Source organism: Virgibacillus dakarensis, from assembly GCF_900155625.1.
Classification (GTDB): Bacteria; Bacillota; Bacilli; order Bacillales; family Amphibacillaceae; genus Lentibacillus_C; species Lentibacillus_C populi.
The window spans coordinates 575,925-691,267 of sequence record NZ_LT732554.1; the positions used below are offsets into that span (position 1 = coordinate 575,925).

The following is a 115,343-nucleotide window of genomic DNA, read 5'->3' on the forward strand; positions in this document are numbered from 1 at the left end:
TCCTTTAACTGACTTTCCAGCCTTTCCCGCTTGTTCCGATTATAAATAGTAAGCGGCAATAAAATAACACCAATGAGACTAATCACAATGAACGGGAGCTGCATAAAAAATATTTCATTTTGTGTAAAAAAGCCAACACTAACTGCTGCAATTGTGGTAACAAGATGAACAATGTATAATGTCAAAAATCTGACCTTATGCTGAATATTCCCAATGTAAAAGGCCAGGAACAGTGAAAAATAAACATACCCTAAAACAAAAGTCATTACCATGCTTATTACCATTTCAATGCTGACGGATAAATCAGCTGTCCAACCCTCTGATAAAAATGATAACCGGTATGCCGTAAAAAATAATAGTATCATCGAAATACCAAAAATAATTCCCCATGTTGATGACGATTTAAAGATAAAATAGAAAGGCAGAATACAAAATATAATCCATGCATAGATGCTGAGACCCGTGTTTTTCGGGATAATATGATACCATTTATGCTTGACCGTTCCTCTATGTTCCATTAGTTCTCCGCCCCTCTAACCATCAGTATAACAAAAAAGACCTTCCAATAGATAAAGGAAGGTTTTGTATTTATTTCTCTTGAAGGCTTGTATTCATTTTGTGTATAGCGGGATTGCCTTTACTTAGCAAGTCCTTAACCTCTCTAAAGCTGACAAACCTCCTATTTGCCTCATCATAAAGACGAAAGCGAATCGATTTTAAACTGGAAGCAAGGGTAATGGTTGTTGCTTTTTGTAATGGCGGTGTAGATGCATGCGCCTTCTGTAAGTTGTAATTCGGTACCCTTGGGCTTAAATGATGTACATGATGGAATCCAATACTCCCGGTAATCCATTGCATGATTTTTGGAAGCTTGTAATAGGAACTCCCATCTACAGCTGCTTTTACATAATCCCATTCGTCTTCATTTTCAAAATAGGAATCCTCAAATTGATGCTGGACATAAAACAGCCAAATACCAAGCGAACCCGAGATAAACAAAATCGGCAGCTGGATAATCAGAAATGCCTGCCAGCCAATCGCCCATATTAATAGTCCGTAAATGACAGCTATTGATGCATTGATCAAATACGTGTTCAGACGTTCCTTCCGTCTCGCTCCTTTACGATTAAAGCGGTTAGATAGTAAGAAGAGGTAGAGCGGTCCCAATCCGAACATGATAAAAGGATTGCGATATAACCGATATGCCAATCTGCCCCAAACTGAAGCTGCAACATACTCATTCACTGTCATCACCCAAACATCTCCAGTTCCCCGTTTATCCAGGTTGCTGCTTGTTGCGTGATGAATAGCGTGACTCCGTTTCCATTTTTCAAAGGCAAATAACGTAATGATTCCCGTGATCGTACCAAGAATCCGGTTCGCCTTTTTATTTTTAAAAAAAGATTGATGTGCACAGTCATGGAAGATAATAAAGATTCGAATGACAAACCCCGATGCGATGACAGAAAATAGAAGCGTCAGCCAAACAGATACAGACAAACTTTGGTATGCTAGAAACCAAAGCAGGAAAAAGGGCAGAATAGTGTTGATTATCTGCATCATGCTCGATTTTGTATTAGACTTTTCATATGGTGCAACATTTTTTCGTAATTGTATTTGTTTTTGCCTGCTCATCATATTTTCCCCCTAGACGCGAATAGTTCTTAATTCTAGTTTAGGAAATTATTTTGAACGTTAATAGTCATAAACGTCAGTAATCAGTATGACAAATGTCATATAATAATTCGACTATCAAAGGAGGAACATTATTTTGTCAAAAAGATAGATTTTAATATGATAGAATTAAATGATCATGGAGGTAGCAAATTGAACCCAGCAGACATCATCTCAAAATTAACCGATCGCCAGCCGTCTATTCTTGGATATGAGCAATTTCGCAAACATGCTGTACTATTGCCACTCATTGAAAAGAATAACGAAACCCATATCTTGTTTGAAGTCAGATCAATGAAGTTACGGAGCCAGCCAGGGGACATCTGCTTTCCAGGTGGCAAAATAGATAAAGCGGATTCAACCCCCAGACAATGTGCGATACGTGAAACAACAGAAGAATTGGGAATAACGGAAACCAATATAAAGGATGTATCCCCACTCGATTATATCGTCTCTGATTTTGGCAGAATCATTTTTCCGTTTGCAGGGAGAATTACGAACCCCGAACTAATAAAGCCGAATATATCCGAAGTAGGAGAAGTTTTTACAGTACCACTTCCCTATTTTCTTAGCACTAAACCCGATAGATACAATGTTCAAGTTAAAGTTGTCCCCGAAGCAGATTTCCCCTTCGATTTAATTGTTGGCGGGAAAAATTACAACTGGCGGCACTATCAAGTAGACGAACTTTTTTACCAGTACAACGGGAAAGTAATTTGGGGACTAACCGCTAAAATACTAAATCACTTTATAAGCCTGTTAAATGAATAAGTGATTTTAGGAGAAGGCAGCTAATATGACGGTAGCTGCCTTTTTTGTCGTCGGAAATTATAAAATTTATACGCTGTGCGCTAGTCATGATGAGCGATGCCAGCCCATCGCCTCCGCTATTTTGCTGTCTATCCCCCATTATGCCACCAAAAACTTTCGCTAGACGATAGTACTACTAGGAAGGATCATATTTAAAGCAAATGAAAAAGGACGGTGACAAGGATGGAATTTTGCAAGTAAAAAGACGTTTGTCCAACTGCTTTTTATGATTTGCCATACGCTATTAATGAAAATACTTTAACAGAATGGGGGAATTCCTATGAAGCTTTATTTGGATCCTGGTCACGGTGGTAGCGATCCTGGTGCACACGGGAATGGAATGAACGAAAAGGATATTACACTGGATATTGCCCTTAACATACAAACCATTTTAACAAACTATGAAAATGTCCAGGTGAAAATGAGCCGAACTACCGATCAAACAGTAAGTCTTACAGAACGGACAAATCAAGCCAACTCCTGGGGAGCCGATTATTTTTTATCCATTCACTGTAACTCCTTTAATGGTTCTGCACAAGGGTATGAGGACTATATTCACAGCAGTCTTTCTGATTCTTCCCAGACAGCGAAATATCAGGATACCTTGCACAAAGCGATTGTTGACTTGAACCAGCTAAATGACCGCGGCCAGAAGAAAGCTAATTTTCATGTGCTGCGTGAGTCGTCCATGCCCGCACTTTTAACGGAAAATGGGTTTATTGATAACGAACATGATGGGGCTTTATTAAAAAAACCAGCATGGCGAAAACAGGTTGCACAAGGACATGTAAATGGGTTAGTAAAGGCATTTAATTTAAAGCGCAAACAAGAGGGAGCTGCCATCATTTACAGGATAATTGCAGGTTCGTTTAAATCAAGAGAAAATGCCAACGATCGAGCTGATTTTTTTCAAACAAACGGGATAGAATCCTTTGTTGGCGCCATTACGATTTCCGGCGAGCAATGGTACCGGGTTCAAGCAGGTGCATTTTCCGATCAAGAGAATGCGGAAAAACGGTTGAATGAAGTGATCAAAGCAGGGGTAAAGGATGCTTTTATTGTAAAAGAAAAACGATAAGAAACCTTTAAGGCGCCATGATCATACGAAGGCAATGTTTTCTCGTAAACCAGATTATTGACAAACACCTCGATTGTAACTATTATAGTTACAGTGGTGGTGATGTAATGAAAAATAATCGTTTTGCTGTTGCCATTCATATTCTTGCGCTAGCATCCAATCAGCCACGGGAATACCTGACTTCTGAATTTATTGCCAACAGCGTTAATACAAATCCGGTAGTTATACGCCGAATTAACAGTATGCTTAAAAAAGCTGGACTTTTAACATCACATCCAGGTATCCCCGGATTAAGTATAACAAAGGATCCTTCCGACATTTCATTGTTAGCAATTTATAAAGCAGTTCAACATACAAATGAACTTGGTTTTGCTGTACATGAAGACCCGAACCCAAACTGTGCTGTTGGCAGTAACATTCAATCCGCACTTGAGAAGAAATTCAAACGGGCACAGCAGGCAATGGAACAAGAATTGGCAAGGCAAACATTAGACGATGTATTACAAGATCTCTTTGATTAAAGAGATTTTTTCACCGCTAACATGTAACTATAATTGTTACAACAAAACAGGAGGATGGTTAGATGAAAATTGCAATCATTGGAGCAAGCGGTAAGGCAGGCCGTCTTATTTTGGAGGAAGCTGTAAGGCGGGGACATGATGTAACAGCGATCATAAGGGATAGGGCAAAATTAGCTGATAAAGAGGTCCCGGTTGTGGAAAAAAGCATACTGGATCTAACATCAGATGATATCAAGCCATATGATGTTGTTGTAAATGCCTTTGGTGCTCCTCTTGGTGAAGAGCAGCCACATGTTGACGCTGGACATGCTTTAATCGAAGCACTTAAGGGGACAACTGCAAAGGCAATTATTGTTGGTGGTGCCGGAAGCCTTTATGCGGATGAAGACAAAACAGTCCGCGTAAGTGATACACCAGACTTCCCTGATGCATTTAAACCAACAGCAACTGGACAGGCACGCAATCTGCAAGAACTACAAAAAACGACTGGTATTACCTGGACATTCATCAGCCCCTCTGCAGTATTTGACCCAGATGGAAAAAGAACTGGATCATATCAATCAGGGAAAGATACATTGCTAGTGAATGCAAAAGGGGACAGCTACATCAGCTATGCAGATTATGCCATAGCTGTCGTTGATGAAATCGAGAACCCGAAGCATGTAAATGAACGGTTTACAGTTGTAGGCGAAAAAGAATAATCATGTAAAGGCAGTCGGGCAGGTAATTTCATCCGGGAATGAAATTGCCTGCCCGTGTTAACTGCTGGTGCTGTATGGTTCGATCAGCGGCTTTTCGCTTTCGATCGGCGGATTCACGCTTTCGATCGGCGGCTTTCCGCTTTCAATCGGCGGATTCACGTCTTCGATCAGCGGCTTTCCGCTTTCGATCGGCGGATTCACGCTTTCGATCAGCGACTTTTCGCTTTCGATCAGCCGCTCCAACGGTTCATCGGCGTCTTCTACTCCATAAAGAAAATAAAAACGGTAACGACTATAAAGATCCCCCCATGCCCATTGTAAGGTGCCGCTTCCATTGAAATTTAATCTAGCCTTGCATGAACATTCTTTAACACAAATCCGCTCTCCGGAAGCGGTGGCATTCTTACGGTTCCAATGTGTAAATCCTGTGCTGGCACTTGATAATCAAGCTTTTGGGCTAAAAACTCCAGGCTTGTCTTCATCACCTCTATGGTTACCCATTCCCCAGCGCACCGATGTCCTTTATGATAATCTCCACCACCTTGTGGGATAAAGTCAAATGGGCTGCCTTCCCACTCTTTAAACCGCTCTGGATGGAATTCATTCGGGTTTTCCCAAAGCTTCGGATCGTGATTTGTTCCATATATATCAAGTAAAACAAGTGTCCCTTTCTTAAATCGGCAATCTTGCCAAATGAAATCTCTTTTTACTCGCGCACCTAAAAATGGGCCGAATGGATAAAAACGGCGGACTTCCTGGACAAACCATTGACTATAGTTGCCATCATCTGCTTGTAATTTTTCCCGAGTCTCAGGATAGTCATGCAACGCTATTGCCCCAAAAGTAACGTACCTGGCAATGGCGACGATTGGTCTAATGATGTTTATAAGCTCGACCGCAGCTATTTGCGAATCTAACAGTTTGTTATTCAAATCACGGTGCCATGCCATTGCATACAACGCCGAGTTCGGGGAAGGATCCAGTTTTTCCGAACGAACTTTTTCAATAATACTTTGAATCCACCTCTCTGATCGATTACGTGCTTGCCTGCCAGCCCAGTGCCTTGGCCCGACAGCACCGAAGGCATCAATCATATCTCCCAAATCATTTGCCCGCTCGCTTACCTCCTCTTCTTGAAGAGGCACACCTGCCCATTCACATGCAGTCCGAACCATAATTTCCCGTGCTTCGTCAAAGAGTGTAATCTTTTTCCGCTTGTGCCACTTTTTTGTCGCCTGCTGCCACTGTTTTTCGGTAATCTTGGTAAGCAATTGCAGCCGCTCTTTCGTCATAAGGGACATAAATAGCTGTTTCCGGTGCTGATGCTTCACCCCATCCAGGGCTTGTACAGCTTTTTTTCCAAACAAGGATTCCTGTATCCGATTCGGTACTGCTCCCTTTCGCTGGAATTTCTCTGTATCATAAAATAATTGTGCAGCTTCCTCACCACCTATACAAATTACCTTCTGACCTAGTAAACGGGTTATAAAGATATTTGACCGTAGCCGCGCGCGCCTGTTTGGTATGTACATATACCCCTCAGTCAGGACTTTAAAGGTATCATCAATCGTTTTCTCACGTGGTACTCGTTCTGTACGTGGCATTCTGTTCAGCTCCCTTGGGTTTAAACATATAATTATAATTAAGTTTCCCCAAAAGGCGCTTAACAAACAAACAATTTTTTAAATTAGCTCGTACTACTTAAATAAAAAGTAAACCATGCTTCCTAAGTAATTACCAATGACATATCCTAACGTACCGACTAGCATGATAGGGACGATTAATTTGGTCCAGCCCTTGGCGATAGCAAACGCTGCAGCGGTTGTCGGTCCTCCGATATTGGCATTACTGGCAACAATTATTTCCTCGAGGCTAAATTTAAATAATTTACCGACCGTAAACGTCACAAGCATGTTAAAGAGAACTATAATACCTAAAAACACCAATAACAGTGGTGCATTGCTAATTAACAGTGGAAGTGATGCAGGCACACCGATCACAACGAAGAATATGTAAATCAGGTACGTGCCAATTTCCTGGGCACCGTGAATATTTTCAAAAAAACGACTAAAAAACGTTACCGCCAATACCGTTATCGTTGTAAGCATGAGATAACCATCGCCAAACAAACCATTCAGCAGATTTAAAAAGAAGCCTGCATCATCCCCTGACGGAATCAGTTTATCAATTACCTCTGCCAATTTAAATGAAACAGCAACTAATACAAACGCAGTCCCGGCAGCAAAAGCAATATCCTTAAGGGAAATATCCTTGCGCTTCCAATAATCGGAAACACCGTTCTCCTGAGAGATGGACTGCCTTTCTAGTTCATCGATATATGGAGTTCGATAGTTTCTCCGAAAAAATGCCAGGGCAGGCATCATCATTAAGACAAAGAAGTACAATGCCATTAACAAATTATCCGCGACAATTGCTGACGATGCCAATTCCCCTGGAACGTTCAACTTGGCGGATAATGCTGCAAAGTTAACCCCGCCGCCCGTATATGATCCAGTTTCCATACCAGCTATTTTGGCAGCGTCTGGAACGCTATGTTGCATTGATAAAAACGCTATACAAGCACCAGCAGCCGTACCAATCGAACTAATAAGAAAGATGATTAGCATCTTCCCGCTATCATTCCATATCTTTTTAATGTTCGCCTGAAATAGCAATAATGGGATCGCAAGCGGGATGACATATGTCCAGACAGCATCATACGCAGGTGCAGCACTTGGAATGACGTTCAGGTTTACCAGCAGCATAGCACCAACCAAGGCAATAATCGCTCCCGTAACCTTTGATGCCCACTTGTATTTCTGCTCCAAATAAATGCTTACCGCGGCCCATCCAGCCATAAATGCCCAAAGCATCCATGTGTCGTCAGGCTTGATCAGACTGGCATCCATATTTGCAGCCTCCTTTGAAAAAAGCTTTTTATAATAATAACTTATTTTTGTTTACATTGGTATATGAAGAAGTTGGCGACCTTAGGAAATAATGAAGGAAACCGATTTAGTTAACCAGTTTCCTTCGTTAATATCTACTACTTTGAAGAATCCGATCAAGTTACTCGAAAAAGAATTCCTTTAAAACACTCTCAATTTGTTTAAAATACGTTTTTACCGAGATCGGCTCAAGGATTACTTCATGATTCTTTTCCACGTTCTCGTAATTCATATGCCAGACAAAATTATTGCCCGGGAGCAAAAATTGGATTTCAGCAAACTCCGACTGATCCTTTACATAGTCAGACTCCATCAATGAAATATTATTAAATTCCTGCCCGTTCTTTAAAAGATCATCAGCGAAGTCACGCAATGGCTGTGCCTGATTTTCATCCTGTTTCATTGCAAGCAGAACCTCTGGATCCGAGGTATGAAGTTCATCAACCAGATCATCCGTCATCCGAATAGGCTGCCAACCATCTACATTAATTTCTGTATCCTCCATTCCAAAGTACTCACGGATAACATCATAAAAACCTTGATTATTCTGGTGGAATGCAAATGCATGCTCTCTACCACGCACCTCCTGGACAAGTGAATGCTTTTTGTTGAGTGAATGGATAAGTAACGCATTTCGCTTTCTCATATTAATACAGCGAATCTTTTTCTTGGAATGAACAAGTAAATACAGCAAATCCTCAAGACCCTTGGCAATGCCAGTATCCCTGTTATCGTCCCAGTATCCTTTTTTTCTAAGCTCCGTTTCCGTTTCTTCTACAAACCGGGTAAATTCCGATTCATCTTTAATCAGTTCCTGTTCATTTAAAATCTGACTTGCCATTTTATCGTATCCGCAAAGGGCAAGCGTTGCTATTAGTTCATTGATGGTCAGATTGATTTGTTTTGTTTTTGGCATGAAAAGCCTCCTTTGAAGGCATGATTGTGAACCCAATCGTTGATCCATTTTACAGTGCTATAATTTCATCCTATGTCTACGTATTAAATATCAGCTCAAGTTTTCGTCTTGATTAGTTGCCCGAATTCAGGTATTCATAACCTTTTAGATTATTTATCAAAAATGGCAATTACCCCAAACCCTTGCCACAATAAAAATAAGACAAAGGCAACGGCAATAAATTTATTTATCAACAGTGGAAGCTTTAACAATGTCCTCTGCACATAATAGTTTATCCCTGATAAAAATATTGCTATATATTTAAAAATGTAATCCAGCATAGTTGTTTTTTCCTGGAAAACGTTCGCTTCATATATCCCTAAAGCAACCGGATGAAAAACAACGGAATACAGAGACACCATAAAATTTGTCATTAATATTAAAAATATCAATGTGCTTGGGTATGGAATATTTGCGCCCAAAAATATAAGTGAAAACAAAGATAGGGAGACAAACGCAATTAAAGCCCCAATCCACTCCTTTGATTGTTCTCGTTCATTAACCTTTCCTTCACTATTTACGTTTGGTTTAATAAATACTAAGACAGATAGCAAGATGATAAAAAGTTCGGCAAATGTCACAAACATTATAACTGAAGTTCCACCATCATATTGCCACTCCGCTTTGTTAACCAAAAATGTAAAAATCAACATAATCAGTAAAATATTAGCTTTTAGGAAGAACATAAAACCAGTTTTAAGGAATAAATTCCCATTTAATCTATTCTGTTTTTTATTGGATTGATTATTCATATCATGATTCCTCGGTCTAAAGTAATTGAAAATTCATTAAATAAAGTCACTTGTATCAACTTTTCGCTCGGTTAAAAATTCCCAAAAAAACTTCCAATGCAGGTGATTAAACCATCAACTTTATCACCTACCCAGCCCTGCTCTTTAGCAAACCAGGATTCAACAATTCTTACTCTCACTCCAATTAGACCAACTATAACTGTCATTTGACTTCGATTTATCTTCCATCTATGATCAACCCAAATCTTATAATGACTAGTAGCTTTAAAATTTAAATCTTATTATTAAACTAATACGTAAAAACAGTGCCTGTCAAAATGAGCTGCATAGCCAATATAATCACAAAAACAATAGCAATAGGTTTATTGAAAATAAGCGGAAGTTTTTGTAAAGTTATTTGAACATAATAATTTAAACCCGAAAATAATATTGCTATATATTTGAATGTATAATCTGCAACACTATCTTTTTCTTTAAATACGTTTAATTCATATAGCGCGATGGCCACTTTATGAAAAACAATCGAATAGACAGCTACAAGGAAATTAATTGATAATATCACAAAGTTAACAGTGCTTGGAAATGGAATACCCGCAGGCAGCATAAATAGAGATAATAATGAAGTTGATATAATCGCGATAGCCATACCAATCCATTCATTTTTGGACTTTTTTTCATATACTCTATGTTTCATAATATTCTTCTCAGGTTTTAAACAGGCAAATACGGAAAGTAAAATAAAAAGACATTCAAACAAGAAAATAAATTCAGTTACCTTATCTCCTCCATCTGACCTCCATTCAGGTCTATTTATGGTAAACAATGTGATCATAACTGCCAGCATAATGTTAGTCTTTAAAAAAAACCATAAACCATTTTTTATAGAAAAAAATTTTTGATTACTCTCGACATTTTTGTTTACCTGACTCTTTTCCATTAATTATTTCCTCATTTCTGATTATACTTAATTAAACAAGCCTGATACAAAGTCACTTGCATCGGATACGATACTGTCTATTCCATCGCTGATTTTCTCCTTGGTATTCTCCATAAACTTTCCAACATCCTCTACCCTGTCTTCAACCCATCGGCCAGCACTTTCTCCCCAATCTTTCACAGTATCTTCTGCAAACCAGGATCCCACAATACCAACACCTGCTCCAATTGCACCACCTATTACAGTGCCAACTCCAGGACAAATCATTGTGCCAATTCCTGCACCAACTGTTGTAACACCGGCAACACCAGCATCAAGACCAACTCCGCCTAAAAACCTTCCACTTTTTTCGGCAAAAGATTTATGTTTATTCTCATCACTATAAAACTCACCTGAATTGGTAGCAAAAGAAAATGCCATCCCAACATACGGAATTTTTTTAGCAAACTTAACTAGACCTTCCGTACTGCTGAACTGTCTCACTGTACTTTTTACATCCACCTTCATTTTATAATTTTTCAATTCGGTTTTATCAAATACAAGAACACTAGAGTAGCTATTTGCTATTTTTCCAAGGCTGATTTTATTTGTTTTTCCCTTTAGTCCAATTATTTCCCTAAGAACGCCGCTAGGGGCCCGTCCCGATTTTGCAATATACCGCTCTAGAGGATTGGCTGAATTTTTATCCCCATTTTGCAATATCTTATAAATAGTGCCTGCCAATTTTGAATCATATTTACCATTCGAACCTTTTATCCATTCGTCTGAAGCTTTTACAATAAAGTTTCCATCGCCGTCCTTCACCATTTTAAGCATGCCGCTATTTAAAATTTTATACGCAAGTGCACCTTTAGCAACATTGTAAGCACCGTTTAATTTCCCTAATCTGGAAAGCCAATCTGCAACTTCCCCCTGCACAGTCGAATCCCCTTGGTCAACAGACAATTTCATCGCATTATCGATCATGCCCTCAATGACATCCGATTCCATATAGTAATTTTCCACTTCCTCAATTTGAGATGCTGTTAGAAAGACACCATTTTTCGTCCAGCCCTGAATCTTCGTGACAAATTGGGCAATTTGATTGGCCGAATCAGCTGAATTTTCCAGTTTGGAAGTACCGTCTTCATCAAGCTCGGTACATTTAGTGAGCGTTTCTTGAATCGTGGACCGTGCACCTGACATATGAAAGTCAAAGTCTATTGTTTTAACTGAATCATGAGGAACCAGGTCACTAACCTCATTATAATGGCTATTAATATCGTCAACAATTTCATGTGTTAAGTTATCAAGTTTATTTAATCCCTCCTTCACATCATTTTCAATAAATTCTTCGCGTACGAGACCATTATTATTCTCAAATGACTCAACTAAACCTTTTATTTCCTTTAAGACATTAATATATTCCTCCAAAAACAAGTTAAATAGAATGACAGCTGGGAAATGAAGTGTCATAAAATGTTCTCTGATTGCATCCCCTCCCTTACCTTCCAGAGCGTCATCAAGATCAATCAATTTATTCATCTCATCACGAAGGGTTAAAATTTGCTCTTTTTCTTTCTCTTTCTTCCTGACGATTTCCTCTATTCCATTCACAACTTCAGACACCTTGATTACCTTCATCATTTTAACTCCTTAATTCCATACTTAACAGCTAAAGTACAGGCTATTTAACGGGCTGCGGTCCCGTTTGATTGGCAATATTTTCATCCGTATCCACATACGCCTGAACGGCTTCGTCCACATTCTTTTCCACTTTGATTAACGCAGCCTTATAATCATTTAGCGCCTGGTAATATTTTTCTTCGATGTTCTTCATTTTTTCAAGGAAGTCTAACACAGATGTTGGAAAATCGGGGTTTGGATTTGTTGTTTCCAGTTCCTCTGTATTTGCTTTCAAACTGGTTAAAACAGGCTTTACTTTTTCTGGCTGAACATTAATTTCCGGCATAATTAATCATCCTCCATTTCTCTTAATTGCCTAATACGGTAGCGATTTGTTTCAATCGAACTGGAAAGATCCAAGTTAGCTTTCTTTAACCGTTCGATTGCATTAGCAATATTATCAAGAAGGATCCCGACTTGGGTGTTCATCATATTGTTATATTCCTGTTTAATATTTTCCCGCTTATCTAAAAAGTCGTTCGTATGCTTACCCTGCCATGTTTCACTTGAAAGATCCGGCTGATTAACGGCACCTTTTTGCATACTAAGCTCATCCTGATCAGCAATGATTTTGATTTTGGATCCTCCAGCCTCCCAATTTTCTCATTATTATCTTTTATCACACCATTAAAGGTCGAAATTTCACTCGTCAATTGGCTTATTTGATAAGAATTATCCATTCTATAATCCCTCATTTTATGATTATAAAGTCCCGCGATCAAAAAACCTCAATATTATGTATTAGTATATATGAATAGGAAGAAATAATAAATTGAATTGTGAAAATTTAATTCCCTTATCCCTATTATATACCAATAAATGTATTTAAACCGAGTCTATTTATTTCTTTCTTTCTAATTTATCACGCATTAACCAACTTAAAATCCGGGCACAAATATCAAACCGAGCTGATTCAAAGTCAGAACTAAACTACCCCGAGCTTTTTTATGATCCATGCACAAGATCATGTTATGACTGCGAAAGCTGAATTGCAATTAGTTAAACGAATGATTAAGCAATTAAAGATAACTGAACGATTAGAAAAGCGAATTGTTCTGGAAAAATAAAGTGAAACTCCATTAACTGAGGGTAAGTGCAGCTCGTTAACGCGTGATAAATCCTTTGAAAAAACTTAACGCTTCTTTGCAGCGTTAAGTTTTTCCGTTATTCTTATACATCATAAACAAATAGGGAAATGAGTAATGGTTTCATTCCTTGGTCGTATTTAGCGTATTAATCGCATTATGCACACAATCTCTAGTCTTTCCATGCTACTTTTGTTATCCTGTAGTGGGTAATAAAAATACGTATATTAATAGATAGAGATGGGGTTGTGTTATGAAAAGACTGGTCATATTAGGCGGCGGCTACGGAGGGGTTAAAATCGTCGCCGGGCTGCTGAATCACCATCTGTCTGAGGATGTTGAAATTACTGTTGTAGACAGAAATCCTTATCAATCACTGAAAACGGAATTTTATTCCATCGCGGCCGGAACATCTGCCGATAAAGATGTCCGTGTGAACTTTCCGGATGATGAACGTGTCCGCTATGAGTTTGGCGAGATCATTGAAATTGACACGGAAAATCAGGAAATCGTATTGAAAGGAAGAACAGAACACATTCCATACGATTACCTGGTCGTCGCACTCGGCTGTGAAGATAATTATCACGGTATTGAAGGGGCAGAGGAATATACCGAGAGTGTTCAGACATTCGCAAGAGCACGATATACTGGTGTAGCTGTCGGAAATTTGAAAGCGTACGGAAAGGTTGCTATTGTCGGTGCCGGATTGAGCGGCATTGAAGTAGCCGCCGAAATAAGAGAAAGCAGACCGGATTTAAACATTCGTCTTCTCGACCGGGGAGCTTCCGTATTGAAGGCGTTTAATTCGAAAATCCAGGAATATGTGGAGTCCTGGTTTTTTGAAAACAATGTGGAAGTGCTGCATCATGCCAACGTAGAATATGTGGAAAAAGACGGTGTATGCAATAATGGAGTATGTTTTGTAAACGATGTGACAATCTGGACTGCAGGTGTTCGTCCGCATTATCTAGCAAGAGGATTGCCATTTGCAAAAGATGAACAGGACAAAATTATCGTAAATGATTTTTTTCAAGTACCGGAGAATACCAATGTTTACGTAGTAGGAGATTGTGCATCTTCGGTTCATTCACCAAGTGGGCAGCTGGCGATGCAACAAGGAGAACAAATTGCCGATATTCTGCTTGCCGTATTACATGATAAAACACCAAAGAAACCGAAAGAAATCAAATTAAAAGGGACGCTCGGTTCACTTGGCAAGTCTGATGGATTTGGCAATATGTTTCAACAGCCGTTTACCGGGCTCGTACCGCGGATCGCAAAATCCGGTGTACTTTGGCTAAGTAAACGGCATTAAACTAGTGCGAGATCATTCCAGGATTTTTTCAAATAATATCTTAGTCAGACGGGTAGCCAGATTTATCCGGTACCCGTTCTTTCATTCTCTGCCTCGCGTCTTGTCTGGATATTTTTCTTTATTGAAATTACTGGTTTCGGTTATTCTTCATTATTTTGGGAAAAATAATCGTGATCAATCAAAAAGGAGGCAAAAATATGGCTCTTGTACCATATGATCCATTTAGACAACTTGCAAATATCAGAAAGGAGTTTGATCACTTCTTTTCCGATTTCCCTTCGACCTTTGGATCTGAATATAATTTAGGCAGTATTCGAGTGGATGTACATGAAACGGAGAATGAGGTAATTGCAACATGTGATATCCCTGGTTTGGAAAGCAAGGAAGATGTGGATATAGACATTGAACAAAATACATTGATATTAAGTGGATCCATCAGCAAGACAAATGAAATCAACGAGGAAAATATGCATCGAAAAGAGCGCTTTTCCGGTCGCTTCCATCGGCATATCTCATTGCCATCACCCGTATCACATGAAGGCGTAAAAGCTACGTATAAGAATGGCGTCCTTGAGGTAAAAATGCCAAAAAAAATGAAGGAAAACCGGAAGAAAATTGACGTCGAGTTTCATTGAGGTCTTGTACTTCCCGAAGTTTTCCGAATAATATGCAGGAGGCTGGGACATAACCCTATAAGAATGATAAACCACATGAAATCAAATTTAAAAACCTTGATTTCATGCGGTTTTATTTTCTCAATTTGTACTAAAATCAGTGAGAGTTTTCAACTTACGTCCCAGCCTCTTTTTTATTTTCCCATATGGTGAGGATCTTGGTGGAAGGAATTTTTCCTCCCTTCAAATGGAAACAAGTTAAGCTCCTTAGCTCTTACTGCATGTTTATTCATAATTTCGTCTAAAAGCTGTTCCGGATTTTTCCCGTTCGTATCGAGACCCAGCTTCTCGGCTGACCGCATAATCTTTTTATCCTGAATCTCCTTAGCAATGGTGTACTCATCTTTTCCCTTCATATCAACGCCTAATTTGTCCGCTTCTTTTTTCAAATAGTGTTTAAATATTTCCTGTTTAATTGATTCCATATCCTTGTCATCTGTCTTGATTCCAAGCTCTTCTGCCTTTTGCTTCAGCTTAGCCTCATAAACTTCTTTGGCAAGCGTTTCAGGGTCTTTTCCCTCTGTCTTGATTCCCAGCTTCTTTGCCATTTGTTTTACCTTTTCATGATGTACTTTGTCCGCAAGCTCGTCTATATCTTTTCCTTCTGTTTCCATTCCTAATTCTTTGGCAGCTCGCTTTATTTCTGCCTCATATACCTCTCGTGCCAATGTTTCCGTATCCTTGCCCTTTGTTTTAATTCCCAGTTCCTCTGCGCGCTTTTTAATCAATGCTTCACTGTTATGAAAGCCGTACCTGTTGGCACTCTGATCGGGTTCCAGATTCCTCGATTGATTGGCATCAATCGCTGCCACATCACCGGGGGATTGGATAAAAATACCGAAACCAAGCACCACGGCGAATACTATGAAAAGTCCTTTTTTCATCATGTTCATCTTCCTCCTGTTGTTGTATTTACTACGATCGCCATGAACACTCTTAGCTTTTCCAAATACGGAGAATAAATGAATGAAAAACATAGAACTTTATTTTTAAAAACATTCAAATTGAGACTTAGAAAAGCGCAAGCGCCCGTTTAGCAACGTACAAACTGGAGCACTCCGCAATGAGATAAAGGAAACACGGTGAGCTGGAAGCGAACCGATGCTGACTTATCGTAGTGAAGGAGTGTGAAGTTTGCTAGTTGCTGGGCGCTGGAGCTGGACATGGCCAACTCTGATGTAAGCAGAATAGAGCCTAAATTTTTATACTTTCTTTACCTATAAAATAAATATAGCCAAAAAATACCTTGTCTAATGAATATGTAGCAATTGTCCTCCTTTCATCCAATCTCCTAGTAATAAAACAAACGGTGTTAACCCTATGGCCACACCGCTTGTTATGCATATCAGTCTTCTTTCTTGCTTATATACTCGTTTAGTTCTTCTCCACCTTGACTATTATTTTTGAATTGGCTCTTCCTGCCATTTCTATGCTCCCCGTTGTTACTGTTTTCTTTGAACATATTATTTTTTCTTTCTTTGTTAACCATGTTCATGCCCCCTTTCCAAAAGCAGAATTAGGTTAGTTTTTGAAATTGGGGATGCTTTATTCATAGACAGCTTTACCCGAAAACACGTCTATCTTTTACAAGCTAATCCCATTGATACGGTGTCTGCTGATAAACATAATAATTAAGCCAATTTGAAAAAAGCAAATGCGTATGGGATCGCCATGTATTAAGTGGCTGTTCATTTGCATCGTTGTCTGGAAAATAATTTTTTGGAATGTCCGTATCAAGCCCTTTGCGAAGATCCCGCGTATATTCCTCAGCCAGTGTTGTTGCATCATACTCCAAATGACCAGTAATCATGATATGCTTAGCATCTTTGGACATAATAATAAACGCTTCAGCCTCCTCTGAGGACGAAAGCAGGATTAGTCGCGGATCCTGCTCAATCTCTTCCATTGGAACAGCTGTATATCTTGAGTGGGGGGCATTAAATTCATCCTCAAATCCGCGTACAAGCTCGATTGTTGGGTCGGTTATCCGATGTTTAAAAACACCAAATAATTTTTTCGGAAGTGCATACTTACCAATGCGATAATGATAATACAATGCCGCCTGCGCCCCCCAGCATATGTGTAAGCAAGAGGTCACATTGGTTTTCGACCATTCCATTATGTTCGTTAGCTCATTCCAATAGTTTACGTCTTCAAATTCCAGATGCTCAATGGGTGCTCCTGTAATAATCATTCCATCAAAACGGCGATTCTTGATATCTGCAAATGTCAGGTAAAATGTATCCAGATGTGATTTACTAACGTTCTTGGATTCATGTGTTGTCATTCTCAAAAAACTAATATTTACTTGTAATGGAGTATTCCCTAACAATCTTAACAGCTGTAACTCGGTGCGTTCTTTTTCCGGCATCAGATTTAAAATGATGATGTTAAGTGGACGAATGTCCTGGGTTCTGGCCCGATCCTCATCCATTACAAAGATCTTTTCCCCTTTTAGCGCCTCTCTAGCTGGCAATTCTTTCGGTATGTTAATTGGCAACCTGCACCACTCCCTTTGGTATCATTGAATAATTGTCTTCTATTATAGAGTTAGGGAAATATTATGGCAATTGGAACGGGTTATTTTTTTAACTTTTTATTTTAACGTTTGTATGTCCAGCTCTGATATGTCCCATATGCAAAAAATGCAAAGCACCTCAAGCTTTGTCATCCTTCAAAATTCCAGTTATAATTGTAGTTAAAGTTGAAATTTTTTCGGAGGTATCATAAAACTTGGACTTAAATGTAGAAACCCTTATCTTTTTATTCTCTGCTATGCTGATTGTCGGCGTTCTAGCTACCAAGTTCTCTTCACGTTTAGGACTACCCTCACTTGTTTTATTCTTAATTGTTGGGATGGCACTCAATCGATTTGTATTCTTTGAAAATGCGGAATTCGCACAGTTGATTGGGATCTTTGCCCTGATTATCATCTTATTCGACGGTGGAGCACATACAAAATGGGATCATGTTCGCCCCATCATTGGTGCTGCTGGCTCATTAGCAACTTTTGGTGTATTGATCACCACTTTAGTTACTGGTTTTCAGCGATGTACATTCTTAACCTTTCTTTACTGGAAGGCTTACTATTTGGCGCGATTGTTGGATCAACAGATGCTGCTGCTGTTTTCTCCGTTTTAGGCAACAAAAATATCAAACGGAAGCTGAAGTCTACACTAGAAGCTGAATCTGGTTCCAATGACCCGATGGCAATCTTCCTTACTGTTGCATTTATTGAAATGATCCAAATTCCCGATAGCTCTATTTGGTCAGCTATTGCCAGCTTCTTTGTACAAATGGCACTTGGATTGATTTTCGGATTAATCCTTGGAAAAATTATTGTGCTCATTATTAACCATATTAAACTCGAGGCTGCCGGTTTATATCCTGTTCTTGCTATGGGAATGGCTATTTTCACATATGTTATTACAGATCTGGCAGGTGGAAGCGGGTTACTTGCGGTGTATGTAATGGCGGTGTTTGTCGGTAACAGTGACCTCATGTACCGCTTCACCATTTCGCGGTTTAATGAAGGCTTTTCCTGGATGATGCAAATTGTTATGTTTATTTTGCTAGGACTACTGGTCTTTCCAAATCAATTGGTTACGATTACCTGGCAGGGGATTTTGTTATCCGTTATTTTGATGTTTATTGCCCGGCCAATCGCTGTTTTCCTCTGCATGATTTTCATGAAATACAGTGTAAAAGAAAAGCTGTTTATTTCCTGGTCGGGATTAAAAGGAGCAGTACCAATTGTCATGGCTACATACCCGATTGTTGCTGATGTGGAAAATGGTCAGTTGATATTTAATACTGTCTTTTTCGTTGTCTTGATCTCAGCGCTGGTTCAGGGCAGTACATTATCATGGCTCGCAACAAAACTAGGGCTGGCTGGTGAAAAGAATGATCATGAATCACCAAGCTTGGAATTAATTACCCTTGGAAATACGAAATCGGAAATTATGGAGGTAGCTATCACTGAACAGGCCGCATCGGTTAACACTTCCTTAACGGATCTTGAGCTTCCCAATGATACGTTAATTATCGGGATTGTCCGCGATAATAACCTGATAACACCAACAGGCAATTCTGTTATCGAAACCGGCGATACACTCTATGTACTCATCAACAAAAAAATCAGGGAAAAGGCAAAGGCAGCATTGTTAGGGAAAAAAGGAAAGAAGGAGAAGAAAGAGAAGAAGAACAGGAAGCAGTAGAAAAGAAGGATACAGAGTCATTCAACTCCGTATCCTTATTAAAATTCTAATTCTTCAAGTCAATTTTTATTGGCTCCATTTTTATCGGATTGTTTAAGCTTAAGGGAAGGTAATGAAAATCCGAAGAAAGGTTAAACGAGGCCGAAACAAGCTGAATGGGAAACGGCAAAAGTATGTAAAAATTACCTTTGCCGTTTCCCTATCTGTCTTATAAATTTCCTTAAAGCATCTTCAATAGAACGATCTCCTGAGGTAAGATCAAATGCCCGTTTTTACGTATTCTCCTCACTTAATACTGCTATAACCGTACGAGCTACATCCTCACGAGGAATGGATCCCCTTGATAAATTTTCTGCTGAAGCAATTTTTCCTGTCCCAGGCTCATTGAGAAGAAGTCCTCCCGGTCGGACAATTGTATAATTTAAGCTGCTCGCTTCCAGTATTTTGTCTGCCCCAGTACTGCCGCCTGATCCAGCTGCAAAAATAACAGCATCACATTCTTTCATAACGACTGCAACTTCATGTACACTACCTTCCAGGTTCGCTACGACCGATCTACTTCCCTTAAAGCTTTTGCCTGTTCTTCCTTCCGTACCATTGCTTTTACCGAATACTCATCATTGTTGCTTAGCAGATTTACAAGATGATGTCCTATTTGCTCCAATTAAGCATATTCTCATCATGCATCTCTCCTCGTCATTTAGTACTTTCATTATTTCAGATTAATCATCCTAATCAATGAAATGCATTCATACAAGGATTTATTCTATCTGTTCATTATTGATGCTTCTTCACTAGCGTTGCAGGAAAATAAAATATAAAAGTCAAGAAATATATTTTATGTGAAATTTGGCAATAATGGCAATTTAACCTTTAAAAGTCATAAAAAAAGCCTTATAATTAGGGTATGGTAGTCCAGTCCAAATCCCTAACTATAAGGAGCTAACATGGACAATAATACCATAAAACATGTATTTAAGGAATACATTCATCCACTGGATACAAAAGTTATACAAAAAATGATTGACCATGCCCAAATCGATAAATATGTAAAAAAGCTTGGTGTACTCACGTTTATCAGAACTTTCATTTATGCTCAGCTGAAAGAATTAAAGAGTCTTGGGCGGATAAGCGATAATGTAAAACGCAAGAAAATGGTACAAAGACTTGTTGGCATAAAGCGTATTAGTAAATCTCAGCTTTCACGAAAGCTGGGTGAAATACCGCCTGAAATTTTTCAGGTTATCCTGCATCATCTGGTTCAAAAATTGCATCAAGAACTCGGTTCCAAGCAAGCAGATAAGGCACTTGGAAAGATACATTTAATCGATTCATCAACGATCTCGATGTGCCTTAGCCAATATGAATGGGCCGTTTTCCGAGAGACAAAAGCTGGAATAAAGCTACATACTTCCGTCAATTTTTGTGATGGTGTTTCTTATCCAAATGACGTGATTCTTACTCCTGCAAAGCCAGCAGATGTCACACAGTTAGACCCATTAATTTTGGGTAAAGATGCGCTTCACGTATTCGACCGCGGCTATTTCGACTTTGGCAAATTTGAGTATTATTGTGCAAACGGAATTCGATTTGTCACCAGAATTAAAGCAAATACGATCGTTCACGTGATAGAGGAACTACCTGTAGATCCATCCTCTGCAATCATTCGTGATGCGATGGTGAAAATCGGAAATATGAAACATCCTTTACATTTGGTAGAAACATTGGATAGTAAAGGCAACCTCATTTCGATTGTATGCAATGATGCAAAAGTGAGCGCGCAAGAAATTAGTGACCTCTACCGTACACGTTGGCAAATCGAATTGTTTTTCAAATGGATAAAGCAGCATTTGGTCTTGATAAAATTTTACGGACAAAGCGAAAATGCCGTATTCAACCAGATTTACATCGCGATGATTACATTCTGCTTAAATCTGTTAATGAAAAACAAATTAGGATATAAAGGTACATTACTGGAAATGTTCAATTGGGTAAGTGATTTTTGGTCTAAAAGTCTTTCGAGCTTCATAAAAGAACTTTTCAAAAAACCGGATCGAACATCCAACGGACGCCGAAAGATGCAGCATCAGCGAATATTTGAAGAAACCTTAGCACAATATGAATCAGGAGATGTTTTACATTTAGATGATCTAACGTACGATCCACTCGTTTAAATAACTAATGAATTCCAAAAAATGGATGAAGGACTACCTTTATAGCCCTATTATCTTTTTTTCTCTGATTCACGAAGAAGGTGAGACTGAATATTCTTTATAATTGATAAATGTAAATAAGTTACAAATCAAAATGGTTGACTAGATCTTTTATTTTTTATGCAACGCTAGTGATGCTTCTTAATATCCATTTAATGAGGAATAACAGTATCTCATGTTTACCCGATTATAATCTTGCAAATTATTTTATAATTGACGATAATCATGCTATAATTTTCATATATTAAAGTATGTCATTCCAAGCTTATCCTCCATTAAGCTGTAACGCAATTTCCTATGCCTTTTTCCATTTCAGCCAGCCAATTGTTTTCAAGTTCACTCCTTTTATTATTAATTCTGAGAAAATGGATTAGCTTAGAACGTTAAAAATCTATAGTTAAGGTGGTTTTGGATGAACAACATAAAAGATACGATATTTGAAGTTATTTATTCTATTTTACCTATTACATTGGTTATTACCGTATTACAGTTCACATTGGTATGGCTGCCAATAGAAACCTTTTTACAATTCCTTGCAGGGGTCGTCATGGTTGGAATCGGACTAATACTTTTTTTATTAGGTGTTAATGTTGGATTATTGCCTGTTGGAGAAATGATCGGTTCCGCATTATCAAAGACAAAGAAAATATGGGTAATTGTCCTCTTCGGTTTTATATTGGGTGTTGTTGTGACAGTTGCAGAACCTGATGTACGCGTTCTTTCTCATCAAATCGATCAGGTTTCAAACGGGGAGATCCCCAGAAGTATTTTAATTCTTGCTGTTGCGCTTGGGGTCGGTATCTTTGTTGGACTCGCCATGGTCCGGATTATTTTTAATATTAATATCATCTACTTATTGGCATTTGGCTATGGAACCATCTTTTTACTGGCTGCTTTTACTCCCCCTCAATTTGTTCCGATATCCTTTGATTCCGGGGGCGTAACGACAGGACCTTTAACTGTGCCGTTCATCTTAGCTTTAGGAGTTGGAGTAGCATCTGTTATGCGTGGTAAATCATCGTCAAGTGACAGCTTTGGTCTTGTAGCTCTTGCCTCTATTGGACCAATTTTATCCGTACTTTTGTTAGGGGTGATCTACGGTTGAACATACATATATTTGCAGGTTTTAGCGAGATCATGCTGGAAGTTGCCACAGCATTGTCACCGCTTTTCATCTTATTTCTACTATTTCAATTTGTCTTTTTAAAATTGCCGATGAAAAAGCTAAGGGATATTGGTGTCGGATTTCTCTTAACCTTTTTTGGTCTTTCCTTTTTCTTGCAGGGTGTGCATATCGGGTTTCTGCCTATTGGAGAATTAATGGGAAAAAGCCTGGGCGCTCTATCCTATCAATGGGTGTTAATTCCAATTGGGTTTATCCTCGGATTTTTCGCCATATATGCTGAACCGGCTGTTACCGTTTTAATCCGGCAGGTAGAAAAAGTATCTGGAGGGTACATTCCACAGAAAATTCTGCTCTATACACTTTCGGTTGGAGTCGGAATATCCATAGCACTAGCAATGATACGTATACTTTTTGGTATTTCCCTATGGTATTTTATTGTCCCAGGCTATATAATAGCACTAATTATGGTGAAATTTTCATCCAAAACCTTTACATCTATTGCCTTTGATTCAGGCGGAGTTGCAACCGGGCCAATGACGGCTACGTTTATTTTAGCGATGTTTGTAGGAATTGCCACGCAAATAGAGGGACGTGATCCGCTGCTTGACGGTTTTGGTATGGTTGCACTGGTAGCACTTGCTCCGATATTATCCGTACTGACATTAGGAATTTTATACAGTAGGAAGGAGAAGGGTCGATATGGCAATGACAAAGCCGGGGCAAAAGTTAATCGTCACGATCGTTAGAAAGGAAAAAGCCAAAAAGGTCATCCATGCATCCAAAAGTGCCGGAGCAAAGGGGGGCACCACGCTGATTGGCAATGGGATCAGACTAAATGAAAAACTAAGAATTCTGGGAATCCCAATAGAACGGGAACGAGAAATCATATTGACACTTGTATCCAATAAAATCTTTCCTGAGGTTATGAATGCAATTATTGACTCTGTAAAATTAAATCAGCCCAGACAAGGGATTGGGTTTGTGATAGATACAAAACATGTTACAGGAATTTGCCACATGATGGGATTGGAAATGGAAAGCGAAGACATGGATAAGGAAGGTGTTACGAGCACAATGGAGGAGCAAAACGTTCTGTATGATCTTATCGTTACAATCGTAAACAAGGGAGATTCGGAAAATGTAGTTGATGCGACTAAGAAAGCAGGCGCTGAAGGCGGAACCATTCTTAATGGGCGTGGGACCGGTATCCATGAGCAAGCAAAACTGTTTAACATCCTCATCGAACCCGAAAAAGAAGTAGTGTTAACACTAATCAGCAGGGATAAAACAAGCAATGTATTAAAAACGATCGAAAAAGATGCAGAATTGAATAAACCAGGAAAAGGTATCTCCTTTGTTTTAGAGGTTGAAAAAACAGTTGGTATTAACCATATTTTAAATGAGCTCGTTAATAAAAAATTGAATGAATAACAGATCAGTAACCGATTGTTCTTTTAAGCAATCGGTTTTTTATTAGAGGAATGAGGGTAAATGGCAATGAAGAACAACCTTTTGGGGTATCCTGTTATTAAGGTGGTTAGTTTATGAAAACAATCTGGAGGGGCTATATCGATGCCTCGCTTATTTTAAAAATTACCGTTGCACTCATTCTTGGTATTATTGCCGGTTTAATCTTTGGTGAAGCTACAAGTGTGATAGCACCTTTTGGAGATCTTTTATTGCATTTGCTTAAGTTTCTCATCATCCCGCTTATTTTATTTACGTTAATCGTTGGGGTAAATCAAAGCCGGATTGGTGACTTGGGGCGTATGGGTGGAAAAGTATTCCTTTACTATCTGCTGACTTCCGCTTTAGCCATTGTCGTGGGAATTGCTGTGGCCAGCATCTTTGAACCGGGAATCGGCATGACAATTGATACGAACGAGAAATTCGATGTTCCGGAAAACCCTGGCGTCATTAGTGTTCTTTTGAGTATCGTACCGGATAACATAGTGACTGCTTTCAGTGAACTTAATTTGTTGGGAATCATTTTCACGGCACTTGCTTTTGGAATAGCCATAGCGTCGCTCCGGTCTTCCGAGGACTATAGCGAACTCGGCGACCATGTCTATAAGGTAATGGAGGGGCTGAACGAGGCAACATTATCCATTATGAACGTTATCTTGCAGTATGTACCGATTGGAATATTTGCGATCATTGCCAAAACGGTCGGGAATCAAGGTATGGATACTTTGTTGGCATTAGGTGATATGGTTCTCGTTCTTTACATTGCATTGCTTGTACATGTTGGAATCTACATTCTCTTTATGCTGCTGACCAAGGTTTCTATTAAGAATTTTTTCAAACATGCACGTACACCAATGGTTACAGCTTTTGTCACACAGAGCAGTTCCGGGACATTACCCCTTACACTAGATGCAGCCAAAAACATGGGGTTATCCAAAAGTCTGTACGGATTTAGCCTGCCACTTGGCGCCACAATTAATATGGATGGCGCTGCGATCAGAATTGCCATTTCAGCCGTGTTTGCCGCCAATATGGTAGGCGATCCGCTAAGCTTTACCGATATGCTGCAAGTCGTATTAGTCGGAACCTTAGCTTCTGTCGGTACAGCAGGCGTTCCAGGGGCAGGGATTATTATGATTGCAACCGTTTTTGCCCAATTAGGGCTGCCAATGGAGGCTGTGGGGTTACTGACAGCGATTGATGCACTGGTAGGCATGGGCTGCACGTCATTAAATGTGACCGGTGATCTTGTCGGCACAGCAATCATTAGTAAAACAGAAACGCGGAAAAAAGGTAAACAGCCTGTCATGAGCTGATTTTTTGCAGACAGTTATTTCCCTTCTGAGCCAGGAAATAACTGTCACTTTTTACACGTTAATTGACAGTTTAATGGAAAAGTTTTTTAAAAGCCTAATCCATACAGTATTCTCTTCATGTTTTCATTTTAACTATCTGCGGCTATTGTTGTAAGAAACTGCTACTTTAGTGGGAAAGTCCCTTTTTAAGGCTTTTCTGACTTCTCCTCTTTTTTCTGATTCATCCTAAACGTTAGTGGCTGATCGGTTCCAGTAACCAAATTGTAAACAAACGAGGATGTAAGCTTATAACTGTTTTCAATTTTTTCTGCCAAAAAATTTGCTCGTTCAAACAATGCGGAGCGAATATTGGTAACCTGTCTCAACGTCTTTTCCAGCAATGCCTCTTGGTTTTCCAAATGGTTTAATGTTTTGTTCTGATTTTCATTCTGATCAGTAATGTTATCAGCCATAACCTTTTGCAAATCAAAAAGTTCATCCATTTTCGTTGCAAGCTGTTTATTTAAGGATTCATAGTTTCCTATCTGGTCCTTGATTTCCTGATTTGATTGACTGACACTGTTAATTTTATCTGCTATCTCTTGTTTCAATAACCCTTCCTCTTCCAGCATACCGTAAAGCTTTTTATTATTTTCATCTAACATGGTTAACCATTCCATTGCATTCCTTTCAAATTTTTCATGCTGCAGATTACTTTCCCGTAACGAATTCAGCTGATTTCCAATCTCCTGCCACTCTCTTACTTGCGTATTTTTCTGCTGCTGGTAGAGAATCTGAAGCTTTTGCAAGGAGTCGGCTAAAGAATTGTTTATTTGCTTTTGTGACTTTACCAGTTCAGCAAAATAGTCTATTTTAAAATATCCTTGATTGGGTTCCTTAATGGTGCTTTGATTCACAAAAACATCCGGGTGCACACCTGTATTGATAAATAACCCCATTGTAATGCTCACTTCCCATTTTCATATTGTTCATTTGTCCCGCTTCAACAGACAACAGGATCCACACTTCAAGAAATAACAAGAGAATAAGGGCGGGCAACTGTCCGTTAAGACGAGATTTATTCAACTAACATTGAAGTAGAGTAGAAAACAGGAGTTAGATATTGCCTTCTTGTCCTCGGGTTTCAGGGTTTTCCACCTTACTAAGCCAGACTTGAGGGCAATTCCTCTTCCTGTTCCCCCTCATCAAACCGCACATGAGGTTTTCCCTCATACGGCTTTCCGACGTTCTTCTTTCTTTGGCATTACGTACTTGTCTAACTCGCCAATTTCACTAATTTATATTTGGTCATTTCTATTACCTCGCCCATTTTACTGTGTTTGTGGCGTTTATTTCGTTTCCTGTTCCAAAATATTGTAAGTCGTTCAAGTACATACCAGTCGATACGATTAAGCCATTTCTTAGCTATCGGGGAAGTAAGATAGTAGTTCTTAAACCCTTGCAGCTTTCGATTCAGCCCTATTATGAGATCTTCTATGTCTAGGGACAATTTATTGTTCTTTCCCACATATTCCTTGATCTTCTCTCGCATTTTCTTCATTGCCTTTTTACTCGGTATGTGCGACATCACATGTATTTTGTAACCGCCTTTAATAAGAATAGGGAATTTTCTGTGATGAAGTCCCAAGAAGTCAAATCCATCTGTATTATCCCATATATTGACAAGCCTTGATTTCTCAGGACTAAGTGTAAGGTTCAGTTTCTTCATGATACCTCTTAATACCTGAATACTTTCCAACGCTTGTTGCTTCGTAGAGCACATAATAACAAAGTCGTCTGCATAGCGAACAATTTGCCCCAGGTGTGCAAACTTCTTATTCCAGAGTGAGTCCAATACATTTAGATAGATGTTCGATAATAGTGGCGAGATCACACCACCCTGCGGAACCCCGGTTACAGAATCACGAAAATGGCCATCTTCCATGATTCCTGCTCGCAACCATTTGCGAATGAGTTTTAGTACTCTTCTATCGCTAATTCTCATTTTCACTAGCCTCATCAGTTTATCTTGGTTGATGTTATCAAAATACCCTTTAATATCGGCATCTACCACCCAAGCAGACTTCTTACTGGCTTTCTTGATTTTCGCTATGGCTTGATGGGCATTGCGTTTTGGTCTGAATCCATACGAGCAATCTTGAAAATCTGTTTCGAATATGGGTTCTAGTACCAGTTTTGTTGCCATCTGTGCCACTCTGTCCTTAATGGTTGGGATTCCCAGTGGTCTTGTTTTCCCATTTCCTTTTGAAATATAGGTTCTTCTGACTGGATTTGGACGGAATTGATTTTCCTTTAGTTCAAGGTATAACTCATTTAAGAATTCCCTTTCCCCATAGTCATATACAATCTCATCGATTGTTTGCCTGTCGATTCCACCACTTCCATTCTTGGATTTGACTCTTTTCCATGCTTCCGCCAGTATATCAGGACGATAGATCTTATCATATAGTGCGTGAAATCGTCTCGTAGGACTTTCCTTGGCACAAAGATATAAAGTTGATCGGAGTCGTTGAGCTTTTCCATTGGTGTAGTTAGCCAGTTTTCCGGCATTCACTTACTCGTACCTCCTTTCAAACTTGTGAACGAAGTAGGGTATTGGCTTATGCCGTCCTTCCCTAGACAATGTTGTGTTGTCATCGTCATCATCGGTACTATGACCCCCTCCGACTCCCTCTCAGCCCTTCCACCACTTCACCATCGGCTTATAGGTTTCTGTTTTACTCCGTAGAGTGACCGAGGAGGGTATCCCCAGTTCCGTTAATTACTTTCCTAACATGTCGCTCCCCTTACCCCGAGAGATTCTTCAGTGCTGCTCTTCCAAGTTCTTGACACCTTCCATGGTCTTCTCCTTCCTTTGCCAGGATCGACTTCTCCTTGTCCACGTGTGGGTCTGCTGACGAGGCGGCAGGATTCACTTTTATGTTACGACCTGTTAGGTTGCTCGCACTACTGAGTGTGCTTTGTCACAAGGCTTCAACCTTAGGATTTCTCCACCAGTTACTTGTCAGCTACCAAGCGTCTTGGTACTTACTTGGGTTGGACTTTCACCAACTCGCAATTAACAGCGTGCTGGGCACGCCAAAGGCGCAAGCGCCCGTTTAGCGGCGTATGTGCTGCGCCCTGCCAAGCAGGGTGGTTCGGTGTTGCCGCGCAAAGCGGCGGTTTTAACCGAACATTCCTACCGCAGGAGATAAAGGAAACATGCCCCTGCAAAAGGGGTAGACGTGAGTTGGGCACAAAGTCCGTTCTTAGTCGGCCTTCCTCCTTCCCCGAACCGATGTTGACTTATCGTACGGAGGTGAGGGAAGTCCACTACAGCTTTAGCGCTGGAGCCGGACGTGGCTTACTCTGCTGAGAGCAGAATAGAGCCTAAATTTATATACCTTCTTATCTTTCAAAAAAGGGAGACAAAGAAAGTCCCCACGAAATGAAGTTTTACTTTATCCTATGCGCGTTTCATTCAGTTGGGACATTTGCCTGTAAGAGAGATAGAAAATTGGGTGTAAGCCCAAAAAGGAGCACCAATACCTGTTGTGGAGGTATTAGTGCTCCTTTTTAAGCCATCCATCTTGGTGGCGTATTTTTATCCCAGTAAATCTCTCCAATTTCATAATGTTTTTCAAAGTTATCGTTACTTAAGTGATAGTGGAAATTAAACCAGTAGCCGTCTAACGGCCGATGATCACGTCTGACATGGAATTTGGCAACATCCTTTTTCATTCTGTAATCACGCAGGTTAAAAATCCTTTCGCCAAAACCTTGCGATGGCTGTTCCGTAATTGCATAGTATGGGAGTTCGTCTTCTCCTCCTTCCGTCAAAATCATTTTAATAACTTCTTCTATATTTGGTAAAATTACTGTCTCGAACTCATCTTCAACTTGTCCAATAATTCTAGGCCCTAATTTGGTAATCGTCTGCTCTTTTGCCCTGTCTATTATTTCGCTAATAAAAAGATCGTCTGTTACCTCTTCATCGATCTCATTATCAAGCGTGTCTAGCGTTTCAGTCTTTGCTGCAACAGGTTCTGTTACAGCCTTATTAACATCCGTTTTTGGAGAAACAGCTTCCTTGCTTTCTTCAGCATCCGTATGTAAATAAGCTGGGGGAATATACATTCCCAGCGTCATAATTGTTATACAGATAGCCGCTATTTTTCTGATCCAAAGCTTCATGCTATATTTCTCCCTTTATTTGTCACTACTATTATCTTATCACGATTAAGGGAAATGTCTACCGGGATTTTTAATTTTTAATCAAATTGTAAATATACTTACTGAAATACCATTTTTTCATAATGCTTATACAAAGAATGGAAATTCCCTGTATAGTTTTTATGCCATGGTTTTTTCTTTCCACAAAAATGAATGATAGAAGTGTGATGGATGATGAAATCCATATCTACTTTTCCATTGCTGATAGCTTTATAATAACGATAATACCTGGCATCAAAATTATACAAGACCTCATTAATATTCTTTATATATTTAGAATAGAGCCCATTAATAATGTCTTGATCCGGCAAAATCATTATTTTCTTGTTTCTCTCAACAAAGTCAAAAATTTCTTCCTCTTTCATGATACTTCTTTGCAGTTGCAGGTTCATCAGAAGAACACCGGAATTATAATATGCATCGATATCATATTTTTTTAGCCTTAATTTATTTATTTCTTTTACTGATATTCGATCATGATAGGCTGCGGCATAAAGATAATCAGAAATATTCATCTCATAAACTTTTTTAATTCCATTAATAACAAGAATATCTGGGTCAAGATACAATATTTTGTCCAGGCAGGCTGGTAAAAATTTGAACGCCAATAATCGGAAATACATTTCTTTTGAGTAGTGTTTTACAATTGGTGCATCAGCAAAAGTCTCTTCCTGGACGTGAATAACAGACAATTGATGCCCTTTTCCGGTTACATATTTATTTATTCCGGAAATCTCCTCACCCTTGATACTGGAATGCATCAGATAGATATGAAATTCCTCATGGGGATTATTCATAAACAACGATTGAAGCATAACTATTAATGGCTTCACATAATTTGAATTTAAAGTTACAAGTATATTCATTAACCCGTAAAGCTCCTTATCACACGTCCGCGAAGTTACTATAAATCTCTGCTGCACTACGCCAGCCTGTCTTCCTCTTCCAAAAACTTGATGAAATAATTCAATGCGCTAACAGGCTGCTCCTTTATTCGTGCAATATAATCCTTTTTGATGCCTTCAGAAACGATATCACTCCGGTTTATCCGATCTGTTATATAGTTCATACTTACTTTTTGAACCTCTTTACGTTTCCATTTCGCCTCTTTTGAGAGTGCCATACCAATAGCACCAATTGCAGCATAAATGACCAATGCAGTTATCGATATTTCATTATCGGAAACAAGAAATAGGGAAAAAAACAGACTGAAGATAGAATAACTCAATAACGGTAAAGACCATAACGTATACATGGAAACCTTCTTTGTGAATGGCGAAAGGGTTTCCGCTAAATTTTTCAGTTCTTTTCTCGCCGCATTCGGTATATTTGTCATAAAGTTCATGATCTATCGCCTCGTCTTATTATTCTTATATAGGGTTTGCTAAGAGTGAAAACAACTTGTACAAACACATCAAATCGTTCCCTCCAAAGGACTAAGATGGCTTTTCTTCCACTGTAACCATTGACGTTCCCGTGTTTTTCTTGGGACAAACTTACGGATATCATCAGCATGATAGCCAACCTGATACCTTTTTTCATCTATTATGATTGGACTTCGCAATAATTTAGGGTATTGATGAATTAACCCTAGCAATTGCTGGAGTGGCAGTGAATCCATATCGAGATTTAGGTCCTTGTAGATCTTGGATTTCCTTGCAATAATTTCATCTGTTCCTTCCTCGGTTCTACTAAGAATGGTTTGTAGTTCATGAACGGTTAACGGATTTTTTATAATATCCCTTTCCACATAAGGGATATCGTAATTGTCAAACCATTTCTTTGCTTGCCGAGTGGATGAACATGGTGATCCATAGATTGTCACTGTCATAGTACATACCCTACCTTTTTTATTTCAGCTTTTTTAAGATCTGGAACATGCTAAAAAGCACCTTTATTACACACTAATATTTCCATTTAATTCCATAAATATACATTAAGTGACATTGTGTCATATTGCTATATTTCTATAATAAATGACACAACGTCATTTGTCAATAAATTAAATGACATCGTGTCACTTGCTGTCAAATTAACATAAAGTGAATCTCCATTTCAGTGGGGTTTCCGACGCACAGGACGTGCCAGTCGGGTGAAGGCTTGTAGACAGTCTTTGTTCCTAAAATCAAGAATATACCGACTGTTACTCAAGACACAAAGCGTTATGAAATATAATTTCTTTCAGACTTTATCCCCCACCTTCACTTTTTTGGTTTACTTATGCCTAGAGATGGGGGTATTACAGCCTGTTAATGCCCGGTAAAAAGAGCGGGAATATTAAGCAGCCCGCTCCATTTCGTATGCACCTCAAATATAACGGCGATTTATTTTGTTCCCATCAAAGGAAAAAAGCGTCTGTTTATCCTCCACGCACGTTTCCAAATACACAGACCGCCCCCATAATTGGAAAATGTATGGAAGGACATTTTCCAAGTAATTGAGGTCAAGTTCAATCCCCTCATAACGATGCACCAAATAAAGGTAACCATTCCGCAGATAATCACCATCTTCCACACATATATACGGAAAACCGCCATTTACCCGCATTGAAATCAGCTGATCGCGCACGTTTTCATAATCCTTCTCTGTAATCCGATAATCGCTGCCTTGCTTTTCAAATAAATACATATCTTCTTGCTGAACGAGATCCTTCGTTAAATAGTTCCGAATAAATGAAGTATCTGATTCAATTTCCCGTACTTCAAATATTTTCTCCCTGCCGGATCCCGGTTCAATTCCCATGCGTTTCATATCGTCTGTCGGATGGTTATAACGTTCTTCAATATCCTCAAACATCTTAACACCGAGGTAATATGGATTGATTTGTGTTTTCGAAGGCTGCACGACTCCCGCATTTAATGTTGCAAACTCAACCGTTTCATCGGGCGTCAAATCCATTTCTCTTAATATCCGCTGATGCCAGTAGGATGCCCAGCCTTCATTCATGATCTTTGTCTCCAGTTGTGGCCAGAAATAAAGCATTTCCTCACGCATCATTGTTAAAATATCACGTTGCCAGTCCTCCAGCTCGCGGCTGTATTCCTCGATAAACAACAGAAGATCTTTTTCGGGACTTGGAGGGAATTTTTTCTTCTTTTTATCTTGCTTAGGCTTTTGGTCCGCGGCTTCCTTATCCAAGTCCCATAAATCATCATACGGTGTTTTTACTTTCGGACTTTTCTTCTCATCCTCATTCACTTCATACGACGTTAATTTCGGTCTGACGATGGATGGGTCAATGTGTTCCTGAATAGACAAAACTGCATCTAAAAATTGCTCCACCTCATCTTTTCCATGAATCATCTCATAATCGGCAATTCGTTCCGCCGTTGCAGTCATACTCTCCACCATGTCTCTTCGTGTATTGGAAAAACGAACATTATTTTTGAAAAAATCACAGTGGGCAAGTACATGGGCAACGATTAATTTATTTTGAATCAGGCTGTTTGTATCAAGCAAAAAGGCGTAGCAAGGATTAGAATTGATCACAAGTTCATATATTTGACTCAACCCAAGATCATAATGCAGCTTCATTTTATAAAACTGCTTGCCAAAGCTCCAATGGCTAAACCTTGTTGGCATACCGTATGCACCAAAGGTATAAATAATATCAGCAGGGCAAATTTCGTAACGCATTGGATAAAAATCAAGGCCAAATCCGGATGCAATTTCGGTAATTTCATCAATAGCATGTGTCAGTTTCTTTGTTTCTGTCAACATGATCCCTCCAAGTGTACTTTTTATAGTTTATGAACGGAGGATGGAATGATGAACCTGGGATATTTATGTTAAACTAACTGATGCTTACCAATTGTGTAAAAAGTAACAAGATATCTAACAACCTGTTCGGGGTTTCTTCTGAACTGGACAGAAATTACCATCCAGTTGCCACATGTTCGGCTGTATGATTCTTATATGAAAGGAAAGTTTAAACTACAAGGAGGGATTTCTCATGGAACATGCCTTTTTATCGGTTGAGGAATTCAATCAGCTTCTACATCAGTGGAATGGCCAAACAATAAAGGTTTCCAAGCATGAACTGAATGACTTTGATGAAACGTTACTTGAATTACAAGACATTTCCTATTCAACAAATACAAGAAGAATCGATGATTATGAAGCAAAGCATGCACTACAGTTAAACGGCAGCGGAAGCATTATTACTGACACAAATGATCTTCAGTCCTTACCATCATCATTATATGAAATACCATTGGAAGACAATACGTTATATGAATTTGATGGGTCACGCTTTTTAGTAAGTACGTCAAGAGGGGTCTATAAAATCGAACTGGTAAACGATCAGGAGAGATAGGCAGGACAACCGGGTTTTATCAACGATCAGCAACTCCTTTTAAACTTTCCGGCACACAGGCCTGCCTTAAGGAAAAAGGAAAACCCCCGAAGCCTGGGGGTTTTAAACTACAGCAGCTTCTTTTTGGAAAAAGCTTTTCATCGCATAGTATACATCGCTTTTTTCTTTCAGGATATAGTGACGGAATTTCGGATTTTCAATTGTTCCATACGCATTCATTAATGTGGAACGGCGGTTATACTCGTTCACTTCTCCATAGCCAAACATATTGGAAACATCCATAATCTCATTGATCAGCTCCAAACATTTCGGGTTATCAGAGGTTACGTTCTCCCCGTCTGAAAAATGAAAAGGATAAATATTAAATCGGGATGGATTAAATTTTTCTTCAATAAGTTCCAACGCCTTGTAATAAGCTGATGAGCAAATCGTTCCACCGCTTTCTCCTTTTGAAAAAAAGGCTTCTTCTGATACAACCTTTGCCTCTGTATGATGGGCAATAAAGGCAATCTCTACCGTTTCATACTTAGACCTCAAAAATTTTGTCATCCAGAAAAAGAAGCTTCTGGCCAAATATTTTGCAAAAATACCCATCGATGCGCTTGTGTCCATCATCGCCAGCACAACTGCTTTCGATTCTGGCTTCACTACATCATTCCATGTTTTAAAGCGGAGATCATCATTATAGATGGGTGTAATGCCCGGATTCCCTTCCGTTGCATTTCGTTTCAGGGCTGTCAAAATGGTTCGCTTTTTATCAATATTTCCCATTAATCCTTTCTTACGGACATCGTTAAATTCTGTCTTTTCCGTTATGATTTCTGCCTGTTCTTTTTGCTGCAGGTTTGGCAGTTCCAATTCTTTAAACAGAGCATCCTCTATTTCAGCCAAGGATACATCTGCCTCATAATAATCATTTCCTGGTCTGTCACCTGCCTTTTGTCCTCTGCCAGCACCCTTATTCCCCTGACCACTCGGATCACGTGCAACAACATCACCAACCTGACTATCACCATTCCCTTGACCGACATGTTTTGATTTATTGTAATTGTAACGGATTTTGTATTCATCTAAAGATCGAATAGGGATTTTAATGACATCCCGGCCATTTGACATGATAATATTTTCTTCGCTAATTAAATCCGGCAAATTATTCTTAATTGCTTCTTTTACTTTATCCATGTGACGCTGCTGATCTTGATGACCTTTGCGATGGAGGGACCAATTTTCCTTGGAGACGACAAAATTCTCTTTACCTTCCTGCATGCTATCCCCTCCTGTTATTGTTTGAAAATTTAAACGAAATGTTTCTATATTCTATGCAACCTTTTCAAGTTATTGCACAACATTTTAATTACAAAAACAAGACTAATTGAATTAGCCTTGTTTTTAGCAAATTTAACGATTGAGCAAGCTTCCGACGTACTTTAATAGCTCGTTGGCAGAAATGGAATTGTAGCCATATTCATCGATAAGTCTTGCTATCACTTCGTTAATTTTCTTAAGTTGTGATTCATCCGGGGTTTTGGAAGACGTCGTAATTTTAACGACATCCTTTAAATCAGCAAATAATTTCTTTTGAATGGCCTCTCGCAAACGTTCATGTGAATTATATTCAAAACGTTTCCCTTTTCTTGCGTAGGCGGAAATACGAATAAGGATTTCTTCTCGAAATGCCTTTTTCGCATTCTCTGATATACCAATTTGCTCTTCAATCGATCGCATTAATTTTTCATCCGGATTCATTTCTTCTCCGGTCAACGGGTCTCTCAGTTTATTTTTATTGCAATACGCCTCTACATTATCAAGGTAGTTATCCATCAATGTTTTAGCAGATTCTTCATAGGAATATACGAATGCCTTTTGCACTTCCTTCTTGGCAATTTCGTCATACTCTTTACGGGCAACCGCAATATAATTCAAGTACTTATCCCGATCCTCCCGGGAAATCGATGCATGCTGATCAAGCCCATCCTTTAAGGAACGCAGCACATCAAGAGCATTGATGGATGGTACTTCTTTACGAATAATCGTTGAGGAAATCCGGTTAATAACATAACGAGGGTCAATTCCATTCATTCCTTCGTCCGGAAATTCCTTCCTTAGTTCCTCTACATCAAGCTGGTTAAACCCTTCCACACTTTCCCCATCATAAAGCCGCATCTTCTTAACATGGTCGACCCCCTGCTTTTTCGAATCCTCCAGCCGCGTCAGAATGGAGAAAATAGCCGCTACTCTTAATGCATGAGGGGCAATGTGGACATGCCTCATATCACTTTCATTGATCATCTTTTGGTAAATTCGCTCTTCCTCACTCACTTTCAGATTGTATGGAATAGGCATAACAATAATTCTTGAATGCAGCGCCTCATTTTTTTTATTGGAAATAAAAGAGCGATATTCCGCCTCGTTCGTATGGGCTACGATAAGTTCATCCGCCGAAATTAACGCGAACCTGCCCGCCTTAAAGTTACCTTCCTGTGTTAACGATAATAGATGCCAAAGAAATTTTTCATCACATTTCAGCATCTCCTGAAACTCCATCATCCCCCGATTGGCTTTGTTCAATTCACCGTCAAACCGATATGCACGCGGATCGGATTCTGAACCATATTCAGCGATCGTAGAAAAGTCAATGCTGCCGGTTAAATCAGCGATATCCTGCGATTTCGGATCAGATGGGCTGAATGTTCCTACTCCAACCCGTTTATCCTCGGAGAAAAATATCCGCTCCACTTTCACATTCTCAATCATTCCGTCATATTCCTTCTCAAGTCGCATCGTATTCAGCGGTGACAGACTTCCTTCGATACGAATACCATATTCTTGATAAAAATCGGCTCGCAAATGTTGGGGAATAAGATGGAGTGGGTCCTCATGCATCGGACAATCTTTAATAGCATAAACTGCCCCTTCCTCTGTTCTTGAATATGCTTCAAGCCCACGCTTGAGCATTGTTACAATTGTCGACTTCCCCCCACTGACAGGTCCCATTAATAATAAAATCCGTTTTCGGACATCAAGACGTTTGGCTGCTGGATGAAAATATTCCTCTACAAGTCTCTCAATTGCATCCTCCAGCCCAAATATCTCCTCGCCGAAAAAGTGATACATCCTTTTACCGTCTCTTTCCGTTAATCCTGAGCTTTTAATCATATTATAAACGCGTGAATGAGCTGTTTGGGCAACTTCTGGTCTTTCCTTTACAATTTCCAAATACTCGGCGAATGTACCTTCCCACTTCAGTTGTCGTTCCTCTTCCCGATGATGCCTCACTTTGTCAAGTATATCCATTCTGTCTCCTCCATTCAGGGCAAGGTTTATATAGCCTATGCAAAAAAAGAGGTTGTGATGCCGAAATTGGGTTTCCGTATATACAGGAATTTAATAACCGACTGTCAGTAAATGAAAGTATAATAGTTTGCGATTTCAATTAATAGTATTAAAATGAATAAGGGCATATGTTCATTAGGAAGGCGAATATATCTATTTGGAATTACTACTTTATCATGCATTAACTGGCTGTAATACCCCCACATCATATGGGCAACAACTAACGGTAAGGAAGGAAAGGAACCCCCCACTAAATGAGGTTCCACTTTATTAGAAGGTAAGGAGTCACAATGATGAAACCAATGATCAACAAATTATTTTTACATTACTGGAATCCGTATTTGGCGCTTGTCGCCTGCGGAATTCTCAGTGCGGTATATTTTGGCATTACCAAAGGTGTTTGGGCTGTAACAGGTGAATTCACTCGTTTAGGAGGCCATATTTTACAGTTTTTCGGTGTAGATATTTCTGATTGGGCGTACTTTGATTTAGTGCATATGCAAGGGAGCACCTTCACCCGGACGGACGGCTGGATTGTTTGGGGAATGTTTATCGGGGCCTTGGTAATGGTTCTTTTCAGCAATAATTTTAAAATACGAATCCCAAGGCAAAGGCGACGTCTTGTTCAAGGATTAATTGGCGGGGTCATCGCCGGATTCGGTGCACGCCTTGCGTTGGGGTGTAATCTGGCCGCATTTTTCACGGGGATGCCGCAATTCTCATTCCACTCCTGGATTTTTATCGTTGCAACAGCAATTGGTACCTATTTTGGCACAAAAATTACCAAGAAATCCTGGTGGAAAGGGAAACCTGCGTTAAAAAAGGGAAATGCAATGCCATCAGCTAAAAAGGACCGAAAGATTCAGCCCTATGTTGGCGGGATTATTACACTAGTGTATGCCGGACTTATTTTCTACTTCTTCCTGACAGGCAAACCGATGCTTGGTGTTGCCGCATTATTCGGAGCATTCTTTGGTATTTTGATTGAAAGAGGGCAGATTTGTTTCACTTCCGCATTTCGTGATTTATGGATAAGTGGACGAGGGATTATGGCTAAAGCAATTATAGCAGGAATGGCAGTGAGTTCGGTGATCACCTTAATTATTATGTTGATTTACGGACTCGAACCGATCACGCAGATTGCGGCACCAAGTACATTTATTGGCGGCATCCTGTTTGGCCTTGGCATTGTCTTGGCAAGCAGCTGTGAGACCGGGATGATGTATCGGCTAATGGAAGGGCAAATCCTTTATTTGACTGTATTTATCGGAAATATTATTGGAGCAACAGCACTTGCTTATGCATGGGATCATCTTGGTGTATACAGTTTACTTGTCGAAAGTGGCAACAAAATAAATCTGATTACCGCCATAGGACCACTTAAGGCAATAATAGCAACACTTATAGTACTTGGAATTTGCTTTGCCGTTACAGCATATTGGCAAAAACATTATCGTTTTGGAGTTGGATTCAAGAAAGGAGCACAAAAACATGTCAGCTGATTACACATTGGACTTGCGAGGAGAATCGTGTCCATATCCTGTCATTTATACATTGGAGACACTGCAAAGCATGCAAAAAGGGGAGCTTCTCCAAGTTATTACCGACTGTCCATCCTCATTTCGCAATGTGCCAGAAGAGGTCTTGAAACATGGCTATCAATTTGCTAAGGATCCGGTTAAAAATGGACAGGAGTATTTGTTTTATATTATTGCTTAGATGATAGGATACCAAGACATCAGATTCTATTCAAACTACCAAAAACAGGCACTTTCTGCTAAGGAAATGTCTGTTTTTGGTTCGTTTGTTTTTAAACCCCACTGTCAATAAACACCGTCAGTACCTTTGCCCCATTATTATCAACCGGGATGAACAAGTGTGGCTTCACTCCTTTAAAATAGGAGGTGTCACCTTTTTCCATAAAGTGTTTTTGCCCATCATAAAGTAAATAAATCGACCCCTCAAGAATATAAATAAATTCGTCCTGTGAGTGGGTATATGGTTCGTGCCGCAAATTGGTATCCTTTGGCGTCACATGAACAATGGTAGGTTCAACGCTGGAAAAGCGGGATCTGGCGAGCAGTTCGTACGAATATCCCATGCTCTCATCACCGACACTAAATTGCCTTTTCGATTTTGGAAGGAGTACAAGATCTGTTTCCGGATGGCCGTCCAGCACCCAGGATAGTGGTACATCCAACGCTTCACTAATTTTTGATAATGTTGCAACCGCAGATGCCGTTTGTCCATTTTCAATTTTGGACAAAAGGCTTTTGGAAATACCACATTGATCCGCGATCTGTTGCTGGGTATTTTTGCTTCGTAAACGGGCTTGTTTAATTTTTTGGCCAATATGCTGCAGGTTTATGATCATTCTCCCCTTTCCCACCGAAACAGGTATATGTGCTTTTATATTAGAATAGCACATTATTTACGTCAAGACAGGAAAAAACAGGCGATTTAAAATTCAAGCTGCCAAATATAAAATGGCAGCCCGTCATTCAGTCTTCCTTTTTCCGTTCGTAATCACACTTTCAATGCTGACTTTCGGCATATGCGAGTGATTTACTAGGAAGTGCCTTTCCCAATTTTTTCTGGATAAAAAATGCCGCTTCCTGAAGCTTCTTCTCGTCAATTCCTGTTTTGATACCAAGACCGTGCAATAAATATAAAACGTCATTTGTCGCGACATTACCGGCAGCTCCCGGGGCATACGGACACCCCCCCAATCCGCCGATCGAACTGTCAAATCTGGTGATTCCGTATTCAAGTGATCTTGTTATATTGGCAATAGCCATCCCCCTTGTGTCATGGAAGTGCATGATAATCTTTTCCTTAGGATAGCGACTCAATACTACTTCCAGTAACTGATCCACTTGTAGCGGAACCGCCGTACCGATCGTATCGCCAAGCGAAATATCATCCACCCCAAATTCAAACAATTGATCACATACACGAATAACCTGCTGCGGTACTATTTTTCCTTCAAAGGGACAGTCAAAAACGGTGGAAATATAGCCGGTTACATGCTTATTAGCCTGCTTCGCCCCCTTGATAACCTCCCCTAAGACCGAATACGTTTCCGCTATGGTTTTGTTAATATTCTTCTTGTTATGTGACTCACTTGCGGACATAAATACCGATGCTCCATCAATTCCTGCCTCGAGTGCAAGTTCCAGTCCCTTCCTGTTTGGGACAAGTGCAGAGTAGCGAACATTTGGGTTCCGTTTAATTTTCCTGCCAACTTCGTGTGCATCAGACAATTGTGGTACCCATTTCGGATGAACAAACGAAGAATACTCAATCTCCCTGACTCCTGATTCGGATAACATGTTGATCCAACTTACCTTGTCAGCTGTTGCTAAACGTTTCTTTTCATTTTGCAAGCCGTCACGTGGTCCAACTTCCTTAATCTGCACATCATTTGGCCAACGCATAATTTTCCCCCTCCACTTCTATTTTGAACATCATTGTAGTTCTTTTAAAAATCACCATTTATTGAATGCGCTTCCAAACAACTGGTAAGCATATAAAACGCTCACTATTTACATATCCGAAAACAGCTTTGTGTGTGCGTAACATATACGTTGGTTATACCTTCATATCATAATATTCAATTTAGTTTATTTTGATTCAACACTGTTGAATACAATATATAATAAATATTCCCAAAATGTCAACTGTTTCAATGCAAAAATTTTCGGGAACTCCCATATGTAATGGACTTACATCCTTATTTATAATTTTTTCTTAATGCGGTAAACTATACTAAGGACAGCTGAGACAGGAAGGATGACCACCATGGATTCCAGCAGTAAAATATTAGCATCACTAAACTATTTTAGTATCTTTTTTGCACCCTTTTTATTTCCCATTATCGTTTATTTTGTAGTTACTGAGTACGATGTTAAATATCATGCTAAGCGAGCTTTTCTATCACATATTGTCCCTTTTGTGGTTCTCCTGTTAGCTATCGGTTTGGGTATTGCCTTCAGCTTTTCCAATTCATTCGGATTAGCAACGGGCACAATTATTTCAGGGTACCTAATTGCCGGTATTTTATATGTCATTTTTCTAATTTGGAATGTCGTGCAAGGTATAAAAATATTCACCTGATATTCTCATCAAATTTTGATTTCTTTCACAAGCTATGCTTACCTGACAGCGTTACTATATAGTTAGATCAAAAGAAAGGAACAAGAAAAGCGATGAAAAAATTAATTGTTTTACTTATGGGCTATGGGCTTACTTTTACTTGTAGCATGCGGGACAACCAGTGACAATATCGGGTAGAACGGACAAACAAATGCTAATGGAAGTATGGCACAAAATGCAACTGGAAATTCAAGTGAAGACGAAAATACTACTGCTGCTAATACGGAACAAATTCCTGAGTATCCAATCTTAAACGATAATATCGATATGTCAGCATATAAGCTTGACGTCAAAGAGGATAATCCACACAAACGAATCGTCATTTTGAAAAATAAGCAGGGTGAAGAAAAATACAAAAGCATCTTCATTAAGAAAACAGGGAGAATGAAGCTTATAGAATTTGACAACGGATTGCTTTTTAATCAAGTCATTGAATAGGATAAAAATCACTTGCCAACAATTTAGGGAAGTGATTTTTTCAAACACGTTACAAAATAACAGACATATAGTGTATAGAATTTAAAACCAGGAGGCGTCATATTGATGTATTATCCCCTTCCTCTCTATCCAGTATATCGTCTGCCCTCAGGTCAAGCAGTTTATCAGGTTCCCGGACACTATGCTATTCCCGGGCAGCGACACTTCCCAGCAATCAGACAACAATATCCGGAAGCTGATCCAACACTTTTTCATGAATCAGCTGGGGCGTTTAAGCAATTAATGAAGGTTGGTACTGTCCTTTTAAACAAACTTACCGCATCAAAGGAATTTGCTCAGCAAGTAATGGACGCAGCACAGCGTGGTGATAAAGAGAAGGTTAAACAGCTGATCCAGTCAACCGGAATCAAAGAAAAAGTAGATGTAGACTACAATCCGGATGGAATTACATTTAACATGTTTTCCAAGGTCGAAAAAGTGGATTGCTGTAAACTGGCTATGTCCCTTCGCTGGCGTTAGTATACCCCTGGAAACGGCTATCTTCGTTCATCCGGTAAGAATAGCCGTTTTTCACGTTTCAGGGATTCAATTTCTTACCTTTTTATAATATAAAATAAACGCAATTCCGATAACAGCAATGACTAAACCAATGTATACATACACACTGCTGGAGCTAAAAAAGCTTCTAAATCGTTCATAGTTGCCGTTAAAATAATCCCCCAGCATAATCATGACATATGCCCATGGATAGATTCCTACAAACGTGAGGATAGCATACTTGACGACACTTACATTACTCATACCCGCCACAAAGGAAATATAATTCCCGATACCGAACGGTCTGGATAATGCAATACTCCAAATTCCGTATTGTTTGAAAAATGATTTTGCTTTATCAAGCCCCTTTTTAAACCTTTCAGGAAAATAGCCCTCTAGCTTCATCGCCAGAAAATACGGAACCAGGCTTGCCAGACTATAACACATGCTCATTTCAACCGCTAATAAAGCAGTATTCCAATAACCGGGGGATAATATATAACCAAAAGAAAGCACCAAAATAACCCCTGGAAATGGCAGTGATGAACCTTCCAAGAGCATGACAATATACAATCCTGGCTTTCCAATCGCGCCGAGCCAATCTAAAAATTGCTGAATCATTCCACTTCCCGCTTTCGATAGTTGTTGAGAATCCATTACTAGTATTCGTAGCAGAATGATTTTTTAAGCATTAAGTGAAAATTTCGTTCAATGAGGGGTTCCCGGAGGCGGGAGAATTACAGCACGTTAATGCGTGACAAAAGTCTAATTTCTGTTAGCGGCCTATCCGTTTGGGACCTTTATAAGAAAAACGCTGACGCATTTTTATGGCCAGATGTCGGATTGGAAGAAATCGGCTGCCTCGCCGATTTCAATATCTTTACCGCCTGCCAATTCTTTGCTTTCCTATTCTTCAAAGAAAAAACCACAGGGGAGTCCTATGGTTTCATCATTATATTAACCGTCAAAAACATGCTTCTTTAACGGATTACTACCGGTCCAACTAATATTTTCGGATTTGTCCCAAGTATTAGCTTGCAAATAGCAGGATAACCAATCTGCCTGTAGGAATCCAGCAATTGCTTCAAGTCTTGGGCATTTCTATCTTCTTTTAGTTTTTCAATTTCTTGTTGATAAACAGCCAATACATAGTCATCCTGTGACATTGGCCGAAACCTGCTTGGGTCTTCATTCATAATCAGGCAACCCATATATTGATATCCATACTGCAGCTGACGTGTCAAATGAATAACGTTCATAAACCTCCGATATAACATCGGTTTTGTCCTTTTAAAACTTTCAATCGCCTGTTGTGCACTTAGTAAATCACTGATACTCGGCGTTACTAGCATATTATCCCTCCTTATAAGAAAAGCGCAAGCGCCCGTTTAGCAACGTACAAACTGCGCCCGCGCAACGCGGGTGGTTCGGTGTTGCTGCCGGGAGCAGCGGTTTTAACCGAACACTCCTACCTACCGCAATGAGATAAAGGAAACATGCCCCTACACAGGGGTATGCCGACGTTGGCCGCAAAGGCCGTTTTTAGTCGGCCTTCCTTCTCCCCGAACCGATGTTGACTTATCGTAGTGAAGGAGTGTGAAGTTTGCTAGGCTTTAGCGCTTGAGCTGGACATGGCCAACTCTGACGTAAGCAGAATAGAACCTAAATTTTTATACTTTCTTTACTTACAAAATAGGTTTTTCCAAGGTAAGTTTGGATACTAGTTCCTTATTTTGCTGTCTTTTAAGCCGACGCATTTTTGCCCGTTCTGCACCTGTTTGATAAAGAAATTTTTCTTCCTCTGTTTCCGGGACAACTTCAGGTACAGTAATTGGTTTTTTATTATCGCCCAAAGCTACAAAGGTAAGAAATGCTGTAGCTGCAATTTTACGTTCTGCCGTTATCATGTCTTCTGCAATAACTTTGCAAAATATCTCCATAGAGCTTTTTCCTGTATAGGTAACACATGATTCGATACAAACAGAGTCACTTTGCCGGATTGGTTCGATAAAATTAACAGAATCTGTTGATGCGGTAACACATTCTTGCACCCTTGCATGCCTTCGGGCGGAAAGCGTCGCACATGCATCAAGCTTTTTCATCAGTACACCGCCGAACAATGTGTGGTAATTATTCAAATCATTAATCAGCACTTGATCTGTTTGAACAACACGTGTATCTTTAATTGTTTTTGACTTCATATGCCCCATCACCTTATCTATTCGTTCATTAGTTTCCAAGCTTATTTTATTACAGAAAATAGTATACGCCCCTCTCTCAATGCTGTACAATGCTAATCGTACATAGCCTGCATAACGAATTGTTATGGAAACGCTTCGCCATGGTAAAACAACAAAAAGGCTTCCCCTATTAAGGGGAGCCTCAACCAAGGTTTTAAATATTTTGAATCAATTTCTTTTTAGCAAAGCGAATAAATTCCTTGTTTATCTGAGATAAATATTCATCCTTTTTCCAAATAATTGCAAGGTTCCATTCAATGATTGGATTAGCCACCGCAATCGTTTGTACATCACTTGTCAATTCCTGACTTATACTTTCAGGTAGTAGTGTGATACCTAAACCGGAAGCCACCATTTCCTCAATAAAATCCAATTGTGATGTTTCGGATACAATTCTTGGTCGAAAACCAGTACTATCACAAGCGGTCAAGATAAGATTTCTGAGAGAAAAATCCTGGTTAAATAGTATAAACTTCTCGTCTTTAAGCTCCTTTAAGGATATTTCTGCTTTGTTTACAAGTGGGTGCGATGGTGGTACGACAACCTTCAGATTTTCATTCACAAATGTAAAATAGTCGAGAACATCATGTTTGGCAGGCAACACGACGACACCAAAATCCAATTTATCACTGACGATTTTCTCTTCAATCCGCTTGGAACCGTCCTCTTCCAACTGAAACGTCACCTCAGGATATTCGTTATGAAACGATGCGATCAACTGGGAGAAAAAAAAGGAATTGATGATCGTTGGCAGTCCAATACGGATATGACCCTTTTTCAATGTAAATAAATTACCAAGTTCTGTCTCAAGAAGGCGAACTTGTTTTTCAATTAATTTGGCATGTTTATACAAGATATGGCCAGCATCTGTAATAATCAATTCCTTCCGGGAACGTATAAAAAGCGGAACACCAAGTTCGTCTTCCAATGACTTAATGATTCTGCTTAAGGCAGGCTGGGTAATGTACAAATTTTCCGCCGCATGGGTAAAGCTGCCAGTATGAGCTACTTCAGCAAAATACTGCAAATGTTTAATATCCAATTACACCTACCACCTTTATCTTATCCGATATAATACTATATTTCCCCAAACGTAGCGATTCACTTCATAAGAAGCCATACGGTATACTTTTTCGCAATGAGATAACTTTTTCTTATTATGCTAAATGTTATTAAGAAATACCATTCCGTATTAACATGTATACAAGTGGAAAACGCTGGATGCTGTAAATAAGCTACATTACTACGGTGAAGGTAAACTGACACATCAACGAACAGCTTTTTACCATAACATAGGCAGGCTAGCCGTTTCCGTTCTATCTACAACCACAAAACAATCAGCCCTGGTGTAATAATTGATACCACTACTGCACTTACGACCATGGCAACGGTACTGATTGATCCCTCAAGCTGATTATGCTCCATCGCAGCTGCTGTTCCGATGGCATGGGATGCACAGCCCATGCCAACACCCCGTCCAAGATAGTGGTTGATTTTAAAAAACCGCAAAATGATTGTGCTAACCATCACGCCACCAATTCCGGCAATCATGACAAATACTGCTGCCAACGGAGTTATTCCTCCGGTTGAATCGGCGACGGCCATGGCGACTGGCGTAGTTACTGATTTTGGACTGAGCGAATAGATAATCAAGTCGTCAAAACCTGCCCATTTGGCAAGCAATATACCTGTGGACACCCCGACTACTGCACCAACCATCGTTCCACTGAAAACGGGAAGAATCAGTTCCTTTAGGATAGTACGTTGCTGGTAAAGTGGATAAGCGAGTGCAACCACGGCCGGACCTAACAGTTTATTGATCCATTCACCGCCAATCATGTATGTGTCATAAGGAATATGGAACGTTAACAGCACAACAACAATCATAAATGTTGCAATAATGACTGGCAGAGTAAATGTAAAATCAACATGTTGATGAACCTTTACCGCTGCCAAATACATAAGTAGTGTACCACCAATTGCTGCCATTCCGATTAGTACATTAATCATGGTTAACTTCCCTCCGCTGCATCATCCATTGACTTACAAAACCTGAACCGGCCATTACCAAAACCGTGCTGACAAGAACAATAAAAATGAGAAGAGATCCTTTACCGGTAAAAACATCCATGTAATCCAGGATCCCAACCGTAGCGGGGATAAAGAACAGGGTTAAATTTTTAATAATGACATTTGCACCATCCTCAATCCATGCTGTCTTCACTATATTCATTAAAAGCAGAACAAACAACAGGATCATGCCGATGACACTTCCCGGTATAAATAAATGGAAAACATGCTGAATTCCATTACCAATTAAACAAATACCGTATAAAATTGCAATTTGTAAAATAATCCTGGCTAGCTTCAACAATGATGACACTTCTTTCATAAAAAGGAGATTAAAAAAATACTATAAGAATCTATATTAGACCTTCTAGTATTCTTTGAAAAGTATTTTGTCTTCAAATTCGACCTATAAGTGCGTGTTCAAAAAGTCGCCGAATTGGGTCTTGAAGGTCGAGGCGGCATAGCTCCCGGCACCGGGCTTGTACAGGAGGTACTGACTTCTGCTGTTGGCGATTGTCGTGGGCGGTTTTAGCAGAAGATCCTTATCCCAGGTACATGAGGAGCGGAAAAGCAAGCGGGCGACACGATTCGTCGCTTATCATTTGGTGACTTTTTGAACATCCTCTATAAGACCCAATTCATCATCCTAATGATGAATCAGAACGGGCGCTTTCACTACTCGATAAGGAACTTTCCCTAATTTCGCAGCCATTTATCGAAAAAGTCCCGATAACCCTGTTTCATAACAGCACTTGAGAAATGGTTGAATGCATATTGCCGATTTTCCTGCGATACTTTATTCGGTGATGCCAAAGCCATATTGACCAGCTCAAACCAGTTCTTTTCATTACCGGAGAATGCGTGTTTGGAACTGATATGATCGTAACACGGATGCTCCGGTTTAACGATGATTTTTCCCATTGCCAATGCCTCCGTCAGCGGCATGGCAAACGTATCAAATATAGAACAGCTCCAATATACTTTGGCACTATTCATAAGCGAGAATATTTCATCCTGTGTTAAGGCAAACCGTAAATTCACATTGTCCGGTATGGAATATTGCTTCATACTTTCTCTGTACCGTTCTCCTCCGAATACCATAAATACATCCTTGTCCGGATTTTGCCGGGCATATTCCAGAACCAGATCCGGCCTGCGATTTGCTTCATCCCTGCCAATCCAAAGCACGCGGTTGGGAACGATTTGCATCGGGTCAAAATGCTTGTCAGCTAAAGCTTCATTAAAACCAATCGGAATTACTGTGACATCATCAACTTCAAATACTGTATGTAATTGTGTTTTTAAATATTCGGTTTGGACGATAGCCTTATCCACGATGTGATAAAATGGTTTCATCATCTCGTAACCGGTTAGTGCCGGATCCGGAAAACTGTGCGGGAAAAGCACACTATTTTTAATGAACATTTTTAAATAGGTAAAGCCTGAAACGGTATAAATAACATGATCAATATTTTCCGCGTAAATTTTATCAAGCACAATGTCGTAGTTTACCAAATCCCCTTTTTCGTGCTCGTAGCCTGACAAGTGGTCATACCCGCTAACATGCCGTTCCGGGGAGATAAAAACGATGTCGATCCCCAATTCCTTTCCGATTTGCTTTAGTCTATCGGCAAAAACACGAGGTCCCTGTGCTTCGGCAAATTGTATTTTCCGCATCAGTAATCCAACTTTTTTCATCTCTATCTACCTCTTAACAGTTTTTCTCTTCCTAAAATTTCTTGTGATTATTTTACCACAGTCCATAATTTTATTAGGCATTAACGGGCTGTAATCACCCTAAAGCGTGCAGAGTCCGTATGCCTTTGCCTGCATTAGCTCGCCTGTTTGTCGGAACCCCTCTGGATGAAGTATTACTTTATCTGACCGTACAATAGTTATGCTTTCGTCCTTGTTTCCCGCTGGTGAACATGCATAAGAAGACGGTACAAAAGCAAGGTCAATAATTGTGTAATTAGATACACACCAAACGAATAAGCTAACTTCCATCCATGGTAATTAAAAAAATGAAAGATGACGGATATCCCTTCAAACATCATCCCGAATAATGACCAGACCAAAATGTACAGGAAAATCCCCACCCCGCGAATGTGAAATTTTTCAAAAAAATAGATAAAAAAATAGGAAAACGGTGCATATAGACAATAGGCGATAATATCAAACAATTCATATTTATCTGTGTCCATCAAATTGTAAAAATTCAAATCGGGCGATGACAACAAATGATCGAACAGCCTGGCAATGACTGCTCCCAAAAGCATCATAACAATGGTAATACTTAAAGGAAACCTTTTGGGGAGTAAAAAAAAGAGGGAAAAAGAAAGGATTAGCCCAATGATGATAAAGACTTCATTTTCATCGAAAGCTATTGGTAAAAAAGTCATTAGCCGATTCCCTCCTTCCGTAAAACGCGTCTAAACCACCGATATAATATATACGTTGAGAATAAAACCAACGAAATAACGATAAGTGATTGCCAAAAAGACCAGTCCCGATAAGCTATTATTTCTCCTTTTACAAGCAAAAGCTCTGTACCATATATAACAGCAATGGAAAAAAACGTAAACATAACCTTCCATAATCGCCCGCGAATTGCTGCCAGCAAATTAAAATATGTCAGGTATAGTAATGGAAGAACGATAACTTCGTATAAACGGTAAACAAAAAACAGTTCAAGGCTCCCCGTAATATCCCATACCTGCAGATTAACGTATAAAATTGCAGAAAAGCTTGTGATCAAGAACTCCAATACCATAAAGATAAACAAATTCTCAAACACGTTTAACTTTTTCCCGGAAACAGAAAAGGCGATGATATATAGGATTGTCAGGTAAACAAAAAGAAGCGAATACATCTAGCTCAACTCACATTTTTTATTACTATTATTTGCTAAGACAAAGTGAATAATGTAAATGAGCTTATATTTTTGATGAATAGTTTCTGCCTGACGCCTTTTACAAGGGCGGTATCCTACAGCTTCCACCTTTTGTATATCAACAAAAAATTCTATATTCATTTTTTTCGGCTTGTTTGACCTGCAATAAATTTTCGTTGTTTTTACAGTTGTAATTGTGGACCGGCCGGCGGAATATTCCGAACCAGATTTCGCTGGATAGATGTCGTTTGCATGACTGTTCGTTTTCTTGTACTGCCGTTTATTCCGTTCGTATGCTGTCTAAAGTCACATCATTTAGCAGGAAGTATGTACTAGTGACATATTAGTCGGGCAGGAGGAATGACTAACCTTTTCACCGTTTGTGATAGTTTTATCTGAGGTCAATTCAAGGTTTCATGAAATAAATACTTCAGCCCTCGGTATTCCCAAAATAGGGTACCAAGGGCTTTATGCTTCATAAATGAGTTTTTCATATATATAGTTACAACTCTAAAATGATGTCTAGTATGACCAAAAATAAATTAGCAATTACATGCGTACAATAACCGCCCCTCCTCCAGACGGGGTTGAAACAGTTTGAGTTTGTTCTGGCGGATTTTGCAGGTGCCGGATTATCTCATTGTTTTGTTCTACTAATTGCACAAGCAGATGTTGCATATGGTCTAACTGCGTTTTCATATCGAACCCAGGTTCACTATATGGTGTATACGTTATTGGGTTATAATAGTAACCATTTGCATTTGTTCCATTATGCTGTCCGGTGAATGTATGAGATCCTTCGTAGCCATTAGGTGTTTTATGGAGATCTTTAGGGTATTGTTGATGATTAGGTGTTTCAGAAAATTGGCTGCTTGATGAAGGTACATTGTATCCACTTTGAACTCCGGTTGGACGCCGTAACGCATTACCGGTCTCCCTTTTCCCCTCGTAGTCTGAAGTTGGTTGATACGGATAATGACTATACATAGTTACCCCCCTCCGTCACAATATAATTTATTCAATATCCCGGAAAGGGGGTACATTTATCTGTAAATTGGTGAATTGGCCTATTTTAGGTTATTCAAAATTATCAAATGATACGGGCATGAACAACGGTTAATGCGACATTAATTTGTCAAAATAGGACTCAAGAAGGCTACTCCATAACGCCGCAAAATAAAAGCAACCAAAACCAGTTAAAAAGGGCCTTTCAACTCTTTTCTAAAGCAAAGGCCCGAGTATCAAAAAATTGTGTTTTCACATAAAACGATAAGATTTTAAAGGCATCGCTAAACCGTTCTCCACGTTACTGCTAGCTGTGTAGTAATTCGCTTAAGCAGGATTCTGGCATTATTTCCAATAATGAGCTTGAATACCTTTAAGCGTATCAACAGAACGATTAAATTTTTCTTTTTCAACGTCATCCAAGTCAAGTTCAACAATATTCTTCACACCAGAACGATCAATAACAGCAGGCGTACCGATATATACATTTTGATGTCCGTACTCGCCTTCTAACAACACACCAACCGGTAATGCAACCTGTTCATTTTTTAAAATTGCCTTCGTGATCCGAGCCAATCCCATGGCAATTCCGTAGAAGGTGGCTCCTTTTGATTCAATAATTTTATAGGCTGCATCACGCACTTCTACAGCAAGTTCCTCTCTTCTTTCATCTGTTAGCCTGGACGCTATCGATACTCCAGAAATGTTAGCCGCGCTCCAAACTGGAAACTGTGAATCCCCGTGTTCACCAATAATATAAGCATGAACGCTTGTCGGTGCCGTATTAAACTCTTTACCCAATAAAAAACGCAGTCTCGCGGAATCTAATATTGTCCCTGATCCTATTACCCTTTCTTTTGGTAGACCAGAAAACTTCCAAGTAGCATACGCCAAAATATCTGCTGGGTTCGTTGCCACTAGAAAAATGCCATTAAAGCCAGATTTCATAACGTCTCCTACAATCGACTCAAATATCTTCATGTTTTTGCTTACGAGATCCAATCTTGTTTCTCCTGGTTTTTGGGCCGCTCCTGCACTTATTACCACAATTGCAGCATCCTGGCAGTCCTCATAAGAACCATATTTGATCGTCATCGTACTAGGTGCATAGACAACTCCATGATTTAAATCCATCGCATCGCCTTTTGCTTTTTCTTGATTTACGTCCACAAGCACCAATTCATCACATAAACCTTGATTCATTAACGCATATACATAACTTGAACCCACAGCTCCCGTTCCAACTAAAACTACTTTGTTTCCAACTGTAATACCCATATTGTTCCCTCCAGCAAAACTTATTTGTGATAATATTTACATAGGTGAGTCAAAAATAAGGGAAATTACTCCAACCTATTTTTAAGATAAAATATATGTGATTTATTTCACAAATTAATTATACAACATTTCCTTAAATGTCTGCAACTGCTAATTATTTTCCCCTTAGTCGTTGCATGGAAAATTTCGGAGTATTAGTATGCACTGAACACCGGTTGGTAACCTTGACTCTTTACTTGCCTCACCTTTTCTCCAATAGGTTGACATAGATAATTATTATACATAATTTCCCCCTTTATCCAAATAATATTTATTCTTTTCTTGGAAGGGGGACTTTATCCGTTAGTTGGTGAATCGATCTATTCGTTAAGCTCCTCTCGCCTTCTTTTTGGATGGCAAAATGATTTGTTCCCCTTTTTCATAAATCCCTAATAGTTTCTTGACTAAAATTAGCTTAGATACAAATCGGCAAGCAACTGCAGATGCAAAAATACCTAGAATTGCTGCTGCAAGGACATCTCCTGGATAATGAACACCTACCCCGAATACGGGAAAGTCCGACACAGGCAGCTAATCCTATCCAAAAATATCGCAATCTTTAAGAAAAACTGGGCAAACCCCGCCCGGTCCTTTTCGTAGTTGAAAAAAGCCCAATTTCTTAATATAATACTAAGAAATTGGGCTTTTTAATATCGGAATTTCAGCGGTTTAAGGGAATATCCAAAATACGGCATCATTAATCGCTACTTCGTTTATAAGCAGGCTTTACGGAGAGAAGCCGAACAACTCGTACAAGTGGGCATTATTCATGAAAAAGAAAATACACACTATCTCACTTTTGGAAGAACTTCGCAAAGTCGTACGCATAAATAAAGGCATGTATCAAGAACGTCTATAACAGAATCAGCCTTGCCTTTCATTTTACTTTAAGTTTTTAACTCCCGTTTCTAATATTTCCATTTGCAGCAGTGTCTGTTCATCTGTAATGGTTTTATCTTTACCATTTATGACGGCTTCATATAAGTCATCATATACTCTGCCATAATCACCATTTACGGATTTCACTTTTTCTTCGCGGATTGTACCTTCTTCATCGATATATGTCAGTACACCATAATGTTTTATTGTATCTATACCAAAATCCTTGTTATCAGGCATGTAAAATAACTTTAAATGTTCTTCCTGACGATCTTTGGTTTGTTTCACAAAACACCCGTTTTTACCATAAACGGCGAAGCTGGGTCTTTCTTTAAGTCTAAAATAACTGGATTTTACAGATACCTTTAACCTGCCATAATATAAATCCAAATCGAAATAGTCATTCATTCTTCCTTGTCCTAATAATTGCCTTACATCATAATGTATATGATCAGGCTTGCCAAAATAGCTGATGACCTGATCTAGTGTGTGACAGCCATGTTGATATAAAAATGACGAAGCAGGATCAAAGGAATGAACAGACTCAGGTACTTCGGGACGATAATAGTCATAATGCATTTCCACTTCCAACAAGTCCCCCATTTTTCCTTCTTCAATGACCTTTTGAACGGTTAAAAAATCACTATCAAATCGTCTATTTTGGTACGCCTGAACAATTAATCCTTTCTCTTTTGCCAATGCAAATATTTCTTTTGCCTGTCTTGATGTTTCCATAAAAGGCTTTTCGACCAAACAGTTTTTATTATGTTCTAATACGATTTTTGTGTATTCATAGTGGCTGTCATGTCTTGTGCAAACCACGATGAGTTGAATGTCCTTGTCATTTAATAATTCATCTAAATCAGAAGTATAATTTACTCCTGCAATCCTATCCCAGCTATCATGTTCAGGATTTCTTCGATAAATTGTTTTTACCTTTATATTCTCTCTTTGCAGTACGAATGGCAGATGATATCTGTTCGTACTTTTCCCATTTCCAATATAACCGATAGTAAGCATAGCAGCCTCCTGAAATGTATTTATATGCAATATCTTCTGTTAATACCGAAGAAACAGTCTGTACCTATCCGAACGCCAAGTGAAAGGCTTTCTTCGACTTCTTTCATTGAATCGTTGAAAAAGCACCTCCTTATATGGATAAATTTATCATACTAGGAGGCACTTCTCTATTTATATACGTTATTTAGATACAGACTTATATTAAATCTTTAAAAAAGCTCGGGTAAGTATCTTTACTTATTACATCAAGTGTATAACGTGGAAGACGACACCAACCACGAACAATCCAAGTATCATGACAATTGGAGAAACTTTCTTCCTAAGCAGCCACATACAAAGAAGTGTTAGCAACAATCCAGCTAAACCGGGAATTAAGCTATCCAAGTTGTCTTGTAAAGTAGTTACCTCATATTCGCTTAATGATCGGCCCTCAGCTTGCTGTTCCATTGCAGATTTAATTCCTTCAGACCCAGCAGGTAATTTATCCCAATCAATATAAGCACCTTCGTCAAGTTGAACTTTAGATACCGTTGGTGTAAATGCTACAGATACCCAACGGTTAACTAATGAACCAAGGATGAACATCCCCAGTATTGCTGCACCTTTTGTAATATCCTGAAGTAATCCGCCAGATAAGTCATCCGTAATTTTAGAACCAGCTTTGTAGCCAAGTTCTTGTGTATACCACATGAATCCCATACGAATGATATTCCATAAAACGAAGTAAAGAATTGGTCCAAGTATGTTACCGGTCATAGCAAGAGAAGCCGCTAATGCACCGAGGATTGGTTTAACCGTGAACCAGAACATTGGATCCCCGATACCTGCTAAAGGCCCCATCATTCCGACTTTAACCCCTTGAATTGCCTTGTTGTCAACCGGTACACCATTTGCACGTTCTTCTTCAAGTGCTAAAGTTACACCAATAATAGGGGAAGCCACATAAGGGTGGGTATTAAAAAACTCTAAGTGACGTTCCAGTGCAGCAGCACGATCTTCTTTTGATTTATATAATCGTTTGATTGCGGGGATCATGGAAAATGCCCAACCACCGTTTTGCATACGCTCATAGTTCCAAGAACCTTGAATGAAAGTGGAACGCCACCAAATAGAAATACGATCTCTTCTTGATAATTTCAATTCTTGTGCCATTTTAATGTCCTCCTCCTTCTTTAGTAGTTATCAATAATATCGCCTAATGGATCACCAGTGTTTCCGTTTCCGCCATTACCCGAACCGCCTTGTTTAGTAAGCGCTAAATAGATAAGTGCAAGAGCTACACCGATACCGCCCAGACCCACAAGGGTGATAGATGGAATAGTCGCTAATACGAAACCAATTGCAAAAAATGGCCATACTTCTTTTGTTGCCATCATGTTAATTACCATTGCATAACCAACGGCTACTACCATTCCCCCGCCGACTGCTAAACCGTCTGTCAACCAGCTCGGCATTGCTTCGAGCATGTCTCTAACCGGACCTGCACCGATAGCCACAATCAATGCAGCTGGAATTGCAATACGTAACCCCTGCAGGCAGATAGCGATAACATGCCACATTTCAATTTTCCTAAAGTTCCCTTCTTTCGCTGCAGCATCCATTAAATGTACTATTCCTGTTGCAATGGTACGGACGACGATTGTCAATAATAAACCTGCAACTGCAAGTGGAACTGCAATCGCAATTGCGGAAGATACACCGGCTTGACCTTGACCACCTAAAACTAAAATAATTGCAGATGCAACAGATGCTAATGCAGCATCTGGCGCCACGGCAGCTCCGATGTTTGCCCAACCTAAAGCTATCAGTTGCAAGGTACCACCTAAAACAAGGCATGCCGCTAAATCCCCTGTAACCAAGCCGATTAACGTACAAGCAATGATTGGCTGGTGAAAGTGGAATTCATCCAATACGCCTTCCATACCAGCTAAAAATGCTACGATAACAATCAATATTATTTGAATAATAGTCAAATCCATAATTATTAATCCTCCTTTTTCTGGTAATCAGGATCATTTCTGTTTGTTTAACTCCGCTTGAGCCCTTTTAATAATTTCATCCATGTCGCCTTGTGAATCGTTCGGAACTTTACGTACATCGAAATTCAAACCAGCTTCTTTTAACTTAGTAAAAGCATCAATATCATCTTGACTAAAGGCCAACACCTTATTCGGTTGAACTTTACCAGGTGAGTGTGCCATAGAACCAACGTTGATTGTCTCCAGTGGAACACCACCTTCAACCGCTCTAAGCGCATCTTGCGGGTTTTCGAAAAGAAGTAACGCGCGCTGGCCGCCAAAGTGTTGATCATCTTTAGCAAGTTCGATCATTTTATTAACAGGAACAACGTGTGCTTTTACACCTGAAGGAGCAGCCTGTTGGATCAATTTCTTACGAAGTTCATCCTTCGCTACTTCATCAGACACAACGATGATACGTGTAGGCAGTGTATTTTTGGTCCAGGATGTCGCAACTTGTCCGTGAAGTAACCGAGAGTCAATACGCGCTAACACATATTCAAATTTACCAGGAGCACCTGTACTTGCTGGTTGAGCAGTTTCTGCTGCAGAAACTGCTGGTTCTAATTCTTCAGGTTTTACTTTAACCGCTTCTTTAGCTGTGCCAAGAATATGAGCAGCAATTTCATGCGCTGTGTTCATTGAGAAGCGCGATGAATAAGCTTCGATCAACATTGCCAAGTTCAAACCAGCAACAATTGCCCATTTATCTTTGTGTTCTTCCACCAAGCTGTTGGCTTGGTTGAAAGGAGTTCCACCCCAAAGATCGACTAAGAATAATACTTCGTCTTGATTGTCGAAAGAAGCGATTGCTTCTTTCATTTTTGCCTTTACATCATCAGGTCCTTCGCTCGGCATCAATGTAACAGCTTTTACATTTTCTTGTTCTCCAAAGATCATCGCACCAGATTGCAAGATACCGTTTGCAAATTCACCGTGACTAGCAATGATAATTCCTACCATCTTTTTACCTCCTCTATTATGGTTAAGGCCTCTATAAACATGCTAAGCTCCTAAAGTAGTATTTTTTTCAGCTCATCTGAGGCGATTACGTTTCGTAATAAAAAAAGCATGAGCAAAAGTAGACTAGTGAGTTAAATGAAAGCATGGGGGTAAAAAGACCTACATTCTTCGTTTTAATCACTACTTTTTACTCATGCCTGATCGAATCAGTAACACGTAAAAAATATTTGCGATGGTTATTTTTTTGAAAAGGCTTTAATGATAGCGTTAAACAAACCATCAACCGAACTACTTTAATAAGCTTCTATAAAGTAGATTAACACACCAGTTTTCCTCTTTCAAGAAAACAGTTATTTGTTCACACCTCCGTAACAGTTTATCCGTTAACGATTTATGAAGATGTCCCAACAAAAAAAGACAAGTTCCGACCTGTCTTGGATGTAAAACTATTACTTTTTAGATTTAGGCTTGAAATTTCGTTTGATCACATCAAAGAAACCTAATGATTGAACCATATGATTCGGATCAACGTATTCACGAATTGCTCGAAGGACCTTTTTCGGATCTTTAGAGGAAAATGTATATGTCCCATTCCGCTTCGTTTGGATAGCATAACGCGGGATCCATTTCCCTTTGAACAAGACTGAAGCGATCACGTAATCAACTTCTTCCCAAGGAATTTGAATAAACTTACGAGCATCACGATTATTGAAGAATTCAAATCCTTTGTCTCCAATCATAATCTTACCATAATCTGAAATTCTTATATGTGAGGTTGCATCAATAACTAAATCGACTTTTGTGTTGATTGATTGGACCATTTGATCTACCCCATTTCTTTCTTTTCATAATACTATTATACACGCTTTACCAATTAAATAAAAAATACTTGGGACAAGTTACAGCATTCCTTCATAGAGACTTGTCAATAGTGCATGTATTCCTTATAACTGAGCAATGAACATGAATGAAAATTCAATTGGTTCAGTTAAACCTGTGATGAAGAAAGTTAACACAAACCTTATTGACTTATGATACGGCTCACCCTTATTGTTTGAGAGGCAAAAATAGGCATTGGTCCATTACCGATGCCTATTTTCCAACTTTAAATTCATTTGTTGTAACAATGGTCTTTATTACATCTTTGCAATGTCTAAAATGAGTTGGTCAAACTCTTTAATTAATTTCTCATTACTATATCTTTAAAATCTGTTTCATACATTTCCTTAAAATTCCTACCTACTCTATCATTTAATAATGCAATAAAATCATCAATTGCAGGCAATATGGATTCTAACTTTCTTAAATCCAAAGCAATATTAGCCATCATAGCTGGTCTAAGATTGGCTTCCTTAATACTTTGTTCTAACCTTTTTTGCTCATCAGACCAATAACTCAGATAAGCTAATCTACTTTCTACACTATAGATATTTGCTTGATAATTCTCATATCTATTTTCTTCTTTATAAAACTTATAATCATCACTATTTACCACTATGAAAAATAGCTTTTTTTGATAATCTATATCTTTCATTAATTGAGTAATTTCATACATACAATTTAATGATTTTATATACGCGCTGGTCACTAATGCAATAATAACATCATGATTTCTGATAGTTTGCATAAACTCTGATAAACTGTCCCTATACTGAGTGACATTTATATCGCGAGTAGTTTCTAAATTTTTATATAAACTTATTTTCTCTTCTATAAGATTTACAAGATCACTATCTTTATGTGCATAGGAAATAAACACCTTCTGTACTTTTAATTCTTCAAGCGCTCCATTACCATTAATCCTGTAAGGCACTTTATTTACTTTTACTAATTCATCAGATTTATTCACAGAAATAAAAAGAATACTAGCATCTTCTATGGTCAAATATCCACTTTTTATATTTATACTGCCTTCTATCAAATCTTGAATTCGTTCTAAATCAACTTTAAATGGGAACTTCTTCAATTCCAGCCTTTTTGCATCATCTCTGATTCCAAATATTATATCCCCTCCATCACTATTCGAATATGCAGAAATTAATTTTGCTATTTCTTCATCACTAGCAATTGGGTGTATGTATGTTGTATTCTTCCTATCATTTTCACTTATTTTATTTTTAATATCTTCAATTGTTCTAAACACGAAAAATTACCTCCTCATAATTTTGTCAAAGGAATTCTTGAAATACCTGTTGTTTTTAGAAGATCTCCTAAAGTAATCATTCGTTGCACTTCTCCATCATCGGTCCACAACTGATAATTAATATCATCTAAAGCCTCTAATTCTTCTTCATAATAAAATATGATTTTTTGATAGTCACTTGGTCGAATAACAATTCGTATATCAGTTCCTTTATACTTAGCTGGAAATATCGTTTCCGAATATCTCACTTTCATCCATCCCTCAATAGTTGGTGGAAGTATATAATCCGAAATAGTGCTTAAATATTGATATATATTTTGTATACTCCTGTTTATCAACCCTTCAACATATCGTTTTAATTCTTCAGATGAAGTCACTACATGCTTTAACTGTTCAATAATATCTTCTCTACTTAGTTCTGAGTTAGAAATAATCTCCAATACCTTATCACGATTACTAATAATTTCATCTAATTCTTCATACTTAATATTATTTTCCTCTATTTTTTCGGCAATTTTATATCTTCTTAAATTTTCTTCTGGAGTGGATAACATCATCCTTTTAGGATATAAATTTCCAAACCACTCTATAGCTTTTTCCTGATTTGATATGAACCAATTGGTTAATTTATTAAATATATTTTGAATCACTAGCGTTGCATTAATTATAACTAATAATAAAAAATGTTGGTAATGTTCAATTTTTGACTGTCTAGACAACAAAAAATCCTTTATAATGAATAGGTCAGGTGGTTTCCTGTCCAAATCCAATATAAAGGACCATAACATGGACAAGAATACACTAAAATCAGCATTTGGTAAATGGATTGCACCTATAAATTCTAAAAAACTTTTTGACCAAGTTAAAAATCTAAAACAAGATAGCTATACCAAAAAACTCACGACTGAAGCCTATATTAAACTGATGCTCTATGCACAAGTACATGAAACGGAAGGGCTTCAAGCACTAAGTGACGCTTTATTGGATACAGACTTTCAGAAAGCTGTTGGTTTTGAGTCGATTAGCGCATCTCAGCTCTCACGCAAGAATAGAGAAATAGATCCATCCATATTAGCAACCCTATTTCTAGATCTTGTTTACCAGATACACGGATATCATAATAATGCTTATAAAAATATGCCGTTAAAAATCATCGATTCTAGCACGTTGCCCCTTAACTTAACCAATTATAAGTGGGCAAAATTCCGTAAAACGAAGGCTGGTGTCAAGTTGCATTTGCGCCTTGTTTTTATGGATAAAGAAACAGTTTATCCCGAAAAGGCTGTCATCACAGTAGCCAAAGAGCACGATCGCAATCAGCTTGAAGTCCTTGTTGATGACAACGAAGCCATGTATGTCTTTGATCGTGGCTATATGGACTACGAACGTTTTGATCGAATGACGGATGATGGATTCTTCTTTGTATCCAGACTAAAGAAAAATGCCGTCATTCGTGAAGTATGTTCATTTTCGGTTCCAGCTGAATCAACGGTTTTAACCGATAGAATGGTTTACATAGGCTCCACACAAAAACGTTGTGAAAATGTTTTTCGTCTTCTCGAAGTGATGGATACGAAAGGCAACATCCTTCGATTGATTACCAATCGATTCGACTTGGAACCGCAAGAAATTAGTGATATTTATCGATCACGCTGGGCCATTGAACTGTTTTTCAAATGGTTAAAGCAGCACGTGGAAATCAAACATTTTTACGAAATGAGTGAAACGGCTTTACAAAATCAAATCTATATAGCACTCATCACCTATTGTTTACATGTGCTTATCCAACTGGAAACGAAAAGCAAGAAATCGTTGCTTCGAATTACCCGTTGGTTAAGGGCTGCACTATGGAAGCCGGCTTACATTTGGCTTCACAGATTTGAAAACAAGACAGTTCCGTAATAAGTAACATTGTTGTAGGTCGTATCAATTGTATTAACTGTATAATTTTGCCAAATGGACGGAGCCATCTTTAATTGGACTTTGACTTTTTGGCAAAAATTACGGGAATAGTATTTACTGAACATTTTGACTATATTTATGCAATGCTAGTGATTTTGAATATGTTCCTTTCTTTCTATTCTATCAATGGTTTCTTTGGAAAGAATTTGTGAAACTCTCTCATCAATTTTCTCGGAACATTTTTCACTAGTTTTTACTCTTTTAGGATTCTCTTGGAAGTATCTTTCAAAAGCAGTAATTTCTTTTATTAACAATGTAAATAGAATATTCTCTTCTAATAAGACTAAGATATTTTTTAATTCCCAATCAATATTATTATCTAAGTAAATCCTCTCAAATTTAACGAACTCATTGTTTTGATTCGGAACAAAAGCTGCTGTAACAACTTTATCGATACCTGCATCTTGAATCCAAAGGTTATAGAACATATTTAACCATTCTAATATATTTCCATTGGTCAAATAGGAATTTAATTTTTCTATATTAGAATCTTTAAAAAAGGTGTCATTTATCCAAGAAAACGGGACATTTGTGCCGAAAACTTTGGCCCAACCTTGATATGTATTTTTGGTAGGTATAGTTACTCCCTTAAAATTAGATAAAATATCCCAAAAAAGATCTCTATTCTCTTCATCTATAGTTAGTGGTATCCCTATTACTATTTGGTCACTACTATTTTTAAATGCTATTCTATTAGAACCTCCTAAATCGTTATGAAGAGGGATTATTGGCTTCTTTTCAATATATTTTTTAATTTCTGTATAACAATATTCTTGAATATTTGACTCATTGGACTTATTTAATATACATATGTTAAATTCATTTCTAGTACTTTTATGCTCTAAACAATAACTTATCAACTCTTTAAATAAAGATACTGCTTTTATAATTAATTCCATATTAGCTTCATTATTATCTCTTATAGCATTCCTATCTCTTTCAACTTCAAATATTGCTGAATTAACTATGATAGGAAAACTGAATTCCTCTGTACCAACTAAAGGAAATTCACAAAAGACTTTAGGTATTGAAGAAGAAATGGGCAAGAAATGTATTTCATTATCAATACGTTCAATAGCACAAGCAATTGTTACACTATTATCATTTAATATTAGTAATTCTCTATTTCCATTTGGACCTTCAATCTGTACCAGCTTTACTTTTTCATTTATAGAAGAAGTTAATTCTTTTACTTTTCTATAAACATCCCCATTGCATGTAATAGAATTAATATTATTATTAAAAGCCAACACATAAGGCATGGTCTCATTTAAATCCTTTATACCTTGTTCTACCGCCTCCATAATTTCCACATCGTCTTCTATTAAGTAAATGAATTTTGTATCATCGTAATGATCTTTAAGTTCGCTTTGACCGTTATTCAAAATTCCTAGTTGTTCCAACATAATTTTAGTATTTGTTTTTATATCACTATATTCATTTCCAGTTCTATCAACAGTAAAATCTAGTTTTGTATAATTATGTTCTTTTTTTACAAATGATCCCTCAATTTGTACTATCTCTGATAATAAATGCGTTGACATAAAGCCCGTCCCAAATTTACCAATCTTTTTTTCTTCTGAACTTTGTTTAGAAGAGATTTGAGTAATTAAATCTAAAAGATTTTCATATGAAAAAGGTAAACCATTGTGACTAAATATTACTTTATTGTTCGCATAGTCTATTCCAATGTCTATCTTTTCATTTTTGGGGGTACAATCCGAAGCATTTTGAATCAACTCCCATATCCATCTGCGCCTAATAATCTTTTTTGTTGCTTCTGTGGATTCTCTTATTTTTTTCAATTCATCCCAAATGGTATTAGAACTCGCATCTAATACTTTATTCATCAAAATTTCTTCATTGGACATGACAATAATTAAACCTCTTTCAGTAATTTTTGATTAATTAAAAGCCTACAAACTAAAGAAAAAGTATCCTAAATACGTTGCACCAACAGGGTTACCTACACCAAAAGTTTTAGTAACCAGTATTTAGCTAGTTACTACACTATCCAAATATTGAATCGCAAATGAAATTAATGAAAGGCAACGTTTATAAAAGTAATCATAGTGTCTATTATCCTCAATATCTATTTTTGTAGTTTCATGATGCCGGATTCTAAAATTATTACCAATAACAGTAAGTTCACGAAACTCCTTTTCAAAAATCTCTTGATATGGTGCATTATTATTGCTCATATCCCTTATAATTCTTTTTATTGATTTCTTCTTATCTAATGTCGGAGAGTAATATGTCTTCAACCTTTCAAAAGCATCCCAGAGTTTTTCAACGGCAATTTTCAAATTACCCTCGTCATAATATTTTGTGGCTTCCTGAAGTAACTCCTTGAGTCCTACCTCTTCAATTGAAGCTAGTGTTGTTTTCTTAATATGACTATCAAACGTGCCTATAATCTTGCCGTTATCTAACTTCAATGCAATATCATTGAGCTTCAATATTGTATTAATCTTAGCGTCAAAGTCGTTGGAACAGCTATGTTTCGCAAAAAGTTCGACTACATCCATCACACAATAAGGTGAACTTTTTAATATAAAATTTTGTAGGTTATTAGTTTCAACGTACTGATTTTGGTCATTGTAGCACTTAGGGATATAAAACTGCCGTATATCATTAAATACTTCTTCACTTATTAGGATATTGTAAGAAAATCCTGTTTCATCTGTTTTCTGATATTTGTCATTATATCTTTCTAAAAGTTGAAAAATCTGATTTCTCACATCACGTTTAATTGATAATGATATTCTTTTCTCTTTTATTGCTTTTAAATTTCTCTGAGAGTAAGGAATAAATATACTATTTTCTTCTGGCTGAAATATTCTCCACCCAAAGATATCACGGTTAGATATTTTTTCCGCTGGATAAAGTTCATATCCATCATTTCGCAACACTCTGTTTACCTCATCAAGAAACTCCTTCCAATATCCTTTTTCATACCTAACTACAGGATGAAATATCTCACAAATAAATTTCAAGTATATTTCATCACTACCGTTTTTTAGTTGGAATCGTTCATCCTCAAATACCCAACAAATTGGATAATCATCATTGTTTACTGTGTGATGCCATATATCATCTTCGGCATTTGAAAACCTTAAATCCAAACTTGGCATACTTTTCAAATCATATAATCTTTTGAGAAAGTCAATTTCATCCATTCGGCCAAAATAAAGATAAGTAACATTTCTCGTTTCAAATAGGTCCCATATATCAATTCCATTTCTAAATATATCAAGAATATCACGCTTTGTTATCTCAGTAATTCGGTTCATGATCTAAAGCCACTCCCCTTATCTTTAACTTTGTATTTGAGAGTTATCTGTTCATAGAATATAGGAACAGTAACTCAGGGATATAAAACTGTCAGCCATATAAAAAAGTTACTCCACCTAACTTCTTTAAAATGACTGACATTCGATGTTCCTAATATTTACATAAACACTATCTCGTGGAATATCCTAACCCCTAACCCTTTACTTCAATTATGTTTCACCTTAAAGTTTGCTTAGTTACAAATTCATCTTTAAATTTTCAGCCTGTTCTAATACTTCTTTATAGGCGGTATCCAATGAAACAGGAGGATACCCATTATTAGCTAACAATAGAATTAAATCTACTTGTAGTTGGGCTTTTATATCTAATCTAGTATTCCAATCTGTATATTGAGATTTATCTTCTACTATTTTTTTAACCTCTCTTGAAAGTTGGATTAACTTTTCTTCAGGATACTCAAATTCAAATGTATCACGGACATACTTTAAGACATCATAAAACGCCTTTTCTTCATAGTCAATTCCTAGCTTTTCAAATGAATTCTTTTCCTCTTTCAATTGTTGCATTAGGTCTGAAAGCTGCTCTGCCACTTCGTCAAGGACTTCAGATGCAAAGGCTTCTTCCTTACGCCTATCATTGTATGTGGCAACTAGTCTTCTTAATCTTTCTTCAAATTCTACCCCTTTTATCCTATTAACCTTTTTGAAGTTCTCTATTGATTGCCTTAATAACTGTTGTAGAATCTTAATTTTAGTATTTGGCTTTATAATTGCGTTAATTCTTGCTAGGTATTCATCACTAAAAATATCGATTTCGCTATTCTTAGTTTTGGTATCCTTTCCAATTTCGTAAATTTGTTCTACCCCTTCTGAAGTAATAGCTGCCTCAAGTAATTCCCTTACCTTAGCATTCATTTGCTGTAAATCAGGTGCGACTCCTTTTGTTAATTTGAATAAAACAGATCGAACCGCAGTATAAAAGGAAATATTATCCCTATCTTCATTGCTAAATTTATCTGATGTACTACATAAATTAAACGCACTTTTTAACCTTTTGACTGAATACATAAATCTATTTTCTAACTCCTCGGTGACTTGTATAAATTCAACTGCATCTTTTAATACCTGCAATTGATCAAGAGAATCCCCAAAGAAATATTTATTTTTATTAAATCGATAAAAGATCTTATCTAGTACTTCTAATTCATCTCGAACAATTTTAATTGCCTGTGATATATCTGGTAATTCCTCAGTTTGGTAGTTGGTATATTGTTGCATTGCTTCATTTAAACTCTTCTTTATTCCAATATAATCAACAATTAATCCGCGTTCTTTTCCTTTATAAACTCGGTTAACACGTGATATCGTTTGAATTAAGGTGTGCTTCTGAATTGGTTTTGATGTTAGTCTAATAATTGGACATAACAAATGGGGATTTTTATACTAAATATAATAATCTCTAGGAGTGTCTAAGATGGCCAAACGATATGATAAAGAATTTAAAGTATACGCAGTGAAACTGGTAGCCGAAGACGGTAGGAAAACAGCAGAAGTGGCAAGGGAATTAGATTTAGTCCCACAGACGCTGCAAAAATGGGTAGCTAAGTATAAGGAGGACCAAGAGGATAGTTTTGTAGGAAGTGGGAATCGAAGTCCTAAAGATCAAGCTGGATATGAAAAAGATAAACGGATTCGGGATTTGGAAGAGGAGGTAGCTATTTTAAAAAAGGCTATGGGCATCTTCGCAAAAAACCAGAGATAATTTATGTATTTATCCAAGAACACCGCCACGAATTTCGTGTAGAGAAGATGTGCCAAGTACTAGGTGTTTCCAAGAGTGGTTATTATGAGTGGAGAGATCGTCCTGTCAGCGATCGAGCCAAACGCAAACAAAAACTGACGTCCCAAATCAAACGTGTATTTATTGAATCGAAGAGAAGGTATGGAAGCCCTAAAATCACCCAGGTTTTACGTGGTGAAGGGATACCTGTTTCTCAAAAAACGGTGTCTCGTATCATGAGGGAAAATGGCTTACGTTCTAAAACGGTGAAGAAATATAAGGCGACAACGAACTCGAAGCATTCGCACCCTGTCTATCCAAATCTATTAAACCAAAATTTTCGGGTAGATAAGCCAGGACAAGTATGGGTGAGCGATATCACGTACATTTGGACCAAAGAAGGATGGCTCTACCTAGCGACCGTCATGGATTTGTTTTCCAGGCGAATTATTGGTTGGGCAATGAGTCATCGAATGACCAAAGAATTAACACTCACTGCATTAAAAAGAGCCATCAGCCAGCAAACGCCGCAAGAAGGGTTGATTCATCATTCAGATAGAGGCAGCCAATATGCAGCGAAGGAGTATCAGGCGCTTTTAAGAAAACATCATATCATCACAAGTATGAGCCGGAAAGGCAACTGTTATGATAATGCATGTATCGAGTCGTTTCATAGTGTGCTCAAGAAGGAATTAATCTTTCATGAGAATTATCAAACCAGAGAAGAAGCAAAGCGTAATATCTTCTCTTACATCATGACGTTTTATAATTTCAAGCGAATTCACTCGACCATTGGATATATGGCACCAATGGCGTATGAAAAAATGTATCTAAGGTAAGATAGCTTTATAGAAAAACGTACTAGCCTCTCTGTTAAAAGAAGGGGCGTTCTTTCCCCTTATTTTAACAGAGAGGGAAGCAAGCGGAGCGCGGTAGGAATTTAAAAAATTCACCATTTCTAGTGTCCAATTTCTTGACATAGATCCACTAACATCAAAATAGCCATTTAAATATGAATGGTAACCATTAATAGCGGATTAACCCCCGAATTTTGGACAATAACACTCTTAAACTAGCTTTTCCTTAAAATTACGTTATTTTCTCCAGTTTATCTTCTTCTTTTGTCCGCCTGAGATTATAGCCAATGCTTCCATTCCATCAAGGGTAAAGGCTTTGCCCTCGCTACGCTTCGCCCTTGATTCCATTCCAGGATTGGCTGGTTTCAAGGCGTGGACAAAAGGAAGAAAAATGGAAGGGGGATTAAACCCGTATTTCCTTTATGTCTGCCTTCTTGCCTTTTTGTAACTTGTAGAACTCATTAGGTGCTAAGTCACGAATACTAGAATGAATGCGCCGATTGTTGTAAAAGTCCATGAAATTTGTAATTGCTTCATACGCCTCTCCATAGGTTTCAAATTCAAATCGGGACATACAATCGTCCTCCATGATGCGATGGAATGATTCAATATGGGCATTCATATTTGGCGTCTTAGGCGGTATACGCTCATGTTCCACATTTAGACCCTCACAATGATCTTCAAATGTATTTGAAATGAATTGTGGTCCGTTATCTGTACGTACGACAGGCTTTTCTTGCGCTTCAAATAACTGTCGTTTCAATAAGGCCCGATTTAATATCTGCACAGTATCAACTGCAGTACAATGCAGTCCTATATGATAATTGATGATAGATCTGTCACATACATCGATAATGGAAAAAACAAAGAGAAATCGGTCTTCACCGTGGACATAGCCGTATTTAATATCTGCCTCCCAGAGCTGATTAGATTCAGTAATAACGCGATTTCTTGCCAGTTTCCTAGGATGCGAGATTTTTTTCCTTCTTTGTGGTTTTAAAATATCTAGCTCCTTACAAAGGCGGTATACCTTCTTTTTATTGATTTTTAGTTTATATTGATCGCGGCGTAGGGCCAGGGTTAATTTGCGATAACCATAACCATTACACTCGCCAGATATAAGTTCTAACAAGAATTCTTTGATTTGTTCGTCGGATACTTTCTTTCCGTCCTCATTGATGGAGTAGCCTGGTGCTGGACGGCCCTCACTCACTTGCCTCTCTTCCACACGGTAATTCTTTTGGTAATAGTATGTGGAACGAGGAACATTTACGATTTTCAATACCAATTTGATGGCATATCCTTTTTGGATCCATTTATCGGCTACTTTAATTTTTTCAGCAAGTGAGGGTCCTGCTTTTTTACAAGATCCCGTAAAACGGCGATTTCGAGATCCTTTTCACCCAATATTTTTTTCAAATGGTCATTCTCATTGGCAAGCTGCTTGGAATCAAGATCTGGAATAGTTGTCACATCAACATCTCCGTACTTGCCGTCCTTGTACTCTCGCACCCACCGTGTCACCATGTTGGCATTTAAATCATAACGGCGTGCAACAACAGATGTTTTTCCTGTTTCCATTGCTTCTTTGATAACCTGTATTTTAAATTCTTTTGAATGTCTTGTGCGTTTCATGTTGTAAGCCTCCCTAACACATTAAGTAGTATAATACATTCCACTCTTAGTGTCCAAGTTCATTTAGGGGCTTATGAGATAGATACCAACCCAAACATTGACTGGCACTGTATTTCACTAACTTTATTGCACTATTACTCTGCATAGTATCTTTTATTGGTAACTATTAATAGTTACCATATATTATTTTATCTTTAATTAACCACTGTATTCAATTCTATGTTGTACATAAAAGTTACCCTTTGTAGAGGAATATTAAAGCTAGAATAATGCCTTTTTAATGATATAACTTTATTTTTATATCACAAAAAAACAGTAAAGAATGTTTATATCCTTACTGTCTTTACGTATTCGTATTAGTACGAGATCATTTAAGTAATATCTTTAACATTCTCTCCGGATCAAACCCGCTTATCCACTCTCCATTTATATTGGTTTGTGGAACCGTTAATCTTTTCGTTTTTCCTATCAATTTCATCCTTGCTATAGGATTCAAGTCTACAATTACTTCTTTATAAGTAATATCAAAGGATTCTAGAAAGCTTTTTACCATTCCGCAGACTGGGCAGAAGCTTGATGTATATACTGTGACAGTTTGATTCATTTGTTCATAACCTCTTTTATTAATTCAAAATCCCTATTGAATCTCACTTGATTACTTACTTTTATCAATACAGGCAATCAATCTTTCTTCAATGTCGGTTGCAATTTCCTGTAATTCTTCATCTTCTACCATTTGAATTAAAGCAGTTGGTTTTGGTAGCCCTATCTTAGTTTTCCCTTCATCATCCTCGTAAACAACGATTTTACATGGAAGGAAATATCCAATTAACTGATTCGTTGACAACACACGTTGCGCTTCTATAGGGTTACATACTTCTAAAACAGTAAATGGATGGTCTAGTTCATATCCCTTCTTTTGCAATGTTTCCTTAATGTCAAACTGCCACTGAACACCAAACTTTTCTTCCTTTAAATTTACTTCCAATGACTTAATGGCATCTTCTATAGATTTGTTTGTCTCTATTGTGTAATGAAACATCTTTTGATTTCACTCCTATCTACTTAGTTTTTATTCAATATTTCCATTCCAATTATTCATTCCACCGACCATATCTTCAACTTTGAAACCTAATGCCTCAAGTATTCCACAGGCAGCTTTACTTCGGTTCCCAGATTGACAAACAACCACGTAGGCCTTATCCTTGTCTAGTTCACCTTTTCGTAATGCAAGCTGACCTAAAGGAATATTGTTTGCACTTGGAATTTTGCCACTAGCTACTTCTCCATTTTCACGAACATCAATTATGAATACTTCTTCACTATTTTGAAGACGTTTAGCTACTTCTTCTGGTGCTATTTGTTTTGCCATCACTTGTCATCCTTTCTAATACCAAGCACTCATTCCACCTTTTACATTGTAAATATTTTCGAAACCTTGTTTTTTCAGCATATTTGCTGCTTTTGCACTTCTCATTCCGCTTTGACATATAACAACAACTTCTTTATCTTTTTCCAATTTGTCTACTTGGCTAGGCAAATTGGAAAGTGGGATATTTTTAAACGGTTTGCGATGATTTGCTTTATATTCACCCGGTGTACGGACATCTATAAATTGAACACTTTTATCCTTAAATTTATCTTTTGCTTCTTGAACAGTTATATTCGTAATGCCCTTTTTGGGAATAAAACGATTGATCACAAAGAGTGCGATCAAAATAATAAAAATCCATTGTATAATATCCACTCTACCTTCACCTTCTCTTTTCTCAATTATTATCTGATGTCATTTTACCTTCTGTTCTAATTATTTCATTTGATTACTTCCATTAGACTAGAGTCAACCATATACCCAATGGGGTATATTTTATTTAAAAAGAAAAAGGCTGTTAAATTTCCTTTAGTAAGAAAATTGTTAGAACCTTTATCTACTTTTCACTAATAAATTTACTGCTTCTTTTACAAGTTCTTTCGTATCTTCGCCATTTTCAATATTTTCTCGAACACATTGTTCTAAATTCATGCTTACAATTAATCCAATTGTACGATCAATACCAGTACGAGATGCTGATAATTGAGTAATTACTTCCCTACAATCTTTATTTTGCTCAATCATATTTAATACGCCTCTAATTTGACCTTCAATACGTTTTAAACGATTTATAACAGATTTATCATACTCCATCTATTATTCCTCCTTTTCCTCTACACGTACAACCTAAAATCTCAAAACTATTAACATGATAGCCTTTCCGTAATAAAAATCGCACCCCTAGATTAAGATCCAACCGATTACCGGCTATCACATGAAGGGGTTGGTTCGGGATCTCACTATAATATCTTCTCAAATAAGCATAAGGAATCTGCATTGCCACATTCTTTAAAGTTCCTTTTTCGTTGTAATCTCTTAAATCTAATATAACGATATCCTTTTCGCCAATTCTATTCTTACAAGTTATTACCATAATCGGAAAATACCTTCTATATAATTCGTAACATAATAAAACAATAATTGCACTTAGCAAATATATAATCATAATTGATCACCTTTTAATAAGGATTACACAAACAATAATATACCCCATAAGGTATATTGTCAAGATTTCAATATTATTTTCTATTAGTCGCTTTTGCTTTCTTTAACAAAACTTATACATATCATGAGAATAGAAAATATATGGAGGATACACGAAATAATGTACCTCCGTTTCATTACTGTTAAATAATATTCTTCAGATTTTAAGTCAATCTATTTAAAATTATATTCAGTTACTATTCTTTCTCTACCAGTAACTAAATCATTAAAGTATTCATAAAGATTTACACCTAAATAAGACCCAGAAATGTTGTAAACATTCTCATATCCTAAATTTTGTAATGCCATTACCATATTATAACTTCTTTGACCTGAACGACAGTGAATGTATACAGGTTGATCTTTTGGAATTTCATCAAGTCTCTGTCTAAACTCACTTAAAGGAATATTAACTGCGTTTTTAAAATGACCTGCATTATATTCACCTTTTTCTCGTGCATCAATAATAAAAGCATTACTTTCTACTAGTTCTCGAACTTGGGAAACTTTTACTTCTTTGTATCTGCCTTGTAGTAGGTTTAGCCCTACTAAAGCGGCATGATTAACGACATCTTTAGCTGTTCCTAGCATTGGGGAGTAGGTCAATTCTAGATCTTTCAAATCTTCCAACGTTCCATTCATTGTAATCATGGTTGCAATAACATCAATTCGTTTATCTACATTTCCTTTACCAATTGCCTGCGCACCTAAAATTCGACCTGTTGGATATTCATAAACCAATTTAAAATGCAGCGGATTGCTGTCTGGCATGAGTCCCACTTTATCTCCCGGCATTAAGTAAACATAATCGTACATCATTCCTGCTTGCTCAGCTGTTCTTGCATTAAGTCCAGTAGATGCTGCATTGAGATCAAAGAGGTGGATGGATGATGATCCAATTACACCGATATTTCTATTTGGAATTCCATACATATGGTCTGCAGCCGCTCTGGCTTGTTTTTGGGCTGGCCCAGCTAGTGCTAGTCTTGTTTGTTTTTGTAACAAACGATGATACACTTCAATGGCATCCCCAACTGCATAAATATCTTTATCACTTGTTAAATAATTGGAGTCGACTTTAATAGCTCCTGTTTCTCCAATCTCAAGACCTGCCTCTTTAGCCAAGTTGGTTTCAGGTCTTACACCAATCGCTAATACCACTGCCTGCGCATCAATTTTCCTACCAGAGTTTGTTATAATATAACCATCAGATATTTGAGCTAATCCATCATCTAAAACAAGATTAACCCCATGATCCACCATTTCTTTATGAAGGATTTGAGCCATATCGTAATCAAATGGCGCCATGACTTGATTTGCAAACTCAACTAATGTTACATTATAGTCCGCAAGTTTAAGGTTTTCTGCAACCTCTACTCCAATAAAGCCACCACCGATGACCGCAATATCCTTTATACCTTTTTGCTTGATATATGAATTGATATTCTCAATATCGACTACGTTACGTACTGTAAAAACATTAGAATTGTCTATGCCTTCTAAATTTGGTCGAATAGGTGAAGCACCGGGAGAAAGCACCAATTTATCATAGTCCTCTTCGTATGTTTTGTCTGACATTAAATCTTTTACAGTGATTGTTTTCTTATCCCGATTAATTTGAATAACTTCCTGTTGTACCCTAGCTTGAATATTGTAGCGATTCTTAAAGATATCGGGAGACATTAAAACCAATTTTTCGCTATCTTCTACAATACCGCTTAAATGATAAGGTAACGAACAGTTCGAAAAGGATACGTGAGGACCTTTTTCAAACATAATAATCTCTGCACCTTCATCTAATCTTCTGACTCGTGCAGCGACAGAAGCTCCACCAGCAACTCCACCAACAATCAGTACTTTCTTTCCCATATTTAAGCCTCCTATTCTATTTCACCAACCCATGCTAACATTCCGCCAGTCATATTAGTAACATTGTATCCTTGATTGATTAAAAATTCACATGCTCTTGAACTTCTTCCACCAGAACGACAAACCATGTAATAATGTTTATTTTTATCGAGTTTTTCTAAAGAGTCTGGTATATCTCCCAAAGGAATATGTTTCGCTTCTGGAATTTTCCCCTCTGCAACTTCAACGTCTTCCCGAACATCAATAATATGGACGTTTTCTCCATTTTTTATTTTCTCATGTAACTCCACTGCTGATATACTTTTCATCAGTCTGCATCTCCTTTATTATTGTCTATTTTCGTATCTAGAAGGTTTAAAATATTATTTAAGTCAAAATATCTATCCAAATTTTAATAGCAGTACCCGCAATTAAAAGTGCTAATATCACTTGTAAAATTCGGGTATTCATTCTCTTTCCTACTTTAGCTCCAAGTGGTGCCGCTAATAAACTTGCTACAATCATAATAGCAGCGGGCCAATAATCTACTTGTCCAGTAACAAGTTTACCAACACTTCCCCCGATGGAAGAAATGAACGTTACTGCTAAACTTGTTGCAATCGTCATGCGTGTTGGAATGTACAAAACCGTAAGCATGATTGGTACAAGTAAAAATCCTCCTGCCGCACCGACTATACCAGATGCTATCCCTACAATTAACGCTAATATTGCCGCTAGCGGCTTGTTGAAGGTAACATCATTTAATGGTACATCGTCCATTTGTTTCTTTGGTACAAACATCATTACAGCTGCAATCACAGCTAGAATACCATACACAACATTTACTGCTTGCTCGGATAAGAAACTCGATCCAAAACTACCAATTAAACTTCCTATTAGGATAGCTCCACCCATATAAATGATGAGCTGCTTGTTTAGGTATCCACCTTTTCGATATGCCCATACACCTGCAATGGAAGCAAACAGTACTTGTACTGCACTTATTCCAGAAACCTCATGGGCTGTAAATGCTACTAGACCAAATAAAGGGGGAATATAAAGTAGCATTGGGTATTTAATAATGGAACCCCCAACACCTAACATACCGGATAAAAAGGAACCAATAAACCCAATTGCAAACACAACGATGATAAAAGTTAAATCCATTACTAAACCTTCTTTCTTATTTAGAAAAGCGAGTAGTTCACGCTACTCGCTATTTGGTTTTCTTTATCCTTTTTGAATATAGAAGTACAGAACATCCTCTTCTGTTTTTTGTTCTAATACGGTATGGCCACCTGATTTAGCCCATGCTGGGATATCATTTAAAGCACCCTTATCTGTTAAAAGTACTTCAAGTACTTCACCAGAGTTAATCGTATCCATTGCTTTTTTAGTTTTTACAATTGGCATAGGACATGCTAAGCCTTTTGCATCTAATGTTTTTGTAATGTCCATTTAATTTACCCCCATTTTTTTCTATTGATTAATTAGCGAACTGCACAACGGTTTGGACCGATTTCCATTTCTGTTTGTTCGTCATTATTAGGTGTGATTTTCCCCATATTTACCTGACGAATTTGTTCATACGCATTTGGCTGTGGTGGTAGGTTATCTGTAACAGTACGACGGAATTCCGCTTCATCCTCGATGTTTAATCCATGATTCTCTTTAAACAAATCACCTAATCTTCTAGCCACTGTACCATCTTCATTTGACTCATCAATAATCATGAAATGTGCAGGTAACACCACTAGGTCTTCAGCTAGTTCACGATAACGGGAATATAATGTTTCTCGTAAGTCACCTACCCAATCTTCCGCAAGTCCTGCTAAATCGGGACGACCAATGGAGTCGATAAATAAAATATCACCTGTTAACAAGAACTGATTGTCGATAACAAATGAAGTAGAACCAATGGTATGACCCGGTGAATAAAGTGCATTTACATCAATTTGAGATGCACCAATTTTTACATTTAATCCTTCTGTAAGTGGCGTGTAATCAAACACTACCTCTGTCGCATCTTTTGGTGGTAGATAGTAAGTTGCTCCTGTATTCGCTGCAATATGACGTCCACCTGAAATATGATCTGCGTGTAGGTGTGTATCAAATACGTGCTTGATTTCTACTCCTTTTTCTTTCGCAAAGTTTGTGAATACATCCGTGAAACGCACTGCATCAATAATAGCTGCTTCGCCTTCAGAAATTACCATATAAGATAAACAACCTTTTCCTAAACGAACAAATTGGTATAGCTCCCCACCATTTTCTAAATCGGAAACTTTAATTGGTTCTAGATAACTACTCCAAGATTTCATTCCACCTTCAAGATATGCAACTTCACGACCAGCTTCAGAAAGCATTTCTGCTACCATAACGGAAGATCCTTCCTTAGCACATACTACTAATACTTCCTTATCTGTTGGAAGTTTAGGCAAAATCTCTTCTACACCATCTAATAATTCGAAGTAAGGGATATTTAAATACTCGAATTTATGTCCTTCAATTTTCCAATCCTCAAATGCATCATGATTACGAACATCTAAAATAAATAATTCTTCGTTATCAATTACTTTTCGAGCAACTTCTGCTGCAGTCCATTTATTTACTGTCATTATTGAATTACCCCCCTAGGTATATTTTAAATTATTTTTTAGCAGTGGAGAATTTCTCCACTGCATAAAGATTGATCATCTAATTAGAAAGTTAATGTTGGTGATGCATCTTTTGCATATTCTAGGAATGTTACTGCTCCACCAACTTCTATACCATCAACGAAATCTTCTTTCGTAAGTCCCATAACATCCATTGTCATTTGACATGCTATAAATTTAACACCTAGTTCCTGTGCCATCCCAACTAGTTGTGGGATAGTAGGAACATTTGCCTTTTCAAACCCTTCAGCAAAATGTTCCTTTCCTGCTGGCATTTCTAAAGCGTGCATTGCTTGTTTATGAATTAAGTTTAGTCCTTCAAAAGTGAAGAAGATTTGTACCTCTTTTTCTGAAGCCGCTGCTGCTGTTGCGATATTGAATACTTTGTATGCATCAAACATTCCACCGTTTGCTGCGATAATAGCTACTTTTTCTGACATAATAAATTCCTCCTAGATTTCTTTTGTTATTTTTCCATTCCACTCATTCATACCCGGTAGAACGTTATAAACTTTTTTATAACCATTGTTTGCTAATAGTTGTGCTGCCAAATCAGAACGTTTCCCTGTACGGCAGATTACATAGATTTCTTTTTCTTTATCCAATTCTTCAAGGCGTGATTCTAATTCACCCATTGGAATGGACTTTGCACCTTGAATATGACCAAATGCATATTCTGCTGCTTCACGCACATCTAAAATTAAACCGTCACCTGATTCAATTTCATCAAGTGAAACAGTGTGTTCAAATGTTTTTTCCACTTCTGGTTCATTAGAGCGTTTGCGAATGTAATGATAAAGAACATCGCCTTCTTCCAATGTTCCTAGATATTGGTGTCCAACAGTGCTTGCCCATGCTGCTAAATCAGCTTTAGATCCTTTGTCTGTAGCTTGAACTTCCAATACTTGACCATCTTCAAGATCCGTAATTGCTTTTTTAGTTTTCACAATTGGCATTGGACAAGCTAAGCCTTTTGCATCTAATTGGTGATTTGCTTGAATCATACATTTACCCCCCACGGTATTATTTTTAACAAAAAAATTTACGTTTTGGCATTTATTATACCCACATAGGTATAATATTTAGCAATAAATTAGTCGTTATGGATAACGACGTTTGCGGAATACCTTTTATAAATCTCCATTGATTTAGCTTGTTGAAAATCAATTACAAAACCAATAATATACCCCCTAGGGTAAAATGTCAACCTTGTTATCTAAATTTTTATAGATGCCTATTTTGAAAAGTACTTAATTTAAATTATTATCCATTTTGATTTTTCTTTAAAACAAAATCAAAAAGGAGTTTCATCAAAAATGATAAAACCCTTTTACAATAAGAAAGCATTACATATTTTTACTTTGCTGAAGAAGTTTTGATTCACCTGTACGTTCCCATTCTTCTACAGTCTCATATGCTCTTTCAGGAGAATAGCCTTTTCCGACGAGAACTCCCATGAGAATAAACTCTTGAAGGATATGTGTAGCATTTATTCCTCTCTTAACGTCCTCTAATCCTTCTCTCACTAAAAATTCTGTGTACTGTACCCATTCATCTGGTGTTCAAAATAAGTTGGATTGGCCGAATTACCGCCTTCTTCCGCAGCCATTGCATCTGCTTTCGTTTGGTGAATCGTTCCAAATGGATGTTCTGGAGGTGCATAAATGGTATATAACTTTAATGGCTTATTTCCAGTGTTTGTTAAATTATGCCATTTACCAGCAGGAACCATGATAGCACTATCCTCAGAAACTATTCTTTCATAGTTAAGATTATTTTCTGTGTCCCCCATTTGCACAAGTCCCCGACCTTCTTCAATACGTAAAAATTGATCTACATCTGGATGGACTTCCAAACCAATGTCTTCTCCAACACCAATACTCATCAATGTAACCTGTAAATGATTTCCGATCCATATTGCCGTGCGAAAATTTCGATTCCTTTCCGCAGCTTCCTCTATATTTATTACGAATGGCTGTTTCCCTTGATCTTTAAATGCCATATTTTTTGCCCTATCTTCTATTTGCGTTGGTTGATACATGCTCCCCATATTTGTTTCTTGTGGGTAACCCCAATATATAGGCTGCTGGCGAACATGGTGCATTGGAACACTTACATAGTAATTTGGATACATATATGGTGAATAATACATCTTCTCACTCCTCCATTATTGTCATATGTATCCTATGTATCATTCTCAATAAATGTACTATTGTATATTACGTTTATCTGCAACTTTTTATATTATTTATTAAAAGGGCAAACAAAAATGATTGCTCCCTTTTCCCCTGTGTCGTAAATTGAACAACAACCCAACATAGAGCATAAGATAAATAAAATTTAGATAGTGGGAGGAGAACTATTTGTATTATTCTAATTCATTACGACAAATTGATAATTACGGTGCAACTGGGGCATTAAATGCCTCCACATTAACCTTGCCTCAAATGTTGACTTATGCCCTCCAAGATGAGTATCTGGCTCAAGCAAGATATAATAATATCTTGGAAACCTTTGGATATATTCGTCCATTTGCGCAAATAAGGAATGCTGAATTAAGACATATCAATGCACTATTACCCCTTTTTTATCGCTATCAGATTCCTCTACCTAAAGATATTTCGTACACATTCATTACTACTCCGGAAAACATTAAAGCAGCATACGCTACGAAATATTTTACGTCTTTGAAACACTACGTAACCTTTGAAGACCCCATCGCAACAGAGGAACTACTTCCCATTGCAAGGCCGAAACTATAAAATTCCCACAAAAAGTGTAACACCTTTCAAAATTGAAAAAATCAGTTACAATTATAAATTCTTCACATTAAATTTATTTACAACTTATAATTTTATTGTTACTATGTATGTTAGTGGTAACTTACATATATGAATTTATTCGCCTGTGATTTTAGAGTAGTTTATTTATATTGTAGGTTATTGCTAACACTCATATTGACAGACAGGAGGAAGTACATGGATGGATATTTTAAAAAGGCTTGCTAAATTACTAACAAATTTTCCAATGAAATCAATATTTATTTCGCTAATCATTGTGGTCTTATTAGTTTTTGGAGTAAGAAATGTATTTATGGCCACAGGAAACGATACGCTAGTTGAGAGTAATACAGATGTATATCAAGATAATTTAATGTTAGAGGATGAATTTGGTGGGGAGTCTATTATTGTTTTATATGAATCTGAAAATTTACTTACTCCCGAAACTTTAGCACATATGAAAGGCTTAGAATCTGCTTTGCAATCGAGTGATTCGATTTACAGTATGATAAGCCCTGTCACTCTAGTCGAAGAGATTGCGAGTAAACAATCGGAAACGTTTCAAGAAGGCATTTCAGACATCATTGACGGCTTAGATGAAATGGGAAGTCAACTTTCTGAAATTGGTTTGAAACTAAAAGAAAACATCGAGGACAATCCGGAAATGGAATTCCCTCAATTGGGTAATTTGCAGCTAACTGAGTTGGAAGAACCAGAATTACCCGAACTTGGTACAACTCAGTTTTCTGAATTGGAACTCCCTGAATTTGGTAAGATGCAAGTTCCTGATATGGAAGGACAAATGACCGACTTAAATAAAGCATTCTCCAACATGATCGAAGCTCAAGAAAATTTAGAAGAAGGTACAGAAAATCTTGTAGGTGGGTATATCGAGTTTAGTGAACAGTTAAATGGTTTAGGACAGGGACTTAACGAACTAACAAGGCCAATGGAAGATTCCCCTCAAAAGGTGCAGTTACAAGATATTAGCGGGAGATTAATTGGCCTATCTGAGAAAATGTTACAGGCTTCTGAAGGTTCTGGTCAGCTTCCTACCATTCCTGACCAAACAATTGATGGTTTAAATAATATACAACAAAACCTAAACAAACAGTTACAAGAACAAAAAAAACAGTTAGAGAAACAGGAAGAAGTGCAGATACAAAAACAACAGGAATTACAAAAACAACGAGAACAGACGATGCAGGAAATGCAGGAACAACAAGAAGCTCAACAAGAAGAAATAAAACTGGAGATGCAGAAACAAAAGGAAGCCCAACAAGAAAAAATAAAAACACAAATGGAAGTTCAGAAGTCTGAAAAGGAAAAAGAGATGCAAGAAATCCAAGAAGAAATGCAGGAAAGTCAGAAAAAACAGATTGATAAACTAGATACACTTGGAGAAGGCTTATCTACAATGGGTGAAAAATTACAAACGATAAGTGAAAACATGGAGACCATTTATGGATACTCAGACATTATGACTTCTGGATTGCCTAAGAAACAAGCCACACTGGATAATATGATTTATGATGATGATGGCAACCTTCACATGATGTTTGAAGAAGTTATTGTGGATGAAAGCCATATGCTCATGATGATCAAACTTAAAGGTGGCACAGAGGATACAGAAAAAAGTGAAGTAATTGAGACAATCAACAGCTATTTAGATACTGAACCAACTGATTCCGTAGATACACTTGTTTCAGGCAAGCCTGTGCTTGATAATGCTATCAAATCATCCATGAAGGAAAGTATCCAAAAAATGATGGGACTAGCACTACTGATAATGATTTTTGTTTTATTCATTGTTTTTAAGGTTCGTTGGCGTTTATTACCATTGCTTACTGTTCTTATTGCTGTTATTGGAACAGTAGGTTTAATGGGCTGGCTGCAGATACCAATTACTATGGTATCAATGGCTGTTTTCCCCATTTTAATTGGTCTAGGTATCGACTATGCTATCCAGTTCCAAAACCGCTATGAAGAGGAATTTGCTAAGGAGGATTCGAATGAATAACGATAAAAATAGAGCGAAGAACAGTTTAACTAAAACAATTACAAGGATGGTTCCGGCAATTTTTACTGCATTGGTTGCAACAGGGCTTGGTTTTGTTGCATTATATACTTCCCCTGTACCAATGATACAAGACTTCGGAAAAATGTTAACCATTGGATTAGTTATTAGTTTTATTCTTGGGGTATTTCTTTTAATTCCTATTTTTTTCGTTCGTGATCATCTCTTCAGTAATGTGAAAAGGAAAAAGCCGAAACAAGAAAAAGAAATAAAATCATCAAAAGTGGATAACGTTCTTGATTGGATTACGAAGAAAACAGTCACCTTTCGCTGGATGATTATCACATTTGCAATTCTCGCAGCAGCTCTTGGTATTTGGTTGGATATTGATGCTGATGCAGAGACGGATGTGGAAGCCTTCATGCCACAAGATACGCAGGAACTAAAGGACATTCATCAATTACGTGATATTATCGGGACAACAGATCAAGTATCAATAGTCTATGAGGCAGACAATATTGTATCAGATCCAGTAATTACATGGGTAGATGATCTTACGGAAACCATTGGTAAGGAATTTCCTAATGTTGTTGTAGACACAAAGTCAGTAACAAACATTGTAAAACAAATGAATGGTGATGAGTTGCCTAGTGGCGAGGAATTTAGTGAGCAAATTGCTGACATTCCTGAAGATCAATTAAAACTCTTCTTAAATGAATCACAAACTAAAGGAGTTATTACAGTTGGAATTAAACATTTAGAAGCAGATGATTTAAAAGCATTCATTGATGATTTGGGTATTTATATAGAAAAGAGTAATTTAGATATGATTGAAACGACAATTACAGGTAAAGCTGTTTTAGATGTAGAGATGATTCATGGGTTAACGACTGGGAGATATCAAATGACGTTACTAGGAATGGGGCTTGTTTTCCTTAGTTTGCTTATTTTTTATCGTCATCCAATCAAGGCACTTATTCCATTACTACCAATTATATTCATTATCGGATGGTCTGGTTTGGTGATGTATTATTTTGATATAAGTTACACTCCTCTAACTGCAACATTAGGAGCATTAATTATAGGTATTGGTACAGAATTCACCGTACTCGTGATGGAGAGATTTTATGAAGAGAGAAAGAAAGGTCGTCAACGTTTAGATGCCATTAAAACGACAAATAAAAATATAGGTAAAGCTATTTTTGCGTCTGCTTTAACAACCATTGGAGGTTTTAGCGCATTACTTGCATCTGATTTTGTAATTTTAAACAATTTCGGGATGATGACGCTCATAAATATTTCATTTGCGTTATTTTCTACGATATTTGTAATGCCACCAATCATGATTATTTTAGACAAATTTGTTAAAATAAAGCATACTCAATAAATTTTTAAGACTAAAAATATAATGTAGGTGATGTGAGTTGCGGGATGTAACAGAACGAATATTTAAAGGGGCTATTTCCGTCTTTATCAAAAAGGGATTGCAAGCAACAACGCAGGAAGTTGCAAATGAAGCAGGTGTTGCAGAAGTAACATTATATCGAAAGTTTTCTACAAAAGAAAATCTATTTATCACAGCGATTAAAAATGTATTGGAGAAAAAATTCCAATCACGTATTTTAGAATTAGCAAAAGAGAAAGAAACGGAAATATTCATAGCAAATATTATAGAAGACAGATTAGAAATATTATCGAAAAATTACGAGCTAGTAAAAATGCTTTTATCTGAAAGTTTGAAAGGAAATTTAGTAAACGAAATAAATTTACCAGAAATTATTTTTTCTGGTTTAAAAAAAGGATTAGAATACCATTTTAAACTTAAAAATCAGACAGTTGATACAGACTTTTGTGCGCGACAATTGGGGGGGATATTTTTAAGCTATGTTGTTTTACCTAACGAACAACGATTTAATAAGCGAACAGCACAAGAGAAAAAAGATATTTCAATAAAACATGCAAAATCAGTGCTTGCAACTATATAAAAGGCTTAATAGCAGAATCCTTAAATTAAGGTGGGGAAAGAGAGTCCCTAAGTTCCGTTAACATAAAGTAAATCAGAAATAATAGTATAATTAACAAGGGGGACAGCAGGCGTTGTAACGTCTGCTTTTTTATTGAATAAAGGCTACTTTTATTTTTACCATAAATCTAACTTTCAATTTCAATAACCACATATAAAATTGACGAATTCAGTTATCATTACTATAATTTTTCTAGGCTTCATACCTACAAGTGAGTATTTCTACATACCCCACTTATAACTATGAACGACTACATAGATTAAAACTAGCAACCGCTTGATTTAACTTAGTTTTCCCATCTTATAATTGCTTTTCCCAGATGACTATTCTATACTGATAACATTTCCAAAGGGTGTCCGTGAATTTTCCAAAATCTATCTTCAATCGTCCTCATAAACTGAATAACTAAAATCAATAGAATCCTCTAGTTTTGCATTTCCAGATTGGTTCATCCCCCAGCCGTAACGCTGGTAATCCTTCCCTCCGTCTATAAATATAGCCCCGCAAGAACATCGCCTAAAATCATAGCTGTGTATTGATTCGATAATATCGTCACACTTTTTGCAACGTACCTTGTTTACTATAACTCTCTTCAATATGTTCCATTCCCTTCCAACTGTTACGTACTGTTCAATAAGTTCTTTAATACTTTATTCTTGAATTTTACTTTGTTGTTGGCTAATGGTGGTTCGAAAATTTTAGGTATTGTAATTAACTAAAAATCCGGGGATAGAGAATACATCATTTCATAATCGAAATGCTTCGGCTAATATATCTTTTTTGATACTGCTATGAATGGAGCATTCAGTAACTGCGTCAACCCTTACACTAAGTAGATCTTCAACTTCATGTGTAAAACGAATCAAATCAAATAAACTTCTCTCTTTATCAATTTCAACGATTAAATCAAGGTCACTTTCAGGTCCGTCTTCCAGTCTTGCTACAGATCCAAATACTCTTATATTATGAATCCCATGTTTTGACGCAGCTTTTAAAATTAAATCACGTTTTCCTTTAACAGAATCATATAACACATCACATCCCCCACATTCAATAATGATAATTAACCTATTTTGAAAATTCTACGATACTTATATACCTTTCATATCTCAAATCATCCTTATTTCGATTACACTTGATACAAGCACAAACGCAATTTTTTGGTGTGCTTAATCCTTCTTTTGATCTGGGGGTTTTATGGTCTATAGTATTACCGTAAAAGCCACAATAATGGCAAGTATATCCATCCCGTACAAGTACGAACTTCTTTAATGTTTTTCTATTAAAGAAATGGTGAATCAATGTGCTATGTACAATCCCTGCTGCTCCCTCTTTTACTAACTGCTTTGCTTTGTCATAACTTACATTACTTTTATATCTATGATTATTTGGATTACGACCACGGATGGTTATTTGTTTAGATGGGTTTAACAAAGACGTATCAAAACCATATTCTTGTTTTGGGCCTAAAATTACTTCATGTCTCCGATTTTTGCAGTCCCCACAAAATGATTTCCTTTTAGTTGGATTAGCCTTTCTCCCACCCGTAGTTTGGAACCTTTTTACATATTTAGTTTCTCCGCAAATTTTACATTTCTTATAGAGTCTACAAGCATCACCGATACTTACGCTCAATGTAACAACCTCCTAGAACGACGAAACTATCATTGTCTCAATTTATTCCTTAACCCTTGTGCATAGATAGCCATTTCAGGGTAGTTAATTATCTTTTAACACGTTTTAATAATTCATTCAACCATCTATACCAAGAATTATAATTTCTTATGCCTTCAAAACAACTATTTATGACCTCTAACTGACCAGTTATGGTTGTAAAGTGACCTGATAAGGAAAAAGTATATAAATCTTATATATTAATCCACTAGCGTTGCAGGAAAATAAAATATAAAAGTCAAGAAATATATTTTATGTGAAATTTGGCAATAATGGCAATTTAACCTTTAAAAGTCATAAAAAAAGCCTTATAATTAGGGTATGGTAGTCCAGTCCAAATCCCTAACTATAAGGAGCTAACATGGACAATAATACCATAAAACATGTATTTAAGGAATACATTCATCCACTGGATACAAAAGTTATACAAAAAATGATTGACCATGCCCAAATCGATAAATATGTAAAAAAGCTTGGTGTACTCACGTTTATCAGAACTTTCATTTATGCTCAGCTGAAAGAATTAAAGAGTCTTGGGCGGATAAGCGATAATGTAAAACGCAAGAAAATGGTACAAAGACTTGTTGGCATAAAGCGTATTAGTAAATCTCAGCTTTCACGAAAGCTGGGTGAAATACCGCCTGAAATTTTTCAGGTTATCCTGCATCATCTGGTTCAAAAATTGCATCAAGAACTCGGTTCCAAGCAAGCAGATAAGGCACTTGGAAAGATACATTTAATCGATTCATCAACGATCTCGATGTGCCTTAGCCAATATGAATGGGCCGTTTTCCGAGAGACAAAAGCTGGAATAAAGCTACATACTTCCGTCAATTTTTGTGATGGTGTTTCTTATCCAAATGACGTGATTCTTACTCCTGCAAAGCCAGCAGATGTCACACAGTTAGACCCATTAATTTTGGGTAAAGATGCGCTTCACGTATTCGACCGCGGCTATTTCGACTTTGGCAAATTTGAGTATTATTGTGCAAACGGAATTCGATTTGTCACCAGAATTAAAGCAAATACGATCGTTCACGTGATAGAGGAACTACCTGTAGATCCATCCTCTGCAATCATTCGTGATGCGATGGTGAAAATCGGAAATATGAAACATCCTTTACATTTGGTAGAAACATTGGATAGTAAAGGCAACCTCATTTCGATTGTATGCAATGATGCAAAAGTGAGCGCGCAAGAAATTAGTGACCTCTACCGTACACGTTGGCAAATCGAATTGTTTTTCAAATGGATAAAGCAGCATTTGGTCTTGATAAAATTTTACGGACAAAGCGAAAATGCCGTATTCAACCAGATTTACATCGCGATGATTACATTCTGCTTAAATCTGTTAATGAAAAACAAATTAGGATATAAAGGTACATTACTGGAAATGTTCAATTGGGTAAGTGATTTTTGGTCTAAAAGTCTTTCGAGCTTCATAAAAGAACTTTTCAAAAAACCGGATCGAACATCCAACGGACGCCGAAAGATGCAGCATCAGCGAATATTTGAAGAAACCTTAGCACAATATGAATCAGGAGATGTTTTACATTTAGATGATCTAACGTACGATCCACTCGTTTAAATAACTAATGAATTCCAAAAAATGGATGAAGGACTACCTTTATAGCCCTATTATCTTTTTTTCTCTGATTCACGAAGAAGGTGAGACTGAATATTCTTTATAATTGATAAATGTAAATAAGTTACAAATCAAAATGGTTGACTAGATCTTTTATTTTTTATGCAACGCTAGTGATATTAATCGTTATAATTGCTTTAACAAATAAATTAAATGCAATATGACATCCCGAATATGAACGCAGCAAAAAGATCAATAGTTTACTAGGGGGAATTCTTATGAGTGAGTTAGAAGAATTTAAAGATTTGAGGGTATTAGGGAAAGAAGAGCTGACAAAGCTTAATTTACCAAAAGAGTTGGTATCGTATTTAAGCGAAAGCTATCATTATAAGGGTAAACTTTACGAACCTATTATTAAAGAGGTTGAAGATCTTTATACTTACTATACCCTGTTTTATGACTTTTCCCCGATTGAGTTTAGTAAATCGGCTTTAGTTGCCGTAAGTCGTGCAAATAATGTTGAAAAGTTTAGGTTCTATATTAAAAAAATAATGGATGAAAGAATAGAATTAATTCCAAAAGATGCTGCAGATATAACACTTCATATGAGTCAGTCTAGACTTGATTCGATCATCGAAGGAATTAAGAAAAATTATATCGATGCCGTTAATGAAATGTACGAAGAAAAAGAAGTAGATTTGTACGAGGTAGGCAGGGTTTTTGCCCAGCTAGAATTTGTTTTGGAACTCGTACACGACGAATTTTTGTCTGATTTATTGAAGTATGGGATAAAGGTGTTTGAGAGTTACCGTCAGGAATGGGGAGATAAGGGAAATCTAGCGGTAACTGATTCACGAATAGGGTCGTCGCAAACTGAATAATATTACGTATTAAGCTCATAATTGCGGTTATATATATTTGGACTGCACTATTGGGCTTTTTTTCCTTATTCAGTGTGTCATATCGCATTTATCAGACCGATAGTTGTAACTTGGAAATACCCTGTGAAATCAGATATGGTTGCTAAACCCTTTAAACCTTCATTTATTATCCCCTTAAATAGAAATCTTCATAAAGGTTATATAATAAAAGAAACCTCCCTCCATGTAACGATTCATACGAAGGGAGGAAATGTATAGCAAAAGCCATGCAAAAGATCAGTATACTACTGGTAATAACTTTATTGCTATTAAACATTTATTCTAATTGTAGGTTTAGCTTAGAAAAATCCACCGAAAATAAATCACAAGATATATCCATATACTTCTCAAATTGATTAAATGAAATTTCATCAGAATATATTAGAAAAGAATTTTTACCGATTAAATCTCTAGTTTTGGAATCTACTTCCTTTATCGGATGTACTTTCATATCAGACTTCATATATAGAGTTGATTTCAAGGAACCATCCTCATCGTGTATAAGACGTTTAATAGTTCTGGTTTCCATCACTTCATCTCTCATATCATTTAAATTGTAATTTAGTGAATATTGATAGGCCTCTTTATTCAAATAGATTTCCCCTTTATCATCCATTGTTTATTTTCTACTTAAACTAATTTTACCACAACCACAGAAAGATGACTATAGTCCGTCGATTAAACTTTCAATTTATCTGTTAATAAGTTGAGAGGTGATCGCAATGAGTATAATCGAAGCACATGGAATTATTTTAAGAAAGTACCGTAATGAAGCGAATTTATCACAAGAACAACTAGCATTAAAATGCAACCTTGATCGTACATATATCGGAATGTTAGAGAGAGGTCAGAGGCAACCAACTATTTCAACACTCTTTAGTATTGCTGAGAACTTAAATATTGCTGCATCAGCCTTCATTAAAGAAGTTGAAGAACTTTTAGATGGTGAAATTTCAAACAAATAAATTATCAAGGAAAATTCCCTCTATTCAATGGAAACTTTGAAATAGGCGGGATTTTTTTCATAATTAAAGATGTGGAATGTGGGTTTTTCCTCTTTCATTTAATCTACTTCAAATATCTTGTTTAATTCCACCCCTATTATCCCTTTTTGCCCATCTCCCCCCATTTCTTTAAAAATATCGCAAAGAATTCCAACGAGGTAACCCATCATATACCCCTACCGACACTTTTTACCATTTTAGACCAAGGCCTTTATAACGAATATTTATGATGATAATCAACGGGGAAAGAGAATGGTGTTAATAAAAAGACACTTCTTTTTTTCTATGCTCAAGCAAATCATCTTATCAATTTCATTTATTCGATTATATACTGAATTGCTACACCTAAATTTTAATACCCCGTTTCAAATAGTCTGAATATATAAACTTTATTTTTACCCCTAAAAACTCTTAAAATATTAAAATTCGAAGGTATCATGTTTTCAACCAAATGAGGTTGCCGGCAAAAATTTGGATTTTACTTTAAGAGGGAAGATTCAAAATGAAAAAAAATAAAGACTTACTTGATTATAACGCTTACTACGAATCTATATTATCTACCGAAGATGACGTGGGGAAAGTAAATGCTTCTGATTTTATTGAACACTTTTCTGAACTTATTATTAAGCATTCTGCCACATTGGAAAATAAATTCTTACGTAAAGGGGACTCCAAATAATGAGGAGAAAAAGAAATAATAGAAAGAAAAAAATATTAAATAGAAGATCAAGAGCCTACGCCTATGCAAGAAGAAGTCCTAATCCAGACGAGGATAGTACATCAATTGAGAAACAAATTGAAGAAATAGAGAAGTACTGTTTACAAAATGATATTGAATTAGTAGATATATTCATCGATGACCTAAAGTCAGGTAAATCATTCGAGGGTAGAGATAACTTTAAAGAAATGTACAATAGTATATTAAGATCCGATGATATAGATTACATCATTGTATTTAAACAAGATAGAATATCTCGTGATCCCTTAGATACACTTTATATTTTAAAGAGACTTAACTCAGTTGATAAGCATATGATTTCTATTACTGACAATGTTAATACAGAAGATCCTAGCGCAAAAATCCTCGTTCATATTTTGTCATTAGTTGCAGAACTTGAAAGAGAATTTATTAATTTAAGAACTAGCTCTGGAATGGAAAAACGTGCAGAAGAAGGGCGTTTCCTAGGTGGACAAGTTTATGGATACAAATTAGTTAATAAAGAGTTAGAAATTATTCCCGAAGAAGCCACAGTTATTAAATATATTTTTGAAAAATACACCAAAAATATGTGGGGATATAAGAAAATTGCAGCGAACCTTAATCTTCAGGGCATCAAAACAAAAAAAGGGAATTACTGGACAACATCCGCTATTAAGACAATATTAGAAAACAAACTCTATATTGGAATAACTAAATGGAAAGGGGATTATCATAAAGGCATTCATACACCTATCATTGAACCCTCTCTCTGGGAGGAGACTCAAGAAATGTTGAAAGCAAGGAGCTATCCTCCAAAGAAGGTTCATCCGGGTGCATATCCGTTATCTGGTTTAATAAAATGTCCTGAATGTGGTTCAGTAATGGTACAAGGTAATAGTAGTCAAAAATATAAGTATTATCAGTGTAGCAAAAATAAAAGCAGCGGTAGAGTTGCTTGTTCTTCCAACCTTGTTAAGAAGAAATATGCTGAAGAAAAAGTTCTAGATGAAGTATTTCAATATCTAGGTAGTTTCAATCTAACACCTGCAATTGAAAATGCCACGAATGATAGCTTAGCATTTGAACTACAACCCTTAGAGAGAGAAGCTAAATACCTTAACAACAAAATCAAACGCATTAAGGAAGATATGTCTAATGTAATTGACCTAATGAACGATGAAAAATACTCCATCGACAAAGAACTATTAATGGATAAACTTATGATCCATCAAGAAAACTTAAATGAAAATAATAACGCTCTAAAAGAAATAACTAAACAGATAGAATTCAAAAATAGTAGAACATCCCATGAACTTATTAATTTCTGTACTGAGAACTTTAATGATTTCTATTTTGCAATTCCTGATGAAGAAAGAAAGATATTATTACACCGTATCATTAAAGAAATTCATGTCACTAAAGGGGAAAAACCTAAAGACCGTACAATAAAGAATATTGTTTTCAAATTTAATAACGAGGATATATTTATAGAATAGGAGAAAGGAAACCATCCTTTCTCTTTTTTTGTTCTTTCAAGATAGAAGTAACTTAAAAAATCCCTCTAAAGGTATAGATTATTAATATCACTATATATTGTGGGAACAAATATTCCGTGTTACTATATTTAGTATACCGGTTGGTAACATCAACCATTTAACAAACAATACGAAAGGGGATTTGTAATGCCTGAAACAATATATAAAAAAGGTGTTTTAGAAGAAATGATTGAACAACTAGATTTACCTGAGTATGTTGTTGAAAAAACAATTCAAAGATATAAGTCATTGGGAGAATGGTTTAATAGGGAAAATAGTACTTTTAAAGATGTAGATATAAACATATTTCCTCAAGGATCTTTTGCATTAGGTACTACTATAAAACCAATTAGCGAACAAGAAGAATATGATTTAGATATGGGTTGTAAAATCAATATCCCTAATTTTAAGTCTTTGTTTACACAGAAACAATTAAAAGAAATGGTCGGTACTGAACTAGAAAGTTATCGTGTAGCAAAGGGGATCAAGCAGGAACTAGAAGAGAAGCACCGCTGTTGGAGATTGGAGTATATGGACGAGATTAAATTCCATTTAGATATAGTTCCATGTATACCGTTAAATATTGATAAGCAATCGGTCTACAAAAAACAATTAGAAGATACTTTTAATTATGAACAATCTTTAAAAAAATCTGTGGTTGACGTGGCTATAAACATAACTGATGATCGACTTGATAATTATTCCATCATTTCGCAAGACTGGAATATTAGTAATCCAGAAGGATATTTGAAATGGTTTGAGAATCGCATGGCAACAGGCGACTTCGGACTATACAATCGTTCTTCAATTACGCCTGTTCCAATTTATAGCAGAAAAGCCATTCTTCAAAGATGTATTCAATTGTTAAAGAGACATCGCGATAATATGTTTGGAGAAGATGATAGTAAGCCTATTTCTATTATTATAACAACTCTGGCAGCTAGAGCTTATAATGGAGAATTAAATTTAGAAGAAGCATTGATAAATCTATTGGAAAATATGCCAACATATATTAATCCAAGTACTCCAAGAGTTCCTAATCCTGTTAATCCCAATGAAGATTTTACAGACAGATGGGATACATTGGAAGGGGAAAAATTAGATTTAGAAGGGAATTTCAAAAACTGGTTGTTACAAGCGAAAGTTGATTTTAACAACTTATTAAAAACGGAAAATTATGAAACAGCTAGTTTAATCTTAAATAATAAATTCTCCTTGAATATAGATAACAGCATTTTAAATAAGACATACAATCTTAAAAGTGACAAGCAGAGAAGTGTCACAAGCTTACCAATAAATCCACCAAAACCTTGGGGTGATGCATATTAATATTAAAGAATTAGAAAGGTTTTTAGAAAGCAACCCCCAAATGTCTTTGGCTCCTTCAAACAACGAAGAGTACATTGTTAAGGGGATCTTGTCTTTTGATATAACGGATGACTTTTATGGAAATATAAAGGACAAGTTTTTAATAAAGATTGTCGTCCCTAAAATGTTTCCAAAAGAGATTCCGACTGTCTACGAAATCGGAGAGAGATTTCCTAAAACATTGGATTATCATACTTATGCTGATTCATCTCTATGTTTAGGATCGCCAATGGGCTTAAAGAAACGTATTAAGGACAACCCTACTTTAGATGGCTTTATTCATTCATGTGTGGTTCCATACTTTTATGCAATTTCACTGAAACTTCAAGGTGAGGAAAACTTTGTATTTGGCGAGTTATACCACGGTATAGATGGTATTATTCAGGATTATCTGGAAGTTTTTGAACTTAAATATATTGATCAGGTAATTAACTTACTAGATATATTAAGTCAAAAACCAAATAGAGGTAATAAGAAGAAGTGTCCGTGTGGTTGTAAACGCATAGTAACAAAATGTTCTTTGCATAAAAAAATAGTTGAATATAGAGATGTGATGACTCGGAAGGAATTTTCTATAGATAAAGATATTATTTCTCTTTATTACGATAAGTGGAAAGAAAATCAAATGCAGAAACGTATGCGAAAATTAATACCTTATGCATAATGGCAAAGTAATATGAAGGGGTGATATCGGTAGTGAATAAGGTCCTATTTCAATGTTTATTAATCTTGTTACCAGCAATAGTAAGTATCTTTTACCCAATTCAAGAGATTGCTTATGGTATTCTCTCCCTGATAGGTATAGATACATCAAATTTTGATGAAATGATAAAAAATATTATTAATAATGAACGAGTAATTTCTATTATTGGCGGGGTTATTTTATCTATAATTATTTATATTTGGAGAACAAAAGCAAATAAAGACAAATTATTTAACACTGGAAACAAGTATAACGAGTATCCGATATGGATTTATTGGTTGGCCAGCAAAATACTTGGCTATGGGAAGGTTAGCCTAGTAAGAGTACCAATGTATCTACAATACAAATTACTTTTGATGGATATTTTCCCTGAAGTGATTGTTGATAGTGATGTAGAAGAAAAAGCTCAATCAATTAATGTCATCGAAAAAAATATGGATTATCCATCAAATGAGTTGAATTTGATACTGGTTGATACCTATGAAATTACTGATAGCCAAATTCCAACAAATAAGGCACATCTTCCTACTATTTTTATTAAAAGTGGTAATGAGATTGATAGTAATCGCTCTCTAAATCCTGAATATATAAAAGAGATAAGAAGAAAAACCAATGTCTATCACAAGATTTATAAGAAACTAAATGTATTTTGCACCACGAATACTAATCATAATCAATTAATCATAAATAAGTGTTTTAAAAATGGCAATAGAACAGGGTTTGAAAACATCGTTGTTTATCAAGCCTCTCGAAGTAACTTTGTGTTTAATAGGGGACATAAAGTGTTGTGATATTATGAAGAACCTTGAGTAAGTAGAAAAACAGGGGTACTTATCTTTAAAATAGGATAAGTACCCAGATCCGTTATCTGATTAATAAGGAATTTAGAAAATTACCCATGTCGAATAGATTGCTAAATATAATCTCACTGGTATTCATCGTTTACAAATGTAATGGTTGATAGAATATTTGACTTTAAAGCAGGTTTAATATCATTTAATATGACTAAATCAATTGGCTTCTGAAAAAGATCCTCAAGGCAAATTTTTAAGTTCATATAATTATCAAAGGATAAATCCGCATCGTTAAATTCTACTGCCACATCAATATCGCTAAATTCATTTTGCTTATCACGGCTGTAAGAACCAAACAGACCAATTCGCTTAACATCGTATTCTTCTCTCCATGTATTTAGGCTTTTTGACAATTCATCAAGGATTTCCTGTTTGGATAACATATTATCAGCACCATTTTCTGCATAAGTTATTTCCTTGCATACTCCAATTACTTCCACTTCCCACTTAAAAGAAAGTGCATTACCATTATTCCAGTAAAGTGTCTATGTGTACGGCGGACTATTTTTACCACTTGTGCGATCTTTTTTACCACCTTTTGCGGCGGGATGTACCACTCACTGCGGAACACTTTACCACATGTATAAAGAAATCCCCCGACTGTTTGGGGGGATTTCTTTATACACTAAAACGGAAGAATTCCTAATTGAAGTTCAAGCTTTAATTTCTCACAACGCAGTCTATCAATCTCTTTCTGTAACTCCTGCACCATTTCCTCGAGTCTTTCTATTTTGGTTTTATCATCAATTCCTTTTTCATAGGCTGTTCCAACACGACTTAAATCTATCAAGAAAGATAACACAGCTGGTTCATAAATATGGTAGTTCCCTTCAAATTCTGTTGCTTCGATTTCACCTTTAGCTATCCATTGCCTAACATCTTTTTCATCACATTCCAACTCATAGTTGTGTAAGAGATCAACCGTTTCTGATATTGTCATGTAATCCTTCATTTAAAACTCCCTTTCTGTTCTTATTCTTGGTATTTATTAAAGGCTGCTGTTCTCTTCATCGTTTTTCTTTTGATGGTGCACACCAAGACGTTCACGCATCGATACTTTTCCGTCAATAAAAATATCATAAGAATCATGAACAATCCGGTCTAGAATGGCTTCTGCCAGGGTTCCGCCTCCCAATTTTTCATACCATCCATCAAGATCAAATTGGGAACAGAATATATTGGATTGTTTTGCCTGACGTCTTGTATTAATCACTTCAAGAAGGAGAGCTGTTTCTTCATCCGTTAATGTATAAAGCAGCCATTCATCAAGAATAAGAAGGTCAACCTTCAGAAGCTTTTTCATTAATTTGGTGTAGCTGTCATCCTGTTGATATTTTGCTATTTTAAATGCTTCTAATAAATCTGGAAGTCGTGTATATTGAACCTTGAAGAATTGACGGCATGCTTGTACACCAAATGCGATAGCCATCCAAGACTTCCCGGCTCCAGACACTCCTTTAAAGATAATATTTCTCCCGTCCACAATATAACTGCCACTGGCTAGACGTAAGATTAAATCCTTATCCAGTTTTCGATCTTCATAGTAGATGATTTCCTCCATAGAGGCAGACTCAGGAAATGCTGCCTGTTTAAGAAGTCGATTGATTTTATTGCTTTTCCGCCGGGATTCCTCATGGTCAATCAAGATGCCGAATAATGTATCAAAATCCATCTCTTTATTTTCTCCCTTGGTAGAAATAGTTTCATAGGCTTCTGCCATCCCTGATAGTTTCAATGCTTTTAGTTTATCTATATTCTGTTGATTCATTTATTTTTCCCTCCAAAATAAGAAGCCCCGCGAGTGAAACCGTGCTTATTTTGCACATTATCTTTCTTCTGTGTGAAAGTTTTCTCTGAGTCTGCTTTTTTATTGTTTTTGATAAGTGTTTGAATACTTTTCACGGTTGGTCGATTCGTGATTTCATGCACCATTTTACACGCACGTTCGATTTCATAAACAGTGTAGGTACGCTCCAGTTTCTTTAGGGAAAAGACGGACTTCATTGCTTGTTTTTCAACTTCGTAGCTATCCAATAGAAACTTCACCACAAATAGCGTATGTTCTCCAATATTCTCTGCCCAATCCAATGCGTCTTGCGGTGTTTGTTCCACGTAAAGTTTATGATTATCCGGCATATGATCATGTACAGTAGAAAATCGCCCGTATTTCCCATGCAGTGTTGGATGAGAAGCGATTCTCATGTAATTGAAATAAACTTCAATCGCCTCATCTGAGACTTTCACATCGACTTGTTTTCCTATATACTCATAGGGAACGGAGTAAAACATACTTTTTACAGAGATATGATAATCAGGCTGCACTTTGGCTGTTCGCCACTCAGACATCTGGTAGGGCTTAGCGGGAAGAGGAGTAAGGGCGTACTTCTCTTCTTCTATAAATGCTGACCAACGGGAGCCTTCTTTTTTTGTGAAAGGCCGGTGGTTAAACTCCTCCAGTTTCTTTCGAATCTCCTGGTTTATTTCCTCTATCGTAAAACATTGAGTATTCCTTAATGCGGCAATAATCCAGGTTGACACCGTGTTCACGGAACCTTCTACATTCGGTTTATCCTTTTTATCCAGAGTTCAGGATAAAAAGGATTATCCCGAAGTTTTTATTATCCCGAATTACGGCTGCTATTGATGATAATAACAGCCATGTATCCTAATAATTTTCGGGATAACCATCGGTATATGATTGTGCTATTTCAAACCACAAAGTTTTAGAATCATATCTTCATTACCTTCCCAAACTGGGATCTCACTAGTTGAGTTGCTATCCAGTTTGGTTGCTTTTTCAAGGGCATCCCTTATCATGGTAGTGTCAGCTGAGGCATAGATGCTCGTTGTTGTAGAATTTTGATGTCCAAGGAAATCTTTTATATAAGAAAGCGGGATACCTGATTGATATAAATGCATCGCCCGGCTATGTCTAAATAAATGTGCATGTACTTTTTTAGGAACTTCTGGACAGGAAGTCCTTGCTTGTTTGGCATACTTTTTTATGAATACAGAGACATTATCGGGGGACATTGCTCCCTTTTTCCCTTTAATTACAGTATAAAACAGATAGTCGTCAGTGTTTTGTAAACCTGTTGAATGAAATATTTTTAGATATTCTTTTAAATGAAGAACAGTTTTCTCCATTAAAGGAACCGCCCTAACTTTATTTCCTTTGCCAGTAAGATAGATGCATGGAATATCCAGATCGAGAGAAATATCCCGAAGCCTTAGATCAAGGATTTCCTGTATACGTCCACCAGTGTCATACATGACTATCATAAAGAAACGATTCCGCAGACCGAGTCCGTTTTTTACATTAGGCTGTGTCAAAATTGTTTTCAACGCATTCTGCGACATATATGACACTCCCTTTTTCGTATCCCGAAGGGCTGTTATGTCTTGAATATCCATGTATATTGCGGTAAGCGAGGGTTCTTCAATTGCACAATAATGCAGAAAAGATTTTAGTCCAGCTAGCCGTTGATTTCTGGTAGAAATGCTGCAGTTTCTCGATGATTGAAGCCATTCCAGGAATTCGTACACCAAACCATGATTAATCATGTCAAAAGTAATCTCAGTAAAAGGAATCTTCTTTTGATCTGATAGAAAAAGCCGTAAGAGATTTATCGTATCACGATAGGCTTTGATTGTGTTAAAGCTGTAACATTTATTTCTGGGCAAATACACCGTCAGGAAACTACGGACATATTTAAAAAAAGTACCTTCTATCGACTTATTCATAATCCACCTCCGGAAGGAGGTTTTCAGATATCCCCCTGGACTTATCGCGGAACACAGGGAAGAACTCTGGAACCAGATGCAGGTAATAATCTGTATCTATTTGATTTTCGTGACCAAGATACATGCTTAGATATGGAAGATATGCATTGATATCCTTCCCTTCCTTCACCCACTGATTCAGCCGGTTAACTGCGAAAGTATGACGAAAATCATGAACTCTTGGGGGATTTCCTGAGTATGTCTTTGCAACGGTAAGGTTATCCCAAAATAAATGAAACCAGTAGTTTACCAAGCTACGATTATAGTAGCTGCCTTTCTGATTTGGGAAAAATGCAATTCTATTAGGATAATGGAATTGGATTCTTTCATCGTACATCTTACATAGATGTAACATATCGTCAGACAAATATATGATTCTATCCTTATGACCTTTCGATTCCCGGATAAATACAGATCCCAATTTAAAATCCACATCTGACACTTGAAGCATTCGTGCTTCCGACGACCGAAGCCCGCAACTATAAAGGAGCCTAAAAAATACTGGTATGACTAGATGGCGACCTGGACTAAAAGCGCTCACCTGACAGGAATCTACTGCCTTAAAAAATTCAGACAGTTCCTGACTTGTAAATATGTGTGGTACATAACGTATTTGCTTTTTCGGTATATTGGAAGGTAAGACATACGCATCAATTCCGATACTTTTCATATATTTTGCCAGCTGTCTTATAGGTGTAATTCTACGCATAAGCCCATTTGGGTGTTCATTTTCTTTCAATGATGCCCAGCTCATGACAATGTCAGAGGTTAATGTATGTTCATTAGGAAAATGCTTTATGCAATGTTCATCAAACATGCGCAAAATCCTTCCCGAACTGACATAAGGGTATCCAAGGGACTGCTTCTGTTCAACCAGACCGTCTATATAGATCCTGAAGTTACTATTATAAGGATACTTCATAACAGCTCCTCCTTTGTCACTTCAATTCCTTGGAAGGTAAGAGCGCATGCCTTCAAATGCTTTTCATCTGTTGAAAGATATACCTTACTGGAAGAGATGGAGCCATGTCCCAATGTATTGGATATCACTGGAAGTGATATTTCTTGTGACAGCATTCTTGCAGCCACAGTATGGCGGAAAATATGGAATCCTTTCCGATGACCTGACTGCCGGATGTCGGCCTTTTTCATGATGCTACAACTGATGGCATAACAGTTGGAACGAGATAATTTTGTGTATGGTGCCTGGTATCTCAGAAAAACATAGGGAAGACTGCTTTGAGGTCTTGCATTTAGTATATAGTCAGACAATGCATTACCGATATCTGTAAGAATAGGTAACATTAAAGGCCTTCCGTTTTTCTGTTGTACGATGGCGATTGTCTTATTCCGCCAGTCAATGCTGGATATTTCTAAATTTGTAATGTCAATGCTTCTAAGACCTGTGCGCATTGCCAAAAGCACCATGGCATAGTTACGCTTTCCAATACAGGTGGAACGGTCGATTGACTGAAGTAAACGGTCTTCTTCTTCCTGTGTAATAGTTGGTACAACTGCGGTTCTTCTCGAACCGCTGCTCGGAACTGCCAGAACTAATTTTTCTTTAGTTGCACTTTCTTTATAGAGATATTTCAAAAAGGACCGAAGTGCAGACAGTACAGTTCGCATACTGGTGCTTTGGTAAGATCTTGCTATATAAGGAATAAAACTACGAACGTCATCGAGCCGGAGGTCAGATATGTTTTTATTGAGTTCTAAATGTACATATTTTAAAAACTGCCTCGAAAGTGTCTCATAACACCTGCGTGTACCATTACCTTTTCCGGAACGGATAAGTTCTTCCACATAATCGGCTTGTAACTGCTTCATTTCGATGGAAAGAGGGCTATTGGCATCCGCAAAATGGAATTTCCAGCTATAACTGCCTGTTTCCAGAACTTCGAGAAGAATCAGCACAGAAAGGCGTCTGAGTTTATAACGCCAGTTCTTAATCAGTCCTTTGTCAAGATTATCCTTCGACTCTAATACAAAACGATTTGCCAATTCCTCGGAAAAGTATGATTGCCCGTTTGATTCAAAAAAATGAGTCAGTTCATCCCATGCCAATCCATACTGATAGACTGTAGAAGCACTATGTTGGATTGGTTTTATTGCCTCCTTAGCTTGAGTAATCAATTCTGTCAGTAAAATTTCTTTCATCTTTTCGCCTCCATAATTATATTTGGGAACATCCCGATTTAATTATGAAGTGGGTGGAAAAAATGAACAACAATTATCCCGAACATTTAACTCGCTTAACGTGATAAATAAGGAAAAGCAGTTAAATGTTCGGGATAATAAAAACTTCGGAATAATCCTTTTTATCCAGAGTTCAGGATAAAAAGGATAAACCAAGTGTCGAAGGTTCAGTTGGCCATATATCTAGGCAGATTATTGCTTCACTAAGAAACTATCATTGTTTTCATCTTGAGGATTTGAATCAACAAATTTTTAAAAAGCTTGAGGAGCTCAATACGATTGACTTTCAAAAGCGTCCTGGTTCACGAAAAAAGGTGTTTGAAGAAGAAGAAAAGTCTTACCTTCAACCTCTTCCTCAAACACGCTACAAGCTTACGGAATGGAAAATAGCAAAGGTTCAACTGAACTACCACATCCAAATTGAGCGAATGTATTATTCCGTTCCATATGACTATGTCCGTGAGTCTGTCGATGTTCGACTAACCACGGATCTAATTGAAGTTTACTTCAAGGAAACAAGAATTGCATCCCATAAACGATTAAATGGTGAAATCGGTCAATATTCTACGAATACGGATCATATGCCTGATAACCATCGGTTATACCTAGAACATAACCCAGAAAATAATCATAAGTGGGCAGAGTCTGTAGGACCAAATATAACGCAATTCGTCTCCTATATCTTAAAAAATAATATAGAAAAGAAAGCTTTAAATATCCTGAGCACATTAAGGAATTTATCAACAAAGTATGCGAAGAATGAATTAGAAGAAGCAACACAAACATTACTCGAGATATCAACGAATCCAACGGTTTCCGTTTTAAAAAGCATACTCGAACGGAAGAAAAAGCAACGGAAAAATAAGAAAAAGGATATAGACAATCACGAAACTCACAATGAGGATTATGGGTTCGTACGTGGAGCTAAATACTTTGGGAGGGATAGTAAATGATGAATCAAGAAACTTTACGCAAATTGAATGAAATGAGAATGGGAGCAATGGCAGAGTTATACCAGCAACAAAACCAAAATAAGGAATATAATAAAATGGATTTTAATGACCGTTTCAATCTATTGGTAGATTACGAGTATGACCGACGCAAGACAAATAAGTTGGAGCGTTTGATAAAGCAGGCTTCGTTCAATGATCCAACCGCGGCTATCGAAGATATAGAATACCATCCAGACCGTAAGTTAGATAAAAACTTAATCTTAGAATTAGCAACGGGAAATTACATCCAGAATCATCATAACATCATTTTAATGGGAGCCTCAGGAAACGGAAAAACATGGATAGCAAATGCCTTTGGAGTCCAAGCATGTCGCCAATTTTACAAAGTAAAATATATTAGACTTCCTGAATTACTTGATGAATTAGCAGTTGCAAAATATGAAGCCGATGGTAGCTTTCGAAAGCTCATTCAAAAATATAAAAAGATTGATCTATTAATTCTCGATGAATGGTTACTAACTGAGCTTTCAGAGGAACATGTACTACATGTTTTAGAAATTATTGAAGCGAGATTAAAGCGAACATCTACGATATTCTGTTCTCAATTTTCACCGGAAGGATGGCATTCTAAGTTAGGACAAGCTCAGATAGCTGATGCGATACTGGACCGAATTGTACACGATTCCTATAAAATTCTAGTTGATGGAGAACTTTCAATGAGAGAGCGTCATGGATTGGCGGTGTCAAGATGATTCCTGTAGAAGTTGAAAATCGCATAGCCAAGTATTTCTTCCACAATTATTTACCGGGTGAAATAATGTGGGAAGTGGAAGAGAGACTCTTGGAAGTGTGTATTTGGGAAGATGAAAAGAATTTAGACCATGATGAACTCGTTAACTGGGCTCTTGATATTATTAGTAAACAATTAGATGGTAAAAGCTTTAAATAAGCAAAACAGCTATTGGAATCCCTGGGTTTCAATAGCTGTTTTCAGTTCTAGTGGCTCCCAACCCCGCACTTACTGGCTCAGATGTCCGCAAACAGTGGCTCAAAACTCCGCACAGCTGGCTCATTCTGTCCGCAATAATCAGATTGTTCTTTCCGAAACTTCGATGGAAGGTATTTCTGGTACTTTGAAAATGAAATATCAGGTACTAATTCCACAAGTCTTTCTTGATTTTCATAATCGTAAAATCCTTCTTCAGTAATTCTATTTATAGCATCTATAACCTCTGAAAGAGTGAGTAGTAATTCTCGATCTTCACGCTTTAATTTAAATCCTTTCCAAGTAAGACTACTTATATCAAAGCAATTCATTTGCGAACGAACAGAGTTTGCAATTGTATAATTAACACTATTTCCAGCATAGGTAGTAATAATAAAGCCATCTTTTCTTTCATCAACAATTAATGTGTCCTTTTTAAGGCCTGTCATTGTTAACTCTTCTCGGTATATAGATAATACTGCTAACTCTGTAGAGTTCAAGAAACTATAGTTATCTTCAGAAGTTATAATATTTAAAACTTCTTGTGATAGTTCATATGAAATGAAACTGCTATCTGACATCCAATTAGGAGGGACTGAATTCTTTGCCTCATCTACATATATAATTGACCTATCATAATCAACTTTAATCGTTTTCCATGAAGCACCTGCTAAAGTAAATTGAAATTCATCCCCTAAGGCATTCACATACCATCTCTCTAGTGTCCCTATTGTTCTATTTCTAAATCGAACAGTAAATTCTTTATTCGTTTCAAAAGTGGTATAGAGTTCCATAAAGTTACTTCGTCCAAATTTTTTCTCTGTCTCAGAATGTGCGTAGATTTTATTTCTTTCTATCTGAATGAATTCCTCTTCAGTCATATAATTTAACAGTTCATTGTACTCCTCTTCCGATATTGCAGAAAAAGGATATACCTTACCTAGAATAGAAAAAACTTGTTTTTTATTTACACCCAAGAATTGCAAAGCCATCATTAATATTTGATGGAATAGTAAGTCGAAGGATTTCTTTGTAACCTTGACACTTTCTACCCAACCTCTCATTGCCAAATTAATTATAGCGATGGAGATAACTAATTTTTCACTCTGAGTTGGAAAGAATACAAAATGTCCAATACTTCCTTGTCGTCTGCCTGTACGGCCCATTCTTTGTAAAAATGAGGAAACAGAATAAGGAGAATCAAGTTGTAACACTATATCCAAATCACCAATATCAATTCCTAATTCTAAGGTACTAGTAGCAATAATAATGTTATTTTTACCCAATTTAAACTTTTCCTCTGCAACTTCTCTGAAGTATTTATTGATAGAAGAATGATGGACATAGGATTCTATCCCTTTCTCCTCTAAAGAATTCTTTACCTTTTCAGCCCCTGTCCTACTATTGGAAAATAATAATGATTTATTGCCATATGCTCTTTTATAAACTTCTGCAGCCAGTTGATCTTCTAGAACATATTTAACTTCAATTTTTTTAGGTTTATTCTCTCTAGGTGGATCAATAACCCTTCTTTTGCGACTACTACTTCCCTGTAACCACTCACTGATTTGTTCAGGATTTCCTACTGTTGCAGATAACCCGATACGTTGGATATCGTGTTTTGAATAATCTTGTATCCTTTCTAAAACAGCCATTAAATGGACGCCTCTTTCACCCTCAGCGAATGAATGAATTTCATCTATAACAATGGCACGTACATTTCCAAAGAGTTCATTTTTATTAACCCTTTTATTCATTAAGATTACTTCCAATGACTCTGGGGTAATCATTAAGACACTCGAAGGATTTTTGAAATATTTCCCTTTCTCCCCTCTAGCAACATCACCATGCCACTTAAATACTTCCCTATATACAAATGAAGAAAGTTTATTTAATCGTTCTTCTTGGTTATTCAGCAATGCCTTAATTGGGGATACATAAATAACCGAAAGGCCATCAAGCCCTTCGGTGTGTATATTATGGAGTATTGGAAAGAATGCTGCTTCCGTCTTACCGCCGGCTGTTGGTGCCAATAAGATTAAATTCTTACCATCTATTACTTCAGGAATCGTCATTTCCTGAATCGACGTTAAACCTCTCCAACCTAATTTTGAAATAATACCATTTTGTAGCGGTTCACACAATAAGTGAAAATTACTCATTAGATACCACCTAAAAATTAATAATATGTGCTGATTCACTTTCCGTTTCTTCAACCAACCTACGAACATCAGCATCAAATTCAAATTGCTCTTCTGGAATATAGGAGTCATACATCTCTGATTTATCTAGGATATCAACTAAGGTTCTTAGGAATCCTCTTGGCTTAATGGCGATTTCCCCACCAAATCCTGTTGTCATTTCATTAACTAGATTTTCTAAAAATGCATTACTAACTTTCGTCGAAGCATCCCAATTAAAAACATCTGCATGTATATCTCTAACTTTTCTAGCAACTGAATTTAACTTTTCTTTATTAAAAGAGTCTAGAAAGATGACAGGTTGCCGTAAATTTCGGAATTGCTCATCCTTCTCCACTTTAAGCCTTTGGTGAAGCGGCTCAAGACTTTTAATCCCTCGTTCACTTTCCATTAATTCTGTAGTTCCTGTGTATAAAAAGTAACAGTTAGGGAATCCATTACTATCTGCTTCATCAATAAACAAGCGTAAGTTCTCATAAGCATTATCTCTCATCTGTTTAGTCATTAATTTCTGCACAGTTTCAACTTCATCGAATAAAATTAATAGACCACTGTACCCTGTTGCTTGGACCATATGTAACAGTGCCCTAAAAAACTCAAAAGCATTTTCTCTCGTTACTTCACCAGTAACTTTTAATTCGGTCTTATATTGCCTTGGCACCTTGTCACCTTTCAACCATGCAACTGCTGCTTGAGAAAGCGCTGTGTTACCTTCGTATTTAGCGTTATAAAAGGATCTAACAGCACTAGAGAAAGATGCTGCAATTGCTCCGATGACTTGTAATTCAAGGTCTATCTGCTTTGTCATTTCCTCTTTAAATGAATCACGGTCTTCATCAGGATCTAATCCAGTTATTTCTATAACCTTATCTTCGATACTTAACAGCCATTCTTCCAAGATGAACGTAAAGGCTGGAACATTCTTATTATCCTTTACTCGCATACCATCCATAATTTTTTTATAAAGAACTTCAAATTTATGAAGTGGTGCCTCTTGAGAAATTACAACTGACGAAACAACAAAGTTTTTTTCAAATGCTAATTCTCTTACGGAAGTACTAAAAAATGTTTTACCGGAACCATAATCACCAATAACAAATTTAAAATCTGTTTTCCCATTTTGAATGTCATTTAATTGGCTTTCTATTTGTTCTAACTCCTGTTCAATACCAACTGCAATCTTTTCAGTACCTTCTGCTGGTACAGTACCATTTCTTAATGCTTTAATTATATTACTCGCAACAGATTCACTCATTAAACTTTCACCTGCCTAAATTTATCGAATCAATTTATAAACAATAATTTCACCAGCAGAACTGATATCTAACTTCAATTCTCCACTCTTAACCAATTTTCTATTTAAACGCTTCATCATACCATCTACCATGCCTGCTTCACCAAATTTGTTAATAAGCATGCTCTCAATATCCCTTGTTGTTAATTGATTCGTGCGACCTAGCGTTTCTAATATTACCTTTTCCTTTTTGTTTAATGAGAGGCTTAAATTAACCTCATTGTCTCTTACGTTTAACTTAAAACTACTATTCTTTCCTGTAGAACCAATAGTATTCTGCACAGACCTTTTAGGCTTAATGTGTATAAAAGGTAAAACTATTTCTTCAAAACTTGCTCCTCCATGGCTATATAGATCTCTTTCTCCTCCACCGTGATAATATCCTTTATCAGTGTAGGATAATTTATAATCTCCGATTTGAATACTGTCAGGGACTTTATTTCGGGAAACAACATACCTCGACTTAACCTGACTAGCATCATCAATTTTAATATAATGATTAATCTTTGAAAAACCATGATCCGAAGCAATAACTATATGGGCATCATTTGGCAATGTGTTGATTAACTCCCTGATACTTGCTTCAAATACTTCTTTTTGTCTTTTATAGAATACAGATAAGCCTTGTGTAGAAGTATGGCCTTCCCTATCAAACATATTAAAAATAAGTATGTTAATGCGCTTATCCATTAATAATGAATCTTTTACTTCTTGTTTCCTTGCTTCACTTTCTGACTTTGTTATATAATTGATTTCACTACTATAGGTAGAACGTATATCTTTGTAAATTGCTTCACGCGAAAGAGAAGTTATTGAAGGTAACATTGCCAAACTGTGACCATAAGATACTTCTCTTTCTGTTAATAAAGATTTAAAGTATGGTTCGACAACTTTCTTCCATGCATCGTACCTCATACCATCAAAAATAACAAATACAACTTTACCTGTTTTAACTGGAATAAAATCGGAGATGCTGTGATTTAATATAGGCTGTTCTGAACCATGTTCTACCCAATGTTTGTAATGGTCCTCAATAAACTTTGCAAATGATTTTCTAAACACATTTAGGATGTTATTCAGTCTTACTTCTAACGCTTCATATCTTTTTGATTCTATAAATGATTCAGTATCTAAACTATACCTAATTTCGCTAAGTTCGTACTCTAAGTCATATAATTTTTCAGTAATAAGTTGAAACCACTGGTTATAATCGCTGATAGAGTTGGTTAAGTTCATTGAATTTCCTTCTAAATCATAAATATTATCAAACCAACTAATTAAAGATTTAAGAAACCTTTGCGCACTTTTTACTGAATTAATCTGATAAGGGACCCCTTCAACTATGTTGGAAACTTCCTTCAAGTCCTCAAACGAATACCTGTATAATTTCTTTGCTCCTTCTAAATTGAAGTCATTTAAAACATTCTTTATTCCCATAATAATTGATGATGGGGAATCTTGATTTTCTCGAACAAATAAAACATAGTCTTCGGCCTTTTGATATAATGATATATTACTTTTTCGAATTATTTTTTCTGCTTGATCTCGTTTTTGAAGATATAATTTCTTATCTTTTCGTTCTATTCTTTCTGCAAGTGTAACTAACTCAAAGAAATCTAATTCTTTTAATTCTGTATAATCATTTCCCATAACCCTTTGGAGGTTATCATCTGTTAACTGATTAAATTGCTTTAATACTAGAGAAATCCATATTATTTTATCAAATAGTTCAAATTGGCCTTTTTCTATTATATCCCCAACAAATTCTGCATGGTGATATCTAAAAACCTTAGTTATTAATTCCTGTAAATTAATTTCAATATCTATTGGCTTGTTTGTACTGTAAACATCTAAAATATTTCGGTAGTAAATATAGCAGTCTGCCAAGTCCGATAATTTAGTCGCATCCATATCATAAATTGCCGAAAGTAAGATTAGATCCGTCTCTTCTCGATTAATGTTCTTTTTTGGTATTGCCTTCCTGTACATAAGTAACTTTTCAAAGACTTTTTCAATTTCTTTTGCACTAAAATCATTAATTCGTTCATGCCAATTTAAACCTTGTTCAATCTGATTTAGAAAATCCCTTAAATTAACTTCGTGAATGATCTCACCACATGAACGGATAGTAAAATCACGAATCTTGTTTATAATACCGGGGTTATTAACAATAAAAATATAATATTGCTCATTACCAATACCTTGTTTCACATGTTCAAATCTTTTCCTGAACGCATGATGATCTTCTATCTTATAAACAGTGTGAGGATATAGAAGTGCAATTTCTATATCCTCAATGTTTGTAAATAAGCCATTATAATCCCTCAGAATTATAATAGGGTGCATGGGAGCAGTGTCCTTTTTCAACTCAATATATTTCGCTAAATAATGTATATATATTTCGTTTGTCATTTTATCAATCCTCAATGTCTACAAACTTTATATATTGGTCATCATCAATATGCCCTTGAGCATCTATCATTTTCTTGAATTTCGATAGTAACTCGTGTTTTGGATATGCCTTGTTTGCGAAAGCCTCTATAAGTTTGTTGATATCACGTTCAACAACTTTGGCATCAGCGCTTAGCGCATCGTTAATAAAGGCTATTAATTCAGGGTGTTCTTCTAATAATACACGATACTTATTTGTAACATTTTGATCCAATACCAATTCAAGCATTTTTTCAGCCAATAGAACAGAACTTGACTGCTTTTTTATTTCCTTCAGGTAATTGACTCTTTTCTTGATTTTTTCCCTATTAAACGATTCCGTTAAAGAATTAAGATATTCACTTATCGCATTATTAATTGCATCGTTATAGTGTTCAGGGCTTGTAACTGTGATTTTATTACCCAATTTAAAACCACAACTACAGGTCCAATTATTATCTAAATACCTAGAAGGAGATTCGTGACAAGCCTTATTCCATTCTTTGGCTAAGTCTGCCTGTATATTAATGAAATCATAATCCACACTAATGTTTTCAATATGATTAATTTTTTCAAGGAATAGGTAATCATCACCGTGTCTTATATCTTCAATTGATTTAAATACTTCTTGATTATTCTGTTCATGATGCTCAATTACATAAAGTTTTTCATATTGCTTTTTAAGTGTCCTAAACTCCCTTAGTAACATTTCTTTTGCATTATCAAATACTAATGCATCTCCTACTCCCAAACAACTCTCAACCACGTCTATTTGTTTCTTAAGGGCTTGATACTTATCATCCGATGGAATGACTAAATTGTCATCCTTCATTTGGCTAAATACCATTGCCACATCTGATTGGTTACTATGCCCATTTTCCTCATAAAACCAATCAACAATCTTTTGATAAGCATTATCAAGTTCTTTTAACTTACTACCCTCAAATAACTGCATATTTTGCGCTACAAAGTATTCTAAACCATCTTTAGAACCATTTGACTCCTCTACGTTCTCAACAAATTTCTTAATGGATTCCACAGTTGTGTATGTTTTATTAAAACTACTTCTTTCAAGATGAATATCACTTTGAAATTGTTCAATTTTACGTAGTAGTAAATCAATATTTTCTAGCGTTTTTTGTTTATATTCAACTAGGTCTTCCCACAACTCTTCTTGGTGTGCTAGGTCTTCCTTTTCAAAACGTCGATTAAATAAAACCAATGATAGTTTCATTAACGGTTCTATATATTTAGTTTCAATAAACTGCCCTAATTGAAACTTGTGAATACTACCTTTTAATGGAGGCTTTATTTGTGATAATTGTACTCGTTCATCACTTTTTACAGGGAGTAAATAACCTTTTTTCATCAGTAGCGAAAATAATACTTCAACCGTACTTTTATCAGGGCCGAATGATGATTTTCTTACTGTTTTATACAACTCATTATAAGTTATCTCTCCTGCATTGGAATTAGATACAGTATCAATTATTAACTTAATTAGTTTATTATCATTGCTATTTAATCTAAATTTGGTTTTTCCATCAACTTGCTCGACCTCTCCAAACTTTTTAACAATATGTGTAACAATCCTTTGCTCATTAACAGGCGCTTCATTGAAATCCTTTACGCCAAATATATAATTACTAATGAACCTGTTAAGCATCTGTTCGGATAATGGAATAAATTCTTCCGGTCTGATAAACGTATTATCACCGAACGAACGTTTTAAAGTGGCTGAAATAATAGATTGAACTATTTTAGTAAAGGATTCTGATGATAACTTAATACCATCTAATTCTCCTTCATACGTAAGAACTGAGCCATTTAAATACAAGTTTTGCAAAATTATTTGCACATTTTCTTCATCTCTATAAATAGTCTCTTGGAGTTTTTCTATTGCCTCATCCAACTCTTTTGTTGGTGAGTATTCATACTCTTCTTTATAATTGTTAAGAACTTTTAAGTGGGAATAATAACGCTTAAGATCTTCAAGGTCCTTTTTTCCTTCCTGACTATCTAATTGCTTTGATGGTAACCAACAAACTATGTTATTCAGCAAACGCTTGTCTAACTCTTTGGAAGTATCTTTGCTACCGCCAAAAAGGCTTAAATTAGTAACATTACCTTCCAATATAGAATTTACTGCTTGTTGAAATGATTGCTTTTGATAATCAACATCTAAAAATGTTCCAATAAGCAAGTAATAGTCCGTCTCAGTATCCTTAATATTTCTTAAAGCACGATTTAGTATTTCCTTTTTCCCAATGTCGTCTATGCGTCCGTATTGGATTACTCCTTGACGGTCTGTATTATTCCATTTTGCAGTAGTATATGGTGACGGTTCATTATATTGAGAAATCGGAAGTGGTTCTGCCACAAGTGCCTTCATTACTTCATCTACAATAATAGAACTATTTTTATCCTCAAGTGTATTTAAAACCTGTTTTGTATCATTCTTAATCTTAGTTACTACACTAGTGTCCTTGCTAATATAGTAAACATTATCTCCATCATTTTCTTTGTCTATAAACTCTATATAACGTCCCTTATCAAACATTTTATAGAGTATTTTATTAACTTTACTTTCCGCCAAATCACCTTCAAGTTTTGGATATTGAATCATATAAGTTAAATCCCTAACATTATAATCCTCTTCCAAATCCAAAACCTTTAAGAGTGTCATTAGGTTTATTAACTTAATAGCGTGTTCTTTCTCATCACCTTCAAATAATTCACTTACTCTTCCTTTTGTGTCTCCTTCAAGACCCATGTAGTAAGCGTAAATTATTTCGAAAATATCTCTTTTACTAGCATCCTCTTTTATACGATCCTGAAAGTGAGTGTATATACGGTCTGGAGTTACCAGATGCATTTCATCTTTATCTAATATGCCTTCATCCTTTTTATTACCTTTAACCTCCGTCAATATGAAGTCAACAAGCGACCTTTGTCGAGACAAAAATCGAAGGGATTTTGATAATAAATTTAAAGTCTCAGGGTGTAATGGATATGTTTTAAGAAATTGATTAAGGTCAGTTTTTTTAAATGCATTGTACTTATCTTCAAGTATCGTTGCAATTTCTTTGATTCTATCCTTGTTATTTTTAACTATTAGTCTTTGGTCAATAATATCTTCAACATCTGTAACAGTTAAACGCAACATATTTTCTGAAGGAAAACGGTCCCTCATTAACTGATATACATCTGGTACTGTAATATCATTTAACGCATTAAGAAATGAGCCAATTATCCAAGCAGGTATAATACTTTCATCATACTCTAATAGTTGCTTTAAAAATAAAGCATCATTTCTTGCGTTATTTCCTCTGTCATTCAGATACTCGGATAATTCATCAATTAAAACTAAAATTCCATCAAATTTTTCTTCCTCTAAATAATTAAACAAATACTCAATTCGTTCAGTTCGTCCACGATCAGGATTAAAGAAAGATATTTTTTCTTTATTAATAAATTCTTTTGCTGCGCCTGTTATTGATCGTTTATTGTTTAACTTTTCTTTAATATCGTACCAACTTCTGAACTTGTTGTTAGTCTTCTCACTAATGAAATCTGAAAATTTCTGATTATAGTTCTCATTACCAATAATTGCTTCTTCAAACTGTCGAATATAATCGCTTTCATCAGTAAAGGGAAAGCCTGTAATATCCTCTGCTGCTTTAAAAAACATGTCCTCTAAGGAGACATTTGCTCCCCCTTCTTCTGCGACAAGTGGTACAGTAAAAATCCTTTTTCCCTTTATAAATGATTTACCTTTTTCAATGGTTTCACTTTTCAGTTGGAGTAATTCAAATGCATGTTCATATTTCATCAATAATCCTATTACAGATAAAAAGTGTGATTTACCTGAACCCGGTAAACCAGTAATTTGGAATCCTTTTCCCTTATCAGGTGCAGTTACGATACTATAAAAGAATCTCTCTAAATTTTCTTCTACATTACTAGTGATTACATAACCTTTAAGTAGTTCCTCTATCTTTTGTTGGTCTGCATCTTTTGATAAATTTTCCTTTAATTTTACGATTTTGTCTATGTCCGGTACTTCAATAATATCCCTTATCTTCATTGTGAACCCCCTCCCCAATAAATCACACTATATGAATGTGTTGGTACTAATTCACTATACTCTTCTGGAACTATAACAATAATTGTACGGTTTACTTCAGTTTCACTCATTAATATCTTTAACCATTCCGTTTGATTCTCAGCAAATAACCAATCACAATGGTCAATTACTAAAAGTTCTTCTTGCTTATTATTAATAAGTTGAGATATTAATTTAACAGAATCATATTCGAATTCTTCAGGGAACATACTGTATGTATCGATTTGCTCTTGGCTTATTTCCTTTTGAAGGTATAAACCCATATCAATGTAATAGTTCTTCCAATAATCACCAAACCGTTCTTCTAAATAACCTTGAACACCTTTACTTTTACCACTTAGGTGTTCCCCAATTATAAATAGTAACCTTCTTTTTGCCATCGATGATATTTTTGAATTAATTTTATGCTTCAACATTTGCCATCACCTTTTGAACAAAGTCATTTAATGTAGAGCAAGTAAACTGATATTGTTCGTTAGACCCCATCTTATAAAATTCTAGGTAATTGTTTGAAACTAGCCATTTTATATATCTACCCGCTAAGATATGATCAATCAATAGATACTTAAATGTCTCTGCATTATGTAACCTCTCTGTAGTTGGTATTCTATTGTCCTGAATTTCAAAAAATTCATAGTATAAACTGAATGCAACTGTTTCATTAGTAGGGCGCAAACGCTCATTTACAACATAAATTATCTCTTTTTTTATTGTATCTTCCTTGACATTTATAATATTAAAATCTTTCAAGATAGTTGTTAACACTGATAATGTCTTCTCTATAGAGGAAGTTTTATGTTCTGTCATTCGCTCTGACAAGTAATCCATTAGTTCAGTTTTTGTGAATTTTTCCTTTAATAGTCCACTATATATATCTCTCAACACTATTTGAAGTGTAGGAGTTTTAACAACCGTCTTATAAAAGAGGATTTCCTTTTTCGTTTGATAACTTTCAACCATACTAATCATTTCTAAAAAGGGAGTAAAAACAACTTGTCCCTCATCCAAAATTAAATACCTCTCAAATAGCCTTCTACGATATTTTATAGATGTGGATTCACTAAATGGCATAACATCTTCAAAATACTGTCTTACAACTTCCTTATCTCTTTCATACTTTATATATTCAAGTGCCTGTATTGTTTCATCTACAGGCACTCTTTCTGACATAGGCAAAATTTTACTCATAGAAAAACCTCCGGATCACATAAAATTCTAATTTACTTTTTCAGAAAGTAATTCAATGTAATCATTTTTATCTTTGATATCCATTTTAGTTAAGGCTTCTAATGCTGAACTTGCCTTTTTATGTGTCTTTTTAATTCCTTCAAAAACCGTACCTTTGTATTTATCATCATCTAATTGTGAGGAAGTATGGTAGTTTATTGCATCTATAAAGAATTTTTTGTGTACCTCATCATCCCACTTAGCAAGTCCAAGAATATTGGTATCATATTTTACAAATAATGATTTGTTATTCTCTCTATTTTTTTGAAAACTTCTCCAAGTTGAAGAGTATTCATTTAATATTTCCTTTATTATATTTTCCGTACTTACTGTCTCCCCACTACTATACGTGTACATAAGTTCAGCAAAGTTACTTAGTTTATTTTTTAGTATTTCACGACAATGAAAATGATTAAAGTAAGATATATCTCTATCCAAAGTAGAATAAAGTTCATCAATAATTACTTTTTTAATTTTTTCCTTGAGAGGGCTCATATCTAATAAATACTCAAGATTAACATCTGTGCTACTGGTTACTAAAGAAAATTTAAGGTGATTTACTGTGTTTACTTCAACCCCATACTCTTTTGCTATTTGTTCACTTGAGGTTTCCATTAACTTTGCACTTGAAATTTCTTTTGCTAAATTTTCTCTGATGTTTTCCAAATTAGTTTCTTTTCCGTTGCTAATTAGAAACGAATCCCATTCCTTAGATACATAACTATTAATATGATTAATAATATATCTTATCTCGTGATCATCAAGACCCAGTTCCTTCATAATTAAATATTCAATAGAGAGTCGTTTTTCCAATATTTCATTATCTAATTCTGTTTTTTGTTTATAAACCTCCAGATAACTTTCTATTATTTTTTCCCGATTCTCCATTAATACTTCATTATCAATAGATATCTTTGTTCTTTTACTGTTCAATTCTAATAGATCATCTGATAATTCCTCTAACCACTCATATTCTTTTACTTCTAAAACTGGCAACTCTTCTATAACATCTATATCGGTTTGTGGCATAGTTCTACCTTGTTCCATACTTATAGTGTGATAGTAAAAATTATATAAATATGAATTAAGTAATGCAGTGAAGAATTTTAACGAATATTTATTTCCTGTTTTATACATAATATGCATATTGTTCAAACAAAAGTAGCCTTCGTTATCATATACTGTAATTAAGTCACTTCCAGTTTGTCTGATAAGAATTTTTTCTCCTTCATACTTTTCAAGATCAAAACCACTCTTAGCGTATTTCTTTCTCATCTTCTCATCTTCATGTACATATATATACTCTTCTACAGGTTTTTTTATATATTGTTGTATTCTTCTTCCACTACCTAGTAAAGGTCTCCACCTATTTCTTGCATCCTCATCCTTTAATACTTCTTTACCACTCTTATTATAAATGACATGTTCATTTTTCCTAGTATCAGATATCATTGAATGTTTACCAAATTTACCGATGCAACCACTGTAAATATTACAATAGTCATTTATATATGTCTCATTCATTTGTAATCGTTTTAAAATGCTGAATGGATCTATGTCAAGAAATTGGACACTAGAAATGGTGAATTTTTTAAATTCCTACCGCGCTCCGCTTGCTTCCCTCTCTGTTAAAATAAGGGGAAAGAACGCCCCTTCTTTTAACAGAGAGGCTAGTACGTTTTTCTATAAAGCTATCTTACCTTAGATACATTTTTTCATACGCCATTGGTGCCATATATCCAATGGTCGAGTGAATTCGCTTGAAATTATAAAACGTCATGATGTAAGAGAAGATATTACGCTTTGCTTCTTCTCTGGTTTGATAATTCTCATGAAAGATTAATTCCTTCTTGAGCACACTATGAAACGACTCGATACATGCATTATCATAACAGTTGCCTTTCCGGCTCATACTTGTGATGATATGATGTTTTCTTAAAAGCGCCTGATACTCCTTCGCTGCATATTGGCTGCCTCTATCTGAATGATGAATCAACCCTTCTTGCGGCGTTTGCTGGCTGATGGCTCTTTTTAATGCAGTGAGTGTTAATTCTTTGGTCATTCGATGACTCATTGCCCAACCAATAATTCGCCTGGAAAACAAATCCATGACGGTCGCTAGGTAGAGCCATCCTTCTTTGGTCCAAATGTACGTGATATCGCTCACCCATACTTGTCCTGGCTTATCTACCCGAAAATTTTGGTTTAATAGATTTGGATAGACAGGGTGCGAATGCTTCGAGTTCGTTGTCGCCTTATATTTCTTCACCGTTTTAGAACGTAAGCCATTTTCCCTCATGATACGAGACACCGTTTTTTGAGAAACAGGTATCCCTTCACCACGTAAAACCTGGGTGATTTTAGGGCTTCCATACCTTCTCTTCGATTCAATAAATACACGTTTGATTTGGGACGTCAGTTTTTGTTTGCGTTTGGCTCGATCGCTGACAGGACGATCTCTCCACTCATAATAACCACTCTTGGAAACACCTAGTACTTGGCACATCTTCTCTACACGAAATTCGTGGCGGTGTTCTTGGATAAATACATAAATTATCTCTGGTTTTTTGCGAAGATGCCCATAGCCTTTTTTAAAATAGCTACCTCCTCTTCCAAATCCCGAATCCGTTTATCTTTTTCATATCCAGCTTGATCTTTAGGACTTCGATTCCCACTTCCTACAAAACTATCCTCTTGGTCCTCCTTATACTTAGCTACCCATTTTTGCAGCGTCTGTGGGACTAAATCTAATTCCCTTGCCACTTCTGCTGTTTTCCTACCGTCTTCGGCTACCAGTTTCACTGCGTATACTTTAAATTCTTTATCATATCGTTTGGCCATCTTAGACACTCCTAGAGATTATTATATTTAGTATAAAAATCCCCATTTGTTATGTCCAATTATTAGACTAACATCAGAACTCTTCTTCACTATATACAATGTAAAAGCGATTTTTTGGTGTAATATCAAAATAATCTTGAGGTAATTGGAATCTTAATGGAAACTTATTTTCTTCTACCTCATTTTCATTAAATGCACCTAAAACTCTAACATTCCAATTATCAGCCTTCTGGTTAATAAATAGCGAAACAATCCCTTTACCAATAGATGCATCCTGAAATGCCTCATAATTTAAGATTAACAACTCTTCTATATCAGTACTATTTAATATGTGTTGTCTAATTTTTTGGAAATACATCCCTAATAAATATGAATCAGGAGTAATATAAGATAGTTTGCCGTCCTCTTTTAATAATTCAATACCTCTTTCTATAAATAGGGCATAAATTGAAATTTTATATTCGGCAGAGTTGCTATATTTATTTAAAATATAATTATAATATTCATTATTAATTTTATTTACGCCTCTCAGCCCAAAACT

Annotated in this window: 116 protein-coding genes and 6 pseudogenes (2 of these 122 cut by a window edge); 38 read left to right on the plus strand and 84 right to left on the minus strand. The window is 36.7% G+C overall.

The window, feature by feature from the left end:
• Positions 1-518, minus strand: partial view of a sensor histidine kinase gene (locus tag CZ382_RS12350; RefSeq protein ID WP_088051527.1) — the 5' portion only. Its footprint begins 622 nt before the window's first position; the window shows 518 of its 1,140 coding nt (coding positions 1-518); its start codon is at positions 516-518; its stop codon lies off the left edge, out of view.
• 70 nt (positions 519-588) lie between these two features.
• Positions 589-1,635: a fatty acid desaturase gene (locus CZ382_RS12355; RefSeq protein ID WP_088051528.1), complete on the minus strand. Its 1,047-nt coding sequence runs from the start codon at positions 1,633-1,635 to the stop codon at positions 589-591.
• 192 nt (positions 1,636-1,827) lie between these two features.
• Here CZ382_RS12355 and CZ382_RS12360 point away from each other — a divergent pair, with 192 nt between their 5' ends.
• The 4 genes from CZ382_RS12360 to CZ382_RS12375 all read left to right on the plus strand — a co-directional run bounded on the left by CZ382_RS12360 (position 1,828) and on the right by CZ382_RS12375 (position 4,784).
• Positions 1,828-2,445, plus strand: coding sequence for an NUDIX hydrolase (locus CZ382_RS12360; protein WP_235000425.1), 618 nt, complete (start codon positions 1,828-1,830; stop codon positions 2,443-2,445).
• Positions 2,446-2,764: 319 nt separating this feature from the next.
• Complete coding sequence (locus CZ382_RS12365; RefSeq protein ID WP_088051530.1) at positions 2,765-3,562, plus strand: N-acetylmuramoyl-L-alanine amidase; 798 nt, start codon at positions 2,765-2,767, stop codon at positions 3,560-3,562.
• 107 nt (positions 3,563-3,669) lie between these two features.
• A complete protein-coding gene (locus CZ382_RS12370; RefSeq protein WP_088051531.1) occupies positions 3,670-4,083 on the plus strand; it encodes an Rrf2 family transcriptional regulator in 414 nt (137 codons plus the stop codon).
• Positions 4,084-4,145: 62 nt separating this feature from the next.
• The gene (locus CZ382_RS12375; protein ID WP_088051532.1) at positions 4,146-4,784 is read left to right on the plus strand and encodes an NAD(P)-dependent oxidoreductase; all 639 of its coding nucleotides are present in this window, start codon (positions 4,146-4,148) and stop codon (positions 4,782-4,784) included.
• Between the two features lie 57 nt (positions 4,785-4,841).
• On the opposite strand, the gene CZ382_RS12380 is transcribed toward CZ382_RS12375, so the two are convergent.
• The 9 genes from CZ382_RS12380 to CZ382_RS12420 form a co-directional block, all read right to left on the minus strand.
• On the minus strand, positions 4,842-5,027 hold the full coding sequence (locus CZ382_RS12380) for a hypothetical protein (protein WP_088051533.1): 186 nt from the start codon (positions 5,025-5,027) through the stop codon (positions 4,842-4,844).
• Positions 5,028-5,125: 98 nt separating this feature from the next.
• Positions 5,126-6,388, minus strand: coding sequence for a cytochrome P450 (locus CZ382_RS12385; RefSeq protein WP_088051534.1), 1,263 nt, complete (start codon positions 6,386-6,388; stop codon positions 5,126-5,128).
• A 93-nt stretch (positions 6,389-6,481) separates the two neighbouring features.
• On the minus strand, positions 6,482-7,693 hold the full coding sequence (locus tag CZ382_RS12390) for a DUF819 family protein (RefSeq protein WP_088051535.1): 1,212 nt from the start codon (positions 7,691-7,693) through the stop codon (positions 6,482-6,484).
• Positions 7,694-7,853: 160 nt separating this feature from the next.
• The gene (locus CZ382_RS12395) at positions 7,854-8,648 is read right to left on the minus strand and encodes a hypothetical protein (protein WP_088051536.1); all 795 of its coding nucleotides are present in this window, start codon (positions 8,646-8,648) and stop codon (positions 7,854-7,856) included.
• Positions 8,649-8,797: 149 nt separating this feature from the next.
• Complete coding sequence (locus CZ382_RS12400) at positions 8,798-9,439, minus strand: hypothetical protein (RefSeq protein WP_088051537.1); 642 nt, start codon at positions 9,437-9,439, stop codon at positions 8,798-8,800.
• 289 nt (positions 9,440-9,728) lie between these two features.
• Entirely contained in the window at positions 9,729-10,376 is a 648-nt protein-coding gene (locus tag CZ382_RS12405; RefSeq protein ID WP_088051538.1) for a hypothetical protein, read from the minus strand.
• A gap of 27 nt (positions 10,377-10,403) precedes the next feature.
• On the minus strand, positions 10,404-12,002 hold the full coding sequence (locus tag CZ382_RS12410; RefSeq protein WP_235000426.1) for an LXG domain-containing protein: 1,599 nt from the start codon (positions 12,000-12,002) through the stop codon (positions 10,404-10,406).
• Positions 12,003-12,042: 40 nt separating this feature from the next.
• A complete protein-coding gene (locus tag CZ382_RS12415; RefSeq protein ID WP_088051540.1) occupies positions 12,043-12,327 on the minus strand; it encodes a YwqI/YxiC family protein in 285 nt (94 codons plus the stop codon).
• A 2-nt stretch (positions 12,328-12,329) separates the two neighbouring features.
• A complete protein-coding gene (locus CZ382_RS12420) occupies positions 12,330-12,617 on the minus strand; it encodes a YwqH-like family protein (RefSeq protein ID WP_327366138.1) in 288 nt (95 codons plus the stop codon).
• 368 nt (positions 12,618-12,985) lie between these two features.
• Here CZ382_RS12420 and CZ382_RS24245 point away from each other — a divergent pair.
• The 3 genes and pseudogenes from CZ382_RS24245 to CZ382_RS12435 all read left to right on the plus strand — a co-directional run.
• Positions 12,986-13,108 (plus strand): annotated as a pseudogene (locus CZ382_RS24245) (PTS lactose/cellobiose transporter subunit IIA); the annotation flags it as partial.
• A 271-nt stretch (positions 13,109-13,379) separates the two neighbouring features.
• Positions 13,380-14,441, plus strand: coding sequence for an NAD(P)/FAD-dependent oxidoreductase (locus CZ382_RS12430; RefSeq protein ID WP_088051543.1), 1,062 nt, complete (start codon positions 13,380-13,382; stop codon positions 14,439-14,441).
• A 197-nt stretch (positions 14,442-14,638) separates the two neighbouring features.
• Positions 14,639-15,076 carry an Hsp20/alpha crystallin family protein gene (locus tag CZ382_RS12435; protein ID WP_088051544.1) on the plus strand — a complete coding sequence of 146 codons (438 nt, stop codon included), beginning with the start codon at positions 14,639-14,641 and terminating at the stop codon, positions 15,074-15,076.
• A 173-nt stretch (positions 15,077-15,249) separates the two neighbouring features.
• Here the strand turns inward: CZ382_RS12435 and CZ382_RS12440 are convergent, their stop codons facing one another.
• The 3 genes from CZ382_RS12440 to metA form a co-directional block, all read right to left on the minus strand.
• Positions 15,250-16,002: a hypothetical protein gene (locus CZ382_RS12440; protein WP_088051545.1), complete on the minus strand. Its 753-nt coding sequence runs from the start codon at positions 16,000-16,002 to the stop codon at positions 15,250-15,252.
• Between the two features lie 458 nt (positions 16,003-16,460).
• Complete coding sequence (locus tag CZ382_RS23960; protein WP_200809526.1) at positions 16,461-16,604, minus strand: hypothetical protein; 144 nt, start codon at positions 16,602-16,604, stop codon at positions 16,461-16,463.
• A 102-nt stretch (positions 16,605-16,706) separates the two neighbouring features.
• Positions 16,707-17,615: a homoserine O-acetyltransferase MetA gene (gene metA / locus CZ382_RS12445; protein WP_088051546.1), complete on the minus strand. Its 909-nt coding sequence runs from the start codon at positions 17,613-17,615 to the stop codon at positions 16,707-16,709.
• A 233-nt stretch (positions 17,616-17,848) separates the two neighbouring features.
• Here metA and CZ382_RS12450 point away from each other — a divergent pair.
• Positions 17,849-19,332 (plus strand): annotated as a pseudogene (locus CZ382_RS12450) (potassium/proton antiporter).
• Positions 19,333-19,607: 275 nt separating this feature from the next.
• Here CZ382_RS12450 and CZ382_RS12455 read toward each other — a convergent pair.
• A pseudogene (locus tag CZ382_RS12455) lies at positions 19,608-19,996 on the minus strand (NAD(P)-binding oxidoreductase); the annotation flags it as partial.
• Between the two features lie 283 nt (positions 19,997-20,279).
• Between CZ382_RS12455 and CZ382_RS12460 the strand changes: the two are divergent.
• The 5 genes from CZ382_RS12460 (at position 20,280) to CZ382_RS12480 (ending at position 25,454) form a co-directional block, all read left to right on the plus strand.
• Positions 20,280-21,506 carry an IS4 family transposase gene (locus CZ382_RS12460; protein WP_088049366.1) on the plus strand — a complete coding sequence of 409 codons (1,227 nt, stop codon included), beginning with the start codon at positions 20,280-20,282 and terminating at the stop codon, positions 21,504-21,506.
• A 451-nt stretch (positions 21,507-21,957) separates the two neighbouring features.
• On the plus strand, positions 21,958-22,650 hold the full coding sequence (locus tag CZ382_RS12465; RefSeq protein WP_088051547.1) for a DUF1538 domain-containing protein: 693 nt from the start codon (positions 21,958-21,960) through the stop codon (positions 22,648-22,650).
• Positions 22,647-23,417 (plus strand): DUF1538 domain-containing protein, encoded by a 771-nt coding sequence (locus CZ382_RS12470; RefSeq protein WP_088051548.1) that lies wholly within the window; start codon positions 22,647-22,649, stop codon positions 23,415-23,417. The genes CZ382_RS12465 and CZ382_RS12470 overlap by 4 nt, the downstream gene beginning before the upstream one ends.
• Positions 23,371-24,102 (plus strand): P-II family nitrogen regulator, encoded by a 732-nt coding sequence (locus tag CZ382_RS12475; RefSeq protein WP_088051549.1) that lies wholly within the window; start codon positions 23,371-23,373, stop codon positions 24,100-24,102. The genes CZ382_RS12470 and CZ382_RS12475 overlap by 47 nt, the downstream gene beginning before the upstream one ends.
• A 113-nt stretch (positions 24,103-24,215) precedes the next feature.
• Entirely contained in the window at positions 24,216-25,454 is a 1,239-nt protein-coding gene (locus CZ382_RS12480) for a dicarboxylate/amino acid:cation symporter (RefSeq protein ID WP_088051550.1), read from the plus strand.
• 185 nt (positions 25,455-25,639) lie between these two features.
• On the opposite strand, the gene CZ382_RS12485 is transcribed toward CZ382_RS12480, so the two are convergent.
• The 7 genes from CZ382_RS12485 to CZ382_RS12515 form a co-directional block, all read right to left on the minus strand.
• Positions 25,640-26,392, minus strand: a complete 753-nt coding sequence (locus CZ382_RS12485; RefSeq protein ID WP_088051551.1) for a hypothetical protein — start codon at positions 26,390-26,392, stop codon at positions 25,640-25,642.
• Between the two features lie 317 nt (positions 26,393-26,709).
• Complete coding sequence (gene ltrA, locus CZ382_RS12490) at positions 26,710-28,008, minus strand: group II intron reverse transcriptase/maturase (RefSeq protein WP_088049344.1); 1,299 nt, start codon at positions 28,006-28,008, stop codon at positions 26,710-26,712.
• Positions 28,009-29,009: 1,001 nt separating this feature from the next.
• The gene (locus CZ382_RS12495; protein ID WP_088051552.1) at positions 29,010-29,627 is read right to left on the minus strand and encodes a YpjP family protein; all 618 of its coding nucleotides are present in this window, start codon (positions 29,625-29,627) and stop codon (positions 29,010-29,012) included.
• Between the two features lie 98 nt (positions 29,628-29,725).
• Positions 29,726-30,532, minus strand: coding sequence for a glycosyltransferase family 8 protein (locus CZ382_RS12500; protein WP_088051553.1), 807 nt, complete (start codon positions 30,530-30,532; stop codon positions 29,726-29,728).
• Positions 30,533-30,588: 56 nt separating this feature from the next.
• On the minus strand, positions 30,589-31,011 hold the full coding sequence (locus CZ382_RS12505; RefSeq protein ID WP_088051554.1) for a DUF5392 family protein: 423 nt from the start codon (positions 31,009-31,011) through the stop codon (positions 30,589-30,591).
• Between the two features lie 69 nt (positions 31,012-31,080).
• Positions 31,081-31,497, minus strand: a complete 417-nt coding sequence (gene spx, locus CZ382_RS12510) for a transcriptional regulator Spx (RefSeq protein WP_088051555.1) — start codon at positions 31,495-31,497, stop codon at positions 31,081-31,083.
• A 476-nt stretch (positions 31,498-31,973) separates the two neighbouring features.
• Entirely contained in the window at positions 31,974-33,386 is a 1,413-nt protein-coding gene (locus CZ382_RS12515) for a SpoVR family protein (protein ID WP_188725278.1), read from the minus strand.
• Positions 33,387-33,618: 232 nt separating this feature from the next.
• On the opposite strand from CZ382_RS12515, the gene CZ382_RS12520 reads away from it, so the two are divergent.
• Positions 33,619-33,981 carry a hypothetical protein gene (locus CZ382_RS12520; protein WP_088051557.1) on the plus strand — a complete coding sequence of 121 codons (363 nt, stop codon included), beginning with the start codon at positions 33,619-33,621 and terminating at the stop codon, positions 33,979-33,981.
• A gap of 102 nt (positions 33,982-34,083) precedes the next feature.
• Here CZ382_RS12520 and yhbH read toward each other — a convergent pair whose 3' ends face one another.
• Positions 34,084-35,247: a sporulation protein YhbH gene (gene yhbH, locus CZ382_RS12525; protein ID WP_088051558.1), complete on the minus strand. Its 1,164-nt coding sequence runs from the start codon at positions 35,245-35,247 to the stop codon at positions 34,084-34,086.
• 132 nt (positions 35,248-35,379) lie between these two features.
• On the minus strand, positions 35,380-37,275 hold the full coding sequence (locus CZ382_RS12530) for a PrkA family serine protein kinase (RefSeq protein ID WP_088051559.1): 1,896 nt from the start codon (positions 37,273-37,275) through the stop codon (positions 35,380-35,382).
• Between the two features lie 332 nt (positions 37,276-37,607).
• Between CZ382_RS12530 and yedE the strand changes: the two genes are divergently transcribed.
• On the plus strand, positions 37,608-38,816 hold the full coding sequence (yedE, locus tag CZ382_RS12535; protein ID WP_088051560.1) for a selenium metabolism membrane protein YedE/FdhT: 1,209 nt from the start codon (positions 37,608-37,610) through the stop codon (positions 38,814-38,816).
• Positions 38,806-39,033, plus strand: a complete 228-nt coding sequence (gene yedF / locus CZ382_RS12540) for a sulfurtransferase-like selenium metabolism protein YedF (RefSeq protein WP_088051561.1) — start codon at positions 38,806-38,808, stop codon at positions 39,031-39,033. Before yedE ends, yedF begins: the two co-directional genes overlap by 11 nt.
• A gap of 91 nt (positions 39,034-39,124) precedes the next feature.
• Here the strand turns inward: yedF and CZ382_RS12545 are convergent, their stop codons facing one another.
• On the minus strand, positions 39,125-39,688 hold the full coding sequence (locus tag CZ382_RS12545; RefSeq protein WP_088051562.1) for a helix-turn-helix domain-containing protein: 564 nt from the start codon (positions 39,686-39,688) through the stop codon (positions 39,125-39,127).
• A 160-nt stretch (positions 39,689-39,848) separates the two neighbouring features.
• Positions 39,849-40,754, minus strand: a complete 906-nt coding sequence (locus CZ382_RS12550; RefSeq protein WP_088051563.1) for a hydroxymethylglutaryl-CoA lyase — start codon at positions 40,752-40,754, stop codon at positions 39,849-39,851.
• A 361-nt stretch (positions 40,755-41,115) separates the two neighbouring features.
• Between CZ382_RS12550 and CZ382_RS12555 the strand changes: the two genes are divergently transcribed.
• From CZ382_RS12555 to CZ382_RS12565, 3 genes are all read left to right on the plus strand, one after another.
• A complete protein-coding gene (locus CZ382_RS12555) occupies positions 41,116-41,430 on the plus strand; it encodes a DUF4870 domain-containing protein (protein WP_088051564.1) in 315 nt (104 codons plus the stop codon).
• A 204-nt stretch (positions 41,431-41,634) separates the two neighbouring features.
• Entirely contained in the window at positions 41,635-41,907 is a 273-nt protein-coding gene (locus CZ382_RS12560) for a hypothetical protein (RefSeq protein ID WP_088051565.1), read from the plus strand.
• Positions 41,908-42,009: 102 nt separating this feature from the next.
• Complete coding sequence (locus tag CZ382_RS12565) at positions 42,010-42,426, plus strand: hypothetical protein (protein WP_140392732.1); 417 nt, start codon at positions 42,010-42,012, stop codon at positions 42,424-42,426.
• 66 nt (positions 42,427-42,492) lie between these two features.
• On the opposite strand, the gene CZ382_RS12570 is transcribed toward CZ382_RS12565, so the two are convergent.
• Entirely contained in the window at positions 42,493-43,101 is a 609-nt protein-coding gene (locus CZ382_RS12570) for a DedA family protein (protein WP_088051567.1), read from the minus strand.
• 93 nt (positions 43,102-43,194) lie between these two features.
• Between CZ382_RS12570 and CZ382_RS12575 the strand changes: the two genes are divergently transcribed.
• Positions 43,195-43,428 carry a hypothetical protein gene (locus tag CZ382_RS12575; RefSeq protein WP_088051568.1) on the plus strand — a complete coding sequence of 78 codons (234 nt, stop codon included), beginning with the start codon at positions 43,195-43,197 and terminating at the stop codon, positions 43,426-43,428.
• Here the strand turns inward: CZ382_RS12575 and CZ382_RS12580 are convergent.
• From CZ382_RS12580 to CZ382_RS12635, 12 genes are all read right to left on the minus strand, one after another.
• Complete coding sequence (locus CZ382_RS12580) at positions 43,425-43,796, minus strand: hypothetical protein (protein ID WP_088051569.1); 372 nt, start codon at positions 43,794-43,796, stop codon at positions 43,425-43,427. The genes CZ382_RS12575 and CZ382_RS12580 overlap by 4 nt on opposite strands.
• A gap of 333 nt (positions 43,797-44,129) precedes the next feature.
• The gene (locus CZ382_RS12585) at positions 44,130-44,645 is read right to left on the minus strand and encodes an acyl-CoA thioesterase (protein ID WP_088051570.1); all 516 of its coding nucleotides are present in this window, start codon (positions 44,643-44,645) and stop codon (positions 44,130-44,132) included.
• 193 nt (positions 44,646-44,838) lie between these two features.
• The gene (locus CZ382_RS12590) at positions 44,839-45,726 is read right to left on the minus strand and encodes a LysR family transcriptional regulator (RefSeq protein WP_088051571.1); all 888 of its coding nucleotides are present in this window, start codon (positions 45,724-45,726) and stop codon (positions 44,839-44,841) included.
• Between the two features lie 278 nt (positions 45,727-46,004).
• Positions 46,005-46,694: an LrgB family protein gene (locus CZ382_RS12595; RefSeq protein ID WP_088051572.1), complete on the minus strand. Its 690-nt coding sequence runs from the start codon at positions 46,692-46,694 to the stop codon at positions 46,005-46,007.
• Entirely contained in the window at positions 46,687-47,058 is a 372-nt protein-coding gene (locus CZ382_RS12600) for a CidA/LrgA family protein (RefSeq protein WP_235000427.1), read from the minus strand. The genes CZ382_RS12595 and CZ382_RS12600 overlap by 8 nt, the downstream gene beginning before the upstream one ends.
• 392 nt (positions 47,059-47,450) lie before the next feature.
• The gene (locus tag CZ382_RS12605) at positions 47,451-48,452 is read right to left on the minus strand and encodes a glycosyltransferase (RefSeq protein WP_088051574.1); all 1,002 of its coding nucleotides are present in this window, start codon (positions 48,450-48,452) and stop codon (positions 47,451-47,453) included.
• 197 nt (positions 48,453-48,649) lie between these two features.
• Positions 48,650-49,156, minus strand: coding sequence for a hypothetical protein (locus CZ382_RS12610; RefSeq protein ID WP_088051575.1), 507 nt, complete (start codon positions 49,154-49,156; stop codon positions 48,650-48,652).
• Positions 49,156-49,626 (minus strand): hypothetical protein, encoded by a 471-nt coding sequence (locus CZ382_RS12615; RefSeq protein WP_088051576.1) that lies wholly within the window; start codon positions 49,624-49,626, stop codon positions 49,156-49,158. The genes CZ382_RS12610 and CZ382_RS12615 overlap by 1 nt, the downstream gene beginning before the upstream one ends.
• The gene (locus tag CZ382_RS12620) at positions 49,627-49,890 is read right to left on the minus strand and encodes an Ada metal-binding domain-containing protein (RefSeq protein ID WP_088051577.1); all 264 of its coding nucleotides are present in this window, start codon (positions 49,888-49,890) and stop codon (positions 49,627-49,629) included.
• A gap of 306 nt (positions 49,891-50,196) precedes the next feature.
• Entirely contained in the window at positions 50,197-50,634 is a 438-nt protein-coding gene (locus CZ382_RS12625; RefSeq protein WP_088051578.1) for a hypothetical protein, read from the minus strand.
• Between the two features lie 363 nt (positions 50,635-50,997).
• Positions 50,998-51,930 carry an L-lactate dehydrogenase gene (locus tag CZ382_RS12630; RefSeq protein WP_088051579.1) on the minus strand — a complete coding sequence of 311 codons (933 nt, stop codon included), beginning with the start codon at positions 51,928-51,930 and terminating at the stop codon, positions 50,998-51,000.
• Positions 51,931-52,296: 366 nt separating this feature from the next.
• Entirely contained in the window at positions 52,297-52,494 is a 198-nt protein-coding gene (locus CZ382_RS12635; protein WP_088051580.1) for a hypothetical protein, read from the minus strand.
• Between the two features lie 129 nt (positions 52,495-52,623).
• Here CZ382_RS12635 and CZ382_RS24250 point away from each other — a divergent pair.
• Positions 52,624-52,816 (plus strand): annotated as a pseudogene (locus CZ382_RS24250) (hypothetical protein); the annotation flags it as partial.
• 35 nt (positions 52,817-52,851) lie between these two features.
• On the opposite strand, the gene CZ382_RS12645 reads toward CZ382_RS24250, so the two are convergent.
• From CZ382_RS12645 to CZ382_RS12675, 7 genes are all read right to left on the minus strand, one after another.
• Positions 52,852-53,868, minus strand: a complete 1,017-nt coding sequence (locus CZ382_RS12645; RefSeq protein WP_088051581.1) for an oxidoreductase — start codon at positions 53,866-53,868, stop codon at positions 52,852-52,854.
• 240 nt (positions 53,869-54,108) lie between these two features.
• Positions 54,109-55,020: a PTS system mannose/fructose/sorbose family transporter subunit IID gene (locus CZ382_RS12650; protein WP_088051582.1), complete on the minus strand. Its 912-nt coding sequence runs from the start codon at positions 55,018-55,020 to the stop codon at positions 54,109-54,111.
• Between the two features lie 20 nt (positions 55,021-55,040).
• Entirely contained in the window at positions 55,041-55,847 is an 807-nt protein-coding gene (locus tag CZ382_RS12655) for a PTS mannose/fructose/sorbose transporter subunit IIC (RefSeq protein WP_088051583.1), read from the minus strand.
• 33 nt (positions 55,848-55,880) lie between these two features.
• Complete coding sequence (locus CZ382_RS12660) at positions 55,881-56,849, minus strand: mannose/fructose/sorbose PTS transporter subunit IIA (RefSeq protein WP_088051584.1); 969 nt, start codon at positions 56,847-56,849, stop codon at positions 55,881-55,883.
• Positions 56,850-57,298: 449 nt separating this feature from the next.
• The gene (locus tag CZ382_RS12665; protein ID WP_088051585.1) at positions 57,299-57,670 is read right to left on the minus strand and encodes a DUF956 family protein; all 372 of its coding nucleotides are present in this window, start codon (positions 57,668-57,670) and stop codon (positions 57,299-57,301) included.
• Positions 57,671-58,029: 359 nt separating this feature from the next.
• Positions 58,030-58,992 carry a TIR domain-containing protein gene (locus CZ382_RS12670; RefSeq protein WP_088051586.1) on the minus strand — a complete coding sequence of 321 codons (963 nt, stop codon included), beginning with the start codon at positions 58,990-58,992 and terminating at the stop codon, positions 58,030-58,032.
• A gap of 14 nt (positions 58,993-59,006) precedes the next feature.
• Entirely contained in the window at positions 59,007-59,711 is a 705-nt protein-coding gene (locus CZ382_RS12675) for a hypothetical protein (protein WP_140392733.1), read from the minus strand.
• Between the two features lie 67 nt (positions 59,712-59,778).
• Between CZ382_RS12675 and CZ382_RS12680 the strand changes: the two genes are divergently transcribed.
• Entirely contained in the window at positions 59,779-60,894 is a 1,116-nt protein-coding gene (locus tag CZ382_RS12680; RefSeq protein WP_088051588.1) for an IS4 family transposase, read from the plus strand.
• A gap of 146 nt (positions 60,895-61,040) precedes the next feature.
• On the opposite strand, the gene CZ382_RS12685 is transcribed toward CZ382_RS12680, so the two are convergent.
• The 3 genes from CZ382_RS12685 to CZ382_RS12695 form a co-directional block, all read right to left on the minus strand.
• The gene (locus CZ382_RS12685; protein WP_140392734.1) at positions 61,041-62,804 is read right to left on the minus strand and encodes a sacsin N-terminal ATP-binding-like domain-containing protein; all 1,764 of its coding nucleotides are present in this window, start codon (positions 62,802-62,804) and stop codon (positions 61,041-61,043) included.
• Positions 62,805-62,948: 144 nt separating this feature from the next.
• The gene (locus CZ382_RS12690; RefSeq protein ID WP_088051590.1) at positions 62,949-64,247 is read right to left on the minus strand and encodes an AbiJ-related protein; all 1,299 of its coding nucleotides are present in this window, start codon (positions 64,245-64,247) and stop codon (positions 62,949-62,951) included.
• Between the two features lie 237 nt (positions 64,248-64,484).
• Complete coding sequence (locus CZ382_RS12695) at positions 64,485-65,525, minus strand: DUF3387 domain-containing protein (protein WP_235000428.1); 1,041 nt, start codon at positions 65,523-65,525, stop codon at positions 64,485-64,487.
• A 196-nt stretch (positions 65,526-65,721) separates the two neighbouring features.
• On the opposite strand from CZ382_RS12695, the gene CZ382_RS12700 reads away from it, so the two are divergent.
• A protein-coding gene (locus CZ382_RS12700; RefSeq protein ID WP_200809510.1) for an IS3 family transposase occupies positions 65,722-66,866 on the plus strand; the annotation gives its coding sequence in 2 pieces (ribosomal slippage) (positions 65,722-65,980 and positions 65,980-66,866; 1,146 coding nt in all).
• Between the two features lie 421 nt (positions 66,867-67,287).
• Here the strand turns inward: CZ382_RS12700 and CZ382_RS12705 are convergent.
• The 14 genes from CZ382_RS12705 to CZ382_RS12775 all read right to left on the minus strand — a co-directional run bounded on the left by CZ382_RS12705 (position 67,288) and on the right by CZ382_RS12775 (position 77,751).
• A protein-coding gene (locus CZ382_RS12705) for an IS3 family transposase (protein WP_088049320.1) occupies positions 67,288-68,519 on the minus strand; the annotation gives its coding sequence in 2 pieces (ribosomal slippage) (positions 67,288-68,249 and positions 68,249-68,519; 1,233 coding nt in all).
• Positions 68,520-68,886: 367 nt separating this feature from the next.
• The gene (locus CZ382_RS12710; protein ID WP_088051592.1) at positions 68,887-69,123 is read right to left on the minus strand and encodes a glutaredoxin family protein; all 237 of its coding nucleotides are present in this window, start codon (positions 69,121-69,123) and stop codon (positions 68,887-68,889) included.
• A gap of 51 nt (positions 69,124-69,174) precedes the next feature.
• The gene (locus CZ382_RS12715; protein ID WP_088051593.1) at positions 69,175-69,561 is read right to left on the minus strand and encodes a DUF302 domain-containing protein; all 387 of its coding nucleotides are present in this window, start codon (positions 69,559-69,561) and stop codon (positions 69,175-69,177) included.
• A gap of 30 nt (positions 69,562-69,591) precedes the next feature.
• On the minus strand, positions 69,592-69,891 hold the full coding sequence (locus CZ382_RS12720) for a rhodanese-like domain-containing protein (RefSeq protein WP_088051594.1): 300 nt from the start codon (positions 69,889-69,891) through the stop codon (positions 69,592-69,594).
• 15 nt (positions 69,892-69,906) lie between these two features.
• Positions 69,907-70,266, minus strand: a complete 360-nt coding sequence (locus CZ382_RS12725; protein WP_088051595.1) for a rhodanese-like domain-containing protein — start codon at positions 70,264-70,266, stop codon at positions 69,907-69,909.
• Between the two features lie 177 nt (positions 70,267-70,443).
• Entirely contained in the window at positions 70,444-70,704 is a 261-nt protein-coding gene (locus CZ382_RS12730) for a metal-sensitive transcriptional regulator (protein WP_088051596.1), read from the minus strand.
• Between the two features lie 564 nt (positions 70,705-71,268).
• Positions 71,269-72,963, minus strand: coding sequence for an FAD-dependent oxidoreductase (locus tag CZ382_RS12740; protein ID WP_088051598.1), 1,695 nt, complete (start codon positions 72,961-72,963; stop codon positions 71,269-71,271).
• 11 nt (positions 72,964-72,974) lie between these two features.
• On the minus strand, positions 72,975-73,271 hold the full coding sequence (locus CZ382_RS12745) for a rhodanese-like domain-containing protein (protein ID WP_088051599.1): 297 nt from the start codon (positions 73,269-73,271) through the stop codon (positions 72,975-72,977).
• A 58-nt stretch (positions 73,272-73,329) separates the two neighbouring features.
• On the minus strand, positions 73,330-74,109 hold the full coding sequence (locus tag CZ382_RS12750; protein WP_088051600.1) for a sulfite exporter TauE/SafE family protein: 780 nt from the start codon (positions 74,107-74,109) through the stop codon (positions 73,330-73,332).
• A gap of 63 nt (positions 74,110-74,172) precedes the next feature.
• Entirely contained in the window at positions 74,173-74,400 is a 228-nt protein-coding gene (locus CZ382_RS12755) for a sulfurtransferase TusA family protein (protein WP_088051601.1), read from the minus strand.
• Positions 74,401-74,432: 32 nt separating this feature from the next.
• Positions 74,433-75,560 (minus strand): MBL fold metallo-hydrolase, encoded by a 1,128-nt coding sequence (locus CZ382_RS12760; protein ID WP_088051602.1) that lies wholly within the window; start codon positions 75,558-75,560, stop codon positions 74,433-74,435.
• A gap of 83 nt (positions 75,561-75,643) precedes the next feature.
• Positions 75,644-76,039: a DsrE/DsrF/DrsH-like family protein gene (locus CZ382_RS12765; RefSeq protein ID WP_060669093.1), complete on the minus strand. Its 396-nt coding sequence runs from the start codon at positions 76,037-76,039 to the stop codon at positions 75,644-75,646.
• 12 nt (positions 76,040-76,051) lie between these two features.
• Positions 76,052-76,603, minus strand: coding sequence for a sulfurtransferase TusA family protein (locus CZ382_RS12770; RefSeq protein ID WP_088051603.1), 552 nt, complete (start codon positions 76,601-76,603; stop codon positions 76,052-76,054).
• Positions 76,604-77,124: 521 nt separating this feature from the next.
• Entirely contained in the window at positions 77,125-77,751 is a 627-nt protein-coding gene (locus CZ382_RS12775; RefSeq protein ID WP_200809527.1) for a cupin domain-containing protein, read from the minus strand.
• Between the two features lie 232 nt (positions 77,752-77,983).
• On the opposite strand from CZ382_RS12775, the pseudogene CZ382_RS12780 reads away from it, so the two are divergent.
• The 4 genes and pseudogenes from CZ382_RS12780 to CZ382_RS12795 form a co-directional block, all read left to right on the plus strand.
• A pseudogene (locus CZ382_RS12780) lies at positions 77,984-78,268 on the plus strand (ferritin-like domain-containing protein); the annotation flags it as partial.
• 313 nt (positions 78,269-78,581) lie between these two features.
• Positions 78,582-80,399, plus strand: coding sequence for an MMPL family transporter (locus CZ382_RS12785; RefSeq protein WP_088051604.1), 1,818 nt, complete (start codon positions 78,582-78,584; stop codon positions 80,397-80,399).
• Complete coding sequence (locus CZ382_RS12790) at positions 80,392-81,783, plus strand: efflux RND transporter permease subunit (protein ID WP_088051605.1); 1,392 nt, start codon at positions 80,392-80,394, stop codon at positions 81,781-81,783. The genes CZ382_RS12785 and CZ382_RS12790 overlap by 8 nt, the downstream gene beginning before the upstream one ends.
• A 37-nt stretch (positions 81,784-81,820) precedes the next feature.
• Positions 81,821-82,381 (plus strand): TetR/AcrR family transcriptional regulator, encoded by a 561-nt coding sequence (locus CZ382_RS12795; RefSeq protein ID WP_088051606.1) that lies wholly within the window; start codon positions 81,821-81,823, stop codon positions 82,379-82,381.
• A gap of 419 nt (positions 82,382-82,800) precedes the next feature.
• On the opposite strand, the gene CZ382_RS24985 is transcribed toward CZ382_RS12795, so the two are convergent.
• From CZ382_RS24985 to CZ382_RS12810, 3 genes are all read right to left on the minus strand, one after another.
• Positions 82,801-83,016, minus strand: a complete 216-nt coding sequence (locus CZ382_RS24985; protein WP_456119729.1) for a DUF7695 domain-containing protein — start codon at positions 83,014-83,016, stop codon at positions 82,801-82,803.
• A gap of 150 nt (positions 83,017-83,166) precedes the next feature.
• Positions 83,167-83,454, minus strand: a complete 288-nt coding sequence (locus tag CZ382_RS12805) for a nucleotidyltransferase family protein (protein WP_088051608.1) — start codon at positions 83,452-83,454, stop codon at positions 83,167-83,169.
• Positions 83,455-83,488: 34 nt separating this feature from the next.
• Positions 83,489-84,055 (minus strand): HNH endonuclease, encoded by a 567-nt coding sequence (locus CZ382_RS12810; RefSeq protein ID WP_088051609.1) that lies wholly within the window; start codon positions 84,053-84,055, stop codon positions 83,489-83,491.
• Between the two features lie 400 nt (positions 84,056-84,455).
• On the opposite strand from CZ382_RS12810, the gene CZ382_RS12815 reads away from it, so the two are divergent.
• Together CZ382_RS12815 and CZ382_RS12820 are read left to right on the plus strand one after the other, a co-directional pair.
• Positions 84,456-85,682, plus strand: a complete 1,227-nt coding sequence (locus CZ382_RS12815; protein WP_088049366.1) for an IS4 family transposase — start codon at positions 84,456-84,458, stop codon at positions 85,680-85,682.
• A gap of 275 nt (positions 85,683-85,957) precedes the next feature.
• On the plus strand, positions 85,958-86,560 hold the full coding sequence (locus tag CZ382_RS12820) for a hypothetical protein (protein ID WP_088051610.1): 603 nt from the start codon (positions 85,958-85,960) through the stop codon (positions 86,558-86,560).
• Between the two features lie 316 nt (positions 86,561-86,876).
• Here CZ382_RS12820 and CZ382_RS12825 read toward each other — a convergent pair whose 3' ends face one another.
• Positions 86,877-87,191 carry a C2 domain-containing protein gene (locus tag CZ382_RS12825; RefSeq protein WP_088051611.1) on the minus strand — a complete coding sequence of 105 codons (315 nt, stop codon included), beginning with the start codon at positions 87,189-87,191 and terminating at the stop codon, positions 86,877-86,879.
• A gap of 130 nt (positions 87,192-87,321) precedes the next feature.
• Between CZ382_RS12825 and CZ382_RS12830 the strand changes: the two genes are divergently transcribed.
• From CZ382_RS12830 to CZ382_RS12850, 6 genes are all read left to right on the plus strand, one after another.
• The gene (locus CZ382_RS12830; protein WP_088051612.1) at positions 87,322-87,564 is read left to right on the plus strand and encodes a helix-turn-helix domain-containing protein; all 243 of its coding nucleotides are present in this window, start codon (positions 87,322-87,324) and stop codon (positions 87,562-87,564) included.
• Positions 87,565-88,105: 541 nt separating this feature from the next.
• Entirely contained in the window at positions 88,106-88,282 is a 177-nt protein-coding gene (locus tag CZ382_RS23765) for a hypothetical protein (RefSeq protein WP_155555662.1), read from the plus strand.
• The gene (locus CZ382_RS12835) at positions 88,282-89,799 is read left to right on the plus strand and encodes a recombinase family protein (RefSeq protein WP_088051613.1); all 1,518 of its coding nucleotides are present in this window, start codon (positions 88,282-88,284) and stop codon (positions 89,797-89,799) included. Before CZ382_RS23765 ends, CZ382_RS12835 begins: the two co-directional genes overlap by 1 nt.
• 186 nt (positions 89,800-89,985) lie before the next feature.
• Positions 89,986-91,167: a nucleotidyltransferase domain-containing protein gene (locus CZ382_RS12840; RefSeq protein ID WP_088051614.1), complete on the plus strand. Its 1,182-nt coding sequence runs from the start codon at positions 89,986-89,988 to the stop codon at positions 91,165-91,167.
• Entirely contained in the window at positions 91,157-91,870 is a 714-nt protein-coding gene (locus tag CZ382_RS12845; protein ID WP_088051615.1) for a hypothetical protein, read from the plus strand. Before CZ382_RS12840 ends, CZ382_RS12845 begins: the two co-directional genes overlap by 11 nt.
• 32 nt (positions 91,871-91,902) lie before the next feature.
• Positions 91,903-92,700: a hypothetical protein gene (locus CZ382_RS12850; RefSeq protein WP_088051616.1), complete on the plus strand. Its 798-nt coding sequence runs from the start codon at positions 91,903-91,905 to the stop codon at positions 92,698-92,700.
• Positions 92,701-92,834: 134 nt separating this feature from the next.
• Here the strand turns inward: CZ382_RS12850 and mntA are convergent, their stop codons facing one another.
• From mntA to CZ382_RS12885, 8 genes and pseudogenes are all read right to left on the minus strand, one after another.
• Positions 92,835-93,203 carry a type VII toxin-antitoxin system MntA family adenylyltransferase antitoxin gene (gene mntA / locus CZ382_RS12855; protein ID WP_327365461.1) on the minus strand — a complete coding sequence of 123 codons (369 nt, stop codon included), beginning with the start codon at positions 93,201-93,203 and terminating at the stop codon, positions 92,835-92,837.
• 185 nt (positions 93,204-93,388) lie between these two features.
• Entirely contained in the window at positions 93,389-93,715 is a 327-nt protein-coding gene (locus tag CZ382_RS12860) for a hypothetical protein (protein ID WP_088051617.1), read from the minus strand.
• A 36-nt stretch (positions 93,716-93,751) separates the two neighbouring features.
• Positions 93,752-94,531 carry an IS21-like element helper ATPase IstB gene (istB, locus tag CZ382_RS12865; protein WP_088051618.1) on the minus strand — a complete coding sequence of 260 codons (780 nt, stop codon included), beginning with the start codon at positions 94,529-94,531 and terminating at the stop codon, positions 93,752-93,754.
• On the minus strand, positions 94,528-95,310 hold the full coding sequence (locus tag CZ382_RS12870; protein ID WP_200809528.1) for a Mu transposase domain-containing protein: 783 nt from the start codon (positions 95,308-95,310) through the stop codon (positions 94,528-94,530). The genes istB (CZ382_RS12865) and CZ382_RS12870 overlap by 4 nt, the downstream gene beginning before the upstream one ends.
• 156 nt (positions 95,311-95,466) lie before the next feature.
• Positions 95,467-96,177 (minus strand): tyrosine-type recombinase/integrase, encoded by a 711-nt coding sequence (locus CZ382_RS12875; RefSeq protein ID WP_235000429.1) that lies wholly within the window; start codon positions 96,175-96,177, stop codon positions 95,467-95,469.
• 36 nt (positions 96,178-96,213) lie between these two features.
• Positions 96,214-96,507, minus strand: a pseudogene (locus CZ382_RS24805) (site-specific integrase); the annotation flags it as partial.
• Entirely contained in the window at positions 96,500-97,468 is a 969-nt protein-coding gene (locus CZ382_RS12880; protein WP_088051621.1) for a tyrosine-type recombinase/integrase, read from the minus strand. The pseudogene CZ382_RS24805 and the gene CZ382_RS12880, both read right to left, overlap by 8 nt.
• Positions 97,465-98,706: a site-specific integrase gene (locus tag CZ382_RS12885; protein ID WP_088051622.1), complete on the minus strand. Its 1,242-nt coding sequence runs from the start codon at positions 98,704-98,706 to the stop codon at positions 97,465-97,467. The genes CZ382_RS12880 and CZ382_RS12885 overlap by 4 nt, the downstream gene beginning before the upstream one ends.
• Before the next feature lie 275 nt (positions 98,707-98,981).
• On the opposite strand from CZ382_RS12885, the gene CZ382_RS12890 reads away from it, so the two are divergent.
• From CZ382_RS12890 to CZ382_RS12900, 3 genes are read left to right on the plus strand one after another with little or no spacing between them, the layout of a single operon-like run.
• Positions 98,982-99,698, plus strand: a complete 717-nt coding sequence (locus tag CZ382_RS12890) for a Mu transposase domain-containing protein (RefSeq protein WP_200809529.1) — start codon at positions 98,982-98,984, stop codon at positions 99,696-99,698.
• Positions 99,695-100,450 carry an IS21-like element helper ATPase IstB gene (gene istB, locus CZ382_RS12895; protein ID WP_088051623.1) on the plus strand — a complete coding sequence of 252 codons (756 nt, stop codon included), beginning with the start codon at positions 99,695-99,697 and terminating at the stop codon, positions 100,448-100,450. The genes CZ382_RS12890 and istB (CZ382_RS12895) overlap by 4 nt, the downstream gene beginning before the upstream one ends.
• A complete protein-coding gene (locus CZ382_RS12900) occupies positions 100,447-100,647 on the plus strand; it encodes a hypothetical protein (RefSeq protein ID WP_088051624.1) in 201 nt (66 codons plus the stop codon). Before istB (CZ382_RS12895) ends, CZ382_RS12900 begins: the two co-directional genes overlap by 4 nt.
• A 77-nt stretch (positions 100,648-100,724) precedes the next feature.
• On the opposite strand, the gene CZ382_RS12905 is transcribed toward CZ382_RS12900, so the two are convergent.
• The 9 genes from CZ382_RS12905 to CZ382_RS12945 form a co-directional block, all read right to left on the minus strand.
• Complete coding sequence (locus CZ382_RS12905) at positions 100,725-102,845, minus strand: DEAD/DEAH box helicase (RefSeq protein WP_159457799.1); 2,121 nt, start codon at positions 102,843-102,845, stop codon at positions 100,725-100,727.
• Positions 102,846-102,855: 10 nt separating this feature from the next.
• A complete protein-coding gene (brxD, locus tag CZ382_RS12910; protein WP_088051626.1) occupies positions 102,856-104,139 on the minus strand; it encodes a BREX system ATP-binding protein BrxD in 1,284 nt (427 codons plus the stop codon).
• A 21-nt stretch (positions 104,140-104,160) separates the two neighbouring features.
• The gene (locus CZ382_RS12915) at positions 104,161-106,590 is read right to left on the minus strand and encodes a PglZ domain-containing protein (RefSeq protein ID WP_088051627.1); all 2,430 of its coding nucleotides are present in this window, start codon (positions 106,588-106,590) and stop codon (positions 104,161-104,163) included.
• 4 nt (positions 106,591-106,594) lie between these two features.
• Positions 106,595-110,695, minus strand: a complete 4,101-nt coding sequence (locus CZ382_RS12920) for a hypothetical protein (protein WP_088051628.1) — start codon at positions 110,693-110,695, stop codon at positions 106,595-106,597.
• On the minus strand, positions 110,692-111,150 hold the full coding sequence (locus CZ382_RS12925) for a hypothetical protein (protein WP_088051629.1): 459 nt from the start codon (positions 111,148-111,150) through the stop codon (positions 110,692-110,694). The genes CZ382_RS12920 and CZ382_RS12925 overlap by 4 nt, the downstream gene beginning before the upstream one ends.
• Positions 111,137-111,922: a hypothetical protein gene (locus tag CZ382_RS12930; RefSeq protein ID WP_088051630.1), complete on the minus strand. Its 786-nt coding sequence runs from the start codon at positions 111,920-111,922 to the stop codon at positions 111,137-111,139. Before CZ382_RS12930 ends, CZ382_RS12925 begins: the two co-directional genes overlap by 14 nt.
• Before the next feature lie 27 nt (positions 111,923-111,949).
• The gene (locus tag CZ382_RS12935; protein ID WP_088051631.1) at positions 111,950-113,485 is read right to left on the minus strand and encodes a TaqI-like C-terminal specificity domain-containing protein; all 1,536 of its coding nucleotides are present in this window, start codon (positions 113,483-113,485) and stop codon (positions 111,950-111,952) included.
• Positions 113,486-113,657: 172 nt separating this feature from the next.
• A protein-coding gene (locus tag CZ382_RS12940; RefSeq protein WP_200809510.1) for an IS3 family transposase occupies positions 113,658-114,802 on the minus strand; the annotation gives its coding sequence in 2 pieces (ribosomal slippage) (positions 113,658-114,544 and positions 114,544-114,802; 1,146 coding nt in all).
• 73 nt (positions 114,803-114,875) lie between these two features.
• Positions 114,876-115,343, minus strand: partial view of an HsdM family class I SAM-dependent methyltransferase gene (locus CZ382_RS12945; protein WP_088051632.1) — the 3' end only. Its footprint extends 1,266 nt past the window's final position; the window shows 468 of its 1,734 coding nt (coding positions 1,267-1,734); the start codon falls outside the window, past its right edge; the stop codon is at positions 114,876-114,878.

Coding starts and splice junctions, on each gene's coding strand:
- CZ382_RS12770 (WP_088051603.1), bottom strand. CDS start 76,603: ATGATTCAAGCAAATCACCAATTAGATGCAAAAGGCTTAGCTTGTCCA.
- CZ382_RS12485 (WP_088051551.1), bottom strand. CDS start 26,392: ATGGGGTTATTTATCAATACAGGTGTGCACCCGGATGTTTTTGTGAAT.
- CZ382_RS12715 (WP_088051593.1), bottom strand. CDS start 69,561: ATGTTTCATTACACAATAGAGACAAACAAATCTATAGAAGATGCCATT.
- CZ382_RS12515 (WP_188725278.1), bottom strand. CDS start 33,386: ATGTTGACAGAAACAAAGAAACTGACACATGCTATTGATGAAATTACC.
- CZ382_RS12655 (WP_088051583.1), bottom strand. CDS start 55,847: ATGGATTTGACTATTATTCAAATAATATTGATTGTTATCGTAGCATTT.
- CZ382_RS12665 (WP_088051585.1), bottom strand. CDS start 57,670: ATGGTCCAATCAATCAACACAAAAGTCGATTTAGTTATTGATGCAACC.
- CZ382_RS12815 (WP_088049366.1), top strand. CDS start 84,456: ATGGACAATAATACCATAAAACATGTATTTAAGGAATACATTCATCCA.
- CZ382_RS12390 (WP_088051535.1), bottom strand. CDS start 7,693: ATGGATGCCAGTCTGATCAAGCCTGACGACACATGGATGCTTTGGGCA.
- CZ382_RS12650 (WP_088051582.1), bottom strand. CDS start 55,020: ATGGCACAAGAATTGAAATTATCAAGAAGAGATCGTATTTCTATTTGG.
- CZ382_RS12500 (WP_088051553.1), bottom strand. CDS start 30,532: ATGAATATACTTGTAACTTTAAATTCAAATTATGTGAAGCCATTAATA.
- CZ382_RS12720 (WP_088051594.1), bottom strand. CDS start 69,891: ATGGCAAAACAAATAGCACCAGAAGAAGTAGCTAAACGTCTTCAAAAT.
- CZ382_RS12385 (WP_088051534.1), bottom strand. CDS start 6,388: ATGCCACGTACAGAACGAGTACCACGTGAGAAAACGATTGATGATACC.
- CZ382_RS23765 (WP_155555662.1), top strand. CDS start 88,106: ATGAAAAAAAATAAAGACTTACTTGATTATAACGCTTACTACGAATCT.
- CZ382_RS12680 (WP_088051588.1), top strand. CDS start 59,779: ATGGACAAGAATACACTAAAATCAGCATTTGGTAAATGGATTGCACCT.
- spx (WP_088051555.1), bottom strand. CDS start 31,497: ATGACAGTGACAATCTATGGATCACCATGTTCATCCACTCGGCAAGCA.
- CZ382_RS12760 (WP_088051602.1), bottom strand. CDS start 75,560: ATGACAGTAAATAAATGGACTGCAGCAGAAGTTGCTCGAAAAGTAATT.
- CZ382_RS12560 (WP_088051565.1), top strand. CDS start 41,635: ATGGCACAAAATGCAACTGGAAATTCAAGTGAAGACGAAAATACTACT.
- CZ382_RS12610 (WP_088051575.1), bottom strand. CDS start 49,156: ATGACTTTTTTACCAATAGCTTTCGATGAAAATGAAGTCTTTATCATC.
- CZ382_RS12915 (WP_088051627.1), bottom strand. CDS start 106,590: ATGACAAACGAAATATATATACATTATTTAGCGAAATATATTGAGTTG.
- istB (WP_088051623.1), top strand. CDS start 99,695: ATGATGAATCAAGAAACTTTACGCAAATTGAATGAAATGAGAATGGGA.
- CZ382_RS12880 (WP_088051621.1), bottom strand. CDS start 97,468: ATGAAGTATCCTTATAATAGTAACTTCAGGATCTATATAGACGGTCTG.
- CZ382_RS12480 (WP_088051550.1), top strand. CDS start 24,216: ATGAAAACAATCTGGAGGGGCTATATCGATGCCTCGCTTATTTTAAAA.
- CZ382_RS12375 (WP_088051532.1), top strand. CDS start 4,146: ATGAAAATTGCAATCATTGGAGCAAGCGGTAAGGCAGGCCGTCTTATT.
- yedE (WP_088051560.1), top strand. CDS start 37,608: ATGAAACCAATGATCAACAAATTATTTTTACATTACTGGAATCCGTAT.
- CZ382_RS12580 (WP_088051569.1), bottom strand. CDS start 43,796: ATGCTAGTAACGCCGAGTATCAGTGATTTACTAAGTGCACAACAGGCG.
- CZ382_RS12440 (WP_088051545.1), bottom strand. CDS start 16,002: ATGATGAAAAAAGGACTTTTCATAGTATTCGCCGTGGTGCTTGGTTTC.
- CZ382_RS12835 (WP_088051613.1), top strand. CDS start 88,282: ATGAGGAGAAAAAGAAATAATAGAAAGAAAAAAATATTAAATAGAAGA.
- CZ382_RS12460 (WP_088049366.1), top strand. CDS start 20,280: ATGGACAATAATACCATAAAACATGTATTTAAGGAATACATTCATCCA.
- CZ382_RS12605 (WP_088051574.1), bottom strand. CDS start 48,452: ATGAAAAAAGTTGGATTACTGATGCGGAAAATACAATTTGCCGAAGCA.
- CZ382_RS12820 (WP_088051610.1), top strand. CDS start 85,958: ATGAGTGAGTTAGAAGAATTTAAAGATTTGAGGGTATTAGGGAAAGAA.
- CZ382_RS12430 (WP_088051543.1), top strand. CDS start 13,380: ATGAAAAGACTGGTCATATTAGGCGGCGGCTACGGAGGGGTTAAAATC.
- CZ382_RS12505 (WP_088051554.1), bottom strand. CDS start 31,011: ATGAACTTTATGACAAATATACCGAATGCGGCGAGAAAAGAACTGAAA.
- CZ382_RS12400 (WP_088051537.1), bottom strand. CDS start 9,439: ATGAATAATCAATCCAATAAAAAACAGAATAGATTAAATGGGAATTTA.
- CZ382_RS12750 (WP_088051600.1), bottom strand. CDS start 74,109: ATGGATTTAACTTTTATCATCGTTGTGTTTGCAATTGGGTTTATTGGT.
- CZ382_RS12690 (WP_088051590.1), bottom strand. CDS start 64,247: ATGAACCGAATTACTGAGATAACAAAGCGTGATATTCTTGATATATTT.
- CZ382_RS12740 (WP_088051598.1), bottom strand. CDS start 72,963: ATGGGAAAGAAAGTACTGATTGTTGGTGGAGTTGCTGGTGGAGCTTCT.
- CZ382_RS12685 (WP_140392734.1), bottom strand. CDS start 62,804: ATGAATAAAGTATTAGATGCGAGTTCTAATACCATTTGGGATGAATTG.
- CZ382_RS12930 (WP_088051630.1), bottom strand. CDS start 111,922: ATGAGTAAAATTTTGCCTATGTCAGAAAGAGTGCCTGTAGATGAAACA.
- CZ382_RS12530 (WP_088051559.1), bottom strand. CDS start 37,275: ATGGATATACTTGACAAAGTGAGGCATCATCGGGAAGAGGAACGACAA.
- CZ382_RS12885 (WP_088051622.1), bottom strand. CDS start 98,706: ATGAAAGAAATTTTACTGACAGAATTGATTACTCAAGCTAAGGAGGCA.
- CZ382_RS12765 (WP_060669093.1), bottom strand. CDS start 76,039: ATGTCAGAAAAAGTAGCTATTATCGCAGCAAACGGTGGAATGTTTGAT.
- CZ382_RS12475 (WP_088051549.1), top strand. CDS start 23,371: ATGGCAATGACAAAGCCGGGGCAAAAGTTAATCGTCACGATCGTTAGA.
- CZ382_RS12595 (WP_088051572.1), bottom strand. CDS start 46,694: ATGATTAATGTACTAATCGGAATGGCAGCAATTGGTGGTACACTACTT.
- istB (WP_088051618.1), bottom strand. CDS start 94,531: ATGAATCAACAGAATATAGATAAACTAAAAGCATTGAAACTATCAGGG.
- CZ382_RS12845 (WP_088051615.1), top strand. CDS start 91,157: ATGCATATTAATATTAAAGAATTAGAAAGGTTTTTAGAAAGCAACCCC.
- CZ382_RS12775 (WP_200809527.1), bottom strand. CDS start 77,751: ATGTATTATTCACCATATATGTATCCAAATTACTATGTAAGTGTTCCA.
- CZ382_RS12935 (WP_088051631.1), bottom strand. CDS start 113,485: ATGAATGAGACATATATAAATGACTATTGTAATATTTACAGTGGTTGC.
- yedF (WP_088051561.1), top strand. CDS start 38,806: ATGTCAGCTGATTACACATTGGACTTGCGAGGAGAATCGTGTCCATAT.
- CZ382_RS12840 (WP_088051614.1), top strand. CDS start 89,986: ATGCCTGAAACAATATATAAAAAAGGTGTTTTAGAAGAAATGATTGAA.
- CZ382_RS12785 (WP_088051604.1), top strand. CDS start 78,582: ATGGATATTTTAAAAAGGCTTGCTAAATTACTAACAAATTTTCCAATG.
- CZ382_RS12875 (WP_235000429.1), bottom strand. CDS start 96,177: ATGGATATTCAAGACATAACAGCCCTTCGGGATACGAAAAAGGGAGTG.
- CZ382_RS12925 (WP_088051629.1), bottom strand. CDS start 111,150: ATGTTGAAGCATAAAATTAATTCAAAAATATCATCGATGGCAAAAAGA.
- CZ382_RS12370 (WP_088051531.1), top strand. CDS start 3,670: ATGAAAAATAATCGTTTTGCTGTTGCCATTCATATTCTTGCGCTAGCA.
- CZ382_RS12410 (WP_235000426.1), bottom strand. CDS start 12,002: ATGATGAAGGTAATCAAGGTGTCTGAAGTTGTGAATGGAATAGAGGAA.
- CZ382_RS12365 (WP_088051530.1), top strand. CDS start 2,765: ATGAAGCTTTATTTGGATCCTGGTCACGGTGGTAGCGATCCTGGTGCA.
- CZ382_RS12755 (WP_088051601.1), bottom strand. CDS start 74,400: ATGGACATTACAAAAACATTAGATGCAAAAGGCTTAGCATGTCCTATG.
- CZ382_RS12860 (WP_088051617.1), bottom strand. CDS start 93,715: ATGAAGGATTACATGACAATATCAGAAACGGTTGATCTCTTACACAAC.
- CZ382_RS12830 (WP_088051612.1), top strand. CDS start 87,322: ATGAGTATAATCGAAGCACATGGAATTATTTTAAGAAAGTACCGTAAT.
- CZ382_RS12730 (WP_088051596.1), bottom strand. CDS start 70,704: ATGGAGTATGATAAATCTGTTATAAATCGTTTAAAACGTATTGAAGGT.
- CZ382_RS12615 (WP_088051576.1), bottom strand. CDS start 49,626: ATGTATTCGCTTCTTTTTGTTTACCTGACAATCCTATATATCATCGCC.
- CZ382_RS12745 (WP_088051599.1), bottom strand. CDS start 73,271: ATGAAAAGTATATCAGCAGTGGAGTTACATGAGAAAATAAAAAATGGA.
- CZ382_RS12645 (WP_088051581.1), bottom strand. CDS start 53,868: ATGCTTACTATCGGTTATATTGGAAATGGGAAAAGTACGAACAGATAT.
- CZ382_RS12465 (WP_088051547.1), top strand. CDS start 21,958: ATGAACAACATAAAAGATACGATATTTGAAGTTATTTATTCTATTTTA.
- CZ382_RS12625 (WP_088051578.1), bottom strand. CDS start 50,634: ATGTATAGTCATTATCCGTATCAACCAACTTCAGACTACGAGGGGAAA.
- CZ382_RS12415 (WP_088051540.1), bottom strand. CDS start 12,327: ATGCCGGAAATTAATGTTCAGCCAGAAAAAGTAAAGCCTGTTTTAACC.
- CZ382_RS12790 (WP_088051605.1), top strand. CDS start 80,392: ATGAATAACGATAAAAATAGAGCGAAGAACAGTTTAACTAAAACAATT.
- CZ382_RS12710 (WP_088051592.1), bottom strand. CDS start 69,123: ATGAATCAAACTGTCACAGTATATACATCAAGCTTCTGCCCAGTCTGC.
- CZ382_RS12920 (WP_088051628.1), bottom strand. CDS start 110,695: ATGAAGATAAGGGATATTATTGAAGTACCGGACATAGACAAAATCGTA.
- CZ382_RS12570 (WP_088051567.1), bottom strand. CDS start 43,101: ATGGATTCTCAACAACTATCGAAAGCGGGAAGTGGAATGATTCAGCAA.
- CZ382_RS12355 (WP_088051528.1), bottom strand. CDS start 1,635: ATGAGCAGGCAAAAACAAATACAATTACGAAAAAATGTTGCACCATAT.
- CZ382_RS12900 (WP_088051624.1), top strand. CDS start 100,447: ATGATTCCTGTAGAAGTTGAAAATCGCATAGCCAAGTATTTCTTCCAC.
- CZ382_RS12435 (WP_088051544.1), top strand. CDS start 14,639: ATGGCTCTTGTACCATATGATCCATTTAGACAACTTGCAAATATCAGA.
- CZ382_RS12520 (WP_088051557.1), top strand. CDS start 33,619: ATGGAACATGCCTTTTTATCGGTTGAGGAATTCAATCAGCTTCTACAT.
- CZ382_RS12545 (WP_088051562.1), bottom strand. CDS start 39,688: ATGATCATAAACCTGCAGCATATTGGCCAAAAAATTAAACAAGCCCGT.
- CZ382_RS12905 (WP_159457799.1), bottom strand. CDS start 102,845: ATGAGTAATTTTCACTTATTGTGTGAACCGCTACAAAATGGTATTATT.
- CZ382_RS12495 (WP_088051552.1), bottom strand. CDS start 29,627: ATGAAGCTTTGGATCAGAAAAATAGCGGCTATCTGTATAACAATTATG.
- CZ382_RS12575 (WP_088051568.1), top strand. CDS start 43,195: ATGCGTGACAAAAGTCTAATTTCTGTTAGCGGCCTATCCGTTTGGGAC.
- CZ382_RS12555 (WP_088051564.1), top strand. CDS start 41,116: ATGGATTCCAGCAGTAAAATATTAGCATCACTAAACTATTTTAGTATC.
- brxD (WP_088051626.1), bottom strand. CDS start 104,139: ATGAGTGAATCTGTTGCGAGTAATATAATTAAAGCATTAAGAAATGGT.
- CZ382_RS12395 (WP_088051536.1), bottom strand. CDS start 8,648: ATGCCAAAAACAAAACAAATCAATCTGACCATCAATGAACTAATAGCA.
- CZ382_RS12585 (WP_088051570.1), bottom strand. CDS start 44,645: ATGAAGTCAAAAACAATTAAAGATACACGTGTTGTTCAAACAGATCAA.
- CZ382_RS12695 (WP_235000428.1), bottom strand. CDS start 65,525: ATGCAACAATATACCAACTACCAAACTGAGGAATTACCAGATATATCA.
- CZ382_RS12660 (WP_088051584.1), bottom strand. CDS start 56,849: ATGGTAGGAATTATCATTGCTAGTCACGGTGAATTTGCAAACGGTATC.
- CZ382_RS12630 (WP_088051579.1), bottom strand. CDS start 51,930: ATGGGTATTACAGTTGGAAACAAAGTAGTTTTAGTTGGAACGGGAGCT.
- CZ382_RS12405 (WP_088051538.1), bottom strand. CDS start 10,376: ATGGAAAAGAGTCAGGTAAACAAAAATGTCGAGAGTAATCAAAAATTT.
- CZ382_RS23960 (WP_200809526.1), bottom strand. CDS start 16,604: ATGGTTAACAAAGAAAGAAAAAATAATATGTTCAAAGAAAACAGTAAC.
- yhbH (WP_088051558.1), bottom strand. CDS start 35,247: ATGCAGGAAGGTAAAGAGAATTTTGTCGTCTCCAAGGAAAATTGGTCC.